The following is a 108713-nucleotide window of genomic DNA, read 5'->3' on the forward strand; positions in this document are numbered from 1 at the left end:
CCTGACCCGCTCCACCGAACCGGACGCCCGGCACGACGGAGCGCTCGCCGGGTTCGACCCCCGCTGGATCCGCTACGCCCCCGTCTCGTTCGTCGCTCCGCTGCTCGGTGGCGCGGCGGCCGGCGCCGTGATGCAGGTCAGTGAGTGGTTCGGCGCGCAGGGCGAGGTGATCGCGTGGGTGGGCGACCGCTTCGACGACACTCCGCTCGTCTGGATGATCGCGGTCCTCGTCGCCGCGGCCGTCCTCGCCGGCGTGGTCGGCGCGCTCGGCCTCTGGGTCGAGATGTGGTGGAACTACCGGCTGGAGCGCGAACCCGGCGGCACGCTCCGGGTCCGCCGGGGCCTTTTCACGGCCCGCTCGATCTCCATGGAGGAACGCCGGCTGCGCGGCCTGGAGATCGTCGAGCCCCTCGGCGTACGGATGTGCGGAGCGGCCCGCGTCGACGCGATCGCCACCGGCCTCGTCAAGGACGACGACGACAAGCACGCCGACCTCAAGACCCTGCTGCCGCCCGCGCCGCGGGCCGTCGCCGACGAGGTCGCGGCCCGCGTCCTGCGCGCGAGCGACGCGCCCACGGCCACTTTGCTCACCGCCCACCCGCGCGCGGCCCGCACCCGCCGTCTGCGCTGGTCCCTGGCGACGGTTCTGCTCCCGCTCGGGGTCCTCACCGTCCTCGGAGCCGTACTCACCCCGGTGCTCCTGTACGTCGCGGCGGGCGCCGCGGTCGTGCTCGTCCCGCTCGCCGTCCTCCTCGCCCGCGACGCCTACCGCAGCCTCGGTCACGGCCTGACCGGCGCGTACCTGGTGACCCGCTCGGGCACGGTCCGCCGTGCCACGGTCGCGCTCCAGCGCGGCGGTGTCATCGGCTGGACGCTGAAGCAGTCCTGGTTCCAGCGCCGGGCGGGCCTCCTCACCCTGACGGCGACGACGGCCGCGGGCGACGGGGCGTACGCCATCCTGGACGCCGACGGCGGCGAGGGTGTGGAGTTCGCGGCCCAGGCCGTTCCGGGCCTGCTGGAGCCCTTCCTGGACAGGGCCCCTGTGCGCGAGGCATGACGGCCGGCACGTAGCATGTGCGGCTGCACGGGACGTGGTTGCCCTGACAGCCCGCCTGCCCACCGGAGAATGGAGCCCCTCTTGGGCGCGCCGATACAAGAGGCCCCCTTGCTCGAAGCCCCCGTCCTGGACGCCGGGCGGCAGCCCCCGACGTCCGTCGCGGGTGGGCAACTGCCCTCGCTGACGGGTATGCGGTGGGCCGCCGCGTTCATGGTGTTTCTCTACCACATACGCAACTTCGGCTATTTCGGCGGCGAGAAGAAGTCCCTCGTCGACTGGGCCTTCGGGCCCGGGCTGGTCGGGGTCAGCTTCTTCTTCATCCTCTCCGGCTTCGTGCTGACCTGGTCGGCGCGGCCGGGTGACCGCGTCCTGGCGTTCTGGCGGCGCAGACTCGCCCGGGTCTACCCCGTCCATCTGGTGACGGCCCTGATCGCCCTGGCGCTCGGGTTCACCCTGCTGCCGAAACTCGAGCCGCGCGGCTACCAGGAGGTCGTCGCGAACCTCCTCCTGGTCAGCTCGTGGGACCACGGGTGGTGGCAGGTCGTCAATCCCGTCAGCTGGTCCCTGGTCTGCGAGGCCTTCTTCTACGCCTGCTTCCCGCTGATCTACGCGGTTCTGCGCCGGCTGGGCCCGCGCGTGCTCACCGCCCTGGTCGTCGTGGCCATGGTGACGGTGGTCTACCTCCCGAAGCTCCAGCCGCATCTGGAAGCCGGGTTCGTGCTGAACACCCACCCCGCCGGGCGGATTCCGGAATTCATCCTCGGGGTGGCCGTCGCCAGGCTGGTGCAGCTCGGCCGCTGGCGCGGCCCGGGCCTCGAAGGAGCCCTGGCCATCACCCTCATCGGTTACTTCATGTACCCGTACATTCCGGGCTCGTACGGAGCGACCACCGTCGTCGGCTTCGCGCTCCTGATCGCCGCCGCGGCCGTCGCCGACATCGAGGGCAAGCCGTCGATGTGGCGCGGGGACCGGCTCGTGCGGCTGGGGGAGTGGTCCTTCTCGTTCTACATGGTCCATCTGCTGGTCCTGCTGCTCACCGTCCCGCTGTTCGGGAAGAAGCCCCATTTCGACACCCTCCCGGCTCTGACGGCCACCGCCGCCGTCTTCGCGGTCGCCCTCGCCCTGTCGGCGGCCCTGTACCACGCCGTCGAACTGCCCGGCCGGCGGCTGCTGTTGGGCAAGGGCCGCCGACGCGGCTGACGGTCTCCACCACGCCGAAGGCCCGGTTCACCGTGAGGGTGAACCGGGCCTTCGTGTCACCGCGTCCGTCAGGGAGACGCCGGGGGGTACAGCGACCGGGGGAGCTGCGAGGCCGCCGCCGCGTCCAGGAGCCACAGGGTGCGCGAGCGGCCGTGGGCGCCCGCTGCCGGGGCCTGGATCTCGCCCGCGCCCGAGAGGGCTATCGCCGCCGCCCCGGCCTTGTCCTCGCCGGCCGCCAGGAGCCAGACCTCGCGGGCCGCCCGGATGGCCGGGAGGGTCAGCGAGATGCGGGTCGGCGGCGGCTTCGGGGCGCCGTGGACGCCGACCACCGTGCGCTGGGTCTCGCGGACCGCCGGGTGCTCAGGAAACAGCGAGGCGACATGGGTGTCCGGGCCGACGCCCAGCATCAGGACGTCGAAGGTCGGCACGGCGGCATGGTCCTCCGGGCCGGCCGCAGCGGCCAGCTCCGCCGCGTAGGCCGCCGCGGCGGAGTCCACGTCGGTGCCGTACACGCCCTCCGACGCGGGCATCGCGTGCACCCGCTTCGGGTCCAGCGGAACGCTGTCGAGCAGCGCCTCGCGGGCCTGGGTGACATTGCGCTCCGGGTCGCCCTCCGGCAGGAACCGCTCGTCACCCCACCACAGGTCCAGGCGCGACCAGTCGACGGCGTCCCGGGCAGGCGCCGCACTCAGCGCCGCCAGAAGGCCGTTGCCGTTGCGGCCGCCGGTGAGCACGATCGAGGCGGAGCCGCGGGCGGCCTGCGCGTCCACCACCTTCGTGATCAGCCGTGCCGCCGCCGCCTCGGCCATCAGCTCCTTGTCGCGGTGGACGACGAGCTGAGGTGTACTCACTTCGACGCCGCCTTCTTCGCCGGAGCCTTCTTCGCCGGCGCGGACGCGGGGTCGGCGGCGGACGCCGGGGCCTCGGACGCCTTGCCGGCTCCCTCCGCCCCCTCGCCGAGCCGCTCCACTCCGAACCGCAGCGCCGAGGCGTAGGTGTCGTCCGGGTCCAGCCGCCGCAGTTCCTCCGCGATCAGCTCCGCCGTCTCGCGGCGCTTCAGCGCCACCGCGCGGTCCGGCTGCCCCTGGATGGACAGCGTCGCCAGCGAGCCGTCGGGCCGGTCGAGGACGATGGGACCGCAGGAGGTCTCCATGCGTACGGCCGTCAGGCCCGGGCCCGACGACACCGAGCGCGTCACCGGAATCTTCAGCCGCTCGGCCAGCCACATGGCGAGCAGCTCGACGCTGGGGTTGAACTCCTCGCCCTCCACCTCGGCGCCGGTGACCTCGCAGATCACCTGGTCCAGGGCCGCCGCGAGCATCGAGCGCCACGGCGTGATCCGGGTCCAGGACAGGTCCGTGTCACCGGGGGTGTACGCCTCCGCGCGGGACTTCAGCTCCTGCGCGGGGTGTTCGGCCGCGTAGGTGTCGGTGACGCGGCGCTGGGCCAGGGCGCCCAGCGGGTCGTTCGCCGGGTCGGTCGGCGCGTTCACCGGCCACCAGACGACCACCGGCGCGTCGGGCAGCAGCAGCGGGAGCACCACGGACTGGGCGTGGTCGATGACATCGCCGTACAGCCGGAGTACCACCGTCTCGCCGGTGCTGGCGTCGGCGCCGAGGCGCACCTCGGCGTCGAGGCGCGCCTTCGCCCGGTCGCGCGGCGAGCGCGAGACCCGCTTGATGACGACCAGGGTGCGCGACGGGTGCTCGCGGGAGGCGTCGTTGGCGGCCTTCAGCGCGTCGTAGGCGTTCTCCTCGTCGGTGACGATGACCAGGGTGAGCACCATGCCGACGGCCGGCGTTCCGATGGCCCGCCGCCCGAGCACCAGCGCCTTGTTGATCTTGCTGGACGTGGTGTCCGTAAGGTCGGTCTTCATGGCCGGCGCCAGCTCCGTCCGTCTCGTGCGAGCATTTCGTCCGCCTCGACCGGACCCCAGGTCCCCGCCGGGTACTGGGCCGGCTTGCCGTGCCGGTCCCAGAACTCCTCGATCGGGTCGAGGATTTTCCACGAGAGCTCGACCTCCTCGACCCGCGGGAAGAGGTTGGAGTCGCCGAGCAGCACATCGAGGAGGAGCCGCTCGTACGCCTCGGGGCTGGACTCGGTGAAGGACTCGCCGTACGCGAAGTCCATCGAGACGTCCCGGACCTCCATCGACGTGCCCGGCACCTTGGAACCGAAGCGCATCGTCACACCCTCGTCCGGCTGGACGCGGATGACGAGCGCGTTCTGGCCGAGCTCCTCCGTGGCCGTGTGGTCGAAGGGGGAGTGGGGAGCGCGCTGGAAGACCACCGCGATCTCGGTGACGCGGCGGCCGAGGCGCTTGCCGGTGCGGAGATAGAAGGGGACGCCCGCCCAGCGGCGGTTGTCGATCTCCAGCTTGATGGCCGCGTAGGTGTCGGTCTTCGACTTGGGGTCGATGCCCTCCTCCTGGAGGTAGCCGACGGCCTTCTCGCCGCCCTGCCACCCCGCCGCGTACTGTGCGCGGACCGTGCTCTTGGAGAGGTCCTTGGGCAGCTTCACCGCGCCCAGCACCTTCGTCTTCTCGGCCGCGAGCGCGTCCGGGTCGAAGGCGGCGGGCTCCTCCATCGCGGTCAGCGCGAGCAGCTGGAGAAGGTGGTTCTGGATGACGTCACGGGCGGCGCCGATGCCGTCGTAGTACCCGGCGCGGCCGCCGATGCCGATGTCCTCGGCCATGGTGATCTGGACGTGGTCGACATAGGACCGGTTCCAGATCGGCTCGAAGAGGGTGTTGGCGAAGCGGAGCGCCAGGATGTTCTGGACGGTCTCCTTGCCCAGGTAGTGGTCGATCCGGAAGACCTCGTTGGGCGGGAAGACGTCGTGGACGACCGAGTTGAGCTCCTGCGCGGAGGCCAGGTTGTGGCCGAAGGGCTTCTCGATGACCGCCCGGCGCCAGGAGCCGTTCTTCTGGTCGGCGAGGCCGTGCTTCTTGAGCTGCTGGACGACCTTGGGGAAGAACTTCGGCGGCACGGACAGATAGAAGGCGAAGTTGCCGCCGGTGCCCTGGGCCTTGTCCAGCTCCTCGACGGTGGACTTCAGCTGCTCGAAGGCGTCGTCGTCGTCGAAGTCGCCCTGGACGAAGCGCATCCCCTGGATCAGCTGCTGCCACACCTCCTCGCGGAACGGTGTGCGGGCGTGCTGCTTGACGGCCTCGTGGACCTCCTGCGCGAAGTCCTCGTCCTGCCACTCGCGGCGCGCGAACCCGATGAGCGCGAAGCCCGGCGGGAGCAGGCCGCGATTGGCCAGGTCGTAGACGGCAGGCATCAACTTTTTACGGGACAAATCACCCGTGACACCGAAAATGACCAGGCCCGACGGCCCCGCGATACGCGGGAGCCGTCGGTCTGCGGGGTCACGCAGCGGGTTGCTGCTTGACAAAGTGCTACGCCTCCGAAGGTGCGAGGCGCTCAAGCTCCGCCTCGGTCGACTTGAGCAGGTCGTTCCAGGACGCCTCGAACTTGTCGACGCCCTCGTCCTCCAGCACCTGGACCACGTCGTCGTACGAGATGCCCAGCTTCTCGATGGCGGCGAGCTCGGCGCGGGACTGGTCGTACGTGCCGTGCACCGTGTTCCCGGTGACCTCGCCGTGGTGGGCGGTGGCCTCCAGCGTGCCCTCCGGCATGGTGTTCACCGTGCCCGGGGCGACCAGGTCCACGACGTACAGGGTGTCCTTGTACGCCGGGTCCTTGACGCCGGTCGAGGCCCACAGCGGACGCTGCTTGTTGGCGTGCGCCTTGTCGAGGGCGGCCCAGCGCTCCGAGGAGAAGACCTCCTCGTACGCCTCGTACGCCAGACGGGCGTTGGCCAGCGCGGCCTTGCCCTTCAGCGCCTTGGCCTCGGCGGTGCCGACCCCGTCCAGGCGCTTGTCGATCTCGGTGTCCACGCGGGACACGAAGAAGGACGCCACGGAGTGGATCCTGGACAGGTCCAGCCCGCGCTCCTTGGCCTTCTCGAGACCGGCCAGGTACGCGTCCATGACCGCGCGGTAGCGCTCCAGCGAGAAGATCAGCGTCACATTGACGCTGATGCCGAGGCCGATGACCTCGGTGATCGCCGGCAGACCCGCCTTGGTGGCCGGGATCTTGATCAGGGTGTTGGGGCGGTCCACCAGCCACGCCAGCTGCTTGGCCTCGGCCACCGTCGCCCGCGTGTCGTGCGCCAGCCGCGGGTCCACCTCGATCGACACCCGGCCGTCCTGGCCCTCGGTCGCGTCGAAGACCGGACGCAGGATGTCGGCGGCGTCACGGACGTCCGCCGTCGTGATCATGCGGATGGCCTCTTCGACGGTCACCTTGCGGGCGGCGAGGTCGGCGAGCTGCTGCTCGTACCCGTCACCCGACGAGATGGCCTTCTGGAAGATCGAGGGGTTGGTGGTGACACCCACGACGTGCTGCTGATCGATCAGTTCGGCGAGGTTGCCGGACGTGATCCGCTTGCGCGACAGGTCGTCCAGCCAGATCGCGACGCCTTCGTCGGAGAGGCGCTTGAGTGCGTCTGTCATGAGAATTGCTCCTAGTCGTACGTATACCGGCGTCAGCGCGCGGCGGCGGCGATCGATTCCCGGGCGGCGGAGGCGACCGCGTCGGCGGTGAAGCCGAACTCGCGGAAGAGGACCTTGGCGTCGGCCGAGGCGCCGAAGTGCTCCAGCGAGACGATGCGGCCGGCGTCACCCACGTACTTATGCCAGGTCAGACCGATACCGGCCTCGACCGCGACCCGCGCCTTGACCGACGGCGGCAGGACGCTGTCCTTGTACGCCTGGTCCTGCTCCTCGAACCACTCCACCGACGGCATCGAGACCACCCGGGTCGGCACACCGGCCGCCTGGAGCTGCTCGCGCGCCTCGACGGCCAGGTGCACCTCGGAGCCCGTACCGATCAGCACGACCTCGGGCGCCGTGTTCTGCCCGTCGGGCCCTTCGGCGTCGAACATGACGTAGCCGCCCTTGGCCGCGTCCTCGTTCCACGGGTACGTCGGCACACCCTGGCGGGTCAGCGCCAGGCCGTGCGGGGCGCCCTTGCCGAACACCTTGGTGTGGCGCTTGAGGATCTCGCGCCAGGCGATCGAGGTCTCGTTGGCGTCCGCCGGACGGACCACGTTCAGACCCGGGATCGCGCGCAGCGACGCCAGGTGCTCCACCGGCTGGTGGGTCGGGCCGTCCTCGCCCAGACCGATCGAGTCGTGCGTCCAGACGTACGTCACCGGCAGGTGCATCAGCGCGGAGAGCCGCACCGCGTTGCGCATGTAGTCGGAGAACACCAGGAAGGTGCCGCCGTAGATCCGGGTGTGACCGTGCAGCGCGATGCCGTTCATCTCCGCGGCCATGGAGTGCTCGCGGATACCGAAGTGGATCGTGCGGCCGAACGGGTCGGCCTCCGGCAGCGGGTTGCCCTTCGGTAGGAACGAGGAGTTCTTGTCGATGGTCGTGTTGTTCGAGCCGGCGAGGTCGGCGGAGCCGCCCCACAGCTCGGGGATGATCGCGCCGAGAGCCTGCAGCACCTTGCCGGACGCGGCACGGGTGGCCACACCCTTGCCCGCCTCGAAGACCGGAAGCTGCTTCTCCCAGCCCTCGGGCAGCTCGTTGGCCTGGATGCGGTCGAACTCGGCGGCGCGCTCCGGGTTGGCGGTGCGCCACTCGGACAGCGACTTCTCCCACGCGGACCTGGCCTCGCGGCCACGGTCCAGAGCCCCACGCGTGTGCTTGATGACCTCGTCGGCGACCTCGAAGGTCTGCTCCGGGTCGAAGCCGAGGACGCGCTTGGTGGCCGCGACCTCCTCGTCGCCGAGCGCCGAGCCGTGCGCGGCCTCGGTGTTCTGGGCGTGCGGGGCGGGCCAGGCGATGATCGAGCGCATCGCGATGAACGACGGGCGCTCGGTCTCCGCCTCGGCGGCCTTGATCGCCGCGTACAGCCCGGCCGGGTCGAGGTCGCCGTTCTCCTTGGGCGCCACGCGCTGGACGTGCCAGCCGTACGCCTCGTACCGCTTGAGCGTGTCCTCGGAGACGGCCGTCTCGGTGTCGCCCTCGATCGAGATGTGGTTGTCGTCCCACAGCAGGATCAGGTTGCCGAGCTTCTGGTGACCGGCCATCGAGGACGCCTCGGCGGAGATGCCCTCCTGGAGGCAGCCGTCACCGGCGATCACGTAGACGTTGTGGTCGAACGGCGACGTGCCCGGGGCCGCCTCCGGGTCGAACAGGCCACGCTCGTAACGCGCGGCCATGGCCATGCCCACGGCGTTCGCGACACCCTGGCCCAGCGGGCCGGTGGTCGTCTCCACACCCGCGGTGTGTCCGTACTCCGGGTGCCCCGGGGTCTTGCTGCCCCACGTGCGGAACGCCTTGAGGTCGTCCAGCTCCAGCCCCCACCCGCCGAGGTACAGCTGGGTGTAGAGCGTCAGGGACGAGTGGCCGGCGGACAGTACGAAACGGTCACGCCCGACCCACTCCGGATCCGCCGGATCGTGCCGCATCACCTTCTGGAAGAGGGTGTAGGCGGCCGGGGCCAGACTCATGGCCGTACCAGGATGGCCGTTGCCGACCTTCTGTACGGCGTCCGCGGCCAGGATGCGAGCGGTGTCCACGGCCCGCTGGTCCAACTCGGTCCACTCGAGGTCTGTGGTGGTCGGCTTGTTGCTCACCCTGAGTCAGGGCTCCTCTCCACATGTTCGAAACCCGGTGACTGAGGGCGCACCGGCGTTGTCGAGCCTACCCTTGCGTCAGCGTGCATCTTTTCGAGTGCATGTCCCACGAAAAAGAAGACACAGCCAGACTGAGGGCGACTGTGTCACTTCGCCTCCCGGCGGGGTCCACCGCTGGTCCATCCCTGGTCCATTCCGTGCGGCGAGGGCCTCCAACACGAGCCCACCCCGGCGAAGAACGGCGTATGGGCAACGTCTACAGTGGCGTGGTACGCGCAAGTATTTTCCGGGCCTTCACACGCGCCCGGGCAGCTTGCTGGGAATTCTCTGTCAGGGGTGTGCGTGACGGCCGTCGAGTCCCGACCCGCAGGGGTCGTCTTGACTCCCAGCCCGGGGGGCCACAGGCCATTCGGTGCCCGCGTCAAGGCATTCGTGGCGCTGACCAAGCCGCGGATCATCGAGCTGCTGCTCATCACCACCGTTCCGGTGATGTTCCTCGCCGAGCAGGGCGTGCCGAACCTGTGGCTGGTCGTGGCCACCTGCGTCGGCGGCTACCTCTCGGCGGGCGGCGCCAACGCGCTGAACATGTACATCGACCGTGACATCGACGCCCTGATGGACCGCACCTCGCAGCGTCCGCTGGTCACCGGGATGGTGTCGCCGCGCGAGGGGCTGGTCTTCGGCCTCACCCTCGCGGTGGTCTCCACGGTCTGGTTCGGCCTGCTGGTCAACTGGCTGTCCGCCGCGCTCTCGCTCGGTGCCCTGCTCTTCTACGTCATCGTCTACACGATGATCCTCAAGCGCCGCACCGCCCAGAACATCGTGTGGGGCGGCATCGCCGGCTGTCTCCCGGTCCTGATCGGCTGGTCGGCCGTCACCAACTCGATGTCCTGGGCCGCCGTCATCCTCTTCCTCGTCATCTTCTTCTGGACGCCGCCGCACTACTGGCCGCTGTCGATGAAGGTGAAGGAGGACTACGCGCGCGTGGGCGTGCCGATGCTCCCGGTCGTCGCGAGCAACAAGGTCGTCGCCCGGCAGATCGTCCTCTACAGCTGGGTGATGGTCGCCGTCTCCCTGCTGCTCCAGCCGCTCGGCTACACCGGCTGGTTCTACACGGCCGTGGCGCTGGTCACCGGCGGCTGGTGGCTGTGGGAGGCGCACGCCCTCCAGGCCCGCGCCAAGTCCGGCGCGACCGGGGCGAAGCTCAAGGAGATGCGCCTCTTCCACTGGTCCATCACCTATGTCTCGCTGCTCTTCGTGGCGGTCGCGGTGGACCCCTTCCTGCGCTGACCTCCGCACGACGCGAGAAATCGTCCGAACGGGCGGGTGACGTGGTCAAGGCCACGTGACCCGCCCGTCGCCAGTCGATCTACCCGTCGGTAGCATCCTGCTCATGGCAGATACCAAGCAGGCAGAGCGCAAGGCGGCCAAGCTCGCCCAGCGGATCCAGGCGTTCTCCAAGGAGCACGGCGGCGCCGAGGGCCAGCTCGCGTACATCGGGCAGGGCGGCACCCGCATCGTCCTCGTCGGCGAGGACGGCGGCTGGGGCGACCTGGTGGCCCCCACCCACGACGTCGCGCGGAGCGCGGCCGAGAAGGCGGGTCTCACCCTCCACGAGAGCTTCGACGGCGAGTTCGCCGCGAAGGTCGTCACCGGCCGGTACGAGTGGACCCGGATGGCCGGTATCCAGATCGGCGGCCCCTCCAACAACTGAGGCAACACCTCGCGCGGGGCTCACCCGTTAGGACGTGTGGAAGCGCGTCCATCGCAGGGAGCCCCCGAATGATCGACACCCCGACCCTGGTGGACCAGTACTGCCACGGGGTGCTCCGCACGGAGCTCGGCCTCGGCACCTTCGAGGCGCACCTCGGCAGGACCGCCGGGCCTCCCGCGCCCGGCACCACCTACTTCGACACCCAGACGGGGTTCGCGGTACGTCGCTGGTGCCCTCCGCTGCTCGGTCTGGAGCCCCACTGCCCGCCCGCGCGCTATCTGGCCCGCAGACGGGAACTCGGCGTCCTGGAGTCCGGGCGGCGGCTGCTGCGGGCCAGCGGCATCTCCACCTACCTGGTGGACACCGGCATCCCCGGGGACCTCACGGGACCGGCCGAGATCGCCGCCACGGGCGCCGCCGAGGCCCATGAGATCGTCCGCCTGGAACTCCTCGCCGAGCAGGTCGCCGACACCTCCGGCACGGTCGACTCGCTGCTCGCCAATCTCGCCGAGGCCGTGCACGGCGCGGCCGTCTCCGCCGTCGCCTTCATCTCCGTGGCGGGCCCGCGGAGCGGCCTCTCCCTCGCCCCCGAACCGCCGGGGCCCGGTGAGGTGCGCGGCGCCGCGGGACGCTGGCTGGCGGGCCGGCCGGTCGGGGGCCGGCTGACCGACCCCGTGCTGCTGCGGCATCTGCTGTGGATCGCGATCGCCTCGGGGCGCCCGCTCCAGCTCCACGTGGGCGTCGAAGACCCGACACCGCTCACCGGATTCGCCGAGGCCACCGCCGGGCTCGGCGCCGATCTGATCCTGCTGCACGGCTATCCGTACCACCGCCAGGCCGCGCATCTGACGAGCGTCTTCCCGCATGTGTACGCCGATCTCGGCCCCGTCCTCGCCCAGACCGGGGCGCGAGCGGCCGCGGTGCTGGCCGAGATCCTGGAACTCGCACCGTTCGGGAAGCTGCTCTTCTCCAGCGGGGCGCACGGGCTGCCCGAGCTGCACGTGGTGGCCGCGAGCATCTTCCGGGAGTCGCTGGGCCGGGTGCTCGACGAGTGGACCGCCGTCGGCGCCTGGTCGCGCGCGGACGCCCACCGGGTCGCCGGAATGATCGCGGCGGGCAACGCCCGCCGTGTGTACGGACTCCGCCAGGATCCGAAGGGCTAGGCCCCTGTCCTTGGGATCCCGTGGGGCTAGGCCCTGGCCATCTCGGCGTCGGGCTGGGACGGAATCTCCACCGACGACGCCGGACGCTCACGCAGGGCGAGCGCGAGGCGCACCACGGCGATCCACATCAGCGAGGAGCCGAGCATGTGCAGGGCGACCAGGACCTCGGGCACCTGGGTGAAGTACTGGACATAACCGATCACGCCTTGGGCCAGGACCACGATCAGCAGGTCGCGGGCACGGGCGCGGGTGTCGTCGGGCGCGTCCACGACGCGGAGCACCAGCCACATCGCCACCGCGAGCGCACAGACCAGCCAGGCGGCGATCGCGTGGACATGGGCGGCGTCCGTCCAGTCCCACGGCATGCGCGGTACGTCGCTGCTGTCACCGGCGTGCTTGCCGGAACCGGTCACCGTCGTCCCCAGCGCGATCAGCACCGCCGAGACGACCGTGATCGCCCAGGACAGCTTCCGCACCGGTCCCGGGACGCGCGGGCGGGGAGCGTCGTCGCCCTCGCGGGCGCGCAGCCAGGTGATCGTCGCCACCGTCAGCAGCGCGTTCGCGGCGAGGAAGTGCCCGGCCACGGTCCACGGGTTGAGGCCCGCCCAGACGGTGATGCCACCGATGACGGCGTTGCTCATCACGAGCCAGAACTGCGCCCACGCCAGACGGGTCAGCGCGCGGCGCCGGGGCTTGGCGGAGCGCGCCGCGATGATCGCCCAGCCGACGGCCGCGCTCAGCACGTACGTGAGCATGCGGTTGCCGAACTCGATCGCCCCGTGGATGCCCTGCTCGGGCGTGGCGAAGAGACTGTCGTCCGTGCACTTGGGCCAGGTGTCGCAGCCGAGACCGGAACCGGTCAGCCGGACGGCGCCACCCGTGATGATGATGACCACGCTCATCACGACGGCGGCGAGCGCGGCGCGCTGGAGCGTTCGTGGGGTGGGGGTCCAGCGCCGGGCGATATAAGCGAGGGGGGTCAACACGGGCTCTATCGTAGGCGGCCGCTTGTGCATGGATTCACGAGGGGGTGCTCCCGGGGCGGTCGCGGCCGCCCCCGGCTCACTCCCAGCGGAAGAACCGGGCGGCGGCGCCCAGACCGAGCACCGCCCACACCGCGAGGACCCCGAGGTCGCCCCACGGCATACCGGAGCCGTCCTGGAGCACCGCGCGCAGTCCGTCGGAGAGCGCCGAGATCGGCAGCAGTTCCAGGACGGAACGGGCCGCGTCCGGGAACTTCTCCAGCGGCACGATCACCCCGCCGCCGACGAGCAGCAGCAGGAAGACCAGATTGGCGGCGGCCAGCGTCGCCTCCGCCTTGAGCGTGCCGGCCATGAGCAGCCCGAGACCGGAGAAGGCGGCGGTGCCGAGCACGAGCAGCAGGACCACCGCGACCGGGCTGCCCTGCGGCGACCAGCCGAGCGCCAGCGCGATCACAGTCAGGAGCACGATCTGGAGCACCTCGGTGACCAGGACGGACAGGGTCTTGGCCGTCATCAGCGCCCAGCGGGGCAGCGGGGAGGCGCCGAGCCGCTTGAGGACTCCGTACCTGCGCTCGAAGCCGGTGGCGATGGCCTGGCCGGTGAAGGCCGTGGACATCACGGCGAGGGCCAGCACGCCGGGGGCCAGGAAGTCGACGGACTTCCCCGCTCCGGTGTCGACGATGTCGACCGTCGAGAAGAGGACCAGCAGAAGGGACGGGATGATCACGGTGAGCAGCAGCTGCTCGCCGTTGCGCAGCAGCATCCTCGTCTCGAACAAGGTCTGCGCGGTGATCATCCGCCCGACGGGCGCGGCCCCGGGACGAGGTGTGTACGTGCCGGCGCTCATGCCCGCAGCTCCTTGCCGGTCAGGCCCAGAAAGACGTCTTCGAGGGAGTGGCGCTCCACGGCGATGCCCTCGGGCATCACGCCGTGCTGCGCGCACCAGGTCGTCACGGTCGCCAGCAGCTGCGGGTCGACCGTGCCGCTGATGCGGTACGCCCCCGGGGCCACCTCCGCCGCCGCGGTCCCGTCCGGTAGCGCCTTCAGCAGCGAGCCGACGTCGAGGCCGGGGCGGCCGGTGAAGCTCAGGGTGTTCTCGGCGCCGCCCCGGCACAGCTCCTCGGGGCTGCCGTGCGCGACGACCCGGCCCGCGTCGATGATGGCGACGTCGTCGGCCAGCTCCTCGGCCTCGTCCATGAAGTGCGTGGTCAGTACGGTGGTCACGCCGTCGCCGCGCAGCTCGCGGACCAGGTCCCAGGTGGAGCGGCGGGCCTGCGGGTCGAGGCCCGCGGTCGGCTCGTCCAGGAAGACCAGCTCGGGCCGGCCGACGACCGCCATGGCGAGCGCGAGGCGCTGCTGCTGACCGCCGGAGAGCCGGCGGTAGGTGGTCCGGCCGCAGGAGCCGAGGCCGAGGCGTTCGATCAGCGCGTCCACGTCGAGCGGGTGGGCGTGCAGCTTCGCCATGTGGCGGAGCATCTCGTCGGCGCGGGCGCCGGAGTAGACGCCGCCGGACTGGAGCATCACGCCGATCCGGGGGCGCAGTCGCGCGGCGTCGGCGACCGGGTCGAGCCCGAGGACGCGAACCGTGCCGGCGTCGGCCCGGCGGTAGCCCTCGCAGGTCTCGACGGTGGTGGTCTTCCCGGCGCCGTTGGGCCCGAGGACGGCGGTCACCGTGCCCGCGCGGACATCGAGGTCGAGGCCGTCCACGGCGGTCTTGGATCCGTACCGCTTGACCAGGCCCCGGACCTGGACCACGGACTCGTTCTTCATGACGGGAAGTCTAGAGAGCGCTCGCGGGCCCCCGGGGCGCGGGGGGATCCCCGAGGCCGACGGACCCGGGAATGGCCTGAAACGGCACACGACCGTCGTATCGGACGGCGATCGACCCCGGCGCCGACCAAGGCGTCCGCGGGCACGCCCGGTGACGTTCGGAGCGGGCGGCGCCACCGCGCCGCGCCACGACACGCCCGGGAGCGGATGCGCACCCCCGGTGACGGCCGGAGCCGGCGCCACCGCGCTTGCCCACGACACGCCCGGGAGCGGATGGTCCGGCGCGTCCAGGCCCGTTCCGACCAGCTGATACGCCCCCGGCGGGACGGTGGCCGTGTCCTTCGGGAGGGCGGCCGCCGTGTGTCGGAACGATCATTTCCGCAGGTCATCTTAGGTATGCCTAAGTGATGTACCGCACCGGCTGATGATCGGGACGCGGGTTGTCATGGTCGAAGGAATTACGCAACAATGGCGTTGTGAAAAACGTCGGCGAGGCTCCAGCAGAGGAACTCGCGACCGGTGAGCGGTCCACCCGCAACCGGGTCGCGCGCTCCATCCTGGACCACGGCCCGTCCACGGTCGCCGATCTCGCGAAGCGTCTCGGCCTCACCCAGGCGGCCGTCCGCCGACACCTCGACTCCCTCGTCGCCGAGAACGTCGTCGAGGCGCGCGAGCAGCGTGTCTACGGCGCGCGCACCCGGGGCCGTCCCGCCAAGGTCTTCGCGCTGACCGACTGCGGCCGGGACGCCTTCGACCAGTCCTACGACTCGCTCGCCGTCGACGCCCTCCGCTGGATCGAGCGGACCGCCGGCGGAGGAGCCGCGGGAGAGGCCGCCGTCGCGGCCTTCGCCCGTGACCGGCTCGAGGCCCAGGCGGAGACCTACCGCGAGGCCGTGGAGGCCGCCGACCCGGCGGACCGGACCGAGGCACTGGCCCGGGCCCTGACGGCCGACGGGTACGCTGCAACGGCGCGGAACGCGCCGGTCGGCGAACAGCTGTGCCAGCACCACTGCCCGGTCGCCCACGTCGCCGAGCAGTATCCGCAGTTGTGCGAGGCGGAGACGGAGGTCTTCTCCCGCCTGCTCGGAACGCATGTGCAGCGGCTGGCCACGATCGCGCACGGCGACGGGGTGTGCACGACCTTCATCCCCCACAGCGCCCCACAGACCACCACACCATCAGCATCCGCAAGTACGGCCGGGAGGAACCCCGCATGACCACCGAGATCAGCCACCCCGAGCTCGAGGGCCTGGGTCGGTACGAGTACGGCTGGGCCGACTCGGACGCGGCCGGTGCCACCGCCAAGCGCGGCCTCTCCGAGGACGTCGTCCGCGACATTTCCGCGAAGAAGAACGAGCCCGAGTGGATGCTGAAGCTGCGGCTCAAGGGTCTGCGGCTCTTCGGCAAGAAGCCCATGCCGAGCTGGGGCTCCGACCTGTCGGGCATCGACTTCGACAACATCAAGTACTTCGTGCGGTCCACGGAGAAGCAGGCGGAGTCCTGGGAGGACCTGCCCGAGGACATCAAGAACACGTACGACAAGCTCGGCATCCCCGAGGCGGAGAAGCAGCGCCTCGTCGCCGGTGTCGCGGCCCAGTACGAGTCCGAGGTCGTCTACCACCAGATCCGCGAGGACCTGGAGGAGCAGGGCGTCATCTTCCTCGACACCGACACCGCGCTCAAGGAGCACCCGGAGCTCTTCCAGGAGTACTTCGGCACGGTCATCCCGGTCGGCGACAACAAGTTCGCGTCGCTGAACACCGCGGTGTGGTCCGGCGGATCGTTCATCTACGTCCCCAAGGGCGTGCACGTCGAGATCCCGCTGCAGGCCTACTTCCGTATCAACACGGAGAACATGGGTCAGTTCGAGCGGACGCTGATCATCGTCGACGAGGACGCCTACGTCCACTACGTCGAGGGCTGCACCGCCCCGATCTACTCCTCGGACTCGCTGCACAGCGCCGTGGTCGAGATCATCGTCAAGAAGGGCGGCCGCTGCCGCTACACGACCATCCAGAACTGGTCGAACAACGTCTACAACCTGGTCACCAAGCGGGCCGTGGCCTACGAGGGCGCGACCATGGAGTGGGTCGACGGCAACATCGGCTCCAAGGTGACCATGAAGTACCCGGCCGTCTACCTCATGGGCGAGCACGCCAAGGGCGAGACGCTGTCCATCGCCTTCGCGGGCGAGGGCCAGCACCAGGACGCCGGCGCCAAGATGGTCCACATGGCCCCGAACACCTCCTCGAACATCGTCTCCAAGTCGGTGGCGCGAGGCGGCGGCCGCACCTCCTACCGCGGTCTGATCGAGATCGGCGAGGGTGCCCCGGGCGCCAAGTCCAACGTGCTCTGCGACGCTCTTCTCGTGGACACCATCTCCCGCTCCGACACGTACCCCTACGTGGACGTGCGCGAGGACGACGTGTCCATGGGCCACGAGGCGACCGTCTCCAAGGTCTCCGACGACCAGCTCTTCTACCTGATGAGCCGGGGTCTGACCGAGTTCGAGGCGATGGCGATGATCGTGCGTGGCTTCGTCGAGCCGATCGCCAAGGAGCTGCCGATGGAGTACGCGCTGGAGCTCAACCGGCTGATCGAGCTGCAGATGGAAGGCGCGGTGGGCTAGCCCGCCCGCAGCAGCCCGGATCCAGTCCCCCGGCTCACCCCGTGAGCCCTGTGACCCCGAAGGGCGCCCGGCCGCTTGCCGGAGCAGCAGGCTCCGGCCAGGCGGCCGCGCCCCGCAGGGCGAGCGAACGTACCGAAGCAGAAAGTGAGCACGACGACAGCCATGGCTGAGGCTCAGAACATCCCGGCGGGCTCCACCACCGCCGGCTCGATCGCGGTGGCCGCCGAGTCGACCGTCGCCACGCGCATGAGCGCGCCCCCGTCCTTCGACGTCGCGGACTTCCCCGTCCCGCACGGTCGCGAGGAGGAGTGGCGCTTCACGCCGCTGGAGCGGCTGCGCGGCCTGCACGACGGCACCGCCGTCGCGAATGGCGAGGGCCCCAAGGTCGAGATCGAGGCGCCCGAGGGTGTCACCGTGGAGACGGTCGGCCGCGACGACGCGCGCCTCGGCAAGGCCGGTACGCCGGTCGACCGGGTCGCCGCGCAGGCGTACAGCGCCTTCGAGAAGGCCTCCGTCGTCTCCGTGCCCAAGGAGACCGTCCTCACCGAGCCCATCCGGATCGCCGTGCACGGCCAGGGCGGCATCGCCTTCGGCTACCAGGTGATCGAGCTCGGCGCGTTCGCCGAGGCGGTCGTGGTCATCGACCACACCGGCGACGGCGTCCTCGCCGCCAACGTGGACTACGTCCTCGGTGACGGCGCCAAGCTCACCGTCGTCTCCATCCAGGACTGGGACGAGAAGGCCGTCCACGTCGCCCAGCACAACGCGCTGGTCGGCCGCGACGCCTCCTTCAAGTCGGTCGTCGTCACCTTCGGCGGTGACGTGGTGCGTCTGCACCCCCGTGTCGCGTACGCGGGCACCGGCGGCGAGGCCGAGCTCTTCGGCCTGTACTTCACCGACGCCGGCCAGCACCAGGAGCACCGCCTGCTGGTCGACCACAACACCCCGCACTGCCGCTCCAACGTGGCGTACAAGGGGGCTCTCCAGGGCGATGCCGCGCACGCCGTCTGGATCGGCGACGTCCTGATCCAGGCCGCCGCCGAGGGCACCGACACCTACGAGCTCAACCGGAACCTGGTTCTGACGGACGGCGCCCGCGTCGACTCCGTACCGAACCTGGAGATCGAGACCGGCGAGATCGTCGGCGCGGGTCACGCCTCCGCGACCGGCCGCTTCGACGACGAGCAGCTCTTCTACCTGCAGTCCCGTGGCATCCCGGCCGGCGAGGCCCGTCGCCTCGTGGTCCGCGGCTTCTTCGCGGAACTCGTCCAGCAGATCGGTCTGCCGGACCTCGAGGAGCGCCTCATCGCCAAGATCGACGCGGAGCTGGAGGCGTCCGTCTGATGGCCTTCGTCCGAGTCTGTGGGCTGAGCGAGCTGGAGGAGAACACCCCGAAGCGGGTGGAACTCGACAGCACGCCGGTCTCCCTCGTCCGCACCGACGGCGAGGTGTTCGCGATCAACGACATCTGCTCGCACGCGAACGTCTCCCTGTCCGAGGGCGAGGTGGAGGACTGCTCCATCGAGTGCTGGTTGCACGGCTCCAGCTTCGACCTGCGCACCGGCAAGCCCTCCGGTCTTCCCGCGACGCGCCCCGTCCCCGTATACCCCGTCAAGATCGAAGGGGACGATGTGCTCGTCTCCGTCACCCAGGAGTCCTGAGTCACCCATGGCAACGCTTGAAATCCGCGACCTGCACGTCTCCGTCGAGGCCGAGAACGGCCCCCGCGAGATCCTCAAGGGCGTCGACCTGACCGTGAAGCAGGGCGAGACCCACGCCATCATGGGCCCCAACGGCTCGGGCAAGTCCACCCTCGCCTACTCGATCGCGGGTCACCCCAAGTACACGATCACCAAGGGCACCGTGACCCTCGACGGCGAGGACGTCCTCGAGATGTCCGTCGACGAGCGCGCCCGCGCCGGCATGTTCCTGGCCATGCAGTACCCGGTCGAGGTCCCCGGCGTCTCGGTCTCCAACTTCCTGCGCACCTCGGCCACGGCCATCCGCGGCGAGGCGCCCAAGCTGCGCACCTGGGTGAAGGAGGTCAAGTCCGCGATGGAGCAGCTCCAGATGGACCCGGCCTTCGCCGAGCGCAACGTCAACGAGGGCTTCTCCGGCGGTGAGAAGAAGCGCCACGAGATCCTTCAGATGGAGCTCCTCAAGCCGAAGATCGCGATCCTCGACGAGACGGACTCCGGTCTGGACGTCGACGCGCTGCGCCAGGTCTCCGAAGGCGTCAACCGGGTCCGTGAGACCGGCGAGGTCGGCACCCTGCTGATCACGCACTACACCCGCATCCTCCGCTACATCAAGCCCGACTTCGTGCACGTCTTCGCGCACGGCCGCATCGCCGAGTCCGGCGGCGCCGAGCTCGCCGACAAGCTGGAGAACGAGGGCTACGAGTCCTACGTGAAGGGTGGCGCTACCACGTGATGCAGCTGCCGGGCCTCCTCGACACCGAAGCGATCCGCAAGGACTTCCCCCTGCTGGATCGTGTGGTCCACGACGGGAAGAAGATCGTCTACCTGGACAGCGCTGCGACCTCGCAGAAGCCGCGCCAGGTCCTCGACGCGCTGAACGAGTACTACGAGCGGCACAACGCCAACGTTCACCGCGGCGTGTACACGGTCGCCGAGGAGGCCACGGCGCTGTACGAGGGCGCCCGCGACAAGGTCGCCGCCTTCATCAACGCGCCGAGCCGCGACGAGGTGATCTTCACCAAGAACGCCTCCGAGTCGCTCAACCTCGTGGCCAACATGCTGGGCTGGGCCGACGAGCCCTACCGGGTCGACCACGAGACCGAGATCGCCATCACGGAGATGGAGCACCACTCCAACATCGTGCCGTGGCAGCTGCTCTCGCAGCGCACGGGCGCGAAGCTGAAGTGGTTCGGCCTCACCGACGACGGCCGTCTCGACCTCTCCAACATCGAAGAGGTCATCACCGAGAAGACCAAGATCGTTTCGTTCACGCTGGTCTCGAACCTGCTGGGCACGGTCAACCCGGTGGAGACGATCATCCGGCGCGCGCAGGAAGTCGGCGCGCTGGTCTGCATCGACGCCTCGCAGGCCGCCCCGCACATGGTGCTGGACGTCCAGGCCCTGCAGGCCGACTTCGTGGCCTTCACCGGCCACAAGATGTGCGGCCCGACGGGTATCGGTGTGCTGTGGGGCCGCCAGGAGCTCCTGGAGGACCTTCCGCCGTTCCTCGGCGGCGGCGAGATGATCGAGACCGTGTCGATGCACTCGTCGACGTACGCGCCGGCGCCGCACAAGTTCGAGGCGGGTACGCCCCCGATCGCCCAGGCCGTCGGCCTCGGCGCGGCCGTGGACTACCTGTCGGCGATCGGCATGGACAAGATCGCCGCTCATGAGCACGCGATCACCGAGTACGCGGTGCGCCGCCTGCAGGAGGTCCCCGACCTGCGGATCATCGGCCCGGTGACGGCCGAGGACCGCGGTGCCGCGATCTCCTTCGTGCTCGGCGACATCCACCCGCACGACGTGGGCCAGGTCCTGGACGAAGAGGGCATCGCCGTCCGCGTCGGACACCACTGCGCGCGGCCGGTCTGCCTGCGGTACGGAATTCCTGCGACCACGCGAGCGTCGTTCTATCTGTACTCCACGCCGGCCGAGGTCGACGCCCTGGTCTCCGGCCTGGAGCACGTACGGAACTTCTTCGGCTGAGGGGCTGCTGGGACGTGAAGCTTGATTCGATGTACCAGGACGTCATCCTGGACCACTACAAGCACCCCCACGGGCGCGGTCTGCGGGACGGCGACGCCGAGGTGCACCACGTCAACCCGACGTGCGGTGACGAGATCACGCTCCGTGTGAAGTACGACGGATCGCGGATCGAGGACGTCTCGTACGAGGGCCAGGGCTGCTCGATCAGTCAGGCGTCGGCCTCCGTGCTGAACGAACTGCTGGTCGGGAAGGATCTGGCCGAGGCGCAGAAGATCCAGGGCACCTTCCTGGAGCTGATGCAGTCCAAGGGCAAGATCGAGCCGGATGACGCGATGGAGGAGATCCTGGAGGACGCGGTCGCGTTCGCCGGTGTCTCGAAGTACCCCGCCCGGGTGAAGTGCGCTCTGCTGAGCTGGATGGCGTGGAAGGACGCGACGGCCCAGGCTCTGGGAGAGCGACCCGAGAACGCAGTGAGGAAGTCGGCATGACCGAGAACGCTGAGGCCACCATGAAGCCGGCCTCCGAGGAAGAAGTCCGCGAGGCGCTGTACGACGTCGTGGACCCCGAGCTGGGGATCGACGTCGTCAATCTCGGCCTGATCTACGGCATCCACATCGACGACTCCAATGTCGCGACGCTGGACATGACCCTGACGTCGGCGGCGTGCCCGCTGACCGATGTGATCGAGGACCAGGCGAAGGCCGCGACCGACGGCATCGTCAACGAGCTCAAGATCAACTGGGTCTGGATGCCGCCGTGGGGCCCGGACAAGATCACGGACGACGGTCGCGAGCAGCTGCGCGCGCTCGGATTCAACGTCTGACCACAGGCGTCCCCAGCGTCCACGACGCGCGAACGGCCATGCCCCCCAGGCAGACTGGTGGGCATGGCCGTTCGCATGTACCACCTCTTCGTCGACGCCCACGATCTGCCCGCCCTGGCCCGCTTCTGGTGTCGGGTGCTCGACTGGAAGGTGCTCTTCGAGGCGGAGGACGAGATCGTCATCGGCGCCGACGAGTACGCGATGCCCGGCATGTGCTTCGTCCCCGTGCCGGAGACCAGACGGTGAAGAACCGGCTGCACATCGATCTCGCGCCCGACGACCAGGCCGCCGAGGTCGAGCGGATCCTCGGCCTCGGGGCGCGGCGGGTCGATGTCGGGCAGGGTCAGGACGTCGGCTGGGTCGTCCTCGCCGATCCGGAGGGCAACGAGTTCTGCGTGCTGCGGCCGAAGACGTCGCTCACGGACTGAACGGCGGCGGGGTCACCCCGGCTGCCTGGGCGAGCGCCGGGGCCAGGTTCTCCTTGCGGATGCGCAGGTCGACGTAGACCAGGCCGGTGACCAGCGGCTGGAACGTCGAGACGATGATCTGCCCGATGAACTGGCCCACGAGCAGGACGATCAGGGCCGTGCCGACCGCTGCCAGGACCTGGTCCGACGAGGGCGACGATCCGAGGTCCATCGTGCCCGCACTGCCGGGGATCGACGCGAAGGCGCCCACCAACTGCTGGAACAGCATGTTCGCCACGCCCACCATCGCCGCGGCCACGAACGTGATCCCGAAGACGCGCCACCAGGAGCCCCGGACCAGCCGTGAGGAGCGCTTCATGGCGGCGAACGCCCCCTGGCCCTCGAAGACGGCGGCCGACGGGGCGAGGCTGAACTTCACCCACAGCCAGACCGCAAGCGGAGTGATCGCCAGGGCGCCCAGGAACGCGAGGAAGGGAACGATGAGCGGGCCCGTGCCGACTTCCAGCAGGGCGACCGTCAGGGCGGTGAACGCCGCGAGGAACAGCCCGAGGGGCAGCAGCATGATCAGCGCGGTCAGGAAGACCGTGCCGAGCACGGCGGGGACCCCGGCCCAGGCGCGCGCCCAGACGGCGCGGAAGGTGGTCGGCGCGCCGAGGATCGCGTCCTGGAGCACGGCGGGACAGGCCGCGTAGACCACGCCGCTCGCGAGCAGCAGCATCACCATGGCCACGACCCAGACACAGGCCAGGGCTATGAGCAGCGGCCGCCAGTCCTCCCAGGACGTGCCGCCCGGCGGCGGATCGAAGACCGTGGACAGATGGTCCCCGACCGCCGCGTAGGCGATCGCGACCGCCGCGCCGACGATCAGCGACGCCGCGCCGTAGGCGGCCAGGGCCGTGCCGAACAGCGGTTTCCAGTAGCGGCCGACCGTCGCGAAGGCACCGCCCAGGAGGTCGCTCGTCTTGAGGGGAGCGAGGGGAATCACTCCAGGCTTCGGGGGCGGTGGGGTCGCCCACCCGTACGGACCCGGCGGTACGCCCCACCCCATGTTCTGCGTCATGCGGGACACCGTAGCCGTACGGATGTGCGGGTCGTTGTGTACGGTAGTACGCATGGGATACGGACTGCTGGCCGGGGCCATCGCGGCGGAGATCGTGGGCACGACCGCCATGAAGTACAGCGAGGGCTTCACCCGGCTCTGGCCCTCGCTGGTCACGGTCGCCGGCTATCTGATCGCCTTCAGCCTCCTCGCCCAGACGCTGAAGACGCTCCAGATCGGCACCGCGTACGCGATCTGGTCCGGTGTCGGCACCGCGGCCGTCGCCGCCATCGGCGTGCTCTTCATGCACGAGTCGACGAGCCCCGCCCAGATCATCGGAATCCTGCTGGTCATCGCGGGTGTCGTCGTCCTGAACGTCGGCGGGGCGCACTGATGGCCCGCCGCCACGACCCCGACCGCCGACAGCGCATCATCGACGCGGCGCTCCGGGTCGTCGGCCGCGCCGGCCTCGCCGGCGTGAGCCACCGCACGGTGGCCGCGGAGGCGGACGTGCCGCTGGGCTCCACCACGTACCACTTCGCCTCCCTCGACGAACTGCTCGTCGCCGCGTTGCGCCAGGCCGACGACGGCTTCGGCCGCGCCCTGCGGGAGAGCGGCGCGCTCGCCGGCCCCGAGACGGACCTCGCGGGGGAGCTGGCCCGGCTGATGGGCCGGTGGATCGGCGGCGAGCGCACCGGAGCGGAGCTCGAGTACGAGCTCTACCTGGCCGCCCTGCGCCGGCCCGCCCTGCGCCCGGTCGCCGCCGAGTGGACGGACGGCGTCACCCGGCTCCTGGCCACCCGGACCGACGCCGTGACCGCACGCGCGCTCGTGGCGCTCATGGACGGGATCTGCCTCCAGGTCCTGCTGACCGGCACGGCGTACGACGAGCAGTACGCGCGGGAGACGCTGGGGCGGCTCATCCGCCGCTGAACGGCCGTGAACCCGAGCGGGCGTCCGGAACTCGCCCGGCGGTCCGTCCCGATCCCCCGCAGGCGGCCGTCCTGAACCCCGGCCTCCCACTCGCCCGGCGGTCCGTCCCGATCCCCCGGGGACGGCCGTCGGGTTCCATACGAGGGCGCGGGGACGGCCGCCGGGCCCCGCCCGACACCTGAGACCGGTTCGCACCCGCCCGCCCCCGCCGGTTAGGTTTCCCTCATGACCGACACGACTGCTACACGCACCACCGGCGCCGTCGCCGCCGGCCTCGCCACCATCGCCGGCGACGGTACCGTTCTCGACACCTGGTTCCCCGCCCCCGAACTCTCCGCCGAGCCCGGCCCGGCCGGGAGCCGGCGGCTCTCCCCCGAGGAGGCGGTGAACGCCCTCGGCGCGGGCGCCGCCAAGGCGCTCGGGGTCGACGGGCGACGCGGTGTCGAGGTGGTCGCCGTGCGTACGGTCATCGGGTCGCTCGACGACAAGCCGCTCGACGCGCACGACGCCTACCTGCGTCTCCACCTGCTCTCCCACCGGCTGGTGCAGCCGCACGGGGTGAGCCTGGACGGCCTGTTCGGCCTGCTCGCCAACGTCGCCTGGACCTCGCTCGGCCCGGTCGCCGTGGACGACATCGAGAAGGTGCGTCTCAACGCCCGCGCCGAGGGCCTGCACCTCCAGGTGACCAGCATCGACAAGTTCCCGCGGATGACGGACTACGTCGCGCCGAAGGGCGTCCGGATCGCCGACGCCGACCGCGTACGGCTCGGCGCGCACCTCGCCTCGGGCACCACCGTCATGCACGAGGGCTTCGTCAACTTCAACGCCGGCACCCTCGGCACGTCGATGGTCGAGGGCCGGATCTCCGCCGGTGTCGTCGTCGGTGACGGCTCGGACATCGGCGGCGGCGCGTCCACCATGGGAACCCTGTCCGGCGGCGGCAATGTCCGTATCACCATCGGTGAGCGCTGCCTGGTCGGCGCCGAGGCGGGCGTCGGGATCGCGCTCGGCGACGAGTGCGTCGTCGAGGCCGGCCTGTACGTCACCGCCGGTACGCGCGTCACGCTGCCCGACGGCCAGATCGTCAAGGCCCGTGAGCTCTCCGGAGCGAGCAACATCCTCTTCCGCCGCAACTCGGTGACCGGCACCGTCGAGGCCCGCCCGAACAACGCGGTCTGGGGTGGGCTGAACGAGGTACTCCACAGCCACAACTGATCGGAGTGACTCCGCGTTGAAGAGATCGACGCGGAGTCACACGAACAGCGAGGCGAGGAGTACGGCATGAGGACGAGAACCGGTCGCGTGGTCGTCGGTGCGCTCACGGCGGCGGCGGTCCTGCTGCCGGCCGGGGCGGCCGCCGCGGACGAGACGCACCAGGACTCGCACAACGGCCCGCAGGTGATGCTGTTGTCGACGGGCCAGATCGACGACCCGCTCGAGGACGTCCTGGAGCACGCGACGCTCCTCGGCACCACGCGGGTCTCCGGCTGAGCGGCCGGGGTCAGCGCGCCCCGGTCAGCACCTCGTGAGCAGCCCGCAGCCCGTCGACCGTCTCCCGGTCGGCGGGCTGCAGCGGTTCGCGGACGAAACAGTTCAGCAGCGCCTTGGCGGTCACCGTCCCCGGCAGCCCGGACGCCATCATCAGCTCGACGAGCGGCAGCGTGCGCTGGTTGAGCAGCGTCGCCTCCGCGGTGTCGCCCGCGTCGAAGGCGTCGAGGACCGCCCGCATCGGACGCGGCGCCACGTTCGCGACCGTACTGACATAGCCGGCGGCCCCGACGGCGTACAGCGGCAGGTTCGTCTCCTCGCTTCCCGAGTAGTACGCGAGCGAGGTGCGGGCGATCACCTTCGAGCTCGCCAGCAGGTCGCCCGAGCAGTCCTTGACCGCCACGATCCGGGGGTGCCCGGCCAGGCGCAGCATCGTCTCCGGCTCGATGCGGGTGCCCGTGCGGCCGGGGATGTCGTACAGCATCAGCGGAATGCCCGAGGCGTCCGCCACGCGCCTGAAGTGGGCCTCCACGGCGGGCTGCGGCGGGCGGCTGTAGTACGGCGTCACGACCAGGAGGCCGTTCGCGCCCGCCTCCTCGGCCTGCCGGGCCAGCTCCACGGTGTGCCGGGTGTCCGCCGTGCCGACTCCCGCGACGACATGGACGCCGTCGCCCACCTCCTCGCGGACCGCCCGGACCAGCGCGGCCTTCTCCGCGTCGCTGGTAGTGGGCGACTCGCCGGTGGTGCCGTTCAGGACGAGTCCGTCACAGCCCTCGGCGACGAGGTGGGCGGCGTGTCTGCGGGCACTGTCGAGGTGCAGCTCGCCGGAGGCGGTGAAGGGAGTGATCATCGCGCAGAGGGCGCGACCGAAGGGTCGTTCAGAGCTCATCCGAGCAGTCTCCGCGCGGATGATCACTAAGGTCCACTTAGATCTGCTTGAGGCGACCGGTCAGCAACGCTGAAGGGACGGCCGCCGTCGCCCGCGGGGGCGCGCCCGAGCCGCGTGCGATGATCCTCGGCGGGCGCGCAGGGGGCATGGGGAGGATGAGGTGCTCCTCGTCGTCGGCGGCGGCCACCTGGTGTGAGCACACCGCCCCGGCGTACGGGGCCCGTCGGCGGTCACAGGCTCAGCTTGAAGCCGTCATGGCTGCGCGCGAAGCCCAGGGAGGCGTAGAAGTGGTGGGCGTCCTCGCGGCGCTTGTGGCTCGTCAACTGGACCAGCGCGCAGCCGCGTTCCCGCGCCCGCTCCACGGCCCGGACCATCAGCTCGCGACCCAGGCCGGCGCCGCGCCGGTCCGCCCGGACGCGGACCGCCTCGATGAGGGCCCGCTCGGCGCCGCCCTTGCCCAGGCCCGGGATGTACGTCGCCTGGAGGCAGCCGACGACGGTGTCGCCGTCGGCCAGGACCAGCATCTCGTTGCGCGGGTCGCTGTGGATCGCAGCGAAGGCCCGCTCGTACGCCTCGCCGACCACAACGGTCGCCGGGTCCACGACCCGCTCCTCGTCGGCGAGAAGGGCCAGGATCGCGGGCAGGTCGGAGCGGTCGGCCGGGCGGAAGATCATGGCGCGCAGTGTCACACGGGACGGTATTGACCTCAAGTCCGGTTGATGTTCGACGCTGGTTCCGCGGCCGCACCGCTGGGGTGCGTCGCAGGAGGAGGCAGCGCCATGACCACCGGCACCACAGGCATCACCGTCAGCACGGGAACGAACGCCCGCCCCGACCTCTCCCGCCCCGGCGTCGGCGTGGTCAAGGCCAGTACCTGGCGGGTCGGGACGGCCGAGCGCCAGCGGGCCACCGTCGACGCCATCGCCGCAGCCTGGGGGAGCCGGCCCTGGCCGGATGCCGGACTGCTCTCGTACACCGTGCACATGGGCACCGACGGGGACACCCTGCTGCACTACTCGCAGTGGCGCGGCGAGGAGGCGTACCAGCACTTCGTCCGCACCTTCCGCGACGACCGGAACGCCGAGATCGACGCGGCCGTGCCCGGTATCGAGCGGGTCGCGCTGCACTCGTACGCGCTGTACCGCGGCGGCGCGCTGAACGAGGACGACACCCGGACGCCCGGCTGTGTCGTCATCGTCGACGTCGAGTTCGACGGGCCGGACCCGGACCGGCAGCGGGACTGGGTCGACGGCGTCCGCGAGGCGCTGCGGTCGGACCCCGCGCCCCACCCCGGCGGCATCTCCGGCCACTTCCACATCAGCCTGGACGGAACCCGGATCCTCAACTACGCGGAGTGGGAGAGCGAGCAGGCCCACATCGAGGCGCTCGGCGCGCCCGGAGAGGGCGTGGGTTCACCGACGCCGCAGTGGGACAGGGTCAGGAACTACCCCGGCGTGAGGGGCAGCGGCGTGCGGCGCTACACGCCCGCGCTGAGCCTCAACGCGGACGTGTAGCGGGTGCGCGGGGGGTGCGCGGCGGACCGGGTTACGGCCGGAAGCGCAGCACCTGCGGGTCGTGGTCGCTGTTCTGCTCCGCGAACTCCGCGTTGATGTGCACGCTGTCGTACTCGAAGTCGTCGATCGACGGGCTGACCAGGATCTGGTCCAGCACCTGGCTGTTGCCCTGGAAGACGTACGAGTACCGCTCGCTGCGCGGCAGCGACTTCACCGCCGGGTAGAGCGCGCCGCCGTCGGTCAGCGCCTTCGCCGTCGCCGAGAACTCGAAGTCGTTGATGTCACCGAGGACGAGTACGTCGGCGTTGCGCTGCACCTCCAGGATGTCCTTGACGAAGGTGTTCACCGCCTGCGCCTGCTGGAGACGCTTGACCTCGGAGGAACGATTCGGCGGCTGGTGGTGGGAGACCAGCGACTCGTCGCCGCCCTTCGAGCCGAAGTGGTTGGCGATGACGAGGACCGTGCGGCCGCGGAAGGTGAACTCGCCCGCGAGCGGCTTGCGGCTGTTGTCCCACGCCGTGTTCGCCGGGTCGATCCGGCCGGGGGAGAGGGTCAGGGCCGCGCGGCCCCGCTCCCCGCGCACCACACCGGTCGCCGTCAGCGCGTCGCCACCGGCGCGGTCGGTGAACGACACGCGCTCCGGGTTGAAGAGGAAGACCTGGCGGATGTTGCCGCCGGGCTCGCCGCCGTCCTTGTTGTTCTCCGGGTCGATGGACCGCGACTCGTACGCGGGGCCGCCGGCCGCGGCGATCGCCGCCGTGAACCTGCGCACCGTCTCGCCGGCCGCGACCGTGCCGTCGTTCTTGGCGCCGTTGTCGTCCTGGATCTCCTCCAGGGCGAGGATGTCCGGCGACGCGAGGTTCTCGACCACGGCCTTGGCCAGCGCGTCGAACTTCTCCTGCGGGTCGGACGGGTCCAGGTTCTCCACGTTGTACGTGGCCACCGCGAGCTCGCCGCGGCGCTGCTCCCGGGTCTTCTCGCGCTCCAGGCCGCGGTCGGTGACCGTGCCGAGGGTGCGGGCGGTGAGGGTGTAGCCGCCGAACTGGTTGAAGTCGAGCGGGCCTTCGGTGGTCCCCGCGAGCACGTCCCCGACGTTCGCCTTCGGGAAGGGCTGCTGAGCGATCGGCGTCAGCGACTGGATCTGGAGCCGGCCGGTGTTCTGCGAGGTGTACGAGCCGTAGACCGTGCCGCCGCGCCGGTTGTCGTGCTCGTACGGCTTCACCGTCACCCACAGCTCGGAGTACGGGTCGGTGGCGCCGACCACGCGCGAGGAGCCGATCCTGACGTTGGTGCCCTCCAGGGACTCGTAGTAGTCCAGGGCGAAGGCGCCGGGCTGGAGCGGGAGGGCGTTGATCGAGCCGCCGGCCGCCGGGTCGCCCTCGGGGGCGTACGCGGAGGGGACCGACTTCGCGGAGATCGTGACGGCCTCGGGGACCGGGTTGCCGGACGAGACCACGGTCACGGTCGGCTTGGTGATCTGGGTGAGCGACTGGTTGCCGGAGTTCAGGCCGCCGGGGACGTACTCGCCGACGGTGCCGGAGACCTTGACCTGGTCGCCGACGGCGACGGTCGGCGCGCTGCCGGTGTAGACGAAGATGCCCTCGCTGGTGGCCGGGTTGTCGTCGCCCTGCGGGTCCTGGAACCAGAAGCCGCGGGAGCCGTACGTCCGCACACCGGTGACGACGCCCGTGACATCGGCGACCGTCTGCCCGGTCAGCGGGGAGGTCCGGGTGGTGCCCTGGATGTCGTGGATGCGGGTCGCCACGGCGTCGTCGGCCGAGGCGGCGGACGAACCGGCGAGCAGGCCGGCCGCGAGAGCGGCGGCGACGACGGCGGAGACCGCCGTGGTTCTCGGTATGGAGGAAGGCATCAAGGTACTCCGGAGGTACTTGGAGGATGTGGGGATGTCTACGCGCGTCAATCTCTTGTGCGAGCGTAGGAGTTGTCAAGAGCAGCCGGAGGGTTGACAGGTGTACGGGGGCTGACGAGTTCATGAACCGGCAGGCATGGGGGCAATTGCGTCTACGCTTGGGGCCGCCTGGACCACGTACGTCCCCGAGGAGAGACCCCTGATGGCATCGGACCGCCCCACCCTGCCGCCCGTACGGCTGCGTTCGGACGCGGAGCTGGCGCGGGACGCCCTCGCCACCCCGCTGCTGTCACGGGCCGTCCGCCTCGCCCGCTGGGCCGGGCCGGAGACCAGGGTCGGCGCGGGCGGCGAACTCGTCGACGAGCAACTGCCCCTCGCCGCCGAGGTGTTGGGCCTCGGAGCGGACAAGGAGGGGGCGGCGTACGCGAGCGAGGCATGGCGGTTGGCCGTGGACACCGGTCTCCTCGACGTCGAGGACGCGCGGGGCGACGACGGGACGGGCACCGGCACGGTGACCGCGGGGGAGAACCTCGCCCTCGTCACCGGCGCGCCGCAGGACGTGCTCTCGCTCTGGCTGGACGGCCTGGACGTGGTCTTCGCCGACGCCACCGCGCCCCTCCTCGACGACCTCGCCGATGTCGTCGGAGAGGACGGCGAGATCGACTTCGACAGGCTCGACTGGGACCCGGAGGTGGAGACCGAGTTCCTGGAGGTCGTCCTCGGCAATCTCTACCTCCTCACCGTCAGCGAGGGCGGTGCGGGTGAGGGGCCGGTACCGCTGCCGGCGCTCGCCGCGTCCGTGATCATCCCCGATGACATGGGGGAGCCGACCGACGACGTCCTGGAGCAGGTGTCGGAGGCGATGATGCGCCTCGACGACCAGTTCCGGCTGCTCGAACCGATCGGGCTCGTCGCCTACAAGCCGGTGGACGAGGCCCTGATGGCCGAGGAGGGCGAGGAGCCCACCCCGTCGGTGGACACCCTCGACGAGGAGGACGTGGCCCGGTACGGCATGGTCAGGCTCACCCCCCTCGGCCTCTACGGCATCCGCTCCCGGATGCTGGAGGCGGGCGTGGTCGCGCCGGCGGTCGGCGAACTGGCCGACAAGGGCGCGGACACGCTCCTCGACGGCGTCGCGCACTACCCCGAGCCGGCCGCGCGGGCCGAGACCGAGCAGTGGCTTGCCCGCCGGGAACCGCTGACCGGCGCGCGGGAACTCCTCGCCGCCGCCCGGGGCGACGACGCCGGCTCCCCGCTGCGCCGCCTCCACTGCCAGCAGGCGCTCTCGCTCGTCGGCGGCGATGCCGAGCCCGCCGTCCGCGAGGTCCTGGACGACGCGGAACTGGGCGGCCTCGCCCGCGTCTGGCTCGCCGAGCGCGGCGCGGCGGACATCCCCGCGCCGCCCGAGTCCATGATCTTCTGGCTGGCCGTCGACACGATCGCGGCCCAGCTCGACGCGAACGGCGACCTGGAGGAGCTGCAGGACCTGGTGGAGGGCCTGACGGGCCGGCACAGCGGCTTCTTCGAGGCGGCGTGGCGGGTGGAGCACCCGGCGACCGCGGAGGTGCTGGAGGCGATGGGCCGGCTGCACCGGGACAAGAAGTCGGCCAAGGAGGCCCGGAAGGCGGCGTTCAAGGCGCGCTCGAGGGCGGCCGGCTGACCGGCGCGCCACGATAAATCCCTTGGCGCGGCCCCGGGTTGTCCCCCTACAGTGATCCACGTCCAGGTGCGACAGGCAGGACCTACTTCCACTCATAATGGGGAGGCCGCGGGTTCGATTCCCGCCGCCGGCACTCGTGCCGGCGTAGCTCAATGGCAGAGCACCAACCGTCGGTTCCGCCGGCCTTGAACTCTGGACACCACAACGTCACGCACCTCCCGGTGCGCCGGCAGCGGCTACTTCCTCCAACGAAATCACGCCGCCGCCACCTTGATCTCGGGAGGCACAGCATGCGTCGTGGGTGCCCGGTGCGCAGGCAACGGATACTTCATGGGGAACAGCCGGTTGCGGGTTCGAGTCCCGTCACGTCTTCGGGCGCGTAGCTCAGGTGGTAGAGCAGCAGTTATATGGACCGTCGCCGACCCTGAACTCGGGCACCCCCGTCGCTGTGTCTCCCCTCGCGTTCTCGAATTCGGGGGAATTCTCATGGCACGCTTCAACACCCGTACCACCAAGGCCCGTCCCACCTCGCCCGTGACCTCCACCGGCGCCACCGCCCGTACCCATCAGGGCGGCACCGGTGCCCTGCGCGACGCCAGGTCCGAGCTGTTTCTGCTCGCCGTCGCCAATCTCGTCTCCCAGGACACCTTCCACGAGAGCGGCGAGAACCGCGACGACCGCTTCGCCGCGCTCGTGCGCACCCTCGCGGTCGAGGACCCCGAGTGGACCGCCGGCCTGCTCGGCTGGCTGCGCCGGGACGGCCATCTGCGGACCGCGTCGCTCGTCGGCGCCGCCGAGTACGTGAAGGCGCGTCTGGACGCCGGCGCCGAGAACGGCCCCTCCAACCGCCAGGTCGTCGCCTCCGTCCTGCTGCGCGCGGACGAGCCCGGTGAGCTGCTCGGCTACTGGACCTCGACCTACGGGCGCGCGGTCCCCAAGCCCGTCAAGCGCGGGATCGCCGACGCCGTGCGGCGCCTCTACCACGGCCGGTCCCTGCTCAAGTACGACACCGCCTCCAAGGGCTACCGCTTCGGCGACATCCTCAATCTGGTGCACGCCTCGCCCGACCCGGAGAAGGCATGGCAGGGCGAGCTGTTCCGGTACGCGCTGGACCGCCGTCACCACCCGGACACCGCCGTGCCGCCGGCCTCCGACCGGACGCTGACCGCGCACCGTGCGCTGATGGCGCTCCCGGTCGGCGAGCGCCGCGCGGTGCTGACCGCGCCCGACGGCGCACGCCGGCTGGCCGACGCGGGGATGACCTGGGAGGCCCTGGCCGGCTGGCTCCAGGGGCCGATGGACGCGGCGGCCTGGGAGGCCGTCATCCCGTCCATGGGCGCCATGGCGCTCGTCCGCAATCTGCGCAACTTCGATCAGGCCGGAGTCTCGGACGAGGTCGCGGCCCAGGTGGCGGCGAAGATCTCGGACCCGGAGGTGGTCACGGCATCGCGGCAGTTCCCGTTCCGCTACCTGGCCGCGTTCCAGCACGCGCCCTCGCTGCGCTGGTCGTACCCGCTGGAGAAGGCGCTCGGCCACTCGCTGGCGAACGTTCCGGCGCTGCCCGGCCGCACCCTGGTCCTGGTCGACCGGTCGGGTTCGATGTGGTCGCGGCTCTCGGACCGCTCCGAGCTGAACCGGGCGGACGCGGCGGCCATCTTCGGCGCATCGGTGGCGATGCGGGCCGCCGACGCCGATCTGGTCGAGTTCGGCACCTCCAGCGCCCGGGTGAAGTACCGCGCGGGCGAGTCCGTACTGAAGGTGCTGGGCCGCTTCGGCGAGCTCGGCGGCACCAACACCACCGAGGCGGTGCGCAGGCACTACAAGCGCCACGACCGGGTGCTGATCGTCACCGACGAGCAGGCGTCGTACAGCCACTACGGCGACCCGACCGCGCAGGTGCCGGACCACATCCCGGTCTACACCTGGAACCTGGCCGGCTACCGGGTGGGCCACGCCCCGTCGGGGAGCGGCAACCGGCACACCTTCGGGGGACTGAGCGACGCCGCCTTCCGGATGGTGCCGCTGCTGGAGGCGGGGCGGAACGCGGACTGGCCCTGGAGCTGACGAAGGACACATGTTCGCATCTGTGCCGTCGCGATCTGGTCCTCCCGGGCTCCGGAGGGCGCATACTTAATCACAATGACGAAGCGACCCGCGCCCCGGCGCCACCTGCCCACGAGCCCCTTCCAAGCCCCGGTCGACCCCCTCATCAAGGCGTTCGCCCTGGGAGACCGCGTCTCGCACGATCAGTACGGCCTCGGAAAGGTCATCGGTGTCGAGGACGGGGTCGCCATGCTGGTCGACTTCGGCTCCAGCCGGACCCGCATTCTCAGCCCGTACTCCCGGATGAACAAGCTCTGAGCGGGCGCGCGACCCTGGTGTCCGCGCCCGGGACGAACCGCCCCGGCGCGCTGCACCGGGGCGGGTCTTCCGCGTCCTGGCGGCTCTGACCTGCGGCTTCTCAGAGGATCTGGGCGGCGGGCTTCACCATGCCCCGGACCGTCCGGGACTTCACGAACTCGCCGATGGCCGTCATCTCCCACTCGCCGGAGAACTGCTTGATCAGCTTCGCCATCATCACCCCGGTCTGCGGCTCGGCGGTGGTGAGATCGAAGCGGACCAGCTCCTCACCGGTCGCCGCGTCGATGAGCCGGCAGTAGGCCTTGGCGACCTCGGTGAACTTCTGTCCCGAGAAGGAATTGACCGTGAAGACCAGACCGGTCGCGTCGGCCGGCAGCCTGCCGAGGTCGACCACGATCACCTCGTCGTCCCCCGCGCCCTCGCCGGTGAGGTTGTCGCCCGAGTGCTTCACGGAGCCCCCCAGGATGGACAGCTTGCCGAAGTAGCAGCTGTCCAGGTGGTTGCGCTGGGGGCCGTACGCGATGACCGAGGCGTCGAGGTCGATGTCCTTGCCGCGGTAGGCGGGCTCCCAGCCCAGACCCATCTTGACCTGGGACAGCAGCGGCCGGCCGCCCTTGACCAGGGAGACGGTCTGGTTCTTCTGGAGGCTGACCCTGCCCTTGTCGAGGTTGATCTTGCCGCTGCCGGCGGGCGCGGGCGCCGGGGCGGCGGGCGGCGCGGAGGGGACGGGCGGGGCCTGGGCGGTCGTCCTCGGGTCGACACGCGCGGGGGCCGCGGGGGCGGGCGCCGGGGCGGCGGCGGGCTCCTCCTCGACCGAGACACCGAAGTCCGTGGCGATACCGGCGAGCCCGTTGGCGTACCCCTGGCCGACGGCACGCGCCTTCCAGGCGCCGCCGCGCAGATAGATCTCGACGACGACCAGGGCGGTCTCGGTGCCGAGCCTCGGCGGGGTGAAGGTCGCCAGCGCGGTCCCGCTGTCGGCGTCGCGGATGGTCGCGGTGGGCTCGATGCCCTGGAAGGTCTGCCCCGCGGCGTCCGGGCTGGCCGTCACGACGATCTTCTCGATACCGGCGGGCACCGCGGACGTGTCCACGACGATCGCGTCGGGCGCGGTGCCGCCGCCGGAGCGGTAGGTGACACCGGGGCCGGCCGGCTGGTTGTAGAAGATGAAGTCGTCGTCGGAGCGGACCTTGCCGTCGGCGGTGAGCAGCAGGCCCGATACGTCGAGCCGCACCGGGGCGGCGACGTCCACCGCCACGCGGGTGGCGGCGAGGGGGATGTTCGAGCCGGGGGTCATTGCGGTCATGCCAGGGGTAACGAGCGAGGTGGCTTTGCCGTTCCCTTACCTTTGGAAGCTTCCGAAACGTTCCTCCGGTCGGCGGCCCTCCGCTGTCGGCCACTGACCGTCGTGGTCCGGCCGCGGGGACACCGCCTACCGGCGGCCGCGGTTGCGGGGATGGTCCCGGGCGGTCCGCTCGTTGCCGTGCTTGTACGCGCCCGTCCAGCGGGCCATCACCAGCTGGGCGTCACCGGATCCCACCTCTGCCAGGAACTTCTCCGCGCGGCTGCCGCGCAGTGTCCCGGCGGCGCGTCCCTGGTGGGTGATGTCGACGCTGCCGTCGGCGTGCTGCTCGAAGGTGAATCCATGAGGTCGTGGCATGGCGGAATCCTCGTCGCACTCCACCGGGCGCGTCACCCGAATATTCACGCCCGCCGCGGGTGCTCCGCGCCCGCCCGAGATCAGTGCGTCCAGAGCGGCGGGCGGGTGCAGAAGTGGCCGCCGATATGGGCGTGATCGGGGTTGTCGTCGGAGAGCTCGCCCTGTCCGGCGACGAGGCTTGACGCGTACGGCTCCGAGTCGTCCTGAGGTTCGTAGCCGAGCGCACGGGCGCCGGCGAGGTCCCACCACAGACGGGTGTTGGCCGACGAACCGTAGACGACGGTGTGTCCCACGCCCTCGGCGGTGAGGGCGGCGTGGAAGAGCCGGGCGCCGTCGGCGGGGCTCATCCAGAGGGAGAGCATCCGGACCGAGGTGGGCACGGGAAAGCAGGAGCCGATCCGTACGGACACGGTCTCCAGGCCGTACAGGTCCCAGTACAGCTGCGCGAGGTCCTCGCCGAAGCTCTTGGACAGGCCGTAGAAGGTGTCGGGGCGGCGGGGCGTGTCCACCGGGATCAGGGGGTCTCCCGCGCGCGGGCGGGGGGTGAAGCCGACGGCGTGGTTGCTGGAGGCGAAGACGATCCGTCCGACCCCTTCCTCCCGGGCGGCCTCGTAGAGGTGGTGGGTGCCCTCGATGTTGGCGCGCAGGATCTTCTCGAACGTGGACTCCAGGGAGATGCCCGCCAGGTGGAGGATCGCGTCCACGCCCGCGACCGCCTCGCGCAGCGCCCCCTTGTCGGCGAGATCGGCGGTGATCGCGTCGGGAGCTCCCTCGACCGGCCGCACATCGAGAAGACGGAGCTCGTAGCCGTACGCGGGGAGCAGTCCGCGCATCAGGGTGCCGAGGCCTCCGGCGGCGCCGGTGAGCAGGACGGTGCGAGGAGCGGGCATGGGCGGGGCTCTCCTTGAACGCTCATATGGCTGACTGTAGTTCACATTCATGGACACGCTAGAGAGTGCGTCCGATCGTCGTCAAGCCTCCGTCCCGTGGTCAACTCCGGGCGTCTGGTGCGGTTTTCCGCCTTGACCGGCACCCAGGCGCTGTCCTAGCGTGGCGGCGTTCAGAAATGTGGATGTCGATCAGAATTGTGCACGACGGTCTGCCCTGGGAGCGCCCGTGACCTCGCCCGTGACCCCGCCCGTGTCCTCGCCCGTTGCCCCGGCCCCGCTCGCCGGCCGGCTCGACGGCCTGCTGTTCTTCCCCGTCACGCCGTTCGGGCCGGACGGCGGGCTGAACCTCGGCACCTTCCGTGCGCACGTTCGTGCCGGCATCGACGCCGGGGCCGCCGCGGTCTTCGCCTGCTGCGGTACGGGGGAGTTCCACGCCCTGACCCCCGAGGAGTTCCGTGTCTGCGTCGCCGCCACCGTCGAGGAGGCCGCCGGCCAGGTGCCCGTGGTGGCCGGGACCGGCTACGGCACCGCGCTGGCCGTCCAGTTCGCGAAGCTCGCCGAGGAAGCCGGCGCGGACGGCCTCCTCGCCATGCCGCCCTATCTCGTCGTCGCCGACCAGCAGGGGCTGCTGCGCCACTACACCGATCTCGCGGCGGCCACCTCGCTCGATGTGATCGTCTACCAGCGCGACAACGCAATCCTCACCCCCGAGACCGTCGTCGCCCTGGCCCGCACCGAGGGCGTCATCGGCCTCAAGGACGGCCACGGCGACCTCGATCTGATGCAGCGCATCGTCAGTGCGGTCCGCGCGGAGGGGCTCGGCCTGCTGTACTTCAACGGCCTGCCGACCGCCGAACTCACCGGCCCCGCCTACCGGGGCATCGGCGTCACCCTCTACTCGTCGGCCGTCTTCTGCTTCGCCCCCGACATCGCCCTGGCCTTCCACGCCGCGCTCGACAGCGGCGACGACGCCACGGTGAACCGCCTGATCGACGGCTTCTACCGTCCGCTCGTCGAACTGCGGGCCAGGGGCCGCGGCTACGCCGTCTCCCTCGTCAAGGCGGCCGTACGGATGGGCGGCCTGGACGTCGGCGGGGTCCGCCCGCCGCTCAGTGAACCCGCCCCCGCCCATCTCAAGGAGCTCGACGAGATCATCGGGCGCGGCCGTGCCCTGCTGCGGGAGGGCGCGTGAGGGCGTCCGCCTTCGTCTATCCGTGGGACGTCGTCGGCGACCCCGACGCACCGGCCCGCCTCGCGGACCTCGGCGTCCAGCAGGCCACCCTCGCCTCCGCCTACCACTCCACCCGCGCGCTGACCCCCCGCCACCCCCGCCACCGCGTCGTCACGGCCGAGCACGCCGCCGTGCTGTACGAGCCGGACCCGGCGCGCTGGGCGGGCCGCGCACTGCGGCCGTACGCGGCGGGGGCCTGGGCGCCCGGCGACACGTACGGCCAGGCCGCCCAAGGGCTGGAGCGCGCCGGTCTCGACGTGCACACCTGGGTCGTCCTCGCGCACAACTCCCGCCTGGGCGCAGAGCACCCGGAGACCTCCGTGGTGAACGCCTACGGCGACCGCTACCCCTGGGCGCCCTGCGTCGCGCGGCCCGAAGTCCGCGCCCTGCTCGTGGACCTCGCGGCGGAGGCGGCCGTACGCCCAGGGGCACGCGGCACCGAGCTGGAGTCCTGCGGCTGGTACGGCCTGGCTCATCCGCACGCCCACGACAAGACCGCGGGAGTCGCACTCGACGACACCGCGCAGTATCTGATGTCGCTCTGCTTCTGCGCGGAGTGCGTACGCGGATACGCGGAGACGGGCCTGGACGCCGGCGAACTGAGCGCGTCGGTGCGCGCCGCCCTGGAACCCGTCTGGCGCGGTGGGCCCTGCGCGGGTGAGGGCGGCGCGCTCCTGGCCGCCACGCTGGAATTCCGGGCCCGGGCGGCGCGGAGTCTCCAGGACGAGGCGATCGCGGCGGTACGGGCGGCCGCGCCCCCCGGATTCCAGGTACTGCTCCACGCCGACCCCGCGCCCCACCACTGCGGCGCCAACACCGGCGTGGATCCCGAGCACATCCTGCGCGTCGCCGACGGTGTCGTGGTGCCCTGCGCGGGCGGGCCGGGCCTTCTCGCCCCCTTCGCCGCGCACGCCTCCCCCTCGAACGTCCTCGCCGCCAACTTCACCGTCGTGCGCGGCATGGGCGGCAGCCCGGACACCCTCGCAGCCGACGCCGCGCGCGCCGCCGGGCGGGGCGCGACCGACCTGCGCCTCTACCACGCGGGGTTGGCCTCCGACGCGGATCTGGCGTCGGTCGCGTCGGCGCTGGCCGTCCTCGGCTGAAAGGAGGGGGCGCAGGATCGGGATGCCCTAGCCTTCCGCCGGTTCCCGGCGGCTGTCGGCGGTGGCCCCGCGGCCGGCGCCCCGCTTCTCGTACCGCAGCGCCGCCCCCGTCAGCGCCGCGCCCACGCCCTCCCAGACGCCCACGCCCAGGAATCCGGCGGGCGCGCGGCCGCTGACCACCGCCACCGTGAAGACCGCGCAGGTGAGCAGGCGGAAGGGAACCGTCCAGCGGAAGAAGGCCTTCCAGTCGGCCAGCGCGGCCAGGATGTAGTACACGCCCATATTGAGCGCGGCCATCGAGGAGGCGGTGAGATACACGAGGGTGTAGTCGCCCTCCGCGCGGCGGGACTCGGACACGGGGTCGAAACCCATGGACTCGATCATCACGTCCGGGGCGATCAGCCCCACGACACCGAGGCCCGCGGCGAGTACGCCGAAGACGGCCATGGTCCAGCCGGACAGGGAGCGGGGCAGCCGCACTGAAGTTCTCCGTAAACGAGGGGCGTTGACGCGTCCCTGCCTATCGTGCGGCGTGCCGCGCCCGCGACCCGGGGTCTATCCGAGCGCCGCGGCCATCACCTGCTTGTCGTCCGCGAGAGCCGCGGCTTCGTACGCCTGCACCCAGGTCACGCGCCAGCAGGGCGAGGACCAGGAGCAGCGAGAAGACCGAGGCGTGCCTGATCGTCTTGTTCATCCCACAGGAGGACGAGAGGGTGGGAGGGCGACGTTCCGTTTCTCCGGGTTCCTCCGGGAATCCTCATCCTGGCCGCTCAGCGGGTTGCCGTCCCGCGCGGGCTGATGAACCCCGACTCGTACGCCACGATCACCGCCTGCGTGCGGTCCCTCGCCCCGGTCTTCGCCAGGACGGCCGCCACATGGGTCTTCACCGTCGCCGGACCGACCTCGAGCCGGTCGGCGATCTCCGCGTTGGTCAGGCCCGTCACCATCAGCCGCAGTACCTCGGCCTCGCGCTCGGTGAGCCTGGACACCCAGGCGGGGGCGGCCGGACCGCGGCGGGCGTGCTCGGCCGCCAGATCCCGCACGGCCGCCGGGTACAGCAGCGAGTCGCTGCGGGCGACCAGCCGCACCGCCGCGACCAGATCCTCCGCCGCCGCCCGCTTGAGCAGGAAACCGGCCGCGCCGACCCGCAGCGCCTCGAAGACGTAGGAGTCGTTCTCGAAGGTGGTGACGACCAGGATCCGCGGCGGCTCCTCGGACGCGCCGAGGATCTGCTCGGTGGCCCGGATGCCGTCGATCTGCGGCATCCGCACATCCATCAGGACGACGTCGGGCCGCAGTGCGCGCACCACGGACACCGCCTCGGCCCCGGTGGACGCCTCGCCGACCACCGCGAGGTCGGGCTCGGCGTCCAGGATGACGCGCAGCGCCGTACGGACCATCCGCTCGTCGTCGGCGAGGACCACCCGGATCGGCGCACCCGTCGCCGGCCGTCGTTCGGGCGCGCTCATCGCCGGCCGCCCGTCAGGGGAAGCCGGACCGCGAGCCGCCACACCCCGTCCGCCGGTCCGGCGTCCGACGTGCCGCCGAGCAGCCGTGCCCGTTCGCCGATCCCTCGCAGCCCGCGTCCGCCCCCCGGGCGCACCACCGGGCCGTTCTCCGGCAGCGGATTCTCCATCGCTATCTCCAACTCATCGTCGTGGACCGCTATCCGCGCGGTCAGCGGCTCGCTCCCGGCGTACCGGGCCGCGTTGGTCAGGCCTTCCTGGACGATCCGGTACGCCTCGCGGGACACCGGCTCCGGCAGCCGGTCCAGGTCCCCGACGACGTCCAGCGACACCTTCGGGCCGACCCCGGTCAACAGGCCGTCCAGCGCTTCGAGTCCCGGCCCCGGCAGCTCGCCGTCGTCCTCGCCCTGTCGCAACAGCCCCAGCACCGAGTCCAGTTCGCCGACCGTACGCCGCGTCGTCTCCTCGATCGCCGTCAGCGCCTCCCGTACGAAGTCCACATCGCTGTCCAGCACCCTGCGCGCCGCGCTCGCCTGCAGGGTGACCGCGCTCAGCGCATGGCCCACCGAGTCGTGCAGCTCCCGTGCGAGCCGGTTGCGGACGGCTAGTTCGGCGGCGCGGCGCTCGGCCGCCGCCAGCCGGTCGGCGGGCGTCGGCCCGAGCAGCCGGGGCGCCTGACGGGCCAGCAGCGAGCCCGCCCCGGCGGCCGCCGCCGCGAGGGCCACCAGCATCAGCAGTCCGGCGGGCAGCCCCGCGTACGCCACCCAGTCCCGGTCCATGGACCAGTAGTCGCTCATCCCCGAATCGCGCAGGGAGGCGGAGAACGGCAGCACCATCAGCGCCACCGCGAACGGCGGCAGCGCCAGGGACGCACCGCTGATCAGCCCGCCGAGCCCCAGATGGAGCGTGTACCAGCCCGCCGTTCTCGTCCGGGCGGCGCGGCTGCCCGCCGGGCCCTCCGCGAACCGGTCCACCGGCACCCCGCACAGCGTCCGGGCGGCCGCGACCGACATCGGCCGGGTCAAAGGGAAGAGCGCGGTGACCGCCGCCAGGGGCAGGGCGATCGCATACGCCCCGAACTGCGCGGTCAGGGAGGCGGAGAACAGGCTCTGTCCACCCATGAGCGGCCCGATGATCACTGTCCCGACGAGCCAGTACGGCATCAGCAGGGCCCCGCCCAGGATGAGGTGGATCCAGCGCAGCCGGGCCCTGCGGCCGAAGAGCGCGCGCGCCCACCTCATGCGGCGCGCCGCCGCAGGAAGACCGCCACGCAGCCGGCCAGCAGCAATCCAGTGATCATTTCGCCAGAGTAGGCCGTGATCATCAGCGTCGTGGGCTCCTTTCCGGGATCCGTCTGCGGCATGAGTGTGGCCAGCACCAGCCAGCCGCCCCAGCAGCCCACCCCGCCCGAGCCGACCCAGGCCGCGGCCAGTGCCGTCCTGACCTCCAGCGACGGGCGGAGCCGGAAGACCAGGGCCAGTACGCCCACCACGGCGACGACGAGGAAGCCGGCCTGCGCGGCCTCCAGTACGGAGAAGCCGGACGGATGCTCGGCGACCCGGTCCGGCGAGAGACCGCGCTCCGACCCCGTGGCCCACAGCAGTCGCAGGGCGAGGGGCACCAGGGCAAGGACGGACGCCACCCCCGCCGCGAAGCGCACACCGCGCCCCGGGAAGCCGGCAGGCAGTTCCCAGAGAGTGCCCTGCCACACATGGCCCCAGCGCTCACGGGCGTAGAGGGCGAAGAGGGTACCGAGCGTGACGCCCTGCAGGATGAAGCCGGTGTAGACGACGCCGAAGACCCAGTCGTCCAGGAACGGCTCGGACCCGGCCGCCTTCTCCTCGCCGCCGGTGAACAGCGAGGCGATCAGCTGGAGCGGGAAGCCGACCATGATCGGGGCGAGCAGACCGGTCGCCACCCACATCGGAAGGACCAGCAGCCAGGTCTTCACCCGGAGCCCCCACGGCTGGGTGAGCAGCAGCGCGAGGACGACGACGGCGACGTCCATGAGGATCGTGACGCTGTTGGCCGCGGCCATCAGCCCCCGGTGCTCCAGCAGCACACTGCCGGCCGGAATGCCGATCTCGCTGCCGGCGACCCAGGCGATCTTGAGGGAGACGTACGGGACGCAGGCGGCGACGGCGAGCGCACGCAGCGCCCGGCGGCCGGAGCCGAGACGGTGGGCGGTAAGAGAAGTCGATGTCATGACCCTTACGCTCCCGCCCCGGCGGCCCCGTCACCTCCTGCTCGACGATGAACCGTCTCCGCCGAACGGCGGAGGCCGCCGCTGCGGGGCCCTCGATGAATTGACCGGTCATTCCGGCCTTCAAATGCACCCCTCAGCAGGTCACATGAGGAACTAGAGTCGTATTCATGATCACCAAGACGCAGACCTTCGCCCCCGTCCTGACCCGCGCCGCCGATGCCGAGACGACCAGCGACCCGAGCAGCGTGATGACCCTGCTCGCCGACTCGGACACCACCGGTGGCACGCTCACCAGCTACCGCTCGTCCTTCGCCGAGGGCGCGGTCGGAGCGCCCGCGCACTTCCACACCAAGGCCTCGGAGATGTTCTTCGTGCTCGGCGGCTCGCTCCAGGTCCTGCTGGGCGAGGAACTGACCGTCCTGGAGCAGGGCGACTTCCTGCTCGTGCCGCCGCACACCCCGCACGCGTTCGCCGCGGCTCCCGGCGCCGAGGCCGATGTGCTGTTCGTCTTCACCCCGGGCATGGCCCGCTTCGACTATCTGCGTCTGCTGGGCCGGGTGATGCGCGGCGAGGCGAGCTTCCAGGAGATCAAGGACTCCTCCGAGCGCTACGACAACCACTATGTCGACAGCCCCGTCTGGAACGAGGCGCTCGCCGCGCGCTCCTGAGACCTGCCCACTCCTGCCGCGTGGGCTCAGAGCCGGCGCGTCGCCAGCGTCAGCCGGTCACGCGCGTCGAAGAGCGCGTCCTTGATCATCTGCTCATGGCCCGGGGTGAGCCGCGCGACCGGAACCGAGCAGCTGATCGCGTCACGCGCCGGGGTGCGGTACGGGATGGCGATGCCGAAGCAGCGCAGCCCCAGCGTGTTCTCCTCGCGGTCCACGGCGTACCCCTGCTCACGGATGACGCGCAGCTCCTCGATGAGCGTCTCGCGGTCCGTGATGGTGTGCTCGGTCAGCGCGGGCAGCGACTCGGGGAGCATCTTGCGGACCTGCTCGTCGCTGTGGGTGGCGAGCAGCGCCTTGCCGAGCGAGGTGGAGTGGGCGGGCAGCCGGCGTCCGACCCGGGTGAACGGCCGCAGATAGTGCTGCGACTGCCGGGTGGCCAGATAGACGACATTGGTCCCGTCGAGCCGCGCCAGGTGGATGGTCTCGGTGGTGTCGTCGGAGAGCCGGTCGAGGGTCGGCCGGGCCGCGGCCACCACCTCGTCGCCGTCGATGTACGAGGTGCCGACGAGCAGGGCCCGGACGCCGATGCCGTACCGGGTCCCCGTGGCGTCGGTCTCCACCCAGCCGAGCTCCACCAGCGTCCGCAGCAGCATGTACAGGCTCGACTTGGGGTAGCCGACGGCCTCCTGGACGGCGGCGAGGGAGTGCATACCGGGCCGGCCGGCGAAGTACTCGAGCAGTTCCACCGTGCGTACAGCGGACTTGACCTGCGCCCCACCAGAATCGGCAGTCGACATTCGCCCTCGCCCCTCTTGTTAACCAAGTGCGCCCGTTAATAGAGTCCCCGGTGCATTCACCTACAGGAACTATGTTCAGAATAGCGAACAAGGGGCATCGCGGTGGCAGCAGAACCAGTGTGGAGTGTGGACCCCCGAACCGGGAAGCCGCGCGAGCAGGTTGCGGTGGAGGCCACAGTCGAGGAGGTGGACCGGACCGTCCGCGCCGCGCACGCCGCCCGCCCCGCGCTCGCCGACCGCGCGACCCGTTCCGCCTTCCTGCGCACGGCCGCCGAACTCCTGGAAGGCGCGCGCGAACCCCTCATCGAGGCCGCCGACGCGGAGACCGCGCTCGGACCCGTCCGGCTCCGCGGTGAACTCGCCCGCACCTGCTACCAGTTGCGCGCCTTCGCGGACATCGTCGACGAGGGCGCCTTCCTCGGGGTGATCATCGACCATCCCGACGACACCGCCACGCCGCCCATCCCCGACCTGCGCCGCTACCGCGTACCGCTCGGCGTCGTCGCCGTGTACTCCGCCTCGAACTTCCCCTTCGCCTTCTCCGTACCGGGCGGGGACACCGCCAGCGCGCTGGCGGCCGGCTGTCCCGTCGTGGTCAAGGCCCACCCCGACCACCCCGCCACCTCCGAACTGGTCGCCGCGGTCCTGCGCAGGGCCGCCTCGGTGCACGGCATCCCCGAGACCGTGATCGGCCTGGTGCACGGTTTCGACGCGGGCGTCGAGCTGATCGAGCACCCGGTGGTCGCCGCCGCCGGGTTCACCGGCTCGATCCGTGGCGGCCGTGCCCTTTTCGACGCGGCGGCCGCCCGTCCCGTACCGATCCCCTTCCACGGCGAACTCGGCTCCCTCAACCCGGTCGTGATCACCGAAGCGGCGGCCGAGGAGCGCGCCGAACAGCTCGGCGCCGGGCTCGCGGGCTCCATGACGCTCGGCGTCGGCCAGTTCTGTGTGAAGCCCGGCCTGGTCCTGGCCCCCGCCGGCGCGGCCGGCGACCGCCTCCTCGACGCGCTCACCGACGCCGTCAGCGACACCGCCGCGGGGGTCCTCCTCGACCACCGGATGCGCGACAACTTCCTCACGGGCGTCGCCGAGCGCGCGGGCCTCCCCGACGTCCACGCCCCCGTGACCCCGGGAGCCGGCAGCAGCCATACGGTCAGCGCGGGCTACCTCACCGTCCCCGCACAGCGCCTCACCGAGGAGAGCGCCCACGACCTGCTCCTGGAGGAGTGCTTCGGCCCCGTCACCGTCGTCGCCCGCTACACCGACGACGCCGAGGTCAGCGCCGTACTCTCGCGGCTCCCCGGCAACCTCTCCGCGACCGTGCACCTCTCCTCCGACGAGGCGGCGGGGAAGGGCAGGGGCGCCGCGATACTGGCCGAGCTCACCCCGCTCGCCGGACGTGTCCTCGTCAATGGCTGGCCCACCGGCGTCGCCGTCGCCCCCGCCCAGCACCACGGCGGTCCCTACCCCGCCACCACCTCGACCTCCACCTCGGTCGGCGGCACCGCGATCGAGCGCTGGCTGCGCCCGGTCTCCTACCAGTCGACGCCCGAAGCGCTCCTCCCTCCGGAGCTGCGCGACGACAATCCACTGGATCTGCCCCGCCGGGTGGACGGGCGCCTGGAACACTGACGCCATGTCGCGTCCTACCGGGGAAGCCCCCCCGACCCTCAGTGAGATCCCCGAACTGCCTTTCCCCCTGCGGGCCTACGGCCCCGACGCCCACTGGTCGTACGAGAAAGGGCTACTGAGCGGCTGGGCGGGCGCCCGCCAGGACCGCTTCGTACCGCCCACCGGTGACGCCCTGGAGCCGGCGTCCGACGCGCCACGGCTGCTCGGCGCGCCGGAGGGCGACTTCCAGCTGATCGCCCGCGTCAAGGCCGGCTTCGGCGCCCCCTTCGACGCGGGCGTGCTGTACGTCCACGTCGCCGAACGGGAGTGGGCCAAGCTCTGTCTGGAACTCTCCCCGGACAGGCCCACCGTCTGCACGGTCGTCACCCGTGGCCACTCCGACGACGCCAACTCCTTCGTCGTGGACGGCGACAGCGTCTGGCTCCGGGTCAGCCGCACCGGCGGCGCGTTCGCCTTCCACGCCTCGACGGACGGCGAGCACTGGACGTTCGTCCGGATCTTCGCGCTCGGCACCAAGGAGCAGGCGGCGTCGGCGCTGGTCGGATTCATGGCCCAGTCGCCGGTGGGCGAGGGATGCGTGGTCTCGTTCGACGGGATCGAGTTCCGCCCGCAGTGGCCGCAGGCGCTCAGGGACGGCTCGTAGCCTCGGACCGCGCCCGTGTCGGCGCCGTGCTCGCGCTGATGACGGCCGGCGCCCTCAGGCCCCTCCGCCGCGCGGCAGCCGCAGGGACGCCAGTGCCGTGGCGGCGAGCAGTACGGCGCTGACGATCAGGCAGATCCGCATCCCGTCCTCGAACCCGCCCGCGACCAGGGAGCCGAACACCGCGATGCTCAGGCCGCCCGCCGTCTGCCGGGCGGCGTTGAGCAGCCCGGCGGCCGTGCCCGCGCGCTCGGCCGGGACCGACTCCATCATCGCGGCGATCAGCGGTGGCAGGGAGAAACCGCAGCCCAGCGCCAGCGGGATCAGCGTGACGGCGGTCAGGGGCAGGGGCGTGTCCCTGCCGACGGACAGCAGGAGGAGCAGTCCGGCGACCGCGACCAGCTGACCCGTGACGATCGGCAGCCGGGCGCCGTAACGGGCCGCGACCTTCGCCGAGAACAGGTTCACCAGCGCCAGCAGACCCGTCATCGGCAGGAACATCAGCCCCGCGCCCAGCGGGGAGAGACCCAGCACCTGCTGGAAGAAGAGACCGAAGACGAAGACCATGCCGTAGAAGGCCACGCTGTTGGCGGAGCCCGCGGCGACGGCCACGGCGACCGTGGGGGAGCGGAAGAGCCCCAGCGGCACGACCGGATGCGGATGGCGCGTCTCGATCCGCAGGAGGGTGGCGAAAGCGGCCACCGCGAGCACCATCGCCCACAGGCCCGCCCGGCCGCCCTCGATCGCGGCGAACGTCAGCGCGCCGAGCGCCACCACGGCGGTCAGCTGCCCGGGCACGTCCAGTGGCGCCGGGCGGGGGCGCGAACGGGCGGTACGGGTCAGCAGCGCGAGCGCGAGCAGCCCCAGTGGCAGATTGATGAAGAAGATCCAGCGCCAGCTCCAGGCACTGGTGAGCGCACCGCCCGCCACCGGGCCCAGGGCGACGGCGACCGTGCCGCCCGCCGCCCACAGCGACACCGCACGGGCCCGCCGCGCCGGATCGGCGTACGCCTCCCGGACCAGTGCCAGCGAGGCGGGCAGCATCACGGCCGCGGCGACGCCCTGCACCACCCGGGCGGTGAGCAGCGCGGGCAGCCCGGGCGCCAGACCACAGGCCGCGGACGCGAGCGTGAAGAGCACGACCCCGCCGGCGTAGGCGCGGCTCGCCCCGGCCCTGTCGGCCAGCGCGCCGGTGGACAGCAGCAGCGCGGCGAAGGCGAGGGTGTAGGCGTCCACGACCCACTGGAGGCCGGTCAGGCCGGTGCCCAGGTCCGCGCCGATCGCGGGCAGCGCGACATTGACGACGGACGTGTCGAGCGTGATCAGCGCGAAGCCGAGCATCGCGGTGGTGAGGGCGGCTCCGGGGCCACGCCCGCGGCCGGCCGGCTGCCCGGTGGGGGCGGACTCGCCTTGTTCGTGGGGGTGTTCGCGCAGTTGCTTCGTAGCCATGCGCCCAGCCTCGCGATCTTCGGCGTTCTAGAGTAGTGGCGGGAATGCCATACGTCCGGAGGTTCTGGCCATGCTCTCGGTTCCACGGCCGCGACGGGTCGCGGTGATCGCCGCCCCGCCCGTCTCGCTGTTCAACCTCTCCATCCCCGAGATGCTCTTCGGCAAGGTCCAGGTGGAGGGCGCCCCGGGGTACGAGACGCTGATCTGCGCACCCGACCCCGGGCCGGTCACCACGGCCGGCGGCCTGGACCTGGTCGTCCCGCACGGCCTCGACGTGGTGGACCGCGCCGACACCGTGGTGCTCGCCGGCAGCGGGTCGTACGAGGAGCCCGACCCGAGGGTCCTCGACGTGCTGCGCCGCGCCGCGGCGGACGGCAAGCGGATCGCCTCCATCTGCACCGGCGCGTTCGCCCTGGCGGCCGCCGGACTGCTGGACGGCCGGGCGGCGACCACCTACTGGACCTACACGGACAAGCTCGCCGCCCGCTACCCCGCCGTGAACCTCCAGGAGGACGTGCTGTTCGTCCAGGACGGGCCGATCGTCACCTCGTCCGGCTACGCGGCCGGGATCGACCTGTGCCTGCACGTCATCCGTACCGATTACGGCGCCGCCGTCGCCAACACCGTGGCCCGGCTCGCGCTGGTCGCGCCCGTACGGCCCGGCGGCCAGGCCCAGTTCACCCAGACCCCGCTGCCGCCCGAGAGCGGGGTGTCCTTCGCCTGCACGCGCGCCTGGGCCATGCGCCACCTCGACGAGCCGCTCACCCTGACCGACCTGGCGCGCCACGCCGGAGTCTCCGTCCGTACGCTCTCCCGCCGTTTCCACGCCGAGACGGGTGTCAGTCCTCTGCAGTGGCTGCTCCACCAGCGCATCGAGCGGGCCAAGGAGCTCCTGGAGACCACGGAGCTGGGCATGGACCGGGTGGCGCGGGCGAGCGGCCTGGGCACCGCCGACTCACTGCGCCGGCATGTCCAGCGGCGGACCGGGCTGACCCCGAGCGCCTACCGGGGCACCTTCACCCGCGTTGCCGGTGATGCCCGCGTCGCGCCGGACGGCCGGCCCACCCGGGAGGTGCCCACCGGCCGGGGGTCCCTTGACGCGCCGGACCGCATGGACGCACCCGGGCCCCGGGTCGCGCCCGGGCCCGTCGTGCGCCGGAGCGCAACCGGCGCACGCCTTCCCGCGTCCCTCCCGGCATGATCAGACGTGCCACGCCCGACGATCTCGACGCCATCGCCGTCCTCCACACCGAGGCCCGGGCCACCTACTACCGGGGCCACATCCCGGACGCCGACTTCGAGGGCCCGGCCGAGCTGGCCAGGACCCGTGCCAACTGGGCCGCGGCGGTCGAGCGCCGCGCGGTGCTCTGCGCCGAGCGGAACGGCGAGATCGCCGGAATCGCGGCCTACGGCATCCGCGACGGCGTCATGAACCTCACCCAGCTCCATGTCGCCCCCGCCCGCTGGCGCCAGGGCGTCGGCACCGAGCTGCACACGGCATGCGTCGACGCCTGGCGGAGGGACGGCGTCCCCACCGCACGCCTGGAGGTGTACGAACACAACACCCGCGCCCAGGCCTTCTACACCGGCCGGGGCTGGGAACCGGACCTGGCTGCTCCGCGCTCCGGCAGCCACCTCGTGCTCCGCCTCACACTGGCGCCGCCCCAGGAATGAGCCGGGCGGGGGCCGCGTTGCCCCCGGAGACCGCGGAGGGTGCCTCCGCACCGTACGACCTGGAGAGAAGCAGACACATGCGCGTCGAGATCTGGAGCGACATCGCCTGCCCGTGGTGCTACATCGGGAAGGCCCGCTTCGAGAAGGGGCTCGCGGCCTTCGCCCACCGCGACGACGTCGAGGTGGTGCACCGCTCCTTCGAGCTCGACCCGGGCCGGGCCAAGGGCGACACCGCGCCGGTGATCGACATGCTGGCCAGGAAGTACGGCCGCACCCGCGAGGAAGCGCGGGCCATGGAGGAGCACGTCGCCTCCAACGCCCGCTCAGAGGGCCTCGGTTACCGCACCGAGGGCCGCGACCACGGCAACACCTTCGACATCCACCGGCTGCTCCACCTGGCCCGCGAACGCGGCCGCCAGAACGAGCTGCTGGACGTCGCCTACCGGGCGAACTTCGCCGAGGAGCGCTCGGTCTTCGACCCCGAGGTGCTGGTCGGCCTCGCCGTCGAAGCGGGCCTCGACGAGAGCGAGGTGCGCGCCGTCCTCGCCGACGAGGAGGCGTACGCCGACGCCGTACGGGCCGATGAGCGCGAAGCCGCCGAGCTGGGCGCGAACGGTGTGCCCTTCTTCGTCCTCGACCGGCGCTACGGGATCTCCGGCGGCCGGCCCGCGGAGGTCTTCACCCAGGCGCTGGAGCAGGCTTGGGAGGGCCGGTCCCTCCAGCCGGTCGGCGCCCAGGGCGAGGCGTGCGACGCCGACGGCACCTGCGACATATAAGTAACGCTTGGGTGTACCCCTTAACTTTAAGTAATTGACTTTGAGTCGGAGGCGTTCCAGGGTGGAGCCATGGAGACCCTGGGAGGCGCCGAGTTCGCGCCCGCACAGACGTACTTGAACACCTCGAGCTGTGGGCTGCTGCCCCGCCGGACCGTGGAGGCCGTCAAGCAGCTCGCCGAGGAGAACGCGGCAGGCCGGCCCGGAGGGGCGGGTGACTTCGACCGGGTGGCGGCGGCCCGGGACGGCTTCGCGAAGCTCGCCGGCGTCCACCCGGACCGGGTCGCCGTCGGCTCGTCGGTCTCCGTCCATGTCGGCCTGATCGCCCAGTCGCTGCCCGCCGGCGCCGAAGTCCTCCTGCCGGAGGGGGAGTTCAGCTCGGTCATCACCCCCTTCCAGGTGCGCGGCGACCTCAAGGTCCGCCTCGTGCCCCTGGAGTCGCTGGCCGATGAAGTGCGCCCGGGGACGGCACTGGTCGCCTTCTCCTCGGTGCAGTCGGCGGACGGCCGGAGCGCCGACCTGGCGGCGGTGCGGGCCGCGGCGGCCGCGCACGGCGCCCGTACGCTCCTCGACGCCACCCAGTCGGCGGGCTGGCTGCCGCTGGACGCGGGGGAGTGGGACTACACGGTCGCCGGCGGTTACAAGTTCCTGCTCTGCCCGCGCGGGACGTCCTTCCTGACCGTCACCGAGGAGGCCCAGGACTCCTTGGTGCCCATCCACGCCGGCTGGGTCGCGGGGGAGGACGTGTGGGCCAGCACCTACGGTCCGGTCGCCGAACTGGCCCACTCTGCCCGCCGCTTCGACGAGCCTCCGGCGTTCCTCTCGTACCACGGAGCCGAGCAGTCGCTCGCGCTGTTGAACGAGATCGGGATCGAGCGGATCCACGCCCACAACACGGCCCTCGCCGCCCGCTTCCGGGAGGGAGCGGCCCGGAGCGGCCATGAGGTGGTGCCGGGCGACTCGGCGGTCGTGGCCGTGCCGGGGCTCGGCCACCGCCACGGCGACCTGGCCCGCGCCGGGGTCCTCACCTCCGACCGGGCGGGCAACCTCCGGCTCTCCTTCCACCTCTACAACTCGGCCGCGGACGTGGACCGGGCGCTGGACGTCCTGGACGGCGCGACCTAGATCCCGGGGCAGTCCCCCGCCGCGTCCTTGCAGAGGTTCTCCTCCACCAGGGACAGGAGCCGGGCCAGTTCGCCGCGCTCCCGCGCGTCGAGGCCCTGGAGGCTGCGCTCCTCCAGGCCGCTCCAGACCTGGGCGACCTCGCCGCCGAGCGAGCCGTTGTCGCAGGTGGCTTCGACCAGGACGGCCCGGCGGTCCGCCGGGTCGGGGGAGCGGCGGACGTGCCCGGCCTGCTCCAGGCGCTGCAGCATCTTGGTGACGGTCGACGGGTCGAGCTCGACGGCCTTGATCAGATCCGACTGGCGCACCGGGCCGGAATCCCACAGGCACATCATCAGGAACTCCTGGCCCGGGTAGAGGCCGACCTCCTTGAGCGCCTTGCCGGCGGCGATCCGGTGCAGCCGGGCCACACGGGCCAGGGCATGGCTCACCGGGCCGCCGCGCGCGGCGGACGGCAGTGTCGCGGTGGGACAGGCGGGGTCTGCCGGCTCGGACATCGGAACTCCCTCGGTCGCGCCTCCGCGGTACGGCCTCCGCGGTGCTCCCACCAGATTACCTTGGTCGGCCAAGCAATGCGTTACAGTGCTCTCGGTGGAAATACTTGGCCGACCACAATTTGGTCGGCCACATAGTGCTCTGGGGGCATTCAGTGACCACAGCTTTCGACCCGATCGACCTCGCCGGCACCCGTCTGGCCAACCGCATCGCCATGGCGCCGATGACCCGCAGCCGCGCGAAGGGCCGCGTCCCGACCGATCTGACCGCCGAGTACTACGCCCAGCGCGCCTCGGCCGGCCTGATCATCACCGAGGGCACCCAGCCGTCCGCCGTCGGCCAGGGGTACCCCGACACCCCCGGCCTGCACAGCGCCGAGCAGACCGCCGCCTGGCGCACGGTCACCGACGCCGTCCACGCCCAGGGCGGGAAGATCTTCGCCCAGCTCATGCACGCCGGCCGGATCGGCCACCCGGACCTCCTGGACGACGGCCTGCACCCGGTGGGCGCGTCCGCCGTGGCCGCCGTGGGCCAGGTCTACACCCACGAGGGACCGAAGGCCTTCCCCGTCCCGCTCGAGCTGTCCGACGCCGACGTCCACCGCACCATCGAGGAGTTCGTCATCGCGGCGCGCAACGCCGTGAACGCCGGCTTCGACGGCGTGGAACTGCACGGCGCCAATGGCTATCTGATCCACCAGTTCCTCGCGCCCGGCACCAATGTGCGCAGCGACGGCTGGGGAGGCTCCGTCAAGGGCCGCATCCGGTTCGCCGTCGAGGTCGCCAGGGCCGTCGCCGCCGAGATCGGCCCCGAGCGCACCGGCCTGCGGATCTCGCCCGGAAACCCGTTCAACGGCATCGACGAGCCCGAGCCGGAGCCGACGTACACCGCGCTCGTCGACGCGATCGAGCCGCTCGGCCTCGCGTATCTGCATGTCGCCGAGGGCGGCTCGAACCCGCGCGAGCTGACGCTGGCGCTGCGCAAGCGCTTCTCGGGCACGTTCATCCTCAACCCGCTGACGCCGAGCCCGACCGGTGCCGAGTCGCTCGGGCTCGTCGAGGACGGCACCGCGGACATCGTCTCCTTCGGCGCGCTGTTCCTGGCCAACCCGGATCTGCCGGCCCGCCTCGCGGCCGACGGCCCGTACAACACGCCGGACCAGGCGACGTTCTACGGCGGCGACCACAAGGGTTACACCGACTACCCGGCGCTGTCGCGGTAGCACGACGGCTAGACGCCGCGACGGCATGACGAAGGGGGCCCGTCGCCCACGGGCGACGGGCCCCCTTCGTCATGCTCAGCGCACCGGGGTGAAGTCCCGTGCGCCGATGAACTCGGGCCGCCGCACGGGCGCCGCGAACGGCTCCTCGGCGGCGTTCTCCACGCTGTTGAAGACGATGAAGACATTGCTGCGCGGGTACGGGGTGATGTTGTCCCCCGAGCCGTGCATGCAGTTGCAGTCGAACCAGGTCGCCGAACCGGCACGCCCGGTGAACAGCTTGATCCCGTGCGCCTCGGCCATCCTCGTCAGGGCCTCGTCCGACGGGGTGCCGGCGTCCTGCATCTGCAGCGACTTCTTGTAGTTGTCCTTCGGCGTCTCGCCCGCACAGCCGAGGAACGTCCGGTGCGAGCCCGGCATGATCATCAGGCCACCGTTGGTGTCATGGTTCTCGGTCAGCGCGATCGACACCGACACCGCGCGCATCCGCGGCATCCCGTCCTCCGCGTGCCAGGTCTCGAAGTCCGAGTGCCAGTAGAAGCCGGACGCGCCGAATCCGGGCTTCACATTGATCCGCGACTGGTGGACGTAGACGTCCGAGCCGAGGATCTCCCGGGCCCGGCCCACGACCCGCTCGTCGCGCACGAGCCGGGCGAACACCTCGCTGATCCGGTGGACCTCGAAGACCGAGCGGACGTCCTGGGACTTCGGCTCGACGATCGAGCGGGCGTCGGCGCGGATCGCCGGATCGGCGATCAGCCGGTCGAGCTCCGCCTTGTAGACGGCGACCTCGTCGTCCGTCAGCAGCCCGGGGTCGGTGAGGAAGCCGTCCCGCTCGAACGACTCCAGGCCCGGGGCGGACCCCCAGACGACCGGATCCCGGCGCGGGGTCGCGACCTCGGCGGCGCCACGGGTGGGGTACAGGTCGGTCAGTACGTCGGTCATGGCTCAGGCCTCCTCGGTCAGCAGGGGATAAACGCCGTTCTCGTCGTGGTCCTCCCGTCCGGTGACCGGCGGGTTGAAGACGCAGACGCAACGGAAGTCCGTCTTGGGGCGCAGAGTGTGCCGCTCGTGGCCGTCCAGCAGATACATCGTGCCGGGCTCGATCCAGTGCGTCCGGCCGGTCTCGTTGTCGGTGAGCTCGGCCTCGCCCTCGACGCACAGCACGGCCTCGATGTGGTTCGCGTACCACATCGACGTCTCCGTACCGGCGTACAGCACGGTCTCGTGCAGTGAGAAGCCCACCTTCTCCTTGGCGAGCACGATGCGCTTGCTCTCCCAGGTCCCGGAGGCCGACTTCACATGGCGTTCGGTGTTCTCGATGTCCTTCAACGATCGGACGATCACGGTGGTGCAACTCCCTTGTGTACGTGGTGTTCAGGCGGTCTCGCGGACCGCGCGGGCCAGCGTGCGCAGCCCCTCGTCCAGCTCGTCGGGGGTGATGGTCAGCGGCGGCAGCAGCTTCACGACCTGGCTCTCCGGCCCGGAGGTCTCCAGCAGCAGGCCCAGCTCGAAGGCGCGGGCGCACACTGCCGACGCGCGGGTCCGGTCGGCGAACTCCAGGCCCCAGACGAGGCCGCGGCCGCGGAAGTGCGCTCCGTAGGCGGAGTTCTCCTCGCAGATCGACAGCAGCGCCTGCTCGACCTGCTCGCCGCGGGCGATGGTCTGCTTCTCCATCTGGCCGTCGGCCCAGTAGGCGTCGAGTGCGGCCGCCGCGGTCACGAAGGCCGGGTTGTTGCCGCGGAAGGTGCCGTTGTGCTCGCCCGGCTCCCAGATGTCCAGCTCCGGCTTGAACAGGCAGAGCGACATGGGCAGTCCGTAGCCGCTGATGGACTTGGACAGGGTGACGATGTCCGGGGTGATCCCGGCCTCCTCGAAGGAGAAGAACCCTCCGGTGCGGCCGCAGCCCATCTGGATGTCGTCGACGATCAGCAGCATGTCCTGGCGGCGGCAGAGGTCGGACAGCGCGCGCAGCCATTCGTTGCGGGCGACGTTGATGCCGCCCTCGCCCTGCACGGTCTCCACGATGACAGCCGCCGGCTTGTTGAGCCCGGAACCCTGGTCCTCCAGGAGGCGCTCGAACCACAGGAAGTCCGGCACCTGGCCGTCGAAGTAGTTGTCGAACGGCATCGGGGTGCCGTGGACCAGCGGAATGCCGGCCCCGGCGCGCTTGAAGGCATTGCCGGTGACGGCGAGCGACCCCAGCGACATGCCGTGGAACGCGTTGGTGAAGGAGACGACCGACTCGCGGCCCTTCACCTTGCGGGCGAGCTTCAGCGCGGACTCGACGGCGTTGGTCCCGGTCGGGCCCGGGAACATCACCTTGTACGGCAGATCGCGCGGCCGCAGGATCACGTTCTGGAAGGACTCCAGGAACGCGCGCTTGGCGGTGGTCGCCATGTCGAGGCCATGGGTGATGCCGTCACGCTCGATGTAGTCGATCAGCGCCCGTTTCAGTACGGGGTTGTTGTGACCGTAGTTGAGTGAGCCGGCACCGGCGAAGAAGTCCAGATAGCTGTGGCCGTCCTCGTCGGTGAGGCGGGCGCCCTGCGCGCGGTCGAACACGGCGGGCCAGCCGCGGCAGTAGCTGCGCACCTCGGACTCAAGGGTCTCGAAGACACTCAGGGCGGGCGGGGTGATGGTCACGGCGTTCTCCTCGGTGGGGGGTACGGGGTTGCTTCAGGCGGTGATCGGGCCGATGCGGTACAGCACCTCTGGCTGGTGGGTCCCTTCGGGGAAGAGCCCGCCGTCGAAGAGGACGGCACGCTCCAGGGACGCGCCCCGGCGCTCGGCGTACGAGGTGAACAGCCGGTCCGACGCTGTGTTGTCCGGCGTGACCGTGGTCTCCAACGTGTCGATCCCGAGACCGGCCGTGCGGGCGGTCAGCGCGTCGAGCAGGACCCCGGCCAGCCCTCGGCCCCGGTGGTCGTGGTCGACGGCGACCTGCCAGACGACCAGCGTCCGCAGGCGCTCCGGCCGGACGTACCCCGTGACGAAGGCGATCGGCTCGCCGTCGGAATCCCGCGCCACCACTGAGGTCGCCGCGAAGTCACGGCACCACAGCAGGTAGCTGTACGAGGAGTTGAGGTCCAGGACCTCGGAGTCGCGGGCAATTCGCCAGATCGCGGCTCCGTCCTCCACTCGTGGGCTGTCCAGAACAATGGCTGCTTGTGCGGCGGTCATGCGGATTGAATTTACCGATCGCATTCGGAAATTGCATGCCCCGAAGGTGTTGGGCGCACGCGGAAAGTGTGTTATCGCGCGGGCGCGGCCGATGCGCGAGCCATCGCTTCGGGAGGCCCATCTGCCCAGAAATATCCGGGCAGAAAGGGCCTCCGACCAGGGGTGATGTGGAGTCGGTCACACAATGGAAATCACCCCGGCGCCTGTCCGAATTGCCCTTATGGTGCTGTGTGAAAATCTTTGCGTTTAGGTCTGGGAAATCCGGGCAGAAGAATGCGGTGAGCTATCTCCGGTGAATTCCGTTCTGTTATCCGGGATTCAAGGCCAATTCTGCTTTCTCGGCAAGTGCGCGCCGTGACTTCTCCGGCCACGCTCACAGACGCCCCCGTCATGCCGCGGTCCGCCGGAAGGCGGAACAGCGGTCCCCTCCCGCTCGTTCGGCCGGGGTTTCCGTCCCTCCCGGGAACCAGGCGCGCCCACGAAGCAGTTGAGCACCACAGTGATCACGAACGGCGATGAGTGGGGGCGTTCCCGTGGAGCTGCGTCAGCTGGAGTACTTCGTCGCGGTGGCGGAAGAGCTCGGCTTCGGGCGAGCCGCCGAGCGGCTGCACATCGTCCAGGCCGCGGTGAGCCGGCAGATCGGCCGGCTGGAGCGGGAGCTCGGGCTGCGACTCTTCGACCGCTCGACCCGCCATGTGCGGCTCACCGCGGCGGGGGAGCGGCTCCTGCCCGAGGCGCGGGCCGCACTGGCCGCCACCGCACGGGTACGGGCCACCGCGGCGGGCATCGCGGCCGGGACGGACGGCCTGGTGCGGCTGGGGACGAGCCGGGCGTTCGCCGACCGCGTCTACCGCGCCCTCGACACCCTGGCCGCGCACCGGCCCGGGCTGCGCGTCCGGCTGGAACGGGCACCCCAGGAGGCCCGGCTCGCCGCCGTACGGTCCGGCCTGTTCGACGCGGCGATCGTCCGCACCCTGCGCCACGCGGAGGGGCTGACCCTCCACCCGCTCTGGGCGGACCCCCTGATCGCGGCGCTGCCCGCCGCCCACGTGCCGGTGGACGGGCCCGGCGCCGCGATCGGCCCCGTCGACCTCGACCGGCTCGCCGAGCTGCCCCTGCGTCTCGCCCCGCGCGACGCCAACCCGGCCTTCCACGACCTGATCACCGGCGCGCTGCCGCGCTGGCTGCCGGGGCCGCCCTTCACCACGCTCCAGGAGACGCTGACCGAGCTGGCCGCAGACCCCGAACCCTCGTGGACCGTCTTCTATCCGGTGGGCCCGCTGCCGCCGACCGACCGGATCGTCTTCCGTACGCTCCCGGGACTCACCGTCCCCGTCTCGCTCGCCGTACGGGCTGAGTCCCCCGCCCCACCCGTACAGGCACTGCTCGACGCGCTCACCGCCACGCCCCGGTGACCGCCCGCCGCGCGCCCGGGAGGTCCACCGCCGCGCCCGTCTCGCCGAGCGCCGCGCCCAGCGCCGCCAGCGACGACTCCACGACCTTCGGCGTCGCGTCCCGGCCGTAGTGGTTGACGCGGATCATCTCCTTGGACAGCGCCCCGCCACCCGCGACCAGCGGCACCGAGGGGTCGGCGGCGAGCGCCCGGGCCACCAGCTCGGCCGCGTCGGTCCCCGACGGCGCGCGGAGCGTCGTGGCCACCGGCGCCGCGTCGCGTGCCTCGTGGACATACGGCTCCAGGCCGCCGCCCAGCGCCGACGCGCCGGCGCGGGTGGCCGCGGCGGCCGAGGCGTGGCGGGCCATCAGCGCCGCCAGACCCTCCTCCTCGACGCGTTCCACACTCGCCTCGAGAGCGAGCATCTCCAACTGCGCCGGAGCGTGCGGCAGCGCCCTTCGGCCGCTGTCGATCCAGCGCTCCTTCCAGTCCAGCAGGGAGAGGTACGAACGCCGGGGCGCCGCCGGGTTCGCGGCGAACCGCGCCCAGGCGCGCTCGCTCACCGACACCGCCGAGACCCCCGCCGGACCGCCCATCGCCTTCTGCGCGCCGATGACGCACAGATCCACGCCCCATGCGTCCGGCAGCACCGGCTCGGCGCCGATCGACGCCACGGCGTCGAGGTGGAACAGCGCGCCGTGCGCCCGCACGACCTCGCCGATCTCCGCCACCGGGTTGGTGTTCCCGGTCGCCGCCTCGGCGTGCACCAGCGAGACGAAGTCGATCTCCGGGGTCTCGGCCAGCGCCCGCTCGATCTGCGCGGCCGTCACCGCCGTGTGGAACGGCACCTCCAGGTCGATCACCCGCGCCCCGCAGTCCCGGAGCCAGTTGCCGAACGTCTGCCCGTACGGCCCGGTGATCACGTTCAGCGCGGTCGAACCGGGCCGGGCCCCGCTGCGGATGCACCCCTCCAGGGGCAGCAGCGCCTCGCCCTGCGTGATCACCACGTCCTGCTCGGTGGAGAGCAGGGCGGCGACCCGCCGCTCGATGTCCGCGAAACGCGCGGCGGTCAGCGGGGGCAGGTCCAGCAGCGGGTGGGTCACGGCGGTGCTCACTTCGGTCGGAATCGGTGTTCACTGAGGTCCTCGACCGAGGGTAGAGCAGGGCTCGTACAGTGCTGGGCATGAGCGATCACATGGTGCTGCGGGTGAAGGGGCGGGTGCTCGTCGGCCCGGAGGACGTACGGGACGAGCTGTGGGTCGTCGACGGACGGATCACCTACGACCGGCCGGCCGCCGAGGCGGTGACCGTGTCCGGCTGGGTCCTGCCCGGACTGGTCGACGCGCACTGCCATGTGGGGCTCGACAAGCACGGTGCCGTCGACGAGGCCACCAGCGAGAAGCAGGCCCTCACCGACCGGGACGCGGGAACCCTGCTCGTCCGGGACGCGGGCTCCCCGGCGGACACCCGCTGGATCGACGACCGCGACGACCTGCCGAAGATCATCCGCGCGGGGAGGCACATCGCCCGCACCCGCCGCTACATCCGCAACTACGCCCACGAGATCGAGCCGGAGGACCTGGTCGCGTACGTCGCCAGGGAGGCCCGGCGCGGCGACGGGTGGGTCAAGCTGGTCGGCGACTGGCTCGATCGCGACGCGGGGGACCTGGGGGCCTGCTGGCCGCGGCCCGAGGTCGAGGCGGCCATCGCCGAGGCGCACCGGCTGGGCGCGCGGGTCACCGCGCACTGCTTCGCCGAGGACTCCCTGCGCGATCTCGTCGAGGCGGGCATCGACTGCATCGAGCACGCCACGGGACTCACCGAGGACACCATCCCGCTCTTCGCGCGGAGGGGGGTGGCGATCGTGCCGACCCTCGTCAACATCGCGACCTTCCCGCATCTCGCGGACGGCGGCGAGGCCAAGTTCCCGCGCTGGTCGGCGCACATGCGACGGCTGTACGAGCGCCGGTACGACACGGTGCGCGCCGCCTACGACGCCGGGGTCCCCGTCTTCGTCGGCACCGACGCGGGCGGCTCCCTGGCCCACGGACTCGTCGCGGCGGAGGTCGCCGAACTCGTCACGGCGGGCATTCCGCCCGTCGAGGCGCTGTCCGCGACCACCTGGGGCGCCCGGCAGTGGCTGGGGCGCCCGGTCCTGGAGGAGGGCGCCCCCGCCGACCTGGTCGTCTACGACGAGGACCCGCGCGCGGACGTCAGGGCGCTGGCAGCCCCGCGCAGGGTCGTCCTGAACGGCCGGGTCATCGGCTGAGAAACGCCAACCGCGCCTTCTTCTCCGGGAGGTACACCTCCGGCAGGTCGATCTCCGGCAGCACGATGTGCGGCCCGAGCGTGAACCCGAGCCGCACCAGCCGGGCGATGGCCTTCTCGTTGGCCGCGTCCGGCTCCGCGACCAGCCGGACGCGGTCGCGCAGCGCGAAGTCCATCAGCGCGCCCAGGAGTTGACCGGAGAAGTCGGGCCGGGGCGTCGTGGCGGGCGCGACCAGGAGGTGCACGCCGAGATCGCCGGGCTCGACGTCGTAGCACTCGCTGACCCGGTCGGCCGAGGGCTCGTACGTCTGGAAGAGGGCGACCGGTTCGCCGTCGAGACGGACCAGGAAGCCGTGGTGGGTGGTGAGCGAGTCGAGGTGCGCGTAGATCTCCCGCACCTGCTCCTCGGTGGCCTCGGCCATGCCCCAGAACCTGGCGCGGTCCTGGCCGACCCAGGAGTGGATCAGGGCGGCGTCCCGCGCGGGGTCGACGGGGGCGACACGGACGGTCCCGAAGCCGTCGACGGTCTGCTCGTGGACGGCCTCGGCCGGCGGCCCCGGCGGAGGATCGGTCAGCGGCCCGGTCGCGGGCCGGGTCACCGGGTCAGTGGTCATGACGCTCCTCGGCAGTCTCGGCGGTGTTGAGGGTCTCGGGGGCCGCGGGGGCCCCGGCCGGGTGGTGCGGTGGGCTCAGGCGGTGCCAGTCGGTGATCACCGGGGCGAGGTCTCCGCGCAGCCAGAGCGGCAGCTGGTCGCGCCGGTGCGGGTCGCCCGCGACGCCGGACGCGCCGAACGGCACGACCCAGAGGCTGTTGTCCCGGTCGGCCAGGTCCCAGACATAGCGGGCCGCCGGGCCCCGGGCGCTGCGGTCGGTGAGCCCTGGCACGCTCGACGTGGACAGGACGCAGTCGTGGTCGCCGTCGAGGCCGGGCCACTGGTCGTCGTCCCCTTCGTCCAGCGCCGCCCACGGCGCCAGCCGGTGCGACGCCCCCCAGACCGGTGGGATCTCCCCGGCCGCCACTTCCTCCAGGGCCTCGTGCACGAGCGTGGCGACGTCTTCGGCGGGGACGGGGCCGGCCGTCAGCAGGGTCTCCAGAGCGAAGCCGACGCGCGGCGTGAGCGCGAGCCACGGCTGGAACAGGGCGGGATACGGCAGCGGCTCCGCGAGCCCGGCGAGCGCGGGGTGCGCGGCCAGTCGCCGTACGACGCCGTGCCGCACGGCCGCGTACGCCCCGGCATCGGCGCTCCCGGCGTCCATCCGCCGGTCCCAGTCGAGGAGTCGCGCCCGCAGGCGTCCGGCGGCGGGGGTGAGAGCCGGACCGGGGGAGAGGACGGGGGCCGGCTCAGGCAGCGGCCCCAGGGACGCGAGCACCTTCAGGAGCGGGCCGGATGAGGCGAGCCGGGTGTCCATGTGAATGGCGGTCAGGGCACGGGCCGACCAGGACTTCTCCGTCGACAGCAGCTCGGAGATCCGGTCGGCGCGGTACGGCGGCGCGAACTCGACGCCCAGCGGCCCGGCCAACCCCCGCTGGTTGGCCATCACCGCCACGCCGTCGACCTCCGCGCGCGGCAGCGGCTCGTACCGGCCGTGCCAGATGTGCGCGCCGTCCCACGCGGGGACGACCCGCAGCCGGTTGTCGTCGTGGCGCCGCGGGACCAGGCCCGCCACGCGGTGCAGCAGGCCGCCCGCGGTGTCCGCGGCCTGGACGACGTTGACGGGCTCCACCCAGCGGTCGAAGGCCCGGTCCACGTCGGCGACCGTGCGCGCGGCCAGCAGGGCGGGCAGGGCGGTGAAGCCCGACTCGCCGGTCACGCGCGGCGGGTAGCGCAGGCTGATCGCGGTGTCGCCCTCCGGCGCCTGGATGACGACCGGGCCGCGGTCCGTCTCCAGCACCTCGACGGTGACCGGCTCGGCCTCCGCCACCTCGATCGTCTCGGTGTGGGCGTGAACCGGCTCCCAGCCGTCCGGGCCGAGCGCCTCGACCCGCCCCTCGACGCGCCGCAGCCGCTCGCGGTAGAGATCCTGGTAGTCGGCCATGGCGTTGGTGATCGCCCAGGCGACGTGTCCGGTGTGCCCGAAGTGCGCCAGACCGGGAACACCCGGGACGGCGAACCCCACCACGTCGTACTCGGGGCACGCCAGATGGATCTGCTGGTAGACCCCGGGCGCCTCGATGAACCGGTGCGGGTCGCCCGCGATCAGCGCCGCGCCCGTGGTGGTCCGGTCGCCGGCGACGAGCCAGCCGTTGCTGCCGGAGGTGCCGGGACCGTCCGTGGCGAAGAGCCCGGTCCACTCCTCGCCGAGGCGCGTCGCGACCTCCTCGCGCCACAGCTTGGTGGGGAAGCCGGCGAAGAGGATGTGCGTGGACAGCCAGACCGCGAGCGGCGTCCAGGGCTCCCAGCGGCCGGGCGCGAGTCCGGTGGCGGCGAATTCGCCCGCCCGGTCCGCACCGTCGGCGAGCCCGTCGTTGACCCCGGCCACGTACGTCGTGACCCACGCCGCGGTCTCGGGGTCGAGGTTCTCGAAGCAGCGCCGCGCGGTGTCGGCCAGCCGCGCCTGCCGGGCGAACGTGTCCCAGCCGACGGCGTCAGCGCCGAGGAAGGCGGCCGTACTGCCCTGGGCCCGGTGGCGCTCGACCTCCAGCTGCCATGCCCGGTCCAAGGCCGTGTGGCGGCCCTGGGCGAAAGCCAGTTCGGTCGGGTCGGCGGCCCGCAGATGCGGGATCCCCCAGGCGTCCCGGTAGGCCTCGATGCTCACAGTGTTCCGATCTCTTAGGTAAGGCTGCCCTAACTATTACACGGCCCGATGACCTCCGACCCGCCGCCCCGGGATGATCGTCGGGTTGACCCGCCGTAACCGTGTTTCAACGCCCTCGTTAAAGCACTTTGTGCGTTCTTCCTGGTCGCCACTCCGTCGCACCCCGGCCGGGGTGACGCGCGAGGTCAGGTGGAACGCCTGTGCCGGAATATTCGAATGTGAGCGCGGAAACACCCCTTTGGGGTGAACTCACCTCAGGTGTACGTGAGTTCACTCTCCGTGCGTAAAGATTCCGGTGTCTCAAGTCGCCGTGCCCACGTGTCCCCGTGGGCCGACGGGGCGACGCCATGTCTCCTGTGGGGGTTCCACCATCTTGAACAGCAACACCTTCCGCCTGCCCGCACGCCGCTCCGCCGCCGCCGCGGCCGTGGCGGCACTCGCCGTCGGGCCCGTGGTTCTCGCCGCTCCCTCGGCGCACGCCACCGGCGGGGAGGGACGCGCAAGCGCTGTCGTCCTGCGGACCGGTCTCGACGTCTCCCTGCTCAACAAGACCGTGAACGTGCCGCTCGACACCACGCTGAACGAGGTCAAGGCGCCGGCGAACGCCGACAAGACGGCGCTGACCGTCGAACTGGACGGAGTCGACAAGGGCAAGCCGTTCAGCGTGCTGCGCGCCGACGTGGCCACCGCGAGGGCCACCGTCGACAAGAAGAAGGCCGAGGGCTACACCAACCTCGCCAAGGCCCGCGTACACCTGCCCGGGCTGCCCCTGCTCTCCCTCGTCGAGATCGAGAAGGTGACCTCGAAGGCGGTCTGCGAGGCGGGCAGGCGGCCGGTCGCCGAGTCCAACCTGCTCGGCCATGTCACCGTCCTCGGCAAGAAGGTGACCCTCTCGACCGGCGGCACGACCCGGGTCGACGTCCCGGGCGTGGGACGGGTGACCCTGGACCTGTCCAAGACGCGCACCACCTCGCGCACGGCAGCGGCGACCGCGCTCGAACTGAAGGTGTCGGTCAACCCGCTCAAGCTGAACGTGGCCGAGGTCAACGGCGTGGTCACGCTCGCCGAGGCGACCTGTGAGTCGCCGAAGCCGGACGGAAAGCCCACCCAGGAGCCGAGCGACAAGCCCTCGGACACGCCCATCGACAAGGGCGAGCCCACCACCGCCGGCGTCACCGCCCACGGCGGCAGCGAACCCACCCGGCAGAACCTCGCCGAGACCGGGGGCAGCTCCACCACGCCGTACGTGGCCGGCGGCGCCCTGCTGCTCGTCGGCGCGGGCATCGGCGCCCTCGTGCTGACCCGCGCCCGCGCACGCGCCCGCGGCTGAGCGACGGCCATACGCACCTGAGCGCGGCGCCCGCCGGGGCGGACGCCGCGCTCAGGAACACCTCGACCGGGGCGCACCCATCGGGCGCGTCTACCGCTTCGCGGAGCCCACCATCACCAGCGCCTGGTCCAGCGCCTGCAGAAAGCGGTTCGTCGTCGCCCGGTCCCGCACCGCGAGCCGCAGCCACTCCGTCCCCAGGCCGGGAAACGTGTCACCGCGACGGGCCGCGAAACCGAGCCCCCGCAGCCTCTCCCGTACGGCGTCCGCCCGCTCCATCCGCACCAGGACGAACGGCCCCTCGGCCGCCTCGACGGCCTGGACCTCGTCGAACTCGGCGAGTCCCGCCAGGAGATGGGTCCGCTCCACCGTGATCCGGTGCGCCGCGTGCTCCGCCTCCGCCAGCGCCGCCCGCGTCATGCACGCCTCGGCCGCCGCCAGCGCCGGTGTCGACACCGGCCACAGCGGCTGCGCCCGCTCCAGCGCCGCGATCGTCTCCGGCCCGGCCAGCACATAGCCGATCCGCAGCCCCGCGAGCCCCCAGGTCTTGGTGAGGCTGCGCAGCACCACGAGCCCCGGCACATCGGTGCGTCCGGCCAGCGCTTCCCGCTCGCCCGGCACCGCGTCCATGAACGCCTCGTCGACCACGAGCGTGCGTCCCGGCCGGGCCAGCGCGGCGATCGTCCCGGCCGGATGCAGGACCGACGTCGGGTTGGTCGGATTGCCGATCACCACCAGATCGGCGTCCTCGGGCACGGCGGCGGGGTCCAGCCGGAAGCCGTCCCTCTCGCTCAGCAACACCCGCGTCACCTGGTGTCCGGCGTCCCGAAGCGCCGCCTCCGGCTCGGTGAACTGCGGATGCACGACGACCGGCCGCCGCGCCGGAAGCGCCCGGGCGATCAGTACGAACGCCTCGGCCGCGCCGGCCGTCAGCAGCACCCGCTCCGGCGGGAGATCGTGGCGCGCCGCGACGGCGGAGCGCGCCGCCCGGCCGTCCGGGTACGCCGCGAGCCCCGTGAGCGAGTCCGCGATCCGCTGCCGCAGCCACTCCGGAGGAGTGTGGTCGCGGACATTGACCGCGAGATCGATCAGCTTCTCGTCCCGTACCTCCGCGTCACCGTGGTGGCGCAGATCGTGGACGCCATCGGCAGGAGGAATGCCGGCATGACCGTCGTGGACGTCGTGAACGTCAGGGTGCGTATACATGGCCGCCGTGGTGTGGGTGGGGGGTTGGGGGGTGGACGGCAGTCCGTCGGGGACGGCCTGCCGGTGGAGCGACTCCCGGGGGAGTAACTCCGCGGCGGATCCGACGACATCGGCGGACCGCACTCGGCGTCGGGCGGGGCGCCCGCTGGACACCACCGTGAAAAGGGGCGCGGCGAACGCCGTTTTCTCAGCGGTGTACCCGTGTCCCTCGGACAACAATCGCGAGGATGAGCCAGGTTCAGCGAGGGTAAACCCGTACATCATGGACGTCCCCGGGGGCCTGGGGGAAGGGAGTCGACCGGTCCGTCGACACGGGCCACCGCACAGGTCGCCCTTCCCACCCGCCCCAGAGGTGTCGACTTCCGCTTGGGAACCACCAGTTCACCGCCGGCGGCCAGCGCCGCGGCCTCCGCCACCGAAGCGGTCCCCACCGCGGCGAGCGCCGCCCCGGACGGATGGGGCACCGCCACCCCGGCCAGCAGCTCGGCCGGATACGCGCGCAACGGCACCCCGAGCCGCGCCGCCGCCCCGGCCACCCCCGGCTCCGCCGCCTTCGCGTCGACCGTCGCCACCGCGACCACCGCCGTCAACGCCAGGCCCGCGTCCCGGAGCACCGCCTCGATCAGGTCCGTCACCTCGTCCACGGACACACCGCGACCGGCACCCACGCCGATCACCAGCCCTCCCGGCCCGCTCACCGGACCGCCCCCGGCAGGGACACACGGCACAGCCGGATGTGCGCGCGGCCCCCTCCATCGGATAGCAAAGGCCCATGGCCGTATTCGTCGCGCTCGGCGCGTTCCTCATGACGCTGTTCGGCGGCTGGACGGCCGGCCGGGTCACCGACCGGCGTCATCTGGTCCTGGGGCTGGCCGGGGGCCTGATGCTCGGCGTGGTCGGCCTCGACCTGCTCCCGGAGGCGATGGAGGCGGCGGGCGGCGATGTCTTCGGCGTCCCCGAGGCGCTGCTGCTCTTCGTCGGCGGCTTCCTGCTCGCGCACCTGGTCGAGCGGCTGCTGGCCGTCCGGCAGGCCGCGCACGGGGTCGCCAGGGACGAACGCGTCCCCCAGGTCGGCCTGACCGCCGCCGCCGCGATGGTCGGGCACAGCCTGATGGACGGTGTCGCGCTCGGCGCGGCCTTCCAGGTCGGCGGCGGCATGGGCGCGACCGTCGCGCTCGCCGTCATCACTCATGACTTCGCCGACGGGTTCAACACCTACACGATCACCAGCCTCTACGGGAACGCCCGCAGCAAGGCCGTCGCGATGCTCGTCGCCGACGCCCTCGCGCCCGTGGTCGGCGCCGCCTCCACGCTGTTCTTCACGCTCCCGGAACAGCTCCTCGGCGGTTACCTGGGCTTCTTCGGCGGCGCGCTGCTCTACCTCGCGGCCGCGGAGATCCTTCCCGAGGCCCACCACGACCACCCGGCGCGCTCGACACTGGCGTGCACGGTCGCCGGAGTGGCGTTCATCTGGCTCGTCGTGGGCCTGTCGGAGGGCTGACATCGCCGCTCACACCCGGCAGTGCGCGACGAATCTGCCGGCGGTCCCCGGAACCGCCGCCCAGTGCGTGTGCAGATAGCTGGCGTGCACGCTCCCCTGGACGAACCCCTCCACACGCCGCTCGGGCTGCCGCAGCCCCCAGGCCGGCGCCGGCCCGGCACCGGGCTCGATGACCGTGCGATGGAATTCGTGCCCCCGCATCCGGGTGCCGGCGGCGGCCAGCGGGCTGTCGCTCACCGCGACGGCGTCCCGGTAGCCGAGCGTCAGCCGCTCCGACATCCGCGCGTCGGCGTCCAGCACCCCGCACATCGGCTTCCCGTCCAGCGTCCTGGCGAGATACAGCAGCCCCGCGCACTCCGCGGCCACGGGCGCGCCGCTGCGCGCCAGCGCGGTGACGGCCTCGCGCAGACGGGCGTTCGCCGACAGCTCGGAGCCGTACATCTCGGGAAAACCGCCCCCGATGACCAGTCCGGCGGTGCCCTCGGGCAGCCGCTCGTCGTGCAACGGGTCGAAGGGAACGACCTCGGCGCCGGCCGCGGTGAGCAGCTCGGCGTGCTCGGCGTACGAGAACGTGAACGCGGCGCCGCCCGCGACGGCGACCACGGGACGCCCGGACCCGGCCGGCCCGCTGGGCACGAGCCCCGCGGCGGACCCGGACGCCCCCACCGCCGCCCCGGGCTCCCACGCCTCGTCCGACAGATCCGGCGCCGAACGCGCCAGCGCCAGCAGCGCGTCCAGGTCGCACCCCGTCCGTACCTGCTCGGCCTGCGCCGCCACCGCCGCCACCGCGGCCGCCTGCCGCTCGGCGACCGGCACCAGGCCCAGGTGCCGCGACGGCGTCGCCACGGCCGGGGCGCGCCGCAGCACCCCCATGACCGGGACGCCCGACTCGCCCAGCGCCTCCCGCAGCAGATGCTCGTGGCGGTCGGTGGCGACCTTGTTCAGGATCACCCCGCCGATCCGCACCTCGGGGTCCCAGGACGCGAAGCCGTGCACCAGGGCCGCCACCGAGCGGGACTGCGACGAGGCGTCGACGACCAGCACGACCGGCGCCCTGAGCAGTTTGGCGACCTGCGCCGTGGACGCCAGCTCGCCCTGGTCGGCAGCGCCGTCGTAGAGCCCCATCACGCCCTCGACGACGGCCAGTTCACAGCCGCGCGAGCCGTGGGCGAAGAGCGGCGCGATCAGATCCGTACCGCACATGAACGCGTCGAGGTTCCGGCCCGGCCGGCCGGTGGCCAGCGCGTGGTATCCCGGGTCGATGTAGTCCGGGCCGACCTTGTGCGGCGAGACGGCCATGCCCCGCCGCGCGAACGCGGCCATCAGGCCGGTCGCGACGGTGGTCTTGCCCGCGCCCGAGGAGGGCGCGGCGATGACGAGACGTGCTACCACTCGATGCCCCGCTGGCCCTTCTGACCCGCGTCCATCGGGTGCTTGACCTTCGACATGTCGGTGACCAGATCGGCGAAGTCCACGAGCTCCTGCGGGGCGTTGCGGCCGGTGATCACCACATGCTGCTGCCCGGGCCGGTCCCGCAGCACCTGGACGACCTCGGCGGTGTCGATCCAGCCCCAGTGCAGGAGGTAGGCGAACTCGTCGAGGACGTAGAACTTGTACTTCTCCTCCGCGAGGTCGCGCTTGACCTGCTCCCAGCCCTCGCGGGCCTTGTCCTCGTGCGACTGCTCGCCCTCGGCGGGCGCGCGCTGGATCCACGACCAGCCCTCGCCCATCTTGTGCCAGTCGACGGTCCCGCCCAGGCCGGTGGCGCCGAGGGCCTTGAGCGCGTTCTCCTCGCCGACCTTCCACTTGGCCGACTTGACGAACTGGAACACCCCGACCGGCCAGCCCTGGTTCCAGGCGCGCAGCGCCATGCCGAACGCGGCCGTCGACTTGCCCTTGCCGACACCCGTGTGCACCATCACGAGCGCCCGGTTGCGGCGCTGGCGGGTGGTGAGACCGTCCTCGGGTACGACGGTCGGCTGTCCCTGCGGCATTAAGCGGCCCTCCTCGTTGTCTGCGCGGCCTGTCCGGCCCGCACGTCTCTGACCAGTCCGGCGATGCTGTCGGCGCGCAGCTCGTCGAGCGTGACGGCGGCGCCGCCGAGATCCCGGGCGAGCTGCCCGGCGAGACCGAGCCGCACGGGTCCCGTCTCACAGTCCACGACGACCGACGCGGTGCCCTCGGAGGCGTGCAGCCGGGCGGCCCGTGCGGCGAGCGCCACCGGGTCGGCGCCGCCGCCGGTGGCCCGGCCGTCCGTGACGACGACCAGCAGGGGGCGGCGCGACGGATCGCGCAGGCGCTCCACCCGCAGCACGTCGTGCGCCTTCAACAGCCCGGAGGACAGCGGCGTCCGGCCACCCGTCGGCAGCTGCTCCAGACGCGTGGCGGCCGCGTCCACGGATGAGGTCGGCGGCAGCGCCACCTCCGCCTCCTTGCCCCGGAAGGTGACCAGTCCGACCTTGTCGCGCCGCTGGTACGCGTCGAGCAGCAGCGACAGCACCGCGCCCTTGACCGCGCCCATCCGCTGCCGGGCCGCCATCGACCCGGAGGCGTCGACGACGAAGAGGACCAGATTGCCCTCCCGGCCCTCGCGGGTGGCCTGCCGCAGATCGTCCCGGCGCACCTCGAGCCCCGGCCCCGACCGGCCCCGCGCCCGCTGATGGGGAGCCGCCGCCTGCACGGTCGCCGCCAGATGCAGCTTGGTGAGCGCCCCGCGCGGCCGCCGCGACCCGGTGGTCCTGCCGTGCTCGGTACGGGCCCGGGAGCGGCGGCCCGCCGCGCCCTCGCCCAGCCCGGGAACGCTCAGCATCTTCGTACGAAAGGGCTCGGCGGCCTTCACGGGCGCGCGCTCGCCCGCGCCCCCACCGGGGGGCGGTGGCGGCGCGCTCTCCTCCGACCGCGCGCTCTCCGGCGCCTCCGCGCCGTCGGGGCCGTCGCCCTGGGGCGGCACACCGCCCCCACCGCCGGGGCCGCCGCCGTCGGGACCCGGGTCCGGGTCGTCGTCGCCCGGCCCCTCCTCCTCGCCCTTGAACTCCTCCAGCGTCTCGTCGAGCTTGTCCTCGTCCAGACCGGGGGCGTCGAAGGGGTTGCGCCTGCGCCGGTGGGGGAGCGCCAGCAGCGCGGCCTGCCGAACGTCGTCGGACGTGACCTCCGTGCGCCCCGCCCACGCGGCCAGCGCCGTCGCCGTCCGCGCCATCACGATGTCCGCGCGCATGCCGTCCACCTCGAACGCCGCGCAGGTGGCGGCGATCTGCAGCAGCGCCGCGTCGCCCAGCCGCACCTGGGGCAGCAGCGCCCGGGCGGCCACGATCCGCTCCCGCAGCGTCGTCTCCTCGCCGGCCCAGCGCGCCGCGAAGGCCGCCGGATCGTCGTCGTGGGCGAGCCTGCGCCGGACCACCTCGACCCGCAGCTCCGGCTCGCGCGAGGCCGCGACCTCCACCGTGAGCCCGAAGCGGTCCAGCAACTGCGGCCGCAGTTCGCCCTCCTCCGGGTTCATGGTCCCGACGAGCAGGAAACGCGAGGCGTGCCGTACGGAGACGCCTTCACGCTCGACGTACGAGGCGCCCATCGCGGCCGCGTCCAGCAGGAGGTCGATCAGATGGTCGTGGAGGAGATTGACCTCGTCCACGTACAGGATTCCCCGGTGCGCGGCGGCGAGCAGCCCCGGCTCGAAGGCCTTCACGCCCTCGGAGAGCGCCCGTTCGATGTCCAGCGCACCGACGAGCCGGTCCTCGGACGCGCCCACCGGCAGCTCCACCATCCGGGCCGGACGGGACGCGGCCGGGCCGGTCGCGTGCGGCCCGTCGGGGCACTGCGCGTCGGGAGCCGCCGGATCGCAGCTGAAGCGACAGCCCGCGACCACCGGCACCTCGGGCAGCAGGTCGGCCAGGGCCCGCACGGCGGTGCTCTTGGCGGTCCCCTTCTCGCCGCGTACGAGGACACCACCCACCGCCGGGCTGACGGCGTTCAGCAACAACGCCAGCCGCAGGTCGTCCATGCCGACGACGGCGGTGAACGGATACCGGGTGCTCATCGGGTGATCGCTCCTTCAAGTCGCGGTCGTTCAGGTCGCTGTCGTTCGGGTCGCTGTCGTTCAGGGCGCGGGTGTGCGGGACGCCCTCGTCCGGGTCGCTCCGGTGCGGGACACTGTCGCGCGGCCCGTGCGCGGGTGCCGCCCGCCGGGCTCACGGGGCACCCGGCGGGACGAACGGCAGTCCCGCGGGCGGACCCTGTTCGATGAGCCGCATCAGCGCGTCGGTGTCGGCGTGCTCCTCGATCAGATCGCCGAGCCGGTCCAGCTGCTCCTCGCGCAGTGCGCCGAAGCTGGTGTCGGGCGACGGGACGAAGCGGCGGCCCGCCGCGGCCGCGACCCGCCGCAGGAACGCCCGCCGGAACCCGTCGCTCTCCAGCGACCCGTGCCAGTGCGTCCCCCACACCGAGCCGACCCGGCAGCCGTCCAGGAACGGCTCCCCGCCCCGTACGTCGGCGACGCCGTGGTGGATCTCGTACCCCTCGACCCGCTCCCCGAGGGCCTCGCCCACGGGCCGCGCGAGGGTCTTCTCGGGCGCGAACCGCACCCGTACCGGCAGCAGCCCGAGCCCCTCGACCGCCCCGGCCTTCGACTCGACGTCGTCCTCGATGTGCTCGGACAGCGCCTGGAACCCGCCGCAGATGCCGAGGACCGGCCGGCCATCCGCCGCGCGCCGCGCCAGGGCGTCCGCGAGCCCGCGCTCGCGCAGCCACGCCAGGGCCTTCACGGTGCCCCGGGTGCCGGGGACGACCACGAGGTCCGCGTCGACGAGCTCCTCGGGCCGGTCCACGAACCGCACCACCACGCCGGGTTCGGCGGCGAGCGCGTCCACGTCCGTGAAGTTGGACATCAGGGGCACGGCACAGACCGCCACCCGCAGCACGTCCTCACCGACCGGCGGCGCGACGACGGACTCCCGTACGGCGCCCCGCAGGGACACCCGCAGCCCGTCCTCCTCGTCGATGCCGAGCCCGTGCGCGTAGGGCAGCACACCGAACGTCCGCCGTCCGGTGAGCCCGTGGAGCATCTCCAGGCCCGGCTCCAGCAGCGTCACGTCGCCGCGGAACTTGTTGACGAGATAGCCCGCGATCAGTTCCTGGTCCTCGGGCGCGAGCAGCGCCGTCGTCCCGAAGAACTGCGCGAAGACCCCGCCCCGGTCGATGTCCCCGACCACGACGACGGGAAAGCGGGCGGCCCGCGCGATCCCCATGTTCACGATGTCCGTACGCCGCAGATTGATCTCCGCCGGACTGCCGGCCCCCTCGCAGATCACGGCGTCATACGTGCCCCGCAGCTCCTCCAGGCACGCCACCACGGGCTCGAAGAGCTGCCGCTGTCTTCCCCCGTGGTAGCCGCGAGCGCTCAACTCGCCCACCGGCTTGCCCATGAGGACGACCTGGCTGGAGCGGTCGCTGCCCGGCTTGAGCAGTACCGGGTTCATCAGCGCGGTCGGCTCCACCCGGGCGGCCTGCGCCTGCATGGCCTGGGCGCGCCCGATCTCGGCGCCCCCGCGGGTCACGAAGGAGTTGAGGGACATGTTCTGCCCCTTGAAGGGGGCGACCTTCACGCCCTTGCGGACCAGCCAGCGGCAGATACCCGCCGTGACGACACTCTTGCCCGCGTCGGAGGTGGTCCCCGCCACCATCAGTCCGCCACTCACGCACGCCTCCCCTTGATGGACCCGGCGGCCAGCCGTCCGGCCACACACACCGCGAGGGTCAGCGCGCTCACCCGGCGCGACAGCCGCACCGCGCGTTCGATGTCCGCGACCCCGACGTCGCGGCCCCCGCCGTTCAGTACGGGCCGGTGCTCGACCCGTCCGCCGTACGAGAGGGTGCCGCCGAGCCGTACGCCCAGAGCGCCCGCGAAGGACGCCTCCACCGGCCCCGCGTTGGGGCTCGGGTGCTTGGCCGCGTCGGCCCGCCAGGCGCGCCGCGCGCCGCGCGGGTTCCCGCCCGCGAGCGTCGCCAGGGCGGCGGTCAGCCGGGCCCCGGGCCAGCCGGCCACGTCGTCGAGGCGGGCCGACGCCCAGCCGAACCGGCGGTAGCGGGGGGACTTGTGCCCCACCATCGCGTCCAGGGTGTTCACGGCACGGAAGCCCACCAGGCCCGGCACGCCCCCGAGCGCGCCCCACACCAGCGCCCCCACCACGGCGTCGGACGTGTTCTCGGCGACGGACTCCACGACCGCGCGGGCGATCCCCGGGCCGTCCAGTGTCTGCGGGTCGCGGCCACACAGATGAGGCAGGCGCTCGCGGGCCACGTCGATGTCCCCGGCGGCCAGAGCCCCGCCGATGGCGCGTGCCTCACGCCCCAGGGACGTACCGCCGACGACGGACCAGACGGACGCGGCGGTCAGGGCGACGGAGGCGGCGCGACGGCCGCGGACGGCGCGGGTGGCGAGGGCGGCGGCCGCCACGGCGCCTCCGGCGCACACGGCGGTGTGCGCGGCGCCCCAGCCCCGATGGTCGCGCCACAACACGCCCTCGACGGCGCCGGCTGCCCTGCCGAACGCGGCGACGGGGTGCCCGCGGCGGGGATCGCCGAGAACCAGATCGGCCACCAGACCGGCGGTGGCGCCGTACGCGAAGACAGCTGTGGCTGTATTACGGCCAGGCATGGCGCAATGTCCTCACTCAGGGTCCGCGCCCTGGCTCGACGTGACCGGCGGTGAGAGTTCCTGACTCCCGAGCTCGCGCTCGGTCACAGTGGCGGGACCGCGCCGGATTCGCACCGGACTTCCTCTACTGCCGCCGTAAACGGCCTCGGCAGTCCACCACGCTGCCCGAACGCCCGTCAACTCACCGTTGACCTGCGGCAGCACACTGTGCGCAGGCCCACAGCCCCCTGGAGCGGGCCCCGGAAAAAACGACGGCCGGGAGGCCCTCACCCGAAGGTGGGAGCCGCCCGGCCGCGAGCCGTGCGGAAGGTCAGACGACGATCAGATAGATGCCGTACGCCACGGCCGCCGCGCACAGGGCGAAGCAGGCGTAGGCGCCGGTGCGGGCCATGGTGGCCGACCCACCCTGAGCGGCGGCGGACTCCTGCTTGGAGAGGCCGACGATGCCGAGGGTGAAGAGGCCCACCAGGGCGACGGTGGCCACGAGGCTGACACCGAAGACGGTGCCGAGAGCTGCCCAGTCGATCTTCATGCTGAGGTCCTTGGTTCCTTACACCGTGGCCGGACGCGCCGGGTCGGCGGCGGCCGGGGGCGGGGTCGGGATGGTCGTCTTCAGGTCGGTGCCCGCCAGGGTGGCGGCGACGCCGGCCGGCGGCGGGGAGACGGCCGCGATGGCGGTGGTCACGACGCCCGCGGGCTCCGCGATCTCGTCGTCGGTGACGTTGTGGTGGTCGATCGGCTTGCGGCGCGACAGCGTCCAGATGACACCGGAACCGGCGATCAACAGGGCGGCGGTGGCGGCGACGCCCCAGGAGCCCTGACCGGTCAGGAACTCGGCGGTGGCGGCCACCAGACCGGCGGCCGGCAGGGTCAGACCCCAGGCGACGAACATCCGGGTCGCGGTCGACCAGCGGACCACGCCGCCCTTGCGACCGAGGCCCGCGCCCATCACGGCGCCGGAGCAGGACTGGGTGGTGGAGAGCGAGAAGCCCAGGTGCGAGGAGGCCAGGATGACCGTGGCGGCGCTGGTCTGGGCGGCGAAGCCCTGCGGCGGCCGGAGGTCGGTGAGGCCCTTGCCCATGGTGCGGATGATGCGCCAGCCACCGAGGTACGTGCCCATCGCGATCGCCAGACCGGCGGCGACGATGACCCACATCGGAGGGTTGGAGCCGGGGGCGAGGACGCCGCCGGTCACCAGGGCCAGGGTGATGACACCCATGGTCTTCTGGGCGTCGTTGGTGCCGTGCGCCAGGGAGACGAGACCGGCGGAGGCGATCTGGCCGGCCCGGTAGCCCTTGGCGGTGGACTTCTCGTCCGTACGGCTGCCGATCCTGTACGTCAGCCTGGTGGCGAGCATCGCGGCGAGACCGGCGACGATCGGCGCGGCGACGGCGGGGAGCAGAACCTTGGTGACCACGACGCTGCCGTTGACCGACGACCAGCCGGCCGACATCACCGCGGCGCCGATGAGGCCGCCGAAGAGCGCGTGGGACGAGCTGGACGGCAGGCCGAGCAGCCAGGTCAGCAGGTTCCAGAGGATGGCGCCGACGAGCGCCGCGAAGATCACTTCTGTCTTGATGCCGGACTCGTTGATGATCCCGCCGGAGATCGTCTTGGCGACCTCCACGGACAGGAACGCGCCGACGAGGTTGAGCACGGCGGACATGGCCACCGCCGTCTTGGGCTTGAGGGCACCGGTCGAGATGGTCGTCGCCATCGCGTTGGCGGTGTCGTGGAAACCGTTCGTGAAATCGAACACGAGAGCTGTCACGACCACAATCGCGAGCAGCAGCGTGATGTGTTCCATTTACCCAGGCAATCGTTCGACGTCAGTGGCTCGATGAACGTAGGCAACCTGAGTGAACGGAAGATGAACTGGGAGGGGCATGGTGGTGACCCCATAGGGGGTCTCTCGCTCCGCTTGTCGAAGTGACCGGCGGTAGGTCCCGTGGATACGGGACAGTACGAGGCATTGCCTCCTCTTCGCTCACTCTTCGGACGGTCTGCCCGACGCATCAGAAGAGATCCTGATCACGTGGCGGCCGTCTTCGCCACCCGGCTGGCACGATCGCCGTATGGAACGTGAGATCGAGCGGGCGTGGCGCGACCTGGTGGACACGGCCCGCAGAACGGTGGCGGACGGCCTGGTCGTCGGTACCTCGGGCAATGTCTCCGTACGGGTGGGGGACCGCGTCCTCGTCACCCCCAGCGGGGTCCCCTACGACCGGCTGACCCGCGAGGACGCCGTCGCCGTCGATCTCGACGGCACCCGCGTCCTCGGCGAGCTGACCCCCACCAGCGAGCTGCCGATGCATCTGGAGATCTACCGCGCCACCTCCGCCGGAGCCGTGGTGCACACCCACGCCGTGCACGCCACGGCGGTCTCCACGCTCGTGAGCGAACTGCCGCCGGTCCATTACATGACCGGCGCCCTCGGCGGGCCCGTCCGCGTGGCGCCGTACGCGCTCTACGGGACGCGGGAGCTGGCGGCGAACACGCTCCGCGCCCTGGACGGCCGCACCGGCTGCCTCCTGCGGAACCACGGAACCCTCACGTACGGGGACACCCTCGACGAGGCCTACGACCGCACCGCGCAGCTGGAGTGGATGTGCCGCCTCTGGCTCGCCGCGAGCTCCGTACCGGGCCTCAGCCCGTCCCTGCTCTCCGACGACGAACTGCGCGAGGCGGGCGAGAAGCTCCAGCGCTACGGCCAGCCGCGCCCGACGGGCTGACCGGGCCGCGACGACGGGGCCGGGTGGGCCGCTGCCGCACGCGCCGTGCCGCTGCTCGGCCGGCCGGCCGGCGGGGCGGGGTTCGACCGCCGGCACGCCAGCGGAGGCTCTTGACCGCCCGCCGACCGGCCGCCGCCCCCGGCGCCGGCGCCGTGCCGACGTTCCGCGAACGCTCCCCGGCGGGGCGGGCCTCGGCCCGTGGCCGGCGGGGCCGGAGCAGCCCAGGTGGGCGGCGTCGCAGGGGGCCGCCCACTGGCACCCGGTCCCGCCCGCGTCGACACTGGGACAGTGCGCCCGGCTAAAGCGACGGCAGCGGCCGTCACCACACTGATCGGTGTCGGCGCGGCCGCGATCGCGGCCGGTCGGTACGCCTCCGACGCCGCCCTGAGGGCGCGGCCCGGCAGACCCCTGCCGGGAGACCCCCGGCTCACCGTCCACGACACCGCCCCCGGCCGGATCACCCTGACCCGCAGCCTCGCCGCCCTGCGTCCGGGAACGTACGGCCTCGCGGGCGACGGCGTGCACGCCGTCGTCGGCCCGGTCCTCGACACGGCGGCGCACACCGCGGACACCGTCGTGCGCCGGCTCGAGCGCGTCGAGCACGGCACCCTCCTCACCGGCACGCACGTCCGGCTCACCCCGGAAGTCCACAGCGGCACCCCGGCCACGGCGGCCGGTGTCGACTACGAGGACCTGGAGGTGCCCGGCGAGCTGGGCGCCCTGCCCGCGTGGTTCGTCCCCGGCGCCCGCTCCACCTGGGTCATCACCGTGCACGGCCTGGGCACCACCCCCCGTCATCCGCTGAACCTGCTGCCGTGCCTCAACGGTCTGCGGTTCCCGGTGCTCGACCTCGCCTACCGCGGAGACGCCGGCGCACCGCGTCCCACGGACGGACTCGGCCACCTCGGCGACTCCGAATGGCGCGACGTGGACGCCGCGATCCGGCACGCCGTCCGCCTCGGCGCCGAGCGCGTCGTCCTGCACGGCTGGTCCACCGGCGCGTCCATGGCCCTGCACGCCGCCGCCAACTCAGGTCTGCGCGACCGGATCAGCGGTCTCGTACTGGACTCGCCCGTTCTGGACTGGGAGACGACCCTGCGAGCCCTCGCCGCGGCCCGCCGCGTCCCGGCCGTGCTGCTGCCGCTCGCCGTCCGGGCCGCCCAGGGGCGCACCGGTCTGCACGGCGGCCGCCTCCGGGAAGCGGCCGACCCGGACGCGCTGCGCGTACCCACGCTCGTCTTCCACGGACCCGACGACACCCTGGCCCCCTGGCAGCCCTCCCGCGACCTCGCCGCCCGCCGCCCCGGGCTCGTCTCCCTGCACACCGTCAGGAACGCCCCGCACGCCGCGATGTGGAACGCCGACCCCGCCCGCTACGAAGAGGCGCTGCGCCGCTTTCTCACCCCCCTCATGTGACCCCCGCACACCCGCCGAGCAGCGCCGCCCGTGCGTCCCCGGGCCGCCCGCGACAGCGGCGATGCGCATTCCGTTTGGGCTTTCGGGCCGACAGCGGGAAGACTGCCCCCGTGACGTCTCGAAAGCCTGATGAGCAACTGGCGCGCAACTCCAGACTCCGACTCGTCCGTCCGCGGCCCCTCACCACGGCCCGACGGGCCGTGACGACCCGGCGTACCCGTCCGGCGTCGCGGCCGCCCGAGGGCACCCCGCCCCCGGCGGAGCTCGCCCGCCAGGCGCGGGCCGTCCTCGCCGACGCCGTCCGCATCGCCCGGTGGGCCGCCGTCGAGCGCGGCCAGGACGCCGCCCCGGCCAGGGAACGCGTCGCGGCCGCCCTGGACCTGACGCCGGACCAGGTACGGGCGGGATGGGACCGCGCCCGGCTCGCCGGACTCGTCGAACTGCACGGCGGCACGGCGCGCCCCGGCTGGCGGCTGCACGCCTGGGACCGTGACGACACCGCCGTACTGCGCGGCTGGGTCGCGCTGTTCGACGCGTGGTCACTCGTCCACCCGGCGCCCGACGACGTTCCGGCGGCCGCCGTCGCCGAGGTCGTCGAAGCCGTCCCCCAGATGCTCTCCCTCCTCCAGCTCTCGGCCGGGCCGGTGCTCGTGCCGGCCCTCCTCGACCTGCTCCAGCAGCGCGTCGCCGAACTGCGCGAGGAACGCTGCGAGGTCCCCTACGGCCCCCAGCTGCCCGACGCGGCGCAGCCACCGGCCGGGGCCGGCGCCCCCCTTCCGCTCTCCCCGCTCCTCGAGTGGGCGCTCGAGGGCCTCGCCGCGGTCGGCGCCCTGACCCTCGGCGACGGGCAGGCCACCCTCACCCCCCTCGGCAACTGGGCGGTCTGGGTCAAGCTGGAGCAGATCTGCGTCGCCGCGCAGAGCCCCGCCGGCCATATCGAGCAGTCCGCCGAGGACATGCTGCGCGGCTGTGCCCGTCTCACCCCCGGTCCGGCACGCGCCGAATACCGGGCCTGGCTCGCCGCCCGCACGCTGGGCAGCGCCATCTCCGAACTCCTCGCCGTCGCCCGGGGCGAGGACGCCCTGCTGCGCGGCCTCGCGTTCGAGGCCCTGCGGGTCGTCGGCGCCCCCGCCGAGGCCGAGGTCCGTGCGTGCGCGCAGGAGCCCTCGCTGCGCCCCTACGCGCTGCTCTGGCTCGCCGAGTACGAGGGCGCGGACCCCGACGAGGCGCCCGATGTCCTCAGCCGCGAGGAAGCGACCTGGCTCTGGGTGGACACCGCGGCGGCCGTCGCCGACCACGGTGAGAGCGCCCTGCTGGTCCGCCACCTCGACTCGGCGGTGCAGGGGACCGTCCCCGCCCTCCTCGACGAAGTCCGTGCCGTGGGCCATCCCCGTACCGTGCAGGTGCTGGTGGCCCTGGCGGCCGCGCACCCGGACCCGGCCCTGGCCAAGGCGGTTCGCAGAGCGGCCTTCCAGGTGCACACCGGGGGCGCGTGACGGGTCTACTCCGAGGCGCCGGGGGTGTACGTCCCGAAGCTCCAGATGTTCCCCTCGGCGTCCCGGGCCATGTAGTCCCGCGAGCCGTAGTCCTGGTCCGTGGGCGGCATCACGATCTCCACGCCGTGTTCCACGGCCCGCGCGTGATGCGCGTCCACGTCGTCGACATGGACGAAGACCCCCGTCGGCCCGGCGTTCACCATCAACTTGTCGAACTCCGTGCCCGTGCCCTTGCTGCCGAGCATCACCATGCCGTTCCCGTACGACAGCTCGGCGTGCATCACTCTGCCGTCCTCGCCCTCGTACACCGCGGTATCCGTGAAGCCGAAGGCCTCCGTGAGCTGCTTGATGGCCGCCTTGGCGTCGTCGTACGTCAGGGTCGGACAGATGTGCGGTGCCTCTGCCACCTCGATCACTCCATCTCACTCGTACGCAGAATGTGACCTGGGTCTCAGTCTGGCACCCGGCACTGACAACCCCCGGCAGCGCGCGTGTCTCCGGGGCTCGGTCCGCTCGCCGTCACCCGTGCCCGCGCCTCGTCAGCGGAAGGTGTCGCACCGCGCCATGTCGCCCGTGCTGTAACCGTTGTAGAACCACTGCTGACGCTGCTGGGCCGAGCCGTGCGTCCAGCTCTCCGGCGTCACCCGCCCCTGGAACTTCTCCTGGATCCGGTCGTCGCCCACCGCCGCTGCCGCGTCCAGGCCCTCCTGGATGTCCGCGTCCGTCAGCCGCGTCAGCAGCGGCCGTCCCGTCTTGTCGTCCGGGGTCGTCGTCGCGTGGCGCGCCCACACCCCCGCGTAGCAGTCCGCCTGCAGCTCCACCCGCACGGCGTTGCTGTTCGCTCCCTGCCGCCCGTCCTGCGCCCGCTCCAGCGTGCCCATGAGGTGCTGCACATGATGGCCGTACTCGTGCGCCACCACATACGCCTGCGCGAACGGGCCGCCCGACGAACCGAAGGTCGTCCGCAGATCGTTGAAGAACCCCAGATCGAGGTAGACCTGCCGGTCACCGGGGCAGTAGAACGGCCCCACAGCCGAGGTCGCCGATCCGCAGGCGGTGCCGACCCGGCCGGTGAACATCACCGTCCGCGCGTCCGCGTACCGGCCGCCCCGGCGCGCGTACTCCGCCCGCCAGTAGTCCTGCACGCTGTTGACGACCGCGACGGTCCGGCAGTCGTCCCGGGCGTTGGCGTCCGCCCCGGTCCGGCAGGTCCGGCCGACCTCGGCCGCGGACGACGCGGTCGGCACGGGGTCGTTGTCACCGGACGAGAGTCCCAGCTGCTCCGGCCCCACACCGAAGAGCAGCCCGAGGATCAGCGCGATGAAGCCGACGATGCCGCCGCCGACGGTGGCCCTGCCACCCGGAATGCGGCTGCCCCGGACGTCCTGGACCTCGGACGTGTCCAGGTCGGCGTCGTCGTCGAACTGCATGGGGACACCACCCTCTGCGTCGTCGCCGCGGCAGGGGCCGCCGCCCTGCGCCGAGTATCGATCACCCGGATCCGTACTGCCCCTTTTGTTCGTCACACGTGACCTCGGTCGCATGGCCGAAAAGCAGTTGCACAGGCCCGTTAGACTGGGCCGTATGGCCATTCTCCTTGTGCATTAGGCGGCGTCGAAGCCCCTGCGCCCCGTCGTCCTTCCGCCGTCCATACCGCCCTGGAGTCTGTCCGTGATCACCGCTTCCGGCATCGAGCTGCGCGCCGGCGCCCGCATCCTCATCGAATCCGCGTCCTTCCGCATCGCCAAGGGCGACCGCATCGGCCTCGTCGGCCGCAACGGCGCGGGAAAGACCACCCTCACCAAGTGCCTGGCCGGCGAGGGCCTCCCCGCCGGTGGCACCATCAGCCGCTCCGGCGAGGTCGGCTATCTGCCGCAGGACCCCCGCACCGGCGACCTCGACATCCTCGCCCGCGACCGTGTCCTCTCCGCCCGCGGCCTCGACGAGACGCTCCGCAGGATGCGTGAGAACGAGGACCGCATGGCGAACGGCAAGGGCGCCACCCGCGAGCGGGCGATGAAGAAGTACGAGCGCCTGGAGACCGAGTTCCTCACCAAGGGCGGGTACGCCGCCGAGGCCGAGGCCGCCACGATCGCCGCCGCCCTGGGCCTGCCCGACCGGGTCCTCGGCCAGCCGCTGCACACCCTCTCCGGTGGTCAGCGCCGCCGCGTCGAGCTCGCCCGGATCCTCTTCTCGGACGCCGACACCCTGCTCCTCGACGAGCCCACCAACCACCTCGACGCCGACTCCATCGTCTGGCTGCGGGACTACCTCAAGTCCTACCGCGGTGGCTTCATCGTGATCTCCCACGACGTCGACCTGGTCGAGACCGTCGTGAACAAGGTCTTCTACCTGGACGCGAACCGCTCGCAGATCGACGTCTACAACATGGGCTGGAAGCTCTACCAGCAGCAGCGCGAGGCCGACGAGAAGCGCCGCAAGCGCGAGCGCCAGAACGCCGAGAAGAAGGCCGCGGCCCTCAACTCTCAGGCCGACAAGATGCGCGCCAAGGCCACCAAGACGGTCGCCGCGCAGAACATGGCCAAGCGCGCCGAGCGCCTGCTGTCCGGCCTGGAGGCCGTCCGGGTCTCCGACAAGGTCGCCAAGCTGCGCTTCCCGGAGCCCGCGCCCTGCGGCAAGACCCCGCTGACCGCGGAGGGTCTGTCCAAGTCCTACGGCTCACTCGAAATCTTCACCGATGTGGACCTCGCGATCGACAAGGGCTCCCGGGTCGTCATCCTGGGCCTCAACGGCGCGGGCAAGACGACGCTGCTGCGGCTGCTCGCCGGCGCCGAGAAGCCCGACACGGGCGAGGTGACCGCGGGCCACGGCCTCAAGCTCGGCTACTACGCGCAGGAGCACGAGACGCTCGACCCGGACCGCACGGTCCTGGAGAACATGCGCTCCTCCGCGCCCGACCTCGACCTCGTCGAGGTGCGCAAGACGCTCGGCTCCTTCCTCTTCTCCGGCGACGACGTCGACAAGCCCGCCGGGGTGCTCTCCGGTGGCGAGAAGACCCGTCTGGCGCTGGCGACCCTGGTCGTCTCCTCGGCGAACGTGCTGCTCCTGGACGAGCCGACGAACAACCTCGACCCGGCCAGCCGTGAGGAGATCCTCGGGGCGCTGCGCACCTACAAGGGCGCGGTCGTCCTCGTCACGCACGACGAGGGCGCCGTCGACGCGCTGGAGCCGGAGCGGATCATCCTGCTGCCGGACGGCGTCGAGGACCTATGGGGCCCGGACTACAAGGATCTCGTCGCGCTCGCCTGACCCGCCCGCTCGGCCCGTCCCGCCTGCCCGCAGCCTCCGGCGTCCCCTCACGGGGCGCCGGAACGGGCTCCGAGTCGGCGTGCGGCTCCCGTGATCATCTCCATATGGATCATTCGGCTCATGGGTGATCCATCATCTGAGTGAGTGTGTCTCGTACCGCGGCGTGGCGCCGGGCGGATCCCGTCCACCCGGCCCTACGCCGCGTCGTCGTACATGGCCCTCTCCCCGCGCGCCGCTGACCTGCCCATTCATGCCGAAGCCCGCGCGGGCGGTCATGGGCAGGGCGACGGAATCATGCATTCCGCTCGTGACGACGGTCTGTCGCCCCTCAAACCTCCCCGCACGGACCTTGTCGAATGGGTGGCCAGGAAGCCCGCTAGGGGTGATCATGAGAGTCCAGAGCGCACTTCCCATGAGGAGGCACGGGTGGCCGAGACTCTGAAGAAGGGCAGCCGGGTGACCGGCGCCGCGCGCGACAAGCTCGCGGCAGACCTGAAGAAGAAGTACGACTCCGGTGCGAGCATCCGGGCGCTGGCCGAGGAAACCGGCCGCTCCTACGGATTCGTCCACCGGATGCTCAGCGAGTCCGGAGTGACGCTGCGGGGACGCGGCGGAGCGACCCGAGGCAAGAAGGCCGCCACGGCCTGACGCCCGGGGCGTCCGGAAACCTCCGGGGTCCTCTCGGATCCCGGCGATCTCCAGGGCGCGGCTCGTTCCGGGCGTGGCTCGTTCGGCCCCACCGGTATTCGGCGTGGCCACCCGGTCGGTCGTGCGGTCGACCGGGTGGTTACTGTGCAGTCACTTAACTGTGCTGCACCGGAACCGGAGGAGCCCCATGACCTCGCTCGACTCTGTGCTCGTTGTGTTCGACAAGGACGGCGTACGGCTCACCGTCGAGGACGCCGTTGCCACGGTGACTTTGACCAATCCGGCCAAGCGCAACGCTCAGTCTCCCGCTCTGTGGCGGGCGTTGGCGGAGGCCGGACGGTCGCTGCCGGGCAGCGTGCGGGTCGTGGTGCTGCGGGGCGAGGGCAAGTCCTTCTCCGCGGGGCTCGACCGCCAGGCGTTCACGCCCGAGGGCTTCGACGGCGAGCCGTCCTTCCTGGACCTCGCGCGCGGTTCCGACGCCGACCTCGACGCCGTGATCGCCGAGTACCAGGAGGCGTTCACCTGGTGGCGCCGCAACGACATCGTGTCGATCGCGGCCGTCCAGGGACACGCCATCGGCGCCGGCTTCCAGCTTGCCCTTGCCTGTGACCTGCGGGTCGTGGCACAGGACGTGCAGTTCGCCATGCGCGAGACGAGCCTCGGCCTGGTCCCCGACCTCACCGGTACGCACCCGCTGGTCGGTCTGGTCGGGTACGCCCGCGCCCTGGAGATCTGCGCCACGGGCCGGTTCGTCCACGCCGACGAGGCCGAGCGTGTGGGCCTGGCCAACCTCGTGGTGCCCGTCGAGGAACTCGACGGCGCCGTACGCGACTTGAGCGCCGCCCTGCTGGCCGCCCCGCGCGACGCGGTCATCGAGACGAAGGCGCTCCTGCGTGGTGCGTCCGACCGCACCTACGAGGACCAGCGCACCGCCGAACGCGCCGCCCAGGCCCGCCGCCTGCGCGACCTCGCCGGCCTGGCCGACTAGCGGCCCCCGCGAGCGCCCCGGCACCACCCGCCGCCTCACTGACGCACCTCGGTGACCAGCACGGTCACTGGCAGTGGGGCGGCCAGAACCATGCCGACCGCCGTGCGGACCGTTCGGGCCACGTTCAGGGCCCGGTGGTCCGCGAAGGTCGCCAGCTCGACCCGGACGTGGTCCTCGGCCGTGTGGACCGAGGAGCCGAGCGACGTCGTCAGCGCGGCGACGCCCTCCACCTCCAGCGCGGCCCGGGCGGCCTGCCCGGACGGCGCGACGGAGGGCGTGGCCGCCCCGCCCCGTCGCCCGACCGGCGGAGCGCCGCCGGCGGAATCCCGGACAGGGCCCGATGCCGTGCCGGGCACCGTCTCCACCAGGTCCGTCACCCGGAGATCCACCCGGGTGACGACCAGGCCGAGCCGTTCGTCGGCGGCCCTGAAGAGCGCGGACCGCAGCTCCTCGGCGAGGACGGGCAGCGCCGTGTCCACCGAGGCGTCGAAATCCGCCTCGATCCTCAGAGCGCCGGCCGCGATGGCGCCCGGAGGAGGCGGGAAGTCGGCCGTGCCGGCCGCGCCGGGGTCCGCGAGGTCCACCCGGACCGTGCCGGGCGACACGCCCCGTACCTCCGACGCCGCGCGCCGCAGGACGTCCCCGGCCGCCCGCTCCGCCAGCCATGTCCCGTCCATCGGGTCGCCCAGCGGAAGCAGCCGGCCGATGCTCAGCCGGCTTCGTACCGCCGCGGCCCATCCGTCACCGGTCGTCATTCCTCCAGCCTGCCGCATCTCCGGCGCGAGACGGGGCAAGCGCACCTAATGTGGGCAGAAGAGTACAAACCTGCCCGGAAGGGACGAGGCGATGACCGACAGCTCACAGGCCAGGCAACCGGCCGCCGACGACGCCAGGAAGGCGTCCGTGACCAAGCGGGGTGGCGGCGACCCGGCTTCCCGCGGTCGCACCACCATCGCGGACGGGGTGGTCGAGAAGATCGCCGGTCTCGCCGCCCGCGACGCCGTCGGCGTCCACGCGATGGGCAGCGGGCTCTCCCGCACGTTCGGCGCCGTACGCGACCGCGTGCCGGGCGGCACCAAGTCCAACGTCACCCGAGGGGTGAAGGCCGAGGTCGGCGATGTGCAGACCGCTCTCGACCTCGAGATCGTCGTCGAGTACGGCGTCTCGATCGCCGACGTCGCCCGCGAGGTGCGGGAGAACGTCGTCGCGGCCGTCGAGCGGATGACCGGGCTGGAGGTCGTCGAGGTCAATATCGCCGTGAGCGATGTGAAGCTCCCCGACGAAGAGGACGAGGAGCCCGAGTCCCGGATTCAGTAGGCGGTACGAAGGGACAGAGATGAGCATGGCGGTGGTCGGCCTGGTGGCCGGAATGGCCCTCGGCTTCGCCGGATTCTTCGGCGGCTTCGGGGCGTTTGTGCTGGTCGCGGCGTTGGGTGCGATCGGCTTCGTGACCGGCAGGTTCCTCGACGGCGACCTCGAACCCGGAGACCTGTTCCGGGGTCGCGAGCGCGGCGAGCGGCGGCGGTGACCCGGGGTGCCGGCGGAGCGGGTCGGGGCCGCCGACCGTGGAGAGACCACGATCGCCGACCGGGTCGTGGCGAAGATCGCATCGCAGGCAGCGCGTGAGGCGCTGGTCGAAGTGCCGGAGGACGGCGCCGCGCCTCGCGCCTCCGTGGTCGTCCAGCGCGACATGGCACGTGTGAGGGTGACCCTCGAACTGGACTACCCCTCCGACATCGGCCGTCAGTGCGGCACCGTGCGTCGGCATGTCACCGAGCGGGTAAGGGCGTTGGCGGGGATGGAGGTGCCGGAGGTGGCGGTCCAGGTGGAGCGTCTGCACTCCGCGCACACACGCCACGAGGACCGGGAGAGGCTCCGATGACCCACCCGCCCGGAGGCCCGAGCGGCCCGCCCGCCGGCACCCCGGCGGATCTGGACCAGTCCGGGTCCGCCGCGAGCTACGAGCCGGTGCCCGTACTGGACGAGGGCGAAGAAGCCCCGGCCCGGCGCTTCTGGTCCGCGCGCCGGATCCCGGCCGGTCTCGCGGCGGCGGCCGTGCTGGCGGGCACGGGACTGCTCCTCTACGACATCGCTTCCGTACGTGCGAACCGCTCGGCCATGCAATGGCGCCGCTCCCTCGCCGACGAACTCTCCGACCGCCCGCTGGAGAACCCCTGGGTTCTGGTCGGAGCCGGCCTCGCCGTGGCGCTCGGCCTCTGGCTGATCGTGCTCGCCCTCACCCCCGGGCTCCGGGCGGTCCTGCCGATGCGGCGCGGCCGGGCGGGCGTCCGCGCGGGGCTCGACCGCGACGCGGCGGCGCTGGCCCTGCGGGACCGGGCGATGGAGGTCTCGGGCGTCCAGTCGGTACGGGTGAGGATGCGGAGGACCAGGGTGGGGGTGCGGGCGGTCTCCCACTTCCGTGAACTCGACGACGTACGCGCCGATCTGGACGAGGTGCTCGCCACCGGCATCCGGGAGCTCGGCCTGGCCCGGCCGCCGGCGCTCACGGTGCACGTGGGCCGTCCGGCGCGAAAGCGATGAGGGGGTGACGACGATGGTCCGCAGTGTCCTGCAGGCGGTCAATCGTGTCCTGCTCGGCCTGGCAGGTCTGGCGCTCCTGCTGGTGGGCGGCGGCGTGCTCGCGGCGGGGCTCGACCTCGACGTCCCGTCGTGGTGGCCGTGGTACGGCCCGCGTGACGTCCTGCTCAGCGACGCCGACCGAGCCCGGTGGCGGGACGAGGGCTGGTGGTGTCCGGTGGTCATCGCGGTGCTCGCGGTACTGGTGATCCTCGCTCTGTGGTGGCTCCTGGCCCAGTTCCGGCGTGCCCGGCTGGCCGAGGTACTCGTCGACAGCGGTGACGGCGAAGGGGCGTTGCTGCGGGGTCGGGCGCTCGAGGGCGTACTGGAGCGGGAGGCCGAGTCCCTGGACGGCGTCGCCCGCGCCCATGTCCTGCTGACGGGCCGCCGCACCGAGCCGAGGACCCGGGTCGCCCTGCTGCTGGAGCCCTACGCGGCCCCGCGGGACGCGCTGACCCGGCTGACGGACGAGGCGGTGGCCCACGCGAGGGACTCCGCGGGGCTGGCGGAGCTGCCGATGGAGGCCCGCCTCAGAGCGGTTCGTCACGGCGCCCAGCGGGTGACCTGACGGAGGCCCGCCTCAGAGCGGTCCGCCAACGGCGCCCAGCGGGTGACCTGGCGGAGGTCCGTCTCAGAGCGGTCCGCCAACGGCGCCCAGCGGGTGACCTGGCGGAGGTCCGTCTCAGAGCGGTCCGCGAACGGCGCCCAGCGGGTCACCTGACGGAGGCCGGCCGCGCTCGCGCCGTCACGGCCGGACCCGGACCCGGACCCGGACCTGGCATCGCGCCCCGGGTCAGAAGCCGTGCCTCGCCCCGCCGTCCACCGGCAGCATGATGCCGGTCAGGTAGGACGCCGCCGGAGACAGCAGGAACGCCGCCGTGTTGCCGAACTCCTCGGGAGTGCCGTACCGGCGCAGCGGGATCCGCGACTCGTTGGCCGTACGGGACGCTTCCGCGTCGCCCGACAGGGCGTCCAGCTGACGCACCCGGTCCGTGTCGATCCGGGCCGGCAGCAGGCCGACGACCCGGACGCCCCGGGGGCCCAGCTCGTCGGCGAGGGACTTCGCGAAGCCGGCGAGCCCCGGGCGCAGACCGTTGGAGATGGTGAGACCGGGAATGGGTTCATGGACCGAGCCCGACAGGACGAAGCCGATCACGCCGCCCTCGCCGAGCGCCGCGGCCGCCGTGCGTGCCATCCGTACCGCGCCCAGGAAGACGGACTCGAACGCCGACTGCCACTGCTCGTCGGTGTTGTCCGCCGCGAAGCCCGGCGCCGGGCCACCCACGCTGATCAGGATGCCGTCGAAGCGGCCGAACTCGGCACGGGCCCGGGCGATCACGCGGTCCGCCGAGCGCGGGTCGGCGTTGTCCGCCACGACGCCCACCGCGTTCGGCCCCAGCTCCTGTGCCGCCGCGGTGACCGACTTCTCGTCGCGCCCGGTGACGACGACCTTCGCGCCGTCGGCGGTCAGAGCCCGCGCGGAGGCGCGGCCGAGCCCACGGGTGGCTCCGGTGACGACGTACACACGGTCCTTCAGTCCAAGATCCATGGGCCTATCCTGCCGGGTCGGCCCCGGCGAGCGCGAGGGCGGTGCCCACCAGCCCGATGTGGCTGAACGCCTGTGGGAAGTTGCCCAGCTGCCGCCCCGACACCGGGTCGTACTCCTCCGCGAGCAGCCCCACGTCGCTGCGCAGTTCGAGCAGCCGCTCGAACACCTCACGCGCCTCGTCCGGCCGCCCCATCAGCAGGAGCGCGTCCGCCAGCCAGAAGGTGCAGGCCAGGAAGGACCCCTCGTGCCCGGGCAACCCGTCCACCGCCACGCCCTCGGTGGAGTAGCGGCGTACGAGACCGCCGTGGCCCAGCTCCTCGCGGACCGCCTCCACCGTGCCCACCACGCGCGGGTCGTCCGGCGGCAGGAACCCGACCCGGGGGATCAGCAGGGTCGCCGCGTCCAGCTGCCGCGAGCCGTACGACTGCGTGAACGTGTTGCGCACGGGGTCGTAGGCCTTCTCGCACACGTCCCGGTGCACCTCTTCGCGCATCGCGCGCCACCGCCCCACGTCGCCCTTGAGCGCGGGGTTCGACTCCAGCGTGCGGACGGCGCGGTCCGCGGCGACCCAGGCCATGACCTTGGAGTGCGTGAAGTGGCGGCGCGGCCCCCGCACTTCCCAGAGCCCCTCGTCCGGCTCGCGCCAGTGCGTCTCGAGGAAGCCGAGCAGACTGAGCTGGAGGTTCCAGGCGTGCGACTCGCCCATCAGCCCGGCCTCGCGCGCCTGGAAAAGCGAGTCCATGACCTCGCCGTACACGTCGAGCTGGAGCTGGTTCACCGCGGCGTTGCCGATGCGCACGGGCACCGAGCCGCCGTAGCCGCGCAGCCAGGGCAGCACCGTCTCCGGCAGCCGCCGTTCGCCGCCCGGTCCGTACATGATCTGCAGGTCGGCGGGGTTGCCGGCGACGGCCCGCAGCAGCCAGTTCCGCCAGGCCTGGGCCTCGTCGAGGTATCCGGCCGACAGCAGCGCGCCGAGGGTGAGGGTGGAGTCGCGGAGCCAGCAGTAGCGGTAGTCCCAGTTCCGCACCCCGCCGAGCTCCTCCGGCAGGGAGGTGGTCGCCGCGGCGACGATCCCGCCCGTCGGGGCGTAGGTGAGCGCCTTGAGGGTGATCAGGGAACGGATGACGGCTTCCCGGTAGGGCCCCTCGTACCGGCAGCGCGCCGCCCACTCCTTCCAGTCGGCGAGGGAGTGTTCCAGCGCCTCGTGCGGATCGATGAGGGCGGGGCGCGGCTCGTGCGAGGGGTGCCAGGTCAGGACGAAGGCCACCTTCTCGCCGGCGCCCACCGTGAACGACGAGCAGGTGCTGTACTGCTGACCCCAGGTCTTGACGGCCGGTTCGCTGCGCAGCCATACGGAGTCGGGGCCGGCGATGGCCACCCGGTGACCGTCCGACCGTCGCACCCACGGCACGATCGAGCCGTAGTCGAAGCGCAGCCGCAGGACGGAGCTCATCTCCACCTCGCCGCTGATGCCCTCCACGATCCGCATCACATCGGGGGCCTTGTCGCGCTGGGGCATGAAGTCGACGACCTTGACCGTGCCCGTGCGGGTCTCCCAGAACGACTCAAGGACGAGCGAGTCCTCCACATAGCCGCGGCGGGTGCAGGTGGTCGCGTCCTTGGGGGCGAGCCGCCAGTGGCCGTTGTTCTCGTCACCGAGGAGCGCGGCGAAGCAGGCCGCCGAGTCGAAGCGCGGCAGACAGAGCCAGTCGATCGACCCGTTCCGGCCGACCAGTGCGGCGGTCTGCAGATCCCCGATGAGTGCGTAGTCCTCGATGCGTTGCGTCACGCTCTGGCGTGTTCCCGCCCCGGGCAGCGCCTAAGCAGGGACGGGTGTGGCCTGCGTCGCGTCCTTCGCGGCCTGGGCGGCCCGGTCCTGCTTCTCGCGGCGTACCAGGATCACCCAGCCCACCGGCACGCCGGCGGCGAACAGCCACCACTGGACGGCATAGGCCATGTGCGGGCCGATGGAGTCGTGGTCCGGCTCGGGGATCTGCTCGGGGGTGCCGCCGGACGGCAGGGGAGCGGTCTGCTCGATGTACCCGCCGAGGACCTGGCGCCCCAGGGTCCGGGCCTGCTGCTCGCTGCTGATCAGCATGATCTGGCGGGGCGGCAGGCCCTTGAGGTCCTTGATGCCGCTGGTGCCGGTCGTCTCGTCGGCCTTGAGGCGGCCGGTGACGGTGACGGTGCCCCGGGGAGCGGGCGGCACCTCGGGAAAGGCCTTCTGGTCGGGGGCGGCGGGGATCCAGCCGCGGTTGACCAGGACGGCCCGGCCGTCCTTGAGGATCAGCGGGGTCAGTACGTGCATGCCGACCTTGTCGTCCGCCGAGGTGCGGCGGCGCACCACCACTTCGTGCGCGGTGTCGTACGTGCCGGTGGCGCTGACCTGGCGCCAGTAGTCGGCGCGGGGGACGGTGTGACCGGGAGAGGTGAGAGAGGCGACCGGGACGGGCGCGGCGCGCAGGTTCCGCGCGATCAGGGAGTTCTGCGCGACCCGGTTCTCGTGCCGGTGGAACTGCCAGAAGCCCAGCTCGATCATCGTGGGGATGAGGACGAGAGCGATGAGGGTGAGGATCACCCACTGCCGGGACAACAGGAAGCGGTACACCCCATGACCGTACAACTCGGGCCATGGGGTGTTGTCAGGGGGGTTCGGTCGCGCGCCCGCGGCGGGGTGCGGCCGGACCGGCTCAGACCTTGTCGACGATGCCCGCCTTTCCCTCCGCGCGGGCGCAGTGACCGCCGCAGAACCACTGGCCGTCGACCTCGACTCCCTGGCCGATGATCTGGACCCGACAGTGCTCGCAGATGGGCGCCATGCGGTGAATGGCGCACGAGAAGCAGTCGAAGACGTGCACCGCGCCCTGCGCGTGCACTTCGAAGGACATCCCGTAATCGTTTCCGCAGACCTCGCAACGTGCCATGCGCCACAGGGTGCGGCCCGTGGGTGGGGAAGGGTGGGCGGCACGCCCGGTCCGTCACCCGTCTGCAGGGGCGACGTCCCGCAGCAGCTGGGTGAAGGCGGCCTCGTCGACGACCGGTGTGCCGAACGTCTTCGCCTTGACCGTCTTCGAGGTGGCCGAGTCGGGGTCGTTGGTGACCAGCAGGCTCGTCAGCCGCGAGACGCTGGTGGCCACATGGAGGCCCGCTTCGACGGCCCGGTCCTCCAGCAGCTCGCGGTCGATGGAGGTGTCACCCGAAAAGGCCACCCTCATGCCCTGTTTGAGCGGTTTGTCTGATTCATACCGTCCGGGGTTCGGATACGGACAGGCCGGTCGCTTCCGCGACGGCCGCCATCCGTTCCGGTACGACGCCTGGTACCCGATGCGCGGGGTGGCCGGGGCCGACACCCACTCGGTGAGCGGCCGGCACTCGAGGAGCGGCAGCCGCACCCCTCGCTCGGCCGCCGTGTGCAGACTCGGCCGGAACGCCTCGGCCAGCACCCGCGCGTCGTCCAGGGCGTGGTGCGCCCGCTGCTGCACCACCCCGAAGTGCGCGGCCAGCGACTCCAGCTTGTGGTTGGGCAGCGGAAGCGCCAGCTCCTTGGAGAGGGCGATGGTGCACAGCCGCTGCCGGGTGGGCGCGGTCCGCTCCGCGCGCGCGTACTCCCGGGCGATCATCGACCAGTCGAACATCGCGTTGTGCGCGACCAGTACGCGGCCTTCGAGGCGGTCCGAGAACTCGGCGGCGATGTCCGGGAAGAGCGGCGCGCCCTCCAGGACGTCACTGGTCAGCCCATGGATCCACACCGGCCCCGGATCCCGCTCGGGATTGACCAGCGTGTACCAGTGGTCCTCGACGTTGCCCTGGGCGTCGAGGCGGTAGACGGCAGCGGACACTATCCGGTCGTCGCGAGCGAGTCCGGTGGTCTCCACGTCGACGACCGCGTACCCCTGGGGGTACGCGGTCGGCCACGTCGCTGTCGTGAGGTCGTCGAGCATGGTCACAGAGAATACGGGCCCCCACTGACAGTGCCGCCCACGGAGTCCGCCGGGCACGGCAGTTTGGCCGTCACCGCGAGCGGGGTCCGCGCGGCACCGGAGCGAGCAGGCCCTCGACGAGCGCGCGCGCCGACAGGGTGAACAGCCGTTCCGGATTGACCGGCCCGGCCAGTGAGCGGGCGAGGGTGGGGTCGTGTTCGGCCGTCGCCGCGTCCCACAGCTCCTCCTCGCCCGGGGACTGGACGGGAGCGCGCTCCCGGTTCCGCTCCACCAGGACGAAGCCGACCACATGGAACTGCACCGCCCGCACGGCATCCGCGGCGCGCGCCCCGCGCAGTCCGGCCGCGTGCACCTCGTGCACCAGGGACCGCTGGGCCGGCAGGAACATCCTTTCCGTCAGGCCGCGTTCATGGACCATCGCGACGAGGTGCGGGCGGGCGCGGAGCTCCCGGCGCAGCGCCCGGGCGACCGAGACGATCCGCTCGGCCGGGGTGCGGCCGCGCGGTGCCACGGCGCCGAGCTCGGCGACGGTCCGCTCCACGAGGGCGTCGAGGAGTGACTCGCGGTTGCCCACGTGCCAGTAGATGGAGGTCACCGCGGTGCCGAGCTCGGCGGCGAGCTTGCGCATGGTGAGCGCGGCCGGGCCGTGCTGCCTCACCAGCGCCGCGGCGGCGTCCAGCACCTCCTCGCGGGTCAGCGCGGGACGTGGCATGAGACCCCCATTCTCTTGCGTGCACGGCTCTTTACCCTTCATCGGTGCCGGTGTAACTGTGTTACAGACCCGTCCCCCGACGATGAGCGAAGGGTGGTACGTCATGGCACGCGTACGGTACGGAGCACGCACCGAGGCCGAGATCGCCGCGGCCCGAGCGGCAGGAGCCAAGCTTCCCGACATCTGGTCCACCGGCGTGGTCGCCGTGTGGGAGAGCGACCCCGACGCGGTCGCGGCCGTGCTGCCGCCCCCGCTCAAACCCACCGCCGCCCCGCTCGTCCGGGCGAACATCAGCAAGGTCGACCTGCCCGGCTATCCGCTCGGCGCGGGGTCGGTGGCGGTCGCCGCCGCCCATGGAGACCAGCAGGGCTGGTATCCGCTCGTCATGCCGATGACGCACGAGCGGGCCCTGATCGGCGGCCGGGAGGTCTTCGGCGAGCCGAAGAAGCTGGGAGAGGTCACGGTCGAACGCGACGGCCTGGTCGTGCACGCCTCCCTCGCCCGGCACGGCATCGCGTTCGTCGAGGTCCGTGGAGCGGTGTCCGGCCCGCTGCCGCTCCCGGAGCCCACCGAGAAGGTCGACTTCTACTTCAAGTTCCTCCCGGCCGTGGACGGTTCGGGCTTCGACGCCGACCCCGTGCTGGTCCACTGCGTACGCAACGAGAAGGTGCGCGCACTGGAGCGGATCACCGGTGACATCGTGCTGCGGGAGTCCATGTACGACCCGGTCGCCGACCTGCCCGTCCGCCGCGTCGTCGAAATCACCCTCGGGGAGAAGACGACGGACCAGAGGGGCAGGGTCGTCGAGCGGGTGAGCGCCCAGGCGCTCCTCCCGTACATCCACCAGCGCTACGACGACCCCCGCCAGATCCTCGACGGCCCGCCGGAGGGGAGCGTCTGATGCGGCTGGAACAGGGGCAGACGGCCGTCGTCACCGGCGCGGCGAGCGGCATCGGCCGGGCCATGGCCCGGCGGTTCGCCGCCGAGGGACTCCAGGTCGTCCTCGCGGACGTCGAGGAGAGCGCGCTCGCCAAAGCGGCCGACGAGCTGCGCGACGAGGGTGCGCGGGTCCTCGCCCGCACCGTCGACGTCAGCGATCGCGACTCGGTCCTGGCCCTCGCCGACGCCGCCTACGAGACGTTCGGAGCGGTTCACGTCCTCTGCAACAACGCGGGCGTCGGCTCCGGCGCCGAGGGCCGCATGTGGGAGCACGAGCCGAACGACTGGAAGTGGGCCTTCTCGGTCAACGTCTGGGGCGTCTTCCACGGCATCCAGGCCTTCGTACCCCGCATGATCGCGGGCGGCGCGCCGGGCCATGTCGTCAACACCTCCTCCGGCGACGGTGGGATCGCCCCCCTGCCGACGGCCTCCGTCTACGCCGTCACCAAGGCGGCCGTCGTCACGATGACCGAGTCGCTGTACGCGCATCTGAAGGCCGAGGGCGCCTTGGTCGGAGCCTCCGTGCTCTTCCCCGGCCCGCACATGCTCCGTACGGGACTGTGGGAGTCGCACCGCAACCGGCCCGAGCGGTACGCGAAGGAGCGGCCGCGCAAGACCCCGTACCGCAGCCTCGACCAGTGGGAGGCCGCCATGAGGAGGGCCGGCCACGAGGTCGCCTTCACCCCGGTCGAGGAGGTCGCCGAACACGTGGTGGACGGCATCCGTGCCGACCGCTTCTGGATGCTCCCGGAGAGCGAGCACAGCGACCGGCAGATCCGCGCGCGGTCGCGGTCGATGCTCGACCGCGCGAACCCCGCGTACCTCGAAAGCTTCATCCTCGACTGACCGTGCGACTGAGGGAGCCGTGATGACGGATCCGAACGACCCGTACTTGATCATCTCCTCCGACTGCCATGCCGGTCTGCCCACCGAGCAGTACCGGCCCTATCTGGACCCCCGTTTCCACCGCGCCTTCGACGAGTTCCTGGCCGGACGGGACGCCCGCCGCGAGGCCATGACCCGGCTCGGCGTACGCAACGAGGCCTTCGCGGACAAGTGGTTCAGCGACAACGAGGAAGGGCTGCGCGGCGGCTGGGACAGCGCCCAGCGGTTGAAGGAGCTCGACGGTGACGGAGTGGCGGCGGAGGTCGTCTTCCCGGACGCCGACGCCGTCGACAGCAGGACGGCGGCCCCCTTCGGCGTCGGCCTCGGACTCTCCGGGGACCAGGACCCCGAGCTCGGGATGGCCGGAGCGCAGGCGCACAACCGCTGGCTCGCCGAGTTCGTGTCCCAGAACCCCGAACGGCACTGCGGTGTCGCCCTGTTGCCCGTCACGGCCGACACCGACAAGGTCGTCGCCGAGATCCACCGGGCCAAGGAGTCGGGACTCGGGGCCCTGATGATCCCCTCCATGTGGGTCGACAAGGAGCCCTACCACGACCGGCGCTACGACCCCGTGTGGGCGGCCGCCGCCGAGACCGCGATGCCCCTGGTGACGCACTCGGGAGCGGCGCCGCGTGATGAGTACGGCGACCATCTCGGCATCTACGTCAGCGAAGTGACCTGGTGGCCCGCGCGCCCGCTCTGGTTCCTGCTCTGGTCCGGTGTCTTCGAGCGCCACCCCGGGCTGAGGTTCGGCGTCGCCGAGTCCGGCTGCTGGTGGCTGCCGAACCTGCTCTGGTTCATGGACCGGCTCTACCTCGGCGCGCACGGCGGGAAGAAGCTCTCGCCGTTCGCCGAGCTGAAGCGCCCGCCGAGCGAGTACCTGGACCGGCAGATCTTCATCTGCGCGACCAACACCAAGCGGCGCGAGCTGGCCCAGCGCTACGAGATCGGCGTCGACAACATCCTCTGGGGCAGCGACTTCCCGCACCCCGAGGGGACCTGGCCCAACACCCGCGCGTGGCTGGCGAACACCTTCCACGACATTCCCGTCGCGGAGACCCGCCGGATGCTCGGCCTGGCGGCGGCGGAGGTCTTCGGCTTCGACACCGCCGCGCTCGCGCCGCTCGCCCGCCGGATCGGCCCGACCCCGGCCGATCTGGGACAGAGCGCCGACCAAGCGGCCGTCGAGGCGTCCTGGGCACGCTCCCGGGAGGTGGGCCGCCACTGGCTGACCGACCACGACTTCCCGGTCCTGGGGGCGTCGTGACGACGGATCGCTACACGGTCATCTCGGCCGACTGCCACGCGGGCGCCGATCTCCTCGACTACAAGCCGTACTTGGAGAAGCGGTACCACGACGACTTCGACGCCTGGGCCGCCACCTACGTCAATCCGTACGAGGACCTGCTCGCCGACACGGCCGACCGCAACTGGAACTCCGACCGCCGACTCGCCGAGCTGGCGGCGGACGGCATCGTCGCCGAAGTCGTCTTCCCCAACACCATTCCGCCGTTCTTCCCCTCGGCCTCGCTGATGGCCCCCGCGCCGACGAGGGAGGAGTTCGAGCAGCGCTGGGCAGGCCTGCGCGCCCACAACCGCTGGCTCGCCGACTTCTGCTCGCTGGCGCCGGGCCGGCGGGCCGGAGTCGCCCAGATCCTGCTGGGGGACGTCGACGAGGCGGTGAACGAGATCAGGTGGGCCAAGGAGGCCGGCCTGACGGGCGGGATCCTGCTGCCGGGGGCGCCGCCCGGCTCCGGCGTCCCCGAGCTGTACTCGGAGACGTACGACCCGATCTGGGCCGTCTGCGAGGAGCTGGACGTGCCCGTGAACCACCACGGCGGGTCGGCGTCGCCGCCGCTCGGTGACGAACCGGCCGCGCGGGCGGTGTTCATGGTGGAGACGACCTGGTTCTCCCACCGCGCACTGTGGCACCTGATGTTCGGCGGCGCCTTCCGCCGCCACCCCGGTCTGAAACTCGTCCTGACCGAACAGGGCTCGGGATGGATCCCGGGCGTGATCGAGATGCTGGACTACTACCACGCACGGCTCGTGGCCGCCGCGACGAAGGCCGCGACCGCCGAGTCCAAGTTCGGCGCGGGCCTGGCCGAGTCCATGGGCAGGGGGCCGAGCGAGGTCTGGCGGGACAACTGCTTCGTCGGCGCGAGCTTCATGCGCCCCCACGAGGTGCCGCTGCGCGACCGGATAGGCCTCGACAAGATCATGTGGGGCAGCGACTACCCCCACGACGAGGGCACCACTCCGTACTCCCGCGAAGGCCTCCGCATCGCCTACGCGGGCCTGCCGCGCGAGGAAGTGGCGGCGATGGCCGGCGGCAACGCCGCCCGGGTGTACGGCTTCGACCTCGCCCTCCTCGACGCGCTCGCGGCACGGCACGGCCCCACCGTCGAGGAGATCTCCCAGCCCCTGAAGGAGGTCCCGGCGGACGCGACGAGCCCGGCGTTCGCCCGGGGCGGCTCGGTGCGCGTGTGGTGACGTGCCGGGTGTGAGACTCTCCCGGACATGACCGACGCCCCACACGACGAGGCCCACGGCGGAGCACTCGGCTCCCGTCTGAACTGGCTGCGGGCCGCGGTGCTCGGCGCCAATGACGGCGTCGTCTCCACCGCGGGCCTCGTCGTCGGCGTCGCCGGCGCGACGGACTCCCGCTCGGCGCTGCTCACCGCGGGCCTGGCCGGGCTCCTCGCCGGCTCGATGTCGATGGCGGCGGGGGAGTATGTCTCCGTGTCCACCCAGCGGGACTCGGAGAAGGCGGCCCTGGCACAGGAGAAGCGGGAGCTGCGCGAGCAGCCGGAAGCCGAACTGGACGAACTTACCGAACTGCTGGCGGCCCGCGGCCTCACCGCCGACGTGGCCCGCGAGGCCGCCGAGCAGCTCACCCAACGGGACGCGCTGCGGGCCCACGCGCGCGTGGAGCTCGGAATCGACCCGGACGACCTGACGAACCCCTGGCACGCGGCCGGCGCGAGCTTCCTGGCGTTCACCGCGGGCGCGCTGCTCCCGCTGCTCGCGATCGTGCTGCCATCCCCGTCGGTCCGCCTCTATGTGACGGTCTGTTCGGTCCTGGCGGCCCTGGCTCTGACCGGCTGGTGGAGCGCCCGCCTGGGCTTGGCACCCGCCGCCCCCGCGGTGCTGCGCAACGTGGGCGGGGGAGCGGTGGCGATGGCGGTGACGTACGCCGCCGGAACACTGCTCGGGGTGGCCGGGGTGTGACCCTCCCGGCCACTGATCCCAGCCGCTTTGACTACCCTCGGTAACAGTTGGCGGAAGTCGCCAAAACTCGCTGACAACTCGTCTCGCATACTTGTCGGTAACAACCACTGGCGCTGCCGCCACCCCGCCCCTAACGTGCAGGCATGCCACCGAACCTGCCCGATGTCGTGCTGTGGTCCATACCGGCGTTCGTCCTGCTCACGGTCCTCGAGATCGTCAGCTACCGGATCCACCCGGACGAGGAGGCCGCCGGATACGAGACCAAGGACGCCGCCACCAGCATCGGCATGGGGCTCGGCAGTCTCGCGTTCGACTTCCTCTGGAAGATCCCGATCGTGGCGATCTACACCGCGGTCTACGAACTCACCCCGGCCCGCGTCCCCGTCCTGTGGTGGACCGTACCGCTGATGCTGCTGGGCCAGGACTTCTTCTACTACTGGTCCCACCGCGGTCACCATGTCATCCGCATCCTGTGGGCCTGCCACGTCGTCCACCACTCCAGCCGCAAGTTCAACCTCAGCACCGCGCTGCGGCAGCCCTGGACGTCACTCACCGTGTGGCCGTTCTACGTGCCGCTCATCGCCTGCGGTGTGCACCCGGCCGCCCTCGCGTTCTGCTCGTCGGCGAACCTCGTCTACCAGTTCTGGGTGCACACCGAGCGCATCGGCAAGCTGCCCCGGCCCATCGAGTACGTGCTGAACACGCCCTCGCACCACCGGGTGCACCACGCCTCCCAGGGCGGCTACCTCGACCGCAACTTCGGCGGCATCCTGATCATCTGGGACCGGCTCTTCGGCTCCTTCGCGCCCGAGACCGAGCGGCCCGTGTTCGGCCTCACCAAGAACATCGCCACGCACAACCCGCTGCGCGTCGCCACCCACGAGTACGCCGCGATCGCCCGTGACGTCCGGGCGGCGACCAGCTGGCGCGAGCGGGCGGGACGGGTGTTCCGGGGACCGGGGTGGCAGCCGGGCCCGCGTACCGAACCCGGGCCCGCCACCGGTCCCGCCGCGGAGCCGGCGGCGTGAACGGACCACGCGAGGCCGGGGCCGCCGCCGGGCGGCGCGAGGCGGTCTCCCGCCTCCTCCTCGTCGCCTTCGGCGTGGCCGGCGCCGTCGACCTCCTCTCCCTCCTCGCCGGAGCCGAGCTCGGGCACCAGCTCGCCAAGCCCCTTCTGATGCCGCTGCTCGCCGGATACGCGGTCGCCCTCGGCGCGCCGAAGCCCCTGACCGCCGCACTGCTCTTCGGCTGGGGCGGCGATGTCTTCCTGCTGTCCGACGCCGACTGGGCCTTCCTCGTCGGCATGGGCTCCTTCGCCGCCGGGCACGTCTGCTACCTGGTCCTCTTCGGCCGCGGGCGCACGTCACCACTGCTCGGCGCCGCCTACGGCGTCGCCCTGGTCACCACCGTCGCGCTGCTGTGGCCCGGCCTCCCCGCCGACCTGCGCGTCCCGGTAGCCGGCTACTCGTTGCTGCTCACCGCCATGGCCTACCGCTCCAGTGCCCTCGGGCTCACCACCGGAGCGGGCGGCGCGCTCTTCCTGCTCTCCGACACCCTCATCGCGACCGGCGTCGCCGACTGGCCCCAGCCGCCGGTCCCCGACTTCTGGATCATGCTCACCTATCTGGCGGCGCAGTACCTGCTGGCCGCCGGAGCACTCCGTTACTCGGCCGTCGGCGCGCGGGCGTACGGTGAAACCCGTACCAACGTCTGAGACAAGGATGCGTCCGTCATGCGCGCCACCACCATTCACGCCCCGTTCGACATGCGCGTGGAGGACGTGCCCGACCCGGTGATCAAGCAGCCCACGGATGTGGTGCTGCGCGTTCTGCGGGCCTGCATCTGCGGCAGCGACCTGTGGGCGTACCGCGGCACGGCGGCCCGCCAGGCCGGACAGCGCATCGGCCACGAGTTCCTCGGGATCGTCGAGGAGGCGGGCCAGGAGGTGTCCGGCTTCGCCCCCGGCGACCTGGTCGTCGCGCCCTTCGTCTGGTCCGACGGCACCTGCGACTACTGCTCCGAGGGCCTGCACACCTCCTGCCCGAACGGCGGCTTCTGGGGATCCGTCGGCTCCGACGGAGGCCAGGGCGAAGCGGTCCGTGTGCCGTTCGCCGACGGCACCCTCGTCAAGCTCCCCGCCGACGCGGCCTCGGACGACCACCTGCTGACCGCGCTCCTCGCCCTCTCGGACGTCATGGGCACCGGCCACCACGCGGCCGTCGGCGCGGGCGTCGTTCAAGGCTCCACCGTCGCCGTCGTCGGTGACGGCGCCGTCGGCCTGTGCGGAGTCCTCGCCGCCAAGCGGCTCGGCGCCGAGCGGATCATCGCACTCGGCCGCCACCAGGCGCGTACGGACATCGCCCGCACCTTCGGCGCCACCGACGTGGTCGCCGAGCGCGGAGAGGCCGCCGAGGCCGCCGTCCGCGAACTCACCGGCGGCCAGGGCGCGCACGCCGTCATCGAGGCCGTCGGCACCGAGCAGTCGATGCGCACCGCCGTCGCCATCACCCGCGACGGCGGCTCCATCGGTTACGTCGGCGTCCCGCACGGCAGCGGCACCGGCCTCGACCTCTCCGACATGTTCAACCGGAACGTCGCCCTGCGCGGCGGCGTCGCTCCCGTCCGCGCGTACATCCCCGAGCTGCTCGCGGACGTCCTGGACGGGACGATCGACCCGTCGCCGGTCTTCGACCTGACCGTCGGGCTCGAGGGCGTCCCGGACGGCTACAAGGCCATGGACGAGCGCACCGCGCTCAAGGTCCTCGTCAAGCCCTGAGCCAGACGGGGGCATCCGTGCCCGGCAGGCCCGGCGGACGCGACCAGCCCGCTGGGCCCTTCTCGTAGGAGACGGGTGAGACGGCATGCCGCAGCCGGCCCACCGGGCTGTCCGTCTCCGTCAGCCACCGCTCCGGCTCGTGCCGGGGAAGCCCCTTCAGCCAGTGCGCCGTCTGCGCCAGCGCGAGGCGCACCAGACGGGTGCCCCCGCCGTCGTCGGACTGCTCGGTGAGCGACCGGAGCACGGCCGCCGCCAGCAGATATCCCGTGCCGTGGTCCAGGGCCTGCGCGGGAAGTGCGCCGGGGCGGTCCGCCGAACCCTCCAGCTCGGCGATGCCGGTCGCGACTTGGACGAGGCTGTCGAAGCCCCGCCGCTCGCCCCAGGGCCCGTAGTCGCCCCACGCGGACAGCTGTGCGACGACCAGGCCGGGCCGGACGAGCCCGAACCGGTCCAGCGCGCCCGGTCGGTAGCCGGTGACCAGGACGTCCGCCCCGGCCAGCAGCTCCTCGAAGCTGCGCCGGTCCGACGGCCGGTCGAGGTCCAGGGCCACGGACCGCTTTCCGAAGCCGGTGTCGGCGTGCTGGTCGGGCAGTTCCGGGTTGTCCGGCGGATCCACGCGCAGTACGTCCGCGCCGAGCAGCCCCAGGGTGCGCGTCGCCACCGGCCCGGCGATGACCCTCGTCAGGTCCAGTACCCGCAGGGGGCCCGAACGGGGGCGCGGAGCCGCGTCATCGAGCCGCTCGCGGGTCAGCAGCGGCCGTCCGGCGACCGCGGCGCCCTGCTCGTGCGCCGCCCACCGCTCGGGCGAGCGCAGGGCCACGGCCAGGCCGCCCGCCGCGTACACCGCACTCTCCACCTCGATGGCGGGCCGTCCGGCGATGGCGGCCTCGACCGCCGCCGGATCCTCGTCGACCCGCAGCGCGGAGAGCAGCGCGGACCGGTGATGGGGGTAGTTGGCGTGCGTACGGACCCAGCCGTCGGCCGCCCGCCAGAACCTGGACAGCGGCGCGAAGTTGACCGGCGCCCGGCCGTCCACCAGAAGATGGCGTTCACTGACGAACGCGGTGGCGACGGCCCCGTCGTCGACCCGGACCTCGGGCACGGGTCCGCCGGACGTGTGGGCGTCCCACTCCGCCGCCGCGAGCGCGCAGACCGCGACCGTCGCCCGGGCCAGATCCATCACGGGCAGCCGTGCGGGCAGCAGCCCCGAAGGGCCGCCGTACGACACGCGGTCCGTGAGGGCGGGATCGCCGCCCAGCAGAGCCCACAACTGCCCGGTGTGTTCCGTGCCCACGCAAAGTGTCTGTGTCATTCCCGCACTATGACACCGTGCATGGCACTGAGTGCCATGCACGGTGTCGAAGCCCTGGTGTGGTGTGCCACACCAGGGCTTCACCTCAGGCTCTCTAGCGGCGAACCGCGTCCAGGGCGTCGATCATGCCGGCGCCGTAGAAGCCGTTGTCGTACTTCCCGCCCTCGCACACCGCGTCGACCGTGCCGTCGCCGTCGATGTCGTACGGGTCGGTGCACGCCTTCGCGTCGGCCTGGGCGTACAGCAGCGCCTTCACCTGCGCCGCCGAGGCGTGCGGGTGCTTGGACTTGATGAGCGCCGCGACGCCCGCCGCGTGCGGCGACGCCATCGAGGTGCCAGCCTTGTAGCCGTAACCGCCACCGGGCAGCGTGGAGAGGATCAGACCATTGACCGCCGGCGCGTCGGGCGTCTGGAACCTGGTCGAGTCGCCGCCCGGGGCCGCGATGTCGACCACGCCGAGACCGTAGTTGGAGTACGACGACTTGAGGCCCTTGGCGCCCGTCGCGGAGACCGTGACCACACCCGGCAGCATGGCCGGGAAGTCCGGGCACTCCTGCGGGTTGACGACCCGCGTCACCGGGGTGGTGTCGTTCGGGCTGGTGGTGTCCGTGAGCTCGTCGGAAGCCAGGTCCGTACGCGCGTTGCCGGCCGCGGCCACGTTCACGGCACCCTTGCGCTCCGCGTACTGCGAGGCCCGGGTGACCGCCTCGACCAGCGCCTTCTGGTCGTCGTCGTTCTTGCAGGCGTACAGCCACGGGTCGGTGTAGTAGCTGTTGTTGGTCACATCGACGCCGTGCTCCGCGGCCCACACGAAACCGCAGACGACGGACTCGGTGTAGAAGAACCCGTCGGGCGTGGCCACCTTGATGCCGGACACCTTCACGCCGGGCGCGACACCGGTGACACCGATGCCGTTCTTCGCGGCGGCGATGGTACCCGCGACATGCGTGCCGTGGTCGCTCTCGTGCGCGCTCGGACGCCAGGAGCCCCAGGTGGTGTCCGGGGCGCCGGTCACACAGTTGGCCGACGCCTGGGGGTCGAAGTTCGGCGCGAGGTCGGGGTGGGTGTCGTCGACACCGGTGTCGATGACGGCGACCGTGACCTTGCCGCTGCCGAGGAACTTCTGGTGGGCCTTGTCCGCCTTGATGGCCGGCAGGTCCCACTGGAGCGGCTCGAACGGGTCCTGCTCGTCGGTCGCCTTGGCCGCGGCCGCCTTCGCCTCGGCGGCGGTCAGCGGCTGCTCCTGGGCCCCGATGGCGTCGTCGTGCTGCACGGAGAGCGGCGCCGTCCGGGTCGCACCGGCCGACTGGACGCCCTTGACCTTGCGGATCGTCTTCGCGAACTCGGGGTTCTGCGAGTGGACGACGATGACCCCGATCTGGTCGTACGCGATGACCACCGTGCCACCCGCGCGCGATATCGCCTTCTTCACCGAAGCGGCGGTGGAGCGGCCGCCCTTCACGTTGACGACGTACGACAGCTTCGGGCCGTCGGTCACGACGGCGGCCGGGGTGTCGTCCGCCGGGGCGGCCGTGGCCGCTCCGGCGGGAAGGAAGCCGAGCGAGGCCGTGAGCGCCAGACCGGCGGGCAGAGCGAGTACTCGACCGCGTCTGGATCCCAGATGAGCCATGGGTTCTCCACATCATCCGTATAGGAGCTGTTCACACACCGGGTTGTGAGTGAACAGGTTCATGACGAGCGAAGCTATCGCCGATCATCACGGCCCATCAATGAGTTGGGAAAGAAAAAGACCGGTATTGAACCGCGTCGGCCTGCTGCCCGTGCCGTTGTGCAGGGGAGGGAACGACATCACCCACCCCGTCCGAAAGGTCCCCTCCGTCATGCCTACCGCACCCGCGCCGCAAGGAGATTCCGTGGCTATCGATGCACCGCCGCCCCCGGGCGGTACGGACGCCGGCCCCGTCCAGCCCACGACCGAGGCGTTCGTCGAGGTGCAGGAGAGTGCGGAATTCGGCGAACTGCGCCGCACGTACCGCTCCTTCGCCTTCCCGCTCACCCTTGCCTTCATCGCCTGGTACCTGCTGTACGTCCTGCTCTCCAACTACGCGGGCGGCTTCATGGGCACCAAGCTCTTCGGCAACATCAACATGGCTCTGGTCCTCGGACTCGGCCAGTTCCTCACCACCTTCCTCATCGCCTGGTTCTACTCACGGCACGCGGCCGGGAAGCTCGACCCCAAGGCGGAAGCGATCAAGTCCCGTATGGAGGCCGGCGCATGAGCAGCACCTTCCAGGCCGGTGAGGTCCTCCACACCGTCCAGCTCGCCGCGGCCAGTGCCACCTCCGAGCACCGCACGCTGATCATCTCCCTCTTCGGTGCCTTCGTCGTCGCGACCCTGGCCATCACCGTCTGGGCCGGCCGCCAGACCAAGAGCGCCGCCGACTTCTACGCCGGCGGACGCCAGTTCACCGGCTTCCAGAACGGCCTCGCGATCTCCGGCGACTACATGTCCGCCGCCTCCTTCCTCGGCATCGCCGGAGCCATCGCGCTCTTCGGATACGACGGCTTCCTGTACTCGGTCGGCTTCCTGGTCGCCTGGCTGGTCGCCCTGCTGCTGGTGGCCGAACCCCTGCGCAACTCCGGCCGGTTCACCATGGGTGACGTCCTCGCCTACCGGATGCGCCAGCGCCCGGTCCGTACCGCCGCGGGAACGTCCACGATCGTCGTCTCGATCTTCTACCTGCTCGCCCAGATGGCGGGCGCCGGTGTGCTCGTCTCGCTGCTGCTCGGTATCACCAGCGACGGCGGAAAGATCGCCATCGTCGCCCTGGTCGGCGTCCTGATGATCGTGTACGTCACCATCGGCGGTATGAAGGGCACCACCTGGGTGCAGATGGTCAAGGCAGTCCTGCTCATCGCGGGCACGCTCCTCATCACCTTCCTCATCCTGCTGAAGTTCAACTTCAACCTCTCCGACCTGCTCGGCGCCGCCGCCACCAACAGTGGCAAGGGCTCCGCCTTCCTGGAGCCCGGCCTCAAGTACGGGGCCACCGGCGTCTCGAAGCTGGACTTCCTCTCGCTGGGCATCGCGCTGGTCCTGGGCACCGCCGGTCTGCCGCACATCCTGATCCGCTTCTACACCGTGCCGACCGCCAAGGCAGCCCGGAAGTCCGTCAACTGGGCCATCGGGATCATCGGTGCGTTCTATCTGATGACGATCGTGCTGGGCTTCGGCGCCGCCGCGCTCCTGAAGCCGGGCGACATCATCGCCTCCAACAAGGCGGGCAACACGGCGGCCCCGCTGGCCGCCCTCGAGGTCGGCGGCGGCGCCGGATCCACCGGGGGCGCGATCCTGCTCGCGGTCATCTCCGCGGTCGCCTTCGCCACCATCCTCGCGGTGGTCGCCGGACTGACCCTGGCCTCCTCGTCCTCCTTCGCGCACGACATCTACGCCAACGTCATCCGCCGCGGCAAGGCGACCGAGAAGGAGGAGGTCCGCGCGGCCCGCTGGGCGACCGTCCTCATCGGCGTCGTCTCCATCGGGCTCGGCGCGATGGCACGCGACCTCAATGTGGCCGGCCTGGTCGCCCTGGCCTTCGCCGTCGCCGCCTCCGCCAACCTGCCGACGATCCTCTACAGCCTCTTCTGGAAGCGCTTCACCACTCAGGGGGCGCTCTGGTCGATCTACGGCGGCCTCGTCTCCGCCGTCGTCCTGGTGGTCTTCTCACCGGTCGTCTCCGGGAAGCCCACCTCGATGTTCAAGACGGTCGACTTCTACTGGTTCCCGCTGGAGAACCCGGGCCTGGTCTCCATCCCACTGGGCTTCCTGCTCGGCTGGATCGGATCCCTGCTCTCCAAGGAGGAGCCCGACGCCGGCAAGTACGCCGAGCTGGAGGTCAAGTCCCTCACCGGTGTCGGAGCGCACTGATCCCGACACCCTACGAAACCGGACGGTCGGCCGCCTCGTAGGTCCCTACGAGGCGGCCGACCAGGTCCCGTGACAATCGGCCACTGATGTTGTCGGTGCACTCGCGTAGGCTCGGACACATACAGATTCGGGTAACCGGGGAGGGGGCACACCGTGCTCATCGACACCTACGGCCGAGTGGCCACTGACCTGCGTGTCTCGCTCACCGACCGGTGCAATCTGCGCTGCACCTACTGCATGCCGGAAGAGGGCCTGCAGTGGCTTGCCAAGCCCGATCTGCTCACCGACGACGAGATAGTCCGGCTGATCCGGATCGCCGTCACCGACCTCGGAGTCACCGAGGTCCGCTTCACCGGCGGCGAGCCGCTGCTGCGCCCCGGGCTCGTCGGCATCGTCGAGCGGTGCGCGGCCCTGGAGCCGCGCCCCAAGATGTCCCTGACCACCAACGGCATCGGCCTCAAGCGCACCGCGACCGCGCTCAAGGCCGCCGGCCTCGACCGGGTCAATGTCTCGCTCGACACCCTGCGCCCCGACGTCTTCAAGACCCTGACCCGTCGCGACCGCCACCAGGACGTCCTGGACGGCATGGCCGCCGCACGCGACGCCGGGCTCACCCCGGTCAAGGTCAACGCGGTCCTGATGCCCGGCCTCAATGCGGACGAGGCCCCCGACCTGCTGGCCTGGGCCGTCGGGAACGCGTACGAGCTGCGCTTCATCGAGCAGATGCCGCTCGACGCCCAGCACGGCTGGAAGCGCGACGGAATGATCACCGCCGGTGACATCCTCGAGTCGCTGCGCACCCGCTTCACGCTCACCGCCGAGGGCGACGAGGCCCGAGGCTCCGCGCCGGCCGAGCGCTGGACCGTGGACGGCGGGCCGCACACCGTGGGTGTCATCGCCTCCGTCACCCGCCCCTTCTGCCGGGCCTGCGACCGGACCCGGCTCACCGCCGACGGTCAGGTGCGGACGTGCCTCTTCGCCACGGAGGAGACGGATCTGCGCGCGGCGCTCCGCTCCGAGGCGCCCGACGAGGAGGTCGCCCGGCTCTGGAAGCTGGCGATGTGGGGCAAGAAGGCCGGTTCGGGTCTGGACGACCCGAGCTTCCTCCAGCCGGAGCGCCCGATGTCGGCGATCGGCGGCTGAGACTCAGCCGCCGTCGGCGGCGGACCACGCCTCCAGCGTCACGACGTCCTTCAGGAAACCCCGTACTCCCAGGAACTGGGAGAGGTGCTCGCGGTGCTCGTCGCACGCCAGCCAGGTCTTGCGGCGCTCGGGGGTGTGCAGCTTGGGGTTGTTCCACGCCAGGACCCAGACGGCGTCGGCACGACAGCCCTTGGCGGAACAGATCGGGGAGGTCTCGTCACTCACAGGGCGCTCGCAGAATGGGTCCGAACAAAGGCGACGCCGAGCAGCCACGGGGGGAGCTGCCCGGCGTCGGTCCGTCGCTCCGACGGGGGATGCGGAGCGCGTACGAAGTATGTCACGGGGAACGGGGTGTGGTGCACCGGAACTTCATGATTGATCTGAGCTTTTCTTGAGCTTTGCGGACTGCGGGCAGCCGCCGGTGCTCACGTCTGCTCGTACGTCCGTTCTTTGCCCGGCTCCTCGGCGCGCTGTGCAGAGCCTTCCGCCTGGCCCTCCGCTTCGGGCATCCCCTCCAGCATCGGCCGCACCGGCGCCGGGACGAACGTCGACGGCAGCGACGGCGCGTTCTCCCGGCCCGCGTTCGCGATCACGACCGCCACATAGGGGAGCAGCAGACCCAACGCCAGCGCCACCACGGCCACATGGCGTTCCACGTTCCACAGGACCGCCGCCGCGATGACCGACAGCGTGCGGACCGACATCGAGATCACATACCGGCGCTGCCGGCCGCGCACATCGTCGGCCAGACCCTGACGGGCCCCGGTGATCCGGAAGACCTCGTTCGCGCCACGCTTCCGCATCGCGTTCCACCGCCCGACATCCACGCCGGACTTCCCCTGTCCGGACCTTTCTCCACGGTACGCCCCGGCATCCGCCGCCGACGAGACCGGGTCGCCCCTTACCCGGGCATACGGCCGGCGGCGTCCCACGTACGGAGCTGTCCGACATGCGCCGTATGGCCGGGGGGTCAAGACTGGGGCCCACACGCGCACACCGCGCCGCACGAGGAGGCGACATGAGTTGGCTGTGGGCGATCATCGTGGGTCTGGTCCTCGGTCTGATCGCCAAGGCGATCATTCCGGGCAAGCAGCAGATCCCGCTGTGGCTGACGACCGTGTTCGGCATTCTCGGCAGCGTTCTCGGCAACGCCGTCGCGACCTGGATCGGAGTCAACGACACCAAGGGCATCGACTGGACCCGGCATCTGCTCCAGCTGATCGGCGCGGTCGCTGTCGTCGGGGTGGGCGACATGCTGTGGGCCACCGTCAGGGGGACCAGGAGAGCCTGACCCCGATCCCAGGGGTACGGCAGCGGCCCGGGTACGCGATCGACGCGTGTACCCGGGCCGCTGCCGTGACGTACCGAGGCCTCAGCCGGCGATCTCGATCGCGGCCAGGTTCTTCTTGCCCCGGCGCAGCACCAGCCAGCGGCCGTGCAGCAGCTCGTCGTGGGACACCTCGGCGTCCTCGGCGGTGACCTTGACGTTGTTCACGTACGCCCCGCCCTCCTTCACCGTGCGACGCGCGGCCGACCTGCTCGGTGCCAGGGCGACCTCGGTGAAGAGATCCACGACCTGGCCGAGCTCGGCCACCCGCGCGTGCGGCAGCTCGGACAGGGCCGCGGCCAGCGTCGCCTCGTCCAGCTCCGCCAGCTCGCCCTGCCCGAACAGCGCCTTGGAGGCGTTGATCACGGCCGCGCACTCGTCGGCGCCGTGGACCAGCGTCGTCAGCTCCTCGGCCAGCGCGCGCTGGGCGGCACGGGCCTGCGGGCGCTCCGAGGTGAGCTTCTCCAGCTCCTCGATCTCCTCGCGGGACTTGAAGCTGAAGATCCGCAGGAACTTGGAGACATCACGGTCGTCCGCGTTCAGCCAGAACTGGTAGAAGGCGTACGGCGTGGTCCGCTCCGGGTCCAGCCAGATCGTCCCCGACTCCGTCTTGCCGAACTTCGTACCGTCCGCCTTGGTGATCAGCGGGGTCGCCAGGGCGTGCACCACGGCGTCGGGCTCGACCCGGTGGATCAGGTCGGTGCCCGCCGTC

Annotated in this window: 110 protein-coding genes, 1 pseudogene and 1 riboswitch (2 of these 112 cut by a window edge); of the genes and pseudogenes, 59 read left to right on the plus strand and 52 right to left on the minus strand. The window is 71.8% G+C overall.

Annotated elements, in window-relative coordinates; translation table 11 throughout:
* Together ACZ7J0_RS18630 and ACZ7J0_RS18635 are read left to right on the plus strand one after the other, a co-directional pair.
* A protein-coding gene (locus tag ACZ7J0_RS18630; RefSeq protein WP_470888605.1) for a PH domain-containing protein crosses the window boundary here: on the plus strand, nt 1–1057 show its 3' portion. It extends 524 nt beyond the left edge of the window; the window shows 1057 of its 1581 coding nt (coding positions 525–1581); its start codon lies off the left edge, out of view; its stop codon occupies nt 1055–1057.
* A gap of 108 nt (nt 1058–1165) precedes the next feature.
* Entirely contained in the window at nt 1166–2257 is a 1092-nt protein-coding gene (locus tag ACZ7J0_RS18635) for an acyltransferase family protein (protein ID WP_470888607.1), read from the plus strand.
* 68 nt (nt 2258–2325) lie between these two features.
* On the opposite strand, the gene pgl is transcribed toward ACZ7J0_RS18635, so the two are convergent.
* Genes pgl through tkt form a run of 5 tightly spaced genes read right to left on the minus strand, consistent with a single transcriptional unit; the run spans nt 2326 to nt 8911 of the window.
* Complete coding sequence (pgl, locus tag ACZ7J0_RS18640) at nt 2326–3108, minus strand: 6-phosphogluconolactonase (RefSeq protein WP_470888609.1); 783 nt, start codon at nt 3106–3108, stop codon at nt 2326–2328.
* Nucleotides 3105–4133 (minus strand): glucose-6-phosphate dehydrogenase assembly protein OpcA, encoded by a 1029-nt coding sequence (gene opcA / locus ACZ7J0_RS18645; protein ID WP_470888611.1) that lies wholly within the window; start codon nt 4131–4133, stop codon nt 3105–3107. Before opcA ends, pgl begins: the two co-directional genes overlap by 4 nt.
* Entirely contained in the window at nt 4130–5653 is a 1524-nt protein-coding gene (gene zwf / locus ACZ7J0_RS18650) for a glucose-6-phosphate dehydrogenase (RefSeq protein ID WP_470888613.1), read from the minus strand. Before zwf ends, opcA begins: the two co-directional genes overlap by 4 nt.
* A 4-nt stretch (nt 5654–5657) precedes the next feature.
* Nucleotides 5658–6776 (minus strand): transaldolase, encoded by a 1119-nt coding sequence (gene tal / locus ACZ7J0_RS18655; protein WP_470888615.1) that lies wholly within the window; start codon nt 6774–6776, stop codon nt 5658–5660.
* Nucleotides 6777–6808: 32 nt separating this feature from the next.
* Complete coding sequence (gene tkt, locus ACZ7J0_RS18660) at nt 6809–8911, minus strand: transketolase (protein WP_470888616.1); 2103 nt, start codon at nt 8909–8911, stop codon at nt 6809–6811.
* 342 nt (nt 8912–9253) lie between these two features.
* Here tkt and ACZ7J0_RS18665 point away from each other — a divergent pair, with 342 nt between their 5' ends.
* From ACZ7J0_RS18665 to ACZ7J0_RS18675, 3 genes are all read left to right on the plus strand, one after another.
* A complete protein-coding gene (locus ACZ7J0_RS18665; protein ID WP_470888618.1) occupies nt 9254–10201 on the plus strand; it encodes a heme o synthase in 948 nt (315 codons plus the stop codon).
* 103 nt (nt 10202–10304) lie between these two features.
* Nucleotides 10305–10625: a hypothetical protein gene (locus ACZ7J0_RS18670; protein ID WP_468711200.1), complete on the plus strand. Its 321-nt coding sequence runs from the start codon at nt 10305–10307 to the stop codon at nt 10623–10625.
* A 68-nt stretch (nt 10626–10693) separates the two neighbouring features.
* Complete coding sequence (locus ACZ7J0_RS18675; protein WP_470888620.1) at nt 10694–11788, plus strand: amidohydrolase family protein; 1095 nt, start codon at nt 10694–10696, stop codon at nt 11786–11788.
* A 26-nt stretch (nt 11789–11814) separates the two neighbouring features.
* On the opposite strand, the gene ACZ7J0_RS18680 is transcribed toward ACZ7J0_RS18675, so the two are convergent.
* The 3 genes from ACZ7J0_RS18680 to ACZ7J0_RS18690 are packed head-to-tail and all read right to left on the minus strand — an operon-like array spanning nt 11815 to nt 14541.
* Complete coding sequence (locus tag ACZ7J0_RS18680) at nt 11815–12804, minus strand: COX15/CtaA family protein (RefSeq protein ID WP_470888622.1); 990 nt, start codon at nt 12802–12804, stop codon at nt 11815–11817.
* A 46-nt stretch (nt 12805–12850) separates the two neighbouring features.
* A complete protein-coding gene (locus ACZ7J0_RS18685; RefSeq protein WP_470888624.1) occupies nt 12851–13618 on the minus strand; it encodes an ABC transporter permease in 768 nt (255 codons plus the stop codon).
* On the minus strand, nt 13615–14541 hold the full coding sequence (locus tag ACZ7J0_RS18690; protein ID WP_470888626.1) for an ABC transporter ATP-binding protein: 927 nt from the start codon (nt 14539–14541) through the stop codon (nt 13615–13617). The genes ACZ7J0_RS18685 and ACZ7J0_RS18690 overlap by 4 nt, the downstream gene beginning before the upstream one ends.
* A 476-nt stretch (nt 14542–15017) precedes the next feature.
* On the opposite strand from ACZ7J0_RS18690, the gene ACZ7J0_RS18695 reads away from it, so the two are divergent.
* The 9 genes and pseudogenes from ACZ7J0_RS18695 (at nt 15018) to ACZ7J0_RS18735 (ending at nt 22107) form a co-directional block, all read left to right on the plus strand.
* Nucleotides 15018–15758 carry a helix-turn-helix transcriptional regulator gene (locus tag ACZ7J0_RS18695; protein WP_470888628.1) on the plus strand — a complete coding sequence of 247 codons (741 nt, stop codon included), beginning with the start codon at nt 15018–15020 and terminating at the stop codon, nt 15756–15758.
* Nucleotides 15755–17170, plus strand: a complete 1416-nt coding sequence (gene sufB, locus ACZ7J0_RS18700; RefSeq protein WP_470888630.1) for a Fe-S cluster assembly protein SufB — start codon at nt 15755–15757, stop codon at nt 17168–17170. The genes ACZ7J0_RS18695 and sufB overlap by 4 nt, the downstream gene beginning before the upstream one ends.
* Before the next feature lie 162 nt (nt 17171–17332).
* Nucleotides 17333–18514 carry a Fe-S cluster assembly protein SufD gene (gene sufD / locus ACZ7J0_RS18705; RefSeq protein WP_470888632.1) on the plus strand — a complete coding sequence of 394 codons (1182 nt, stop codon included), beginning with the start codon at nt 17333–17335 and terminating at the stop codon, nt 18512–18514.
* Complete coding sequence (locus tag ACZ7J0_RS18710; protein ID WP_470888634.1) at nt 18514–18831, plus strand: bifunctional 3-phenylpropionate/cinnamic acid dioxygenase ferredoxin subunit; 318 nt, start codon at nt 18514–18516, stop codon at nt 18829–18831. Before sufD ends, ACZ7J0_RS18710 begins: the two co-directional genes overlap by 1 nt.
* A gap of 7 nt (nt 18832–18838) precedes the next feature.
* The gene (sufC, locus tag ACZ7J0_RS18715; protein ID WP_468711213.1) at nt 18839–19603 is read left to right on the plus strand and encodes a Fe-S cluster assembly ATPase SufC; all 765 of its coding nucleotides are present in this window, start codon (nt 18839–18841) and stop codon (nt 19601–19603) included.
* The gene (locus ACZ7J0_RS18720) at nt 19600–20856 is read left to right on the plus strand and encodes a cysteine desulfurase (protein WP_470888636.1); all 1257 of its coding nucleotides are present in this window, start codon (nt 19600–19602) and stop codon (nt 20854–20856) included. The genes sufC and ACZ7J0_RS18720 overlap by 4 nt, the downstream gene beginning before the upstream one ends.
* Before the next feature lie 14 nt (nt 20857–20870).
* Nucleotides 20871–21344 carry a Fe-S cluster assembly sulfur transfer protein SufU gene (gene sufU, locus ACZ7J0_RS18725; RefSeq protein ID WP_468711219.1) on the plus strand — a complete coding sequence of 158 codons (474 nt, stop codon included), beginning with the start codon at nt 20871–20873 and terminating at the stop codon, nt 21342–21344.
* The gene (locus ACZ7J0_RS18730) at nt 21341–21679 is read left to right on the plus strand and encodes a metal-sulfur cluster assembly factor (protein WP_046907888.1); all 339 of its coding nucleotides are present in this window, start codon (nt 21341–21343) and stop codon (nt 21677–21679) included. Before sufU ends, ACZ7J0_RS18730 begins: the two co-directional genes overlap by 4 nt.
* Nucleotides 21680–21742: 63 nt before the next feature.
* Nucleotides 21743–22107: pseudogene (locus ACZ7J0_RS18735) on the plus strand (VOC family protein).
* Here ACZ7J0_RS18735 and ACZ7J0_RS18740 read toward each other — a convergent pair.
* Nucleotides 22097–23167, minus strand: a complete 1071-nt coding sequence (locus tag ACZ7J0_RS18740) for a DUF7847 domain-containing protein (protein ID WP_470888638.1) — start codon at nt 23165–23167, stop codon at nt 22097–22099. The pseudogene ACZ7J0_RS18735 and the gene ACZ7J0_RS18740 sit on opposite strands and share 11 nt — an antisense overlap.
* Nucleotides 23168–23219: 52 nt before the next feature.
* On the opposite strand from ACZ7J0_RS18740, the gene ACZ7J0_RS18745 reads away from it, so the two are divergent.
* The 4 genes from ACZ7J0_RS18745 to ACZ7J0_RS18760 all read left to right on the plus strand — a co-directional run bounded on the left by ACZ7J0_RS18745 (nt 23220) and on the right by ACZ7J0_RS18760 (nt 25570).
* Nucleotides 23220–23540 carry a DMT family transporter gene (locus ACZ7J0_RS18745; RefSeq protein ID WP_470888640.1) on the plus strand — a complete coding sequence of 107 codons (321 nt, stop codon included), beginning with the start codon at nt 23220–23222 and terminating at the stop codon, nt 23538–23540.
* Entirely contained in the window at nt 23540–24079 is a 540-nt protein-coding gene (locus ACZ7J0_RS18750; RefSeq protein WP_470888642.1) for a TetR/AcrR family transcriptional regulator, read from the plus strand. Before ACZ7J0_RS18745 ends, ACZ7J0_RS18750 begins: the two co-directional genes overlap by 1 nt.
* A 225-nt stretch (nt 24080–24304) precedes the next feature.
* Nucleotides 24305–25294, plus strand: coding sequence for a 2,3,4,5-tetrahydropyridine-2,6-dicarboxylate N-succinyltransferase (gene dapD / locus ACZ7J0_RS18755; protein WP_470888644.1), 990 nt, complete (start codon nt 24305–24307; stop codon nt 25292–25294).
* A 66-nt stretch (nt 25295–25360) separates the two neighbouring features.
* Entirely contained in the window at nt 25361–25570 is a 210-nt protein-coding gene (locus ACZ7J0_RS18760) for a hypothetical protein (protein ID WP_470888646.1), read from the plus strand.
* Nucleotides 25571–25580: 10 nt separating this feature from the next.
* On the opposite strand, the gene dapA is transcribed toward ACZ7J0_RS18760, so the two are convergent.
* Together dapA and ACZ7J0_RS18770 are read right to left on the minus strand one after the other, a co-directional pair.
* Nucleotides 25581–26456 (minus strand): 4-hydroxy-tetrahydrodipicolinate synthase, encoded by an 876-nt coding sequence (gene dapA, locus ACZ7J0_RS18765; protein WP_470888648.1) that lies wholly within the window; start codon nt 26454–26456, stop codon nt 25581–25583.
* A 230-nt stretch (nt 26457–26686) separates the two neighbouring features.
* A complete protein-coding gene (locus ACZ7J0_RS18770; RefSeq protein ID WP_470888650.1) occupies nt 26687–27130 on the minus strand; it encodes a GNAT family N-acetyltransferase in 444 nt (147 codons plus the stop codon).
* Between the two features lie 105 nt (nt 27131–27235).
* Here ACZ7J0_RS18770 and ACZ7J0_RS18775 point away from each other — a divergent pair, with 105 nt between their 5' ends.
* Entirely contained in the window at nt 27236–27970 is a 735-nt protein-coding gene (locus ACZ7J0_RS18775; protein WP_470888652.1) for an antibiotic biosynthesis monooxygenase family protein, read from the plus strand.
* A gap of 31 nt (nt 27971–28001) precedes the next feature.
* Here the strand turns inward: ACZ7J0_RS18775 and ACZ7J0_RS18780 are convergent, their stop codons facing one another.
* A complete protein-coding gene (locus ACZ7J0_RS18780; protein ID WP_470888654.1) occupies nt 28002–29840 on the minus strand; it encodes an endonuclease/exonuclease/phosphatase family protein in 1839 nt (612 codons plus the stop codon).
* A 202-nt stretch (nt 29841–30042) separates the two neighbouring features.
* Here ACZ7J0_RS18780 and ACZ7J0_RS18785 point away from each other — a divergent pair, with 202 nt between their 5' ends.
* From ACZ7J0_RS18785 to ACZ7J0_RS18795, 3 genes are all read left to right on the plus strand, one after another.
* The gene (locus ACZ7J0_RS18785; RefSeq protein ID WP_470888656.1) at nt 30043–31500 is read left to right on the plus strand and encodes a hypothetical protein; all 1458 of its coding nucleotides are present in this window, start codon (nt 30043–30045) and stop codon (nt 31498–31500) included.
* Nucleotides 31501–31986: 486 nt separating this feature from the next.
* A complete protein-coding gene (locus tag ACZ7J0_RS18790; RefSeq protein WP_470888658.1) occupies nt 31987–33564 on the plus strand; it encodes a TROVE domain-containing protein in 1578 nt (525 codons plus the stop codon).
* A 75-nt stretch (nt 33565–33639) separates the two neighbouring features.
* Complete coding sequence (locus tag ACZ7J0_RS18795) at nt 33640–33861, plus strand: hypothetical protein (protein WP_468711237.1); 222 nt, start codon at nt 33640–33642, stop codon at nt 33859–33861.
* Between the two features lie 100 nt (nt 33862–33961).
* Here the strand turns inward: ACZ7J0_RS18795 and ACZ7J0_RS18800 are convergent, their stop codons facing one another.
* The 3 genes from ACZ7J0_RS18800 to ACZ7J0_RS18810 all read right to left on the minus strand — a co-directional run bounded on the left by ACZ7J0_RS18800 (nt 33962) and on the right by ACZ7J0_RS18810 (nt 36411).
* The gene (locus ACZ7J0_RS18800) at nt 33962–35167 is read right to left on the minus strand and encodes a TerD family protein (protein WP_470888660.1); all 1206 of its coding nucleotides are present in this window, start codon (nt 35165–35167) and stop codon (nt 33962–33964) included.
* Between the two features lie 126 nt (nt 35168–35293).
* Nucleotides 35294–35521 carry a hypothetical protein gene (locus ACZ7J0_RS18805; RefSeq protein ID WP_468711239.1) on the minus strand — a complete coding sequence of 76 codons (228 nt, stop codon included), beginning with the start codon at nt 35519–35521 and terminating at the stop codon, nt 35294–35296.
* Nucleotides 35522–35601: 80 nt separating this feature from the next.
* Entirely contained in the window at nt 35602–36411 is an 810-nt protein-coding gene (locus ACZ7J0_RS18810) for an NAD-dependent epimerase/dehydratase family protein (RefSeq protein WP_470888662.1), read from the minus strand.
* A 226-nt stretch (nt 36412–36637) separates the two neighbouring features.
* Between ACZ7J0_RS18810 and ACZ7J0_RS18815 the strand changes: the two genes are divergently transcribed.
* Both ACZ7J0_RS18815 and ACZ7J0_RS18820 read left to right on the plus strand, forming a co-directional pair.
* On the plus strand, nt 36638–37603 hold the full coding sequence (locus ACZ7J0_RS18815) for a 5-dehydro-4-deoxyglucarate dehydratase (protein WP_470888664.1): 966 nt from the start codon (nt 36638–36640) through the stop codon (nt 37601–37603).
* Complete coding sequence (locus ACZ7J0_RS18820) at nt 37600–38745, plus strand: hypothetical protein (protein ID WP_470888666.1); 1146 nt, start codon at nt 37600–37602, stop codon at nt 38743–38745. Before ACZ7J0_RS18815 ends, ACZ7J0_RS18820 begins: the two co-directional genes overlap by 4 nt.
* Before the next feature lie 27 nt (nt 38746–38772).
* Here ACZ7J0_RS18820 and ACZ7J0_RS18825 read toward each other — a convergent pair whose 3' ends face one another.
* From ACZ7J0_RS18825 to ACZ7J0_RS18840, 4 genes are all read right to left on the minus strand, one after another.
* A complete protein-coding gene (locus ACZ7J0_RS18825; RefSeq protein ID WP_470888867.1) occupies nt 38773–39192 on the minus strand; it encodes a hypothetical protein in 420 nt (139 codons plus the stop codon).
* Nucleotides 39193–39515: 323 nt separating this feature from the next.
* Nucleotides 39516–40214, minus strand: coding sequence for a response regulator transcription factor (locus ACZ7J0_RS18830; protein WP_470888668.1), 699 nt, complete (start codon nt 40212–40214; stop codon nt 39516–39518).
* Nucleotides 40211–41452, minus strand: coding sequence for a sensor histidine kinase (locus ACZ7J0_RS18835; RefSeq protein WP_470888670.1), 1242 nt, complete (start codon nt 41450–41452; stop codon nt 40211–40213). Before ACZ7J0_RS18835 ends, ACZ7J0_RS18830 begins: the two co-directional genes overlap by 4 nt.
* Nucleotides 41449–42417 carry a hypothetical protein gene (locus ACZ7J0_RS18840; protein WP_470888672.1) on the minus strand — a complete coding sequence of 323 codons (969 nt, stop codon included), beginning with the start codon at nt 42415–42417 and terminating at the stop codon, nt 41449–41451. The genes ACZ7J0_RS18835 and ACZ7J0_RS18840 overlap by 4 nt, the downstream gene beginning before the upstream one ends.
* 167 nt (nt 42418–42584) lie before the next feature.
* Between ACZ7J0_RS18840 and ACZ7J0_RS18845 the strand changes: the two genes are divergently transcribed.
* Nucleotides 42585–43085: a cupin domain-containing protein gene (locus tag ACZ7J0_RS18845; protein ID WP_470888674.1), complete on the plus strand. Its 501-nt coding sequence runs from the start codon at nt 42585–42587 to the stop codon at nt 43083–43085.
* 26 nt (nt 43086–43111) lie between these two features.
* On the opposite strand, the gene ACZ7J0_RS18850 is transcribed toward ACZ7J0_RS18845, so the two are convergent.
* Nucleotides 43112–43882 (minus strand): IclR family transcriptional regulator, encoded by a 771-nt coding sequence (locus tag ACZ7J0_RS18850; RefSeq protein WP_470888676.1) that lies wholly within the window; start codon nt 43880–43882, stop codon nt 43112–43114.
* Between the two features lie 102 nt (nt 43883–43984).
* Here ACZ7J0_RS18850 and ACZ7J0_RS18855 point away from each other — a divergent pair, with 102 nt between their 5' ends.
* Together ACZ7J0_RS18855 and ACZ7J0_RS18860 are read left to right on the plus strand one after the other, a co-directional pair.
* Complete coding sequence (locus tag ACZ7J0_RS18855; protein WP_470888678.1) at nt 43985–45514, plus strand: aldehyde dehydrogenase (NADP(+)); 1530 nt, start codon at nt 43985–43987, stop codon at nt 45512–45514.
* A 4-nt stretch (nt 45515–45518) separates the two neighbouring features.
* Nucleotides 45519–46157, plus strand: a complete 639-nt coding sequence (locus ACZ7J0_RS18860; RefSeq protein ID WP_470888680.1) for a DUF1349 domain-containing protein — start codon at nt 45519–45521, stop codon at nt 46155–46157.
* Nucleotides 46158–46211: 54 nt separating this feature from the next.
* Here ACZ7J0_RS18860 and ACZ7J0_RS18865 read toward each other — a convergent pair whose 3' ends face one another.
* On the minus strand, nt 46212–47603 hold the full coding sequence (locus tag ACZ7J0_RS18865; RefSeq protein WP_470888682.1) for an MFS transporter: 1392 nt from the start codon (nt 47601–47603) through the stop codon (nt 46212–46214).
* 70 nt (nt 47604–47673) lie between these two features.
* Between ACZ7J0_RS18865 and ACZ7J0_RS18870 the strand changes: the two genes are divergently transcribed.
* From ACZ7J0_RS18870 to ACZ7J0_RS18885, 4 genes are all read left to right on the plus strand, one after another.
* Nucleotides 47674–48804: a GlxA family transcriptional regulator gene (locus ACZ7J0_RS18870; RefSeq protein WP_470888684.1), complete on the plus strand. Its 1131-nt coding sequence runs from the start codon at nt 47674–47676 to the stop codon at nt 48802–48804.
* Nucleotides 48801–49277: a GNAT family N-acetyltransferase gene (locus tag ACZ7J0_RS18875; RefSeq protein WP_470888686.1), complete on the plus strand. Its 477-nt coding sequence runs from the start codon at nt 48801–48803 to the stop codon at nt 49275–49277. Before ACZ7J0_RS18870 ends, ACZ7J0_RS18875 begins: the two co-directional genes overlap by 4 nt.
* Before the next feature lie 77 nt (nt 49278–49354).
* On the plus strand, nt 49355–50053 hold the full coding sequence (locus ACZ7J0_RS18880) for a DsbA family oxidoreductase (protein ID WP_470888688.1): 699 nt from the start codon (nt 49355–49357) through the stop codon (nt 50051–50053).
* Nucleotides 50054–50122: 69 nt separating this feature from the next.
* Nucleotides 50123–51175 (plus strand): aminotransferase class V-fold PLP-dependent enzyme, encoded by a 1053-nt coding sequence (locus ACZ7J0_RS18885; protein ID WP_470888690.1) that lies wholly within the window; start codon nt 50123–50125, stop codon nt 51173–51175.
* Here ACZ7J0_RS18885 and ACZ7J0_RS18890 read toward each other — a convergent pair.
* Entirely contained in the window at nt 51172–51669 is a 498-nt protein-coding gene (locus ACZ7J0_RS18890; protein WP_470888692.1) for a MarR family winged helix-turn-helix transcriptional regulator, read from the minus strand. The genes ACZ7J0_RS18885 and ACZ7J0_RS18890 overlap by 4 nt on opposite strands.
* 152 nt (nt 51670–51821) lie before the next feature.
* On the opposite strand from ACZ7J0_RS18890, the gene ACZ7J0_RS18895 reads away from it, so the two are divergent.
* Nucleotides 51822–52889: an alkene reductase gene (locus tag ACZ7J0_RS18895; RefSeq protein ID WP_470888694.1), complete on the plus strand. Its 1068-nt coding sequence runs from the start codon at nt 51822–51824 to the stop codon at nt 52887–52889.
* Nucleotides 52890–52964: 75 nt separating this feature from the next.
* Here the strand turns inward: ACZ7J0_RS18895 and thpD are convergent, their stop codons facing one another.
* From thpD to ectA, 4 genes are read right to left on the minus strand one after another with little or no spacing between them, the layout of a single operon-like run.
* Entirely contained in the window at nt 52965–53831 is an 867-nt protein-coding gene (gene thpD, locus ACZ7J0_RS18900) for an ectoine hydroxylase (protein ID WP_470888696.1), read from the minus strand.
* Nucleotides 53832–53834: 3 nt separating this feature from the next.
* Nucleotides 53835–54233 carry an ectoine synthase gene (locus tag ACZ7J0_RS18905; RefSeq protein WP_470888698.1) on the minus strand — a complete coding sequence of 133 codons (399 nt, stop codon included), beginning with the start codon at nt 54231–54233 and terminating at the stop codon, nt 53835–53837.
* A 30-nt stretch (nt 54234–54263) separates the two neighbouring features.
* Entirely contained in the window at nt 54264–55532 is a 1269-nt protein-coding gene (ectB, locus tag ACZ7J0_RS18910) for a diaminobutyrate--2-oxoglutarate transaminase (protein ID WP_470888700.1), read from the minus strand.
* Between the two features lie 33 nt (nt 55533–55565).
* Nucleotides 55566–56069 (minus strand): diaminobutyrate acetyltransferase, encoded by a 504-nt coding sequence (gene ectA / locus ACZ7J0_RS18915; protein ID WP_470888702.1) that lies wholly within the window; start codon nt 56067–56069, stop codon nt 55566–55568.
* 533 nt (nt 56070–56602) lie between these two features.
* Between ectA and ACZ7J0_RS18920 the strand changes: the two genes are divergently transcribed.
* Nucleotides 56603–57484, plus strand: coding sequence for a LysR family transcriptional regulator (locus ACZ7J0_RS18920; RefSeq protein WP_470888704.1), 882 nt, complete (start codon nt 56603–56605; stop codon nt 57482–57484).
* Here the strand turns inward: ACZ7J0_RS18920 and ACZ7J0_RS18925 are convergent.
* The gene (locus tag ACZ7J0_RS18925; protein ID WP_470888868.1) at nt 57465–58565 is read right to left on the minus strand and encodes a pyridoxal-phosphate-dependent aminotransferase family protein; all 1101 of its coding nucleotides are present in this window, start codon (nt 58563–58565) and stop codon (nt 57465–57467) included. The two genes, ACZ7J0_RS18920 and ACZ7J0_RS18925, sit on opposite strands and share 20 nt — an antisense overlap.
* 80 nt (nt 58566–58645) lie before the next feature.
* Here ACZ7J0_RS18925 and ACZ7J0_RS18930 point away from each other — a divergent pair, with 80 nt between their 5' ends.
* Complete coding sequence (locus tag ACZ7J0_RS18930; protein ID WP_470888706.1) at nt 58646–59731, plus strand: amidohydrolase family protein; 1086 nt, start codon at nt 58646–58648, stop codon at nt 59729–59731.
* On the opposite strand, the gene ACZ7J0_RS18935 is transcribed toward ACZ7J0_RS18930, so the two are convergent.
* Together ACZ7J0_RS18935 and ACZ7J0_RS18940 are read right to left on the minus strand one after the other, a co-directional pair.
* Nucleotides 59721–60344: a GNAT family N-acetyltransferase gene (locus ACZ7J0_RS18935; RefSeq protein ID WP_470888708.1), complete on the minus strand. Its 624-nt coding sequence runs from the start codon at nt 60342–60344 to the stop codon at nt 59721–59723. The genes ACZ7J0_RS18930 and ACZ7J0_RS18935 overlap by 11 nt on opposite strands.
* A complete protein-coding gene (locus ACZ7J0_RS18940) occupies nt 60334–62487 on the minus strand; it encodes a penicillin acylase family protein (protein WP_470888710.1) in 2154 nt (717 codons plus the stop codon). Before ACZ7J0_RS18940 ends, ACZ7J0_RS18935 begins: the two co-directional genes overlap by 11 nt.
* Before the next feature lie 373 nt (nt 62488–62860).
* On the opposite strand from ACZ7J0_RS18940, the gene ACZ7J0_RS18945 reads away from it, so the two are divergent.
* On the plus strand, nt 62861–63817 hold the full coding sequence (locus tag ACZ7J0_RS18945; protein ID WP_470888712.1) for an SCO1860 family LAETG-anchored protein: 957 nt from the start codon (nt 62861–62863) through the stop codon (nt 63815–63817).
* A 90-nt stretch (nt 63818–63907) separates the two neighbouring features.
* On the opposite strand, the gene cobC is transcribed toward ACZ7J0_RS18945, so the two are convergent.
* Nucleotides 63908–65020: an Rv2231c family pyridoxal phosphate-dependent protein CobC gene (gene cobC / locus ACZ7J0_RS18950; RefSeq protein WP_470888714.1), complete on the minus strand. Its 1113-nt coding sequence runs from the start codon at nt 65018–65020 to the stop codon at nt 63908–63910.
* A 260-nt stretch (nt 65021–65280) separates the two neighbouring features.
* Nucleotides 65281–65718, minus strand: a complete 438-nt coding sequence (locus ACZ7J0_RS18955; protein ID WP_470888716.1) for a cobalamin biosynthesis protein — start codon at nt 65716–65718, stop codon at nt 65281–65283.
* 74 nt (nt 65719–65792) lie between these two features.
* On the opposite strand from ACZ7J0_RS18955, the gene ACZ7J0_RS18960 reads away from it, so the two are divergent.
* Nucleotides 65793–66521 carry a ZIP family metal transporter gene (locus tag ACZ7J0_RS18960; RefSeq protein ID WP_470888718.1) on the plus strand — a complete coding sequence of 243 codons (729 nt, stop codon included), beginning with the start codon at nt 65793–65795 and terminating at the stop codon, nt 66519–66521.
* Nucleotides 66522–66530: 9 nt separating this feature from the next.
* On the opposite strand, the gene ACZ7J0_RS18965 is transcribed toward ACZ7J0_RS18960, so the two are convergent.
* From ACZ7J0_RS18965 to ACZ7J0_RS18995, 7 genes are all read right to left on the minus strand, one after another.
* Nucleotides 66531–67913: a cobyrinate a,c-diamide synthase gene (locus ACZ7J0_RS18965; protein WP_470888720.1), complete on the minus strand. Its 1383-nt coding sequence runs from the start codon at nt 67911–67913 to the stop codon at nt 66531–66533.
* Nucleotides 67907–68515: a cob(I)yrinic acid a,c-diamide adenosyltransferase gene (gene cobO, locus ACZ7J0_RS18970; protein ID WP_470888722.1), complete on the minus strand. Its 609-nt coding sequence runs from the start codon at nt 68513–68515 to the stop codon at nt 67907–67909. The genes ACZ7J0_RS18965 and cobO overlap by 7 nt, the downstream gene beginning before the upstream one ends.
* A complete protein-coding gene (locus ACZ7J0_RS18975; protein WP_470888724.1) occupies nt 68515–70554 on the minus strand; it encodes a putative cobaltochelatase in 2040 nt (679 codons plus the stop codon). The genes cobO and ACZ7J0_RS18975 overlap by 1 nt, the downstream gene beginning before the upstream one ends.
* A 151-nt stretch (nt 70555–70705) precedes the next feature.
* Nucleotides 70706–72196 (minus strand): cobyric acid synthase, encoded by a 1491-nt coding sequence (locus ACZ7J0_RS18980; protein ID WP_470888870.1) that lies wholly within the window; start codon nt 72194–72196, stop codon nt 70706–70708.
* 11 nt (nt 72197–72207) lie between these two features.
* Nucleotides 72208–73170, minus strand: coding sequence for a cobalamin biosynthesis protein (locus ACZ7J0_RS18985; RefSeq protein ID WP_470888726.1), 963 nt, complete (start codon nt 73168–73170; stop codon nt 72208–72210).
* Nucleotides 73171–73205: 35 nt separating this feature from the next.
* Nucleotides 73206–73343: riboswitch (cobalamin riboswitch) on the minus strand.
* 137 nt (nt 73344–73480) lie between these two features.
* Nucleotides 73481–73702 (minus strand): hypothetical protein, encoded by a 222-nt coding sequence (locus ACZ7J0_RS18990; RefSeq protein WP_469117915.1) that lies wholly within the window; start codon nt 73700–73702, stop codon nt 73481–73483.
* Nucleotides 73703–73720: 18 nt separating this feature from the next.
* Nucleotides 73721–74977 carry an inorganic phosphate transporter gene (locus ACZ7J0_RS18995; RefSeq protein WP_470888728.1) on the minus strand — a complete coding sequence of 419 codons (1257 nt, stop codon included), beginning with the start codon at nt 74975–74977 and terminating at the stop codon, nt 73721–73723.
* A gap of 268 nt (nt 74978–75245) precedes the next feature.
* On the opposite strand from ACZ7J0_RS18995, the gene ACZ7J0_RS19000 reads away from it, so the two are divergent.
* From ACZ7J0_RS19000 to ACZ7J0_RS19010, 3 genes are all read left to right on the plus strand, one after another.
* Nucleotides 75246–75902, plus strand: coding sequence for a class II aldolase/adducin family protein (locus ACZ7J0_RS19000; RefSeq protein WP_470888730.1), 657 nt, complete (start codon nt 75246–75248; stop codon nt 75900–75902).
* Between the two features lie 288 nt (nt 75903–76190).
* Nucleotides 76191–77318 carry an alpha/beta hydrolase gene (locus ACZ7J0_RS19005; protein ID WP_470888732.1) on the plus strand — a complete coding sequence of 376 codons (1128 nt, stop codon included), beginning with the start codon at nt 76191–76193 and terminating at the stop codon, nt 77316–77318.
* 110 nt (nt 77319–77428) lie between these two features.
* The gene (locus ACZ7J0_RS19010) at nt 77429–78814 is read left to right on the plus strand and encodes a hypothetical protein (protein ID WP_470888734.1); all 1386 of its coding nucleotides are present in this window, start codon (nt 77429–77431) and stop codon (nt 78812–78814) included.
* Between the two features lie 5 nt (nt 78815–78819).
* On the opposite strand, the gene ACZ7J0_RS19015 is transcribed toward ACZ7J0_RS19010, so the two are convergent.
* Both ACZ7J0_RS19015 and ypfJ read right to left on the minus strand, forming a co-directional pair.
* A complete protein-coding gene (locus tag ACZ7J0_RS19015) occupies nt 78820–79221 on the minus strand; it encodes a VOC family protein (protein WP_470888736.1) in 402 nt (133 codons plus the stop codon).
* A 132-nt stretch (nt 79222–79353) separates the two neighbouring features.
* Nucleotides 79354–80244 (minus strand): KPN_02809 family neutral zinc metallopeptidase, encoded by an 891-nt coding sequence (ypfJ, locus tag ACZ7J0_RS19020; RefSeq protein WP_470888738.1) that lies wholly within the window; start codon nt 80242–80244, stop codon nt 79354–79356.
* A 241-nt stretch (nt 80245–80485) separates the two neighbouring features.
* Here ypfJ and ACZ7J0_RS19025 point away from each other — a divergent pair, with 241 nt between their 5' ends.
* From ACZ7J0_RS19025 to ACZ7J0_RS19035, 3 genes are all read left to right on the plus strand, one after another.
* Nucleotides 80486–82084 (plus strand): ABC-F family ATP-binding cassette domain-containing protein, encoded by a 1599-nt coding sequence (locus ACZ7J0_RS19025; RefSeq protein ID WP_470888740.1) that lies wholly within the window; start codon nt 80486–80488, stop codon nt 82082–82084.
* 426 nt (nt 82085–82510) lie between these two features.
* The gene (locus ACZ7J0_RS19030; protein WP_018518904.1) at nt 82511–82732 is read left to right on the plus strand and encodes a helix-turn-helix domain-containing protein; all 222 of its coding nucleotides are present in this window, start codon (nt 82511–82513) and stop codon (nt 82730–82732) included.
* A 187-nt stretch (nt 82733–82919) separates the two neighbouring features.
* Nucleotides 82920–83720, plus strand: a complete 801-nt coding sequence (locus ACZ7J0_RS19035) for an enoyl-CoA hydratase/isomerase family protein (RefSeq protein ID WP_470888742.1) — start codon at nt 82920–82922, stop codon at nt 83718–83720.
* A 35-nt stretch (nt 83721–83755) separates the two neighbouring features.
* On the opposite strand, the gene ACZ7J0_RS19040 is transcribed toward ACZ7J0_RS19035, so the two are convergent.
* A complete protein-coding gene (locus ACZ7J0_RS19040) occupies nt 83756–84475 on the minus strand; it encodes a hypothetical protein (protein ID WP_470888744.1) in 720 nt (239 codons plus the stop codon).
* A 91-nt stretch (nt 84476–84566) separates the two neighbouring features.
* Between ACZ7J0_RS19040 and ACZ7J0_RS19045 the strand changes: the two genes are divergently transcribed.
* Genes ACZ7J0_RS19045 through amaP form a run of 5 tightly spaced genes read left to right on the plus strand, consistent with a single transcriptional unit; the run spans nt 84567 to nt 86865 of the window.
* A complete protein-coding gene (locus ACZ7J0_RS19045) occupies nt 84567–85037 on the plus strand; it encodes an Asp23/Gls24 family envelope stress response protein (protein WP_470888746.1) in 471 nt (156 codons plus the stop codon).
* Nucleotides 85038–85056: 19 nt separating this feature from the next.
* Nucleotides 85057–85248, plus strand: a complete 192-nt coding sequence (locus ACZ7J0_RS19050; protein ID WP_470888748.1) for a hypothetical protein — start codon at nt 85057–85059, stop codon at nt 85246–85248.
* Between the two features lie 6 nt (nt 85249–85254).
* On the plus strand, nt 85255–85602 hold the full coding sequence (locus ACZ7J0_RS19055) for an Asp23/Gls24 family envelope stress response protein (RefSeq protein ID WP_470888750.1): 348 nt from the start codon (nt 85255–85257) through the stop codon (nt 85600–85602).
* Nucleotides 85599–86261: a DUF6286 domain-containing protein gene (locus ACZ7J0_RS19060; RefSeq protein WP_470888752.1), complete on the plus strand. Its 663-nt coding sequence runs from the start codon at nt 85599–85601 to the stop codon at nt 86259–86261. The genes ACZ7J0_RS19055 and ACZ7J0_RS19060 overlap by 4 nt, the downstream gene beginning before the upstream one ends.
* Nucleotides 86262–86274: 13 nt before the next feature.
* Nucleotides 86275–86865, plus strand: coding sequence for an alkaline shock response membrane anchor protein AmaP (gene amaP / locus ACZ7J0_RS19065; protein ID WP_470888754.1), 591 nt, complete (start codon nt 86275–86277; stop codon nt 86863–86865).
* A 225-nt stretch (nt 86866–87090) separates the two neighbouring features.
* Here the strand turns inward: amaP and ACZ7J0_RS19070 are convergent, their stop codons facing one another.
* The 6 genes from ACZ7J0_RS19070 to ACZ7J0_RS19095 all read right to left on the minus strand — a co-directional run bounded on the left by ACZ7J0_RS19070 (nt 87091) and on the right by ACZ7J0_RS19095 (nt 92499).
* Nucleotides 87091–87846 (minus strand): SDR family oxidoreductase, encoded by a 756-nt coding sequence (locus tag ACZ7J0_RS19070; protein ID WP_470888756.1) that lies wholly within the window; start codon nt 87844–87846, stop codon nt 87091–87093.
* A gap of 4 nt (nt 87847–87850) precedes the next feature.
* Complete coding sequence (locus ACZ7J0_RS19075) at nt 87851–89635, minus strand: glycoside hydrolase family 15 protein (RefSeq protein WP_470888758.1); 1785 nt, start codon at nt 89633–89635, stop codon at nt 87851–87853.
* 30 nt (nt 89636–89665) lie between these two features.
* Nucleotides 89666–90454, minus strand: coding sequence for an SURF1 family cytochrome oxidase biogenesis protein (locus ACZ7J0_RS19080; RefSeq protein WP_470888760.1), 789 nt, complete (start codon nt 90452–90454; stop codon nt 89666–89668).
* An 82-nt stretch (nt 90455–90536) separates the two neighbouring features.
* On the minus strand, nt 90537–90770 hold the full coding sequence (locus ACZ7J0_RS19085; RefSeq protein ID WP_468714801.1) for a hypothetical protein: 234 nt from the start codon (nt 90768–90770) through the stop codon (nt 90537–90539).
* Nucleotides 90771–90824: 54 nt separating this feature from the next.
* Nucleotides 90825–91793, minus strand: coding sequence for a DEDDh family exonuclease (locus ACZ7J0_RS19090; protein ID WP_470888762.1), 969 nt, complete (start codon nt 91791–91793; stop codon nt 90825–90827).
* Between the two features lie 64 nt (nt 91794–91857).
* The gene (locus ACZ7J0_RS19095) at nt 91858–92499 is read right to left on the minus strand and encodes a TetR/AcrR family transcriptional regulator (protein ID WP_470888764.1); all 642 of its coding nucleotides are present in this window, start codon (nt 92497–92499) and stop codon (nt 91858–91860) included.
* A 103-nt stretch (nt 92500–92602) separates the two neighbouring features.
* Between ACZ7J0_RS19095 and ACZ7J0_RS19100 the strand changes: the two genes are divergently transcribed.
* From ACZ7J0_RS19100 to ACZ7J0_RS19135, 8 genes are all read left to right on the plus strand, one after another.
* Nucleotides 92603–93400: an acetoacetate decarboxylase family protein gene (locus tag ACZ7J0_RS19100; protein WP_470888766.1), complete on the plus strand. Its 798-nt coding sequence runs from the start codon at nt 92603–92605 to the stop codon at nt 93398–93400.
* Nucleotides 93400–94284 carry an SDR family NAD(P)-dependent oxidoreductase gene (locus ACZ7J0_RS19105; RefSeq protein WP_470888768.1) on the plus strand — a complete coding sequence of 295 codons (885 nt, stop codon included), beginning with the start codon at nt 93400–93402 and terminating at the stop codon, nt 94282–94284. Before ACZ7J0_RS19100 ends, ACZ7J0_RS19105 begins: the two co-directional genes overlap by 1 nt.
* Nucleotides 94285–94306: 22 nt before the next feature.
* Nucleotides 94307–95590 (plus strand): amidohydrolase family protein, encoded by a 1284-nt coding sequence (locus ACZ7J0_RS19110; protein WP_470888770.1) that lies wholly within the window; start codon nt 94307–94309, stop codon nt 95588–95590.
* Nucleotides 95587–96816, plus strand: a complete 1230-nt coding sequence (locus ACZ7J0_RS19115; protein WP_470888772.1) for an amidohydrolase family protein — start codon at nt 95587–95589, stop codon at nt 96814–96816. Before ACZ7J0_RS19110 ends, ACZ7J0_RS19115 begins: the two co-directional genes overlap by 4 nt.
* A gap of 27 nt (nt 96817–96843) precedes the next feature.
* On the plus strand, nt 96844–97554 hold the full coding sequence (locus tag ACZ7J0_RS19120; RefSeq protein ID WP_470888774.1) for a VIT1/CCC1 transporter family protein: 711 nt from the start codon (nt 96844–96846) through the stop codon (nt 97552–97554).
* Nucleotides 97555–97697: 143 nt separating this feature from the next.
* Nucleotides 97698–98582, plus strand: coding sequence for a sterol desaturase family protein (locus ACZ7J0_RS19125; protein WP_470888776.1), 885 nt, complete (start codon nt 97698–97700; stop codon nt 98580–98582).
* A complete protein-coding gene (locus ACZ7J0_RS19130) occupies nt 98579–99268 on the plus strand; it encodes a lysoplasmalogenase (protein ID WP_470888778.1) in 690 nt (229 codons plus the stop codon). Before ACZ7J0_RS19125 ends, ACZ7J0_RS19130 begins: the two co-directional genes overlap by 4 nt.
* A gap of 18 nt (nt 99269–99286) precedes the next feature.
* On the plus strand, nt 99287–100330 hold the full coding sequence (locus ACZ7J0_RS19135; protein WP_470888780.1) for a zinc-dependent alcohol dehydrogenase family protein: 1044 nt from the start codon (nt 99287–99289) through the stop codon (nt 100328–100330).
* Here the strand turns inward: ACZ7J0_RS19135 and ACZ7J0_RS19140 are convergent.
* Both ACZ7J0_RS19140 and ACZ7J0_RS19145 read right to left on the minus strand, forming a co-directional pair.
* On the minus strand, nt 100320–101642 hold the full coding sequence (locus ACZ7J0_RS19140; protein WP_470888782.1) for a CoA transferase: 1323 nt from the start codon (nt 101640–101642) through the stop codon (nt 100320–100322). The two genes, ACZ7J0_RS19135 and ACZ7J0_RS19140, sit on opposite strands and share 11 nt — an antisense overlap.
* Before the next feature lie 94 nt (nt 101643–101736).
* Nucleotides 101737–103272: a S8 family peptidase gene (locus ACZ7J0_RS19145; RefSeq protein ID WP_470888784.1), complete on the minus strand. Its 1536-nt coding sequence runs from the start codon at nt 103270–103272 to the stop codon at nt 101737–101739.
* 244 nt (nt 103273–103516) lie between these two features.
* On the opposite strand from ACZ7J0_RS19145, the gene ACZ7J0_RS19150 reads away from it, so the two are divergent.
* From ACZ7J0_RS19150 to moaA, 3 genes are all read left to right on the plus strand, one after another.
* Nucleotides 103517–103882 carry a DUF485 domain-containing protein gene (locus ACZ7J0_RS19150; RefSeq protein WP_470888786.1) on the plus strand — a complete coding sequence of 122 codons (366 nt, stop codon included), beginning with the start codon at nt 103517–103519 and terminating at the stop codon, nt 103880–103882.
* Nucleotides 103879–105531, plus strand: coding sequence for a solute symporter family protein (locus ACZ7J0_RS19155; protein ID WP_470888787.1), 1653 nt, complete (start codon nt 103879–103881; stop codon nt 105529–105531). Before ACZ7J0_RS19150 ends, ACZ7J0_RS19155 begins: the two co-directional genes overlap by 4 nt.
* A 153-nt stretch (nt 105532–105684) precedes the next feature.
* Entirely contained in the window at nt 105685–106674 is a 990-nt protein-coding gene (gene moaA, locus ACZ7J0_RS19160) for a GTP 3',8-cyclase MoaA (RefSeq protein WP_470888789.1), read from the plus strand.
* A 3-nt stretch (nt 106675–106677) separates the two neighbouring features.
* Here the strand turns inward: moaA and ACZ7J0_RS19165 are convergent, their stop codons facing one another.
* Both ACZ7J0_RS19165 and ACZ7J0_RS19170 read right to left on the minus strand, forming a co-directional pair.
* Entirely contained in the window at nt 106678–106899 is a 222-nt protein-coding gene (locus ACZ7J0_RS19165) for a hypothetical protein (RefSeq protein ID WP_470888791.1), read from the minus strand.
* A gap of 200 nt (nt 106900–107099) precedes the next feature.
* Nucleotides 107100–107477 (minus strand): DUF3099 domain-containing protein, encoded by a 378-nt coding sequence (locus ACZ7J0_RS19170; RefSeq protein ID WP_470888793.1) that lies wholly within the window; start codon nt 107475–107477, stop codon nt 107100–107102.
* A 215-nt stretch (nt 107478–107692) separates the two neighbouring features.
* Here ACZ7J0_RS19170 and ACZ7J0_RS19175 point away from each other — a divergent pair, with 215 nt between their 5' ends.
* Entirely contained in the window at nt 107693–107965 is a 273-nt protein-coding gene (locus tag ACZ7J0_RS19175) for a GlsB/YeaQ/YmgE family stress response membrane protein (protein ID WP_469117884.1), read from the plus strand.
* An 81-nt stretch (nt 107966–108046) separates the two neighbouring features.
* Here the strand turns inward: ACZ7J0_RS19175 and tyrS are convergent, their stop codons facing one another.
* Nucleotides 108047–108713, minus strand: partial view of a tyrosine--tRNA ligase gene (tyrS, locus tag ACZ7J0_RS19180; protein WP_470888795.1) — the 3' portion only. Its footprint extends 599 nt past the window's final position; 667 of the gene's 1266 nt are visible here — the last part of the coding sequence; its start codon lies beyond the right edge, outside the window — the gene reads right to left on this strand; its stop codon occupies nt 108047–108049.

The sequence above is a fragment of the Streptomyces sp. NPDC038280 genome (genome assembly GCF_055600045.1).

What these genes read in the sequence shown, in the direction of transcription:
- ACZ7J0_RS19145 (WP_470888784.1), bottom strand. Translation starts at nt 103,272, where the DNA reads ATGGCTCATCTGGGATCCAGACGCGGTCGAGTACTCGCTCTGCCCGCC.
- ACZ7J0_RS19035 (WP_470888742.1), top strand. Translation starts at nt 82,920, where the DNA reads ATGACCTCGCTCGACTCTGTGCTCGTTGTGTTCGACAAGGACGGCGTA.
- ACZ7J0_RS18850 (WP_470888676.1), bottom strand. Translation starts at nt 43,882, where the DNA reads ATGTCGACTGCCGATTCTGGTGGGGCGCAGGTCAAGTCCGCTGTACGC.
- ectA (WP_470888702.1), bottom strand. Translation starts at nt 56,069, where the DNA reads ATGACCGCCGCACAAGCAGCCATTGTTCTGGACAGCCCACGAGTGGAG.
- thpD (WP_470888696.1), bottom strand. Translation starts at nt 53,831, where the DNA reads ATGACCGACGTACTGACCGACCTGTACCCCACCCGTGGCGCCGCCGAG.
- ACZ7J0_RS19125 (WP_470888776.1), top strand. Translation starts at nt 97,698, where the DNA reads ATGCCACCGAACCTGCCCGATGTCGTGCTGTGGTCCATACCGGCGTTC.
- ACZ7J0_RS18805 (WP_468711239.1), bottom strand. Translation starts at nt 35,521, where the DNA reads ATGCCACGACCTCATGGATTCACCTTCGAGCAGCACGCCGACGGCAGC.
- ACZ7J0_RS18960 (WP_470888718.1), top strand. Translation starts at nt 65,793, where the DNA reads ATGGCCGTATTCGTCGCGCTCGGCGCGTTCCTCATGACGCTGTTCGGC.
- ACZ7J0_RS18830 (WP_470888668.1), bottom strand. Translation starts at nt 40,214, where the DNA reads ATGAGCGCGCCCGAACGACGGCCGGCGACGGGTGCGCCGATCCGGGTG.
- ACZ7J0_RS19050 (WP_470888748.1), top strand. Translation starts at nt 85,057, where the DNA reads ATGAGCATGGCGGTGGTCGGCCTGGTGGCCGGAATGGCCCTCGGCTTC.
- ACZ7J0_RS18890 (WP_470888692.1), bottom strand. Translation starts at nt 51,669, where the DNA reads ATGTCCGAGCCGGCAGACCCCGCCTGTCCCACCGCGACACTGCCGTCC.
- ACZ7J0_RS19000 (WP_470888730.1), top strand. Translation starts at nt 75,246, where the DNA reads ATGGAACGTGAGATCGAGCGGGCGTGGCGCGACCTGGTGGACACGGCC.
- ACZ7J0_RS18670 (WP_468711200.1), top strand. Translation starts at nt 10,305, where the DNA reads ATGGCAGATACCAAGCAGGCAGAGCGCAAGGCGGCCAAGCTCGCCCAG.
- ACZ7J0_RS18710 (WP_470888634.1), top strand. Translation starts at nt 18,514, where the DNA reads ATGGCCTTCGTCCGAGTCTGTGGGCTGAGCGAGCTGGAGGAGAACACC.
- ACZ7J0_RS19060 (WP_470888752.1), top strand. Translation starts at nt 85,599, where the DNA reads ATGACCCACCCGCCCGGAGGCCCGAGCGGCCCGCCCGCCGGCACCCCG.
- ACZ7J0_RS18880 (WP_470888688.1), top strand. Translation starts at nt 49,355, where the DNA reads ATGCGCGTCGAGATCTGGAGCGACATCGCCTGCCCGTGGTGCTACATC.
- ACZ7J0_RS18760 (WP_470888646.1), top strand. Translation starts at nt 25,361, where the DNA reads ATGAGGACGAGAACCGGTCGCGTGGTCGTCGGTGCGCTCACGGCGGCG.
- ACZ7J0_RS18795 (WP_468711237.1), top strand. Translation starts at nt 33,640, where the DNA reads ATGACGAAGCGACCCGCGCCCCGGCGCCACCTGCCCACGAGCCCCTTC.
- ACZ7J0_RS18680 (WP_470888622.1), bottom strand. Translation starts at nt 12,804, where the DNA reads ATGCACAAGCGGCCGCCTACGATAGAGCCCGTGTTGACCCCCCTCGCT.
- ACZ7J0_RS18800 (WP_470888660.1), bottom strand. Translation starts at nt 35,167, where the DNA reads ATGACCGCAATGACCCCCGGCTCGAACATCCCCCTCGCCGCCACCCGC.
- sufB (WP_470888630.1), top strand. Translation starts at nt 15,755, where the DNA reads ATGACCACCGAGATCAGCCACCCCGAGCTCGAGGGCCTGGGTCGGTAC.
- ACZ7J0_RS18780 (WP_470888654.1), bottom strand. Translation starts at nt 29,840, where the DNA reads ATGCCTTCCTCCATACCGAGAACCACGGCGGTCTCCGCCGTCGTCGCC.
- ACZ7J0_RS18745 (WP_470888640.1), top strand. Translation starts at nt 23,220, where the DNA reads ATGGGATACGGACTGCTGGCCGGGGCCATCGCGGCGGAGATCGTGGGC.
- ACZ7J0_RS19085 (WP_468714801.1), bottom strand. Translation starts at nt 90,770, where the DNA reads ATGGCACGTTGCGAGGTCTGCGGAAACGATTACGGGATGTCCTTCGAA.
- ACZ7J0_RS18730 (WP_046907888.1), top strand. Translation starts at nt 21,341, where the DNA reads ATGACCGAGAACGCTGAGGCCACCATGAAGCCGGCCTCCGAGGAAGAA.
- ACZ7J0_RS18870 (WP_470888684.1), top strand. Translation starts at nt 47,674, where the DNA reads ATGCTCTCGGTTCCACGGCCGCGACGGGTCGCGGTGATCGCCGCCCCG.
- ACZ7J0_RS19045 (WP_470888746.1), top strand. Translation starts at nt 84,567, where the DNA reads ATGACCGACAGCTCACAGGCCAGGCAACCGGCCGCCGACGACGCCAGG.
- amaP (WP_470888754.1), top strand. Translation starts at nt 86,275, where the DNA reads ATGGTCCGCAGTGTCCTGCAGGCGGTCAATCGTGTCCTGCTCGGCCTG.
- ACZ7J0_RS18975 (WP_470888724.1), bottom strand. Translation starts at nt 70,554, where the DNA reads ATGAGCACCCGGTATCCGTTCACCGCCGTCGTCGGCATGGACGACCTG.
- ACZ7J0_RS18865 (WP_470888682.1), bottom strand. Translation starts at nt 47,603, where the DNA reads ATGGCTACGAAGCAACTGCGCGAACACCCCCACGAACAAGGCGAGTCC.
- ACZ7J0_RS19110 (WP_470888770.1), top strand. Translation starts at nt 94,307, where the DNA reads ATGACGGATCCGAACGACCCGTACTTGATCATCTCCTCCGACTGCCAT.
- tal (WP_470888615.1), bottom strand. Translation starts at nt 6,776, where the DNA reads ATGACAGACGCACTCAAGCGCCTCTCCGACGAAGGCGTCGCGATCTGG.
- cobC (WP_470888714.1), bottom strand. Translation starts at nt 65,020, where the DNA reads ATGTATACGCACCCTGACGTTCACGACGTCCACGACGGTCATGCCGGC.
- ACZ7J0_RS18930 (WP_470888706.1), top strand. Translation starts at nt 58,646, where the DNA reads ATGAGCGATCACATGGTGCTGCGGGTGAAGGGGCGGGTGCTCGTCGGC.
- ACZ7J0_RS19170 (WP_470888793.1), bottom strand. Translation starts at nt 107,477, where the DNA reads ATGCGGAAGCGTGGCGCGAACGAGGTCTTCCGGATCACCGGGGCCCGT.
- opcA (WP_470888611.1), bottom strand. Translation starts at nt 4,133, where the DNA reads ATGAAGACCGACCTTACGGACACCACGTCCAGCAAGATCAACAAGGCG.
- ACZ7J0_RS18835 (WP_470888670.1), bottom strand. Translation starts at nt 41,452, where the DNA reads ATGAGGTGGGCGCGCGCGCTCTTCGGCCGCAGGGCCCGGCTGCGCTGG.
- ACZ7J0_RS18995 (WP_470888728.1), bottom strand. Translation starts at nt 74,977, where the DNA reads ATGGAACACATCACGCTGCTGCTCGCGATTGTGGTCGTGACAGCTCTC.
- ACZ7J0_RS18690 (WP_470888626.1), bottom strand. Translation starts at nt 14,541, where the DNA reads ATGAAGAACGAGTCCGTGGTCCAGGTCCGGGGCCTGGTCAAGCGGTAC.
- ACZ7J0_RS18785 (WP_470888656.1), top strand. Translation starts at nt 30,043, where the DNA reads ATGGCATCGGACCGCCCCACCCTGCCGCCCGTACGGCTGCGTTCGGAC.
- ACZ7J0_RS18980 (WP_470888870.1), bottom strand. Translation starts at nt 72,196, where the DNA reads ATGGTGGCGGGGACCACCTCCGACGCGGGCAAGAGTGTCGTCACGGCG.
- ACZ7J0_RS19100 (WP_470888766.1), top strand. Translation starts at nt 92,603, where the DNA reads ATGGCACGCGTACGGTACGGAGCACGCACCGAGGCCGAGATCGCCGCG.
- ypfJ (WP_470888738.1), bottom strand. Translation starts at nt 80,244, where the DNA reads ATGCAGTTCGACGACGACGCCGACCTGGACACGTCCGAGGTCCAGGAC.
- ACZ7J0_RS19155 (WP_470888787.1), top strand. Translation starts at nt 103,879, where the DNA reads ATGAGCAGCACCTTCCAGGCCGGTGAGGTCCTCCACACCGTCCAGCTC.
- ACZ7J0_RS18845 (WP_470888674.1), top strand. Translation starts at nt 42,585, where the DNA reads ATGATCACCAAGACGCAGACCTTCGCCCCCGTCCTGACCCGCGCCGCC.
- ACZ7J0_RS18740 (WP_470888638.1), bottom strand. Translation starts at nt 23,167, where the DNA reads ATGACGCAGAACATGGGGTGGGGCGTACCGCCGGGTCCGTACGGGTGG.
- ACZ7J0_RS18775 (WP_470888652.1), top strand. Translation starts at nt 27,236, where the DNA reads ATGACCACCGGCACCACAGGCATCACCGTCAGCACGGGAACGAACGCC.
- ACZ7J0_RS19070 (WP_470888756.1), bottom strand. Translation starts at nt 87,846, where the DNA reads ATGGATCTTGGACTGAAGGACCGTGTGTACGTCGTCACCGGAGCCACC.
- ACZ7J0_RS19105 (WP_470888768.1), top strand. Translation starts at nt 93,400, where the DNA reads ATGCGGCTGGAACAGGGGCAGACGGCCGTCGTCACCGGCGCGGCGAGC.
- sufC (WP_468711213.1), top strand. Translation starts at nt 18,839, where the DNA reads ATGGCAACGCTTGAAATCCGCGACCTGCACGTCTCCGTCGAGGCCGAG.
- ACZ7J0_RS19175 (WP_469117884.1), top strand. Translation starts at nt 107,693, where the DNA reads ATGAGTTGGCTGTGGGCGATCATCGTGGGTCTGGTCCTCGGTCTGATC.
- ACZ7J0_RS18750 (WP_470888642.1), top strand. Translation starts at nt 23,540, where the DNA reads ATGGCCCGCCGCCACGACCCCGACCGCCGACAGCGCATCATCGACGCG.
- ACZ7J0_RS19095 (WP_470888764.1), bottom strand. Translation starts at nt 92,499, where the DNA reads ATGCCACGTCCCGCGCTGACCCGCGAGGAGGTGCTGGACGCCGCCGCG.
- ACZ7J0_RS18825 (WP_470888867.1), bottom strand. Translation starts at nt 39,192, where the DNA reads ATGGCCGTCTTCGGCGTACTCGCCGCGGGCCTCGGTGTCGTGGGGCTG.
- cobO (WP_470888722.1), bottom strand. Translation starts at nt 68,515, where the DNA reads ATGCCGCAGGGACAGCCGACCGTCGTACCCGAGGACGGTCTCACCACC.
- ACZ7J0_RS18985 (WP_470888726.1), bottom strand. Translation starts at nt 73,170, where the DNA reads ATGCCTGGCCGTAATACAGCCACAGCTGTCTTCGCGTACGGCGCCACC.
- ACZ7J0_RS18675 (WP_470888620.1), top strand. Translation starts at nt 10,694, where the DNA reads ATGATCGACACCCCGACCCTGGTGGACCAGTACTGCCACGGGGTGCTC.
- ACZ7J0_RS19120 (WP_470888774.1), top strand. Translation starts at nt 96,844, where the DNA reads ATGACCGACGCCCCACACGACGAGGCCCACGGCGGAGCACTCGGCTCC.
- ACZ7J0_RS19140 (WP_470888782.1), bottom strand. Translation starts at nt 101,642, where the DNA reads ATGACACAGACACTTTGCGTGGGCACGGAACACACCGGGCAGTTGTGG.
- ACZ7J0_RS19040 (WP_470888744.1), bottom strand. Translation starts at nt 84,475, where the DNA reads ATGACGACCGGTGACGGATGGGCCGCGGCGGTACGAAGCCGGCTGAGC.
- ACZ7J0_RS18860 (WP_470888680.1), top strand. Translation starts at nt 45,519, where the DNA reads ATGTCGCGTCCTACCGGGGAAGCCCCCCCGACCCTCAGTGAGATCCCC.
- ACZ7J0_RS18790 (WP_470888658.1), top strand. Translation starts at nt 31,987, where the DNA reads ATGGCACGCTTCAACACCCGTACCACCAAGGCCCGTCCCACCTCGCCC.
- ACZ7J0_RS18875 (WP_470888686.1), top strand. Translation starts at nt 48,801, where the DNA reads ATGATCAGACGTGCCACGCCCGACGATCTCGACGCCATCGCCGTCCTC.
- ACZ7J0_RS18810 (WP_470888662.1), bottom strand. Translation starts at nt 36,411, where the DNA reads ATGCCCGCTCCTCGCACCGTCCTGCTCACCGGCGCCGCCGGAGGCCTC.
- ACZ7J0_RS18770 (WP_470888650.1), bottom strand. Translation starts at nt 27,130, where the DNA reads ATGATCTTCCGCCCGGCCGACCGCTCCGACCTGCCCGCGATCCTGGCC.
- ACZ7J0_RS18990 (WP_469117915.1), bottom strand. Translation starts at nt 73,702, where the DNA reads ATGAAGATCGACTGGGCAGCTCTCGGCACCGTCTTCGGTGTCAGCCTC.
- dapD (WP_470888644.1), top strand. Translation starts at nt 24,305, where the DNA reads ATGACCGACACGACTGCTACACGCACCACCGGCGCCGTCGCCGCCGGC.
- ACZ7J0_RS18885 (WP_470888690.1), top strand. Translation starts at nt 50,123, where the DNA reads ATGGAGACCCTGGGAGGCGCCGAGTTCGCGCCCGCACAGACGTACTTG.
- ACZ7J0_RS18685 (WP_470888624.1), bottom strand. Translation starts at nt 13,618, where the DNA reads ATGAGCGCCGGCACGTACACACCTCGTCCCGGGGCCGCGCCCGTCGGG.
- dapA (WP_470888648.1), bottom strand. Translation starts at nt 26,456, where the DNA reads ATGAGCTCTGAACGACCCTTCGGTCGCGCCCTCTGCGCGATGATCACT.
- ACZ7J0_RS19135 (WP_470888780.1), top strand. Translation starts at nt 99,287, where the DNA reads ATGCGCGCCACCACCATTCACGCCCCGTTCGACATGCGCGTGGAGGAC.
- ACZ7J0_RS18935 (WP_470888708.1), bottom strand. Translation starts at nt 60,344, where the DNA reads ATGACCACTGACCCGGTGACCCGGCCCGCGACCGGGCCGCTGACCGAT.
- sufD (WP_470888632.1), top strand. Translation starts at nt 17,333, where the DNA reads ATGGCTGAGGCTCAGAACATCCCGGCGGGCTCCACCACCGCCGGCTCG.
- ACZ7J0_RS18840 (WP_470888672.1), bottom strand. Translation starts at nt 42,417, where the DNA reads ATGACATCGACTTCTCTTACCGCCCACCGTCTCGGCTCCGGCCGCCGG.